Annotated in this window: 104 protein-coding genes; 72 read left to right on the top strand and 32 right to left on the bottom strand. The window is 58.7% G+C overall.

From position 1 onward, the window contains the following. Positions 1-388 precede the first annotated feature (388 nt). The 10 genes from livK (at position 389) to ugpQ (ending at position 10,638) form a co-directional block, all read left to right on the top strand. The gene (livK, locus tag DBY73_RS14590; protein ID WP_112011819.1) at positions 389-1,498 is read left to right on the top strand and encodes a high-affinity branched-chain amino acid ABC transporter substrate-binding protein LivK; all 1,110 of its coding nucleotides are present in this window, start codon (positions 389-391) and stop codon (positions 1,496-1,498) included. Between the two features lie 46 nt (positions 1,499-1,544). Then, on the top strand, positions 1,545-2,471 hold the full coding sequence (gene livH / locus DBY73_RS14585; RefSeq protein WP_010436488.1) for a high-affinity branched-chain amino acid ABC transporter permease LivH: 927 nt from the start codon (positions 1,545-1,547) through the stop codon (positions 2,469-2,471). Further along, positions 2,468-3,745, top strand: coding sequence for a high-affinity branched-chain amino acid ABC transporter permease LivM (locus DBY73_RS14580; protein ID WP_112011818.1), 1,278 nt, complete (start codon positions 2,468-2,470; stop codon positions 3,743-3,745). Before livH ends, DBY73_RS14580 begins: the two co-directional genes overlap by 4 nt. Next, the gene (gene livG / locus DBY73_RS14575) at positions 3,742-4,509 is read left to right on the top strand and encodes a high-affinity branched-chain amino acid ABC transporter ATP-binding protein LivG (RefSeq protein WP_112011817.1); all 768 of its coding nucleotides are present in this window, start codon (positions 3,742-3,744) and stop codon (positions 4,507-4,509) included. The genes DBY73_RS14580 and livG overlap by 4 nt, the downstream gene beginning before the upstream one ends. Before the next feature lies 1 nt (position 4,510). Continuing rightward, positions 4,511-5,224, top strand: coding sequence for a high-affinity branched-chain amino acid ABC transporter ATP-binding protein LivF (gene livF, locus DBY73_RS14570; RefSeq protein ID WP_112011816.1), 714 nt, complete (start codon positions 4,511-4,513; stop codon positions 5,222-5,224). A gap of 433 nt (positions 5,225-5,657) precedes the next feature. Then, positions 5,658-6,974, top strand: a complete 1,317-nt coding sequence (gene ugpB, locus DBY73_RS14565; protein WP_112011815.1) for a sn-glycerol-3-phosphate ABC transporter substrate-binding protein UgpB — start codon at positions 5,658-5,660, stop codon at positions 6,972-6,974. Between the two features lie 116 nt (positions 6,975-7,090). Beyond that, positions 7,091-7,978, top strand: a complete 888-nt coding sequence (ugpA, locus tag DBY73_RS14560; protein ID WP_112011814.1) for a sn-glycerol-3-phosphate ABC transporter permease UgpA — start codon at positions 7,091-7,093, stop codon at positions 7,976-7,978. After that, positions 7,975-8,820, top strand: a complete 846-nt coding sequence (gene ugpE / locus DBY73_RS14555; RefSeq protein ID WP_112011813.1) for a sn-glycerol-3-phosphate ABC transporter permease UgpE — start codon at positions 7,975-7,977, stop codon at positions 8,818-8,820. The genes ugpA and ugpE overlap by 4 nt, the downstream gene beginning before the upstream one ends. Position 8,821: 1 nt before the next feature. Continuing rightward, on the top strand, positions 8,822-9,892 hold the full coding sequence (locus DBY73_RS14550) for a sn-glycerol-3-phosphate import ATP-binding protein UgpC (protein ID WP_112011812.1): 1,071 nt from the start codon (positions 8,822-8,824) through the stop codon (positions 9,890-9,892). Next, positions 9,889-10,638, top strand: a complete 750-nt coding sequence (gene ugpQ, locus DBY73_RS14545; protein WP_112011811.1) for a glycerophosphodiester phosphodiesterase — start codon at positions 9,889-9,891, stop codon at positions 10,636-10,638. The genes DBY73_RS14550 and ugpQ overlap by 4 nt, the downstream gene beginning before the upstream one ends. On the opposite strand, the gene DBY73_RS14540 is transcribed toward ugpQ, so the two are convergent. Continuing rightward, entirely contained in the window at positions 10,619-10,999 is a 381-nt protein-coding gene (locus DBY73_RS14540) for a DUF2756 family protein (RefSeq protein WP_112011810.1), read from the bottom strand. The genes ugpQ and DBY73_RS14540 overlap by 20 nt on opposite strands. A 125-nt stretch (positions 11,000-11,124) precedes the next feature. On the opposite strand from DBY73_RS14540, the gene ggt reads away from it, so the two are divergent. After that, positions 11,125-12,867 (top strand): gamma-glutamyltransferase, encoded by a 1,743-nt coding sequence (ggt, locus tag DBY73_RS14535; RefSeq protein ID WP_112011855.1) that lies wholly within the window; start codon positions 11,125-11,127, stop codon positions 12,865-12,867. A gap of 108 nt (positions 12,868-12,975) precedes the next feature. On the opposite strand, the gene yhhY is transcribed toward ggt, so the two are convergent. Next, on the bottom strand, positions 12,976-13,464 hold the full coding sequence (gene yhhY / locus DBY73_RS14530; RefSeq protein WP_112011809.1) for an N-acetyltransferase: 489 nt from the start codon (positions 13,462-13,464) through the stop codon (positions 12,976-12,978). A 310-nt stretch (positions 13,465-13,774) separates the two neighbouring features. On the opposite strand from yhhY, the gene DBY73_RS14525 reads away from it, so the two are divergent. From DBY73_RS14525 to gntU, 5 genes are all read left to right on the top strand, one after another. Beyond that, positions 13,775-14,812, top strand: coding sequence for an oxidoreductase (locus DBY73_RS14525; RefSeq protein ID WP_112011808.1), 1,038 nt, complete (start codon positions 13,775-13,777; stop codon positions 14,810-14,812). Between the two features lie 123 nt (positions 14,813-14,935). After that, the gene (locus DBY73_RS14520) at positions 14,936-15,631 is read left to right on the top strand and encodes a pirin family protein (protein ID WP_112011807.1); all 696 of its coding nucleotides are present in this window, start codon (positions 14,936-14,938) and stop codon (positions 15,629-15,631) included. Positions 15,632-15,732: 101 nt separating this feature from the next. Continuing rightward, complete coding sequence (gene gntR, locus DBY73_RS14515; protein ID WP_112011806.1) at positions 15,733-16,728, top strand: gluconate operon transcriptional repressor GntR; 996 nt, start codon at positions 15,733-15,735, stop codon at positions 16,726-16,728. Between the two features lie 126 nt (positions 16,729-16,854). Continuing rightward, complete coding sequence (gene gntK, locus DBY73_RS14510; protein WP_112011805.1) at positions 16,855-17,382, top strand: gluconokinase; 528 nt, start codon at positions 16,855-16,857, stop codon at positions 17,380-17,382. A gap of 3 nt (positions 17,383-17,385) precedes the next feature. Beyond that, the gene (gene gntU / locus DBY73_RS14505; protein WP_112011804.1) at positions 17,386-18,726 is read left to right on the top strand and encodes a gluconate transporter; all 1,341 of its coding nucleotides are present in this window, start codon (positions 17,386-17,388) and stop codon (positions 18,724-18,726) included. A gap of 192 nt (positions 18,727-18,918) precedes the next feature. On the opposite strand, the gene yhgN is transcribed toward gntU, so the two are convergent. Continuing rightward, entirely contained in the window at positions 18,919-19,512 is a 594-nt protein-coding gene (yhgN, locus tag DBY73_RS14500; RefSeq protein ID WP_003861574.1) for an NAAT family transporter YhgN, read from the bottom strand. 177 nt (positions 19,513-19,689) lie between these two features. Between yhgN and asd the strand changes: the two genes are divergently transcribed. The 6 genes from asd to glgP all read left to right on the top strand — a co-directional run bounded on the left by asd (position 19,690) and on the right by glgP (position 30,402). Continuing rightward, positions 19,690-20,793 (top strand): aspartate-semialdehyde dehydrogenase, encoded by a 1,104-nt coding sequence (gene asd / locus DBY73_RS14495; RefSeq protein WP_112011803.1) that lies wholly within the window; start codon positions 19,690-19,692, stop codon positions 20,791-20,793. Positions 20,794-21,033: 240 nt separating this feature from the next. Further along, positions 21,034-23,220 carry a 1,4-alpha-glucan branching enzyme gene (glgB, locus tag DBY73_RS14490; protein WP_112011802.1) on the top strand — a complete coding sequence of 729 codons (2,187 nt, stop codon included), beginning with the start codon at positions 21,034-21,036 and terminating at the stop codon, positions 23,218-23,220. Continuing rightward, on the top strand, positions 23,217-25,190 hold the full coding sequence (gene glgX, locus DBY73_RS14485; protein ID WP_112011801.1) for a glycogen debranching protein GlgX: 1,974 nt from the start codon (positions 23,217-23,219) through the stop codon (positions 25,188-25,190). The genes glgB and glgX overlap by 4 nt, the downstream gene beginning before the upstream one ends. Before the next feature lie 17 nt (positions 25,191-25,207). Next, a complete protein-coding gene (gene glgC / locus DBY73_RS14480; protein WP_112011800.1) occupies positions 25,208-26,503 on the top strand; it encodes a glucose-1-phosphate adenylyltransferase in 1,296 nt (431 codons plus the stop codon). After that, on the top strand, positions 26,503-27,936 hold the full coding sequence (glgA, locus tag DBY73_RS14475; RefSeq protein ID WP_112011799.1) for a glycogen synthase GlgA: 1,434 nt from the start codon (positions 26,503-26,505) through the stop codon (positions 27,934-27,936). The genes glgC and glgA overlap by 1 nt, the downstream gene beginning before the upstream one ends. Positions 27,937-27,954: 18 nt before the next feature. Beyond that, a complete protein-coding gene (gene glgP, locus DBY73_RS14470; protein ID WP_112011798.1) occupies positions 27,955-30,402 on the top strand; it encodes a glycogen phosphorylase in 2,448 nt (815 codons plus the stop codon). 95 nt (positions 30,403-30,497) lie between these two features. On the opposite strand, the gene glpD is transcribed toward glgP, so the two are convergent. Then, positions 30,498-32,006, bottom strand: coding sequence for a glycerol-3-phosphate dehydrogenase (gene glpD, locus DBY73_RS14465; RefSeq protein ID WP_112011797.1), 1,509 nt, complete (start codon positions 32,004-32,006; stop codon positions 30,498-30,500). A gap of 299 nt (positions 32,007-32,305) precedes the next feature. Between glpD and glpE the strand changes: the two genes are divergently transcribed. Genes glpE through DBY73_RS14450 form a run of 3 tightly spaced genes read left to right on the top strand, consistent with a single transcriptional unit; the run spans position 32,306 to position 34,289 of the window. Further along, complete coding sequence (gene glpE, locus DBY73_RS14460) at positions 32,306-32,638, top strand: thiosulfate sulfurtransferase GlpE (RefSeq protein ID WP_112011796.1); 333 nt, start codon at positions 32,306-32,308, stop codon at positions 32,636-32,638. A 46-nt stretch (positions 32,639-32,684) separates the two neighbouring features. Continuing rightward, positions 32,685-33,515, top strand: coding sequence for a rhomboid family intramembrane serine protease GlpG (glpG, locus tag DBY73_RS14455; protein WP_112011795.1), 831 nt, complete (start codon positions 32,685-32,687; stop codon positions 33,513-33,515). Positions 33,516-33,530: 15 nt separating this feature from the next. After that, a complete protein-coding gene (locus DBY73_RS14450) occupies positions 33,531-34,289 on the top strand; it encodes a DeoR/GlpR family transcriptional regulator (protein ID WP_112011794.1) in 759 nt (252 codons plus the stop codon). 50 nt (positions 34,290-34,339) lie between these two features. Here the strand turns inward: DBY73_RS14450 and malT are convergent, their stop codons facing one another. After that, positions 34,340-37,045 (bottom strand): HTH-type transcriptional regulator MalT, encoded by a 2,706-nt coding sequence (malT, locus tag DBY73_RS14445; RefSeq protein WP_112011793.1) that lies wholly within the window; start codon positions 37,043-37,045, stop codon positions 34,340-34,342. A gap of 583 nt (positions 37,046-37,628) precedes the next feature. Here malT and malP point away from each other — a divergent pair. Both malP and malQ read left to right on the top strand, forming a co-directional pair. Then, on the top strand, positions 37,629-40,022 hold the full coding sequence (gene malP, locus DBY73_RS14440) for a maltodextrin phosphorylase (RefSeq protein WP_112011792.1): 2,394 nt from the start codon (positions 37,629-37,631) through the stop codon (positions 40,020-40,022). A 9-nt stretch (positions 40,023-40,031) separates the two neighbouring features. Further along, on the top strand, positions 40,032-42,113 hold the full coding sequence (malQ, locus tag DBY73_RS14435; protein ID WP_112011791.1) for a 4-alpha-glucanotransferase: 2,082 nt from the start codon (positions 40,032-40,034) through the stop codon (positions 42,111-42,113). A gap of 93 nt (positions 42,114-42,206) precedes the next feature. On the opposite strand, the gene gntT is transcribed toward malQ, so the two are convergent. The 3 genes from gntT to gntX all read right to left on the bottom strand — a co-directional run bounded on the left by gntT (position 42,207) and on the right by gntX (position 45,218). Then, positions 42,207-43,523, bottom strand: coding sequence for a gluconate transporter (gene gntT / locus DBY73_RS14430; protein WP_112011790.1), 1,317 nt, complete (start codon positions 43,521-43,523; stop codon positions 42,207-42,209). Between the two features lie 374 nt (positions 43,524-43,897). Then, positions 43,898-44,473, bottom strand: a complete 576-nt coding sequence (nfuA, locus tag DBY73_RS14425) for a Fe-S biogenesis protein NfuA (RefSeq protein ID WP_003861601.1) — start codon at positions 44,471-44,473, stop codon at positions 43,898-43,900. Between the two features lie 61 nt (positions 44,474-44,534). Then, positions 44,535-45,218, bottom strand: a complete 684-nt coding sequence (gene gntX, locus DBY73_RS14420) for a DNA utilization protein GntX (protein ID WP_112011789.1) — start codon at positions 45,216-45,218, stop codon at positions 44,535-44,537. A gap of 36 nt (positions 45,219-45,254) precedes the next feature. On the opposite strand from gntX, the gene bioH reads away from it, so the two are divergent. Continuing rightward, complete coding sequence (bioH, locus tag DBY73_RS14415) at positions 45,255-46,028, top strand: pimeloyl-ACP methyl ester esterase BioH (RefSeq protein WP_112011788.1); 774 nt, start codon at positions 45,255-45,257, stop codon at positions 46,026-46,028. A gap of 111 nt (positions 46,029-46,139) precedes the next feature. Next, positions 46,140-46,409: a YdgH/BhsA/McbA-like domain containing protein gene (locus DBY73_RS14410; RefSeq protein ID WP_112011854.1), complete on the top strand. Its 270-nt coding sequence runs from the start codon at positions 46,140-46,142 to the stop codon at positions 46,407-46,409. Between the two features lie 20 nt (positions 46,410-46,429). Here DBY73_RS14410 and feoC read toward each other — a convergent pair whose 3' ends face one another. From feoC to greB, 5 genes are all read right to left on the bottom strand, one after another. After that, complete coding sequence (gene feoC / locus DBY73_RS14405; RefSeq protein WP_112011787.1) at positions 46,430-46,666, bottom strand: [Fe-S]-dependent transcriptional repressor FeoC; 237 nt, start codon at positions 46,664-46,666, stop codon at positions 46,430-46,432. A gap of 10 nt (positions 46,667-46,676) precedes the next feature. Beyond that, entirely contained in the window at positions 46,677-48,995 is a 2,319-nt protein-coding gene (gene feoB / locus DBY73_RS14400) for a Fe(2+) transporter permease subunit FeoB (RefSeq protein ID WP_112011786.1), read from the bottom strand. 28 nt (positions 48,996-49,023) lie between these two features. Further along, a complete protein-coding gene (gene feoA, locus DBY73_RS14395; RefSeq protein WP_024907908.1) occupies positions 49,024-49,251 on the bottom strand; it encodes a ferrous iron transporter A in 228 nt (75 codons plus the stop codon). Positions 49,252-49,996: 745 nt separating this feature from the next. Beyond that, positions 49,997-52,327: a Tex family protein gene (locus DBY73_RS14390; protein ID WP_112011785.1), complete on the bottom strand. Its 2,331-nt coding sequence runs from the start codon at positions 52,325-52,327 to the stop codon at positions 49,997-49,999. An 86-nt stretch (positions 52,328-52,413) separates the two neighbouring features. Further along, entirely contained in the window at positions 52,414-52,887 is a 474-nt protein-coding gene (gene greB / locus DBY73_RS14385) for a transcription elongation factor GreB (RefSeq protein WP_112011784.1), read from the bottom strand. 225 nt (positions 52,888-53,112) lie between these two features. Here greB and ompR point away from each other — a divergent pair, with 225 nt between their 5' ends. Together ompR and envZ are read left to right on the top strand one after the other, a co-directional pair. Beyond that, positions 53,113-53,832, top strand: coding sequence for a two-component system response regulator OmpR (gene ompR, locus DBY73_RS14380; protein WP_001157751.1), 720 nt, complete (start codon positions 53,113-53,115; stop codon positions 53,830-53,832). After that, positions 53,829-55,175 (top strand): two-component system sensor histidine kinase EnvZ, encoded by a 1,347-nt coding sequence (gene envZ, locus DBY73_RS14375; RefSeq protein WP_112011783.1) that lies wholly within the window; start codon positions 53,829-53,831, stop codon positions 55,173-55,175. Before ompR ends, envZ begins: the two co-directional genes overlap by 4 nt. Positions 55,176-55,318: 143 nt before the next feature. Here envZ and pckA read toward each other — a convergent pair whose 3' ends face one another. Continuing rightward, positions 55,319-56,938: a phosphoenolpyruvate carboxykinase (ATP) gene (pckA, locus tag DBY73_RS14370; protein WP_112011782.1), complete on the bottom strand. Its 1,620-nt coding sequence runs from the start codon at positions 56,936-56,938 to the stop codon at positions 55,319-55,321. A gap of 376 nt (positions 56,939-57,314) precedes the next feature. Here pckA and DBY73_RS14365 point away from each other — a divergent pair, with 376 nt between their 5' ends. After that, a complete protein-coding gene (locus DBY73_RS14365; RefSeq protein ID WP_112011781.1) occupies positions 57,315-59,066 on the top strand; it encodes a DUF4153 domain-containing protein in 1,752 nt (583 codons plus the stop codon). 93 nt (positions 59,067-59,159) lie between these two features. Here the strand turns inward: DBY73_RS14365 and hslO are convergent, their stop codons facing one another. From hslO to DBY73_RS14345, 4 genes are all read right to left on the bottom strand, one after another. Beyond that, positions 59,160-60,038, bottom strand: coding sequence for an Hsp33 family molecular chaperone HslO (gene hslO, locus DBY73_RS14360; RefSeq protein ID WP_112011780.1), 879 nt, complete (start codon positions 60,036-60,038; stop codon positions 59,160-59,162). 24 nt (positions 60,039-60,062) lie between these two features. Further along, the gene (hslR, locus tag DBY73_RS14355) at positions 60,063-60,464 is read right to left on the bottom strand and encodes a ribosome-associated heat shock protein Hsp15 (protein ID WP_112011779.1); all 402 of its coding nucleotides are present in this window, start codon (positions 60,462-60,464) and stop codon (positions 60,063-60,065) included. After that, positions 60,461-61,144 carry a GMP/IMP nucleotidase gene (yrfG, locus tag DBY73_RS14350; protein ID WP_112011778.1) on the bottom strand — a complete coding sequence of 228 codons (684 nt, stop codon included), beginning with the start codon at positions 61,142-61,144 and terminating at the stop codon, positions 60,461-60,463. The genes hslR and yrfG overlap by 4 nt, the downstream gene beginning before the upstream one ends. A gap of 64 nt (positions 61,145-61,208) precedes the next feature. Then, complete coding sequence (locus DBY73_RS14345; RefSeq protein ID WP_112011777.1) at positions 61,209-63,347, bottom strand: intracellular growth attenuator family protein; 2,139 nt, start codon at positions 63,345-63,347, stop codon at positions 61,209-61,211. Between the two features lie 325 nt (positions 63,348-63,672). Between DBY73_RS14345 and nudE the strand changes: the two genes are divergently transcribed. Then, the gene (gene nudE, locus DBY73_RS14335; protein WP_112011776.1) at positions 63,673-64,233 is read left to right on the top strand and encodes an ADP compounds hydrolase NudE; all 561 of its coding nucleotides are present in this window, start codon (positions 63,673-63,675) and stop codon (positions 64,231-64,233) included. 76 nt (positions 64,234-64,309) lie between these two features. On the opposite strand, the gene mrcA is transcribed toward nudE, so the two are convergent. Next, a complete protein-coding gene (mrcA, locus tag DBY73_RS14330) occupies positions 64,310-66,862 on the bottom strand; it encodes a peptidoglycan glycosyltransferase/peptidoglycan DD-transpeptidase MrcA (protein WP_112011775.1) in 2,553 nt (850 codons plus the stop codon). A gap of 120 nt (positions 66,863-66,982) precedes the next feature. Between mrcA and pilM the strand changes: the two genes are divergently transcribed. The 12 genes from pilM to trpS all read left to right on the top strand — a co-directional run bounded on the left by pilM (position 66,983) and on the right by trpS (position 76,941). Then, positions 66,983-67,756, top strand: coding sequence for a pilus assembly protein PilM (gene pilM / locus DBY73_RS14325; RefSeq protein ID WP_112011774.1), 774 nt, complete (start codon positions 66,983-66,985; stop codon positions 67,754-67,756). Next, positions 67,753-68,253: a pilus assembly protein HofN gene (locus DBY73_RS14320; RefSeq protein WP_112011773.1), complete on the top strand. Its 501-nt coding sequence runs from the start codon at positions 67,753-67,755 to the stop codon at positions 68,251-68,253. The genes pilM and DBY73_RS14320 overlap by 4 nt, the downstream gene beginning before the upstream one ends. 3 nt (positions 68,254-68,256) lie before the next feature. Continuing rightward, positions 68,257-68,715, top strand: a complete 459-nt coding sequence (locus tag DBY73_RS14315) for a HofO (RefSeq protein WP_112011772.1) — start codon at positions 68,257-68,259, stop codon at positions 68,713-68,715. Then, positions 68,705-69,100, top strand: a complete 396-nt coding sequence (locus DBY73_RS14310) for a HofP DNA utilization family protein (protein ID WP_112011771.1) — start codon at positions 68,705-68,707, stop codon at positions 69,098-69,100. Before DBY73_RS14315 ends, DBY73_RS14310 begins: the two co-directional genes overlap by 11 nt. After that, the gene (gene hofQ / locus DBY73_RS14305; RefSeq protein WP_112011770.1) at positions 69,012-70,250 is read left to right on the top strand and encodes a DNA uptake porin HofQ; all 1,239 of its coding nucleotides are present in this window, start codon (positions 69,012-69,014) and stop codon (positions 70,248-70,250) included. Before DBY73_RS14310 ends, hofQ begins: the two co-directional genes overlap by 89 nt. Positions 70,251-70,536: 286 nt before the next feature. Next, the gene (gene aroK / locus DBY73_RS14295) at positions 70,537-71,058 is read left to right on the top strand and encodes a shikimate kinase AroK (protein WP_010436374.1); all 522 of its coding nucleotides are present in this window, start codon (positions 70,537-70,539) and stop codon (positions 71,056-71,058) included. Between the two features lie 59 nt (positions 71,059-71,117). Beyond that, positions 71,118-72,206, top strand: a complete 1,089-nt coding sequence (aroB, locus tag DBY73_RS14290; protein ID WP_112011768.1) for a 3-dehydroquinate synthase — start codon at positions 71,118-71,120, stop codon at positions 72,204-72,206. Positions 72,207-72,298: 92 nt separating this feature from the next. Then, positions 72,299-73,591 (top strand): cell division protein DamX, encoded by a 1,293-nt coding sequence (gene damX, locus DBY73_RS14285; RefSeq protein WP_112011767.1) that lies wholly within the window; start codon positions 72,299-72,301, stop codon positions 73,589-73,591. A 67-nt stretch (positions 73,592-73,658) separates the two neighbouring features. Next, entirely contained in the window at positions 73,659-74,471 is an 813-nt protein-coding gene (dam, locus tag DBY73_RS14280; protein WP_112011766.1) for an adenine-specific DNA-methyltransferase, read from the top strand. Positions 74,472-74,512: 41 nt separating this feature from the next. Then, positions 74,513-75,190, top strand: coding sequence for a ribulose-phosphate 3-epimerase (gene rpe, locus DBY73_RS14275; protein WP_112011765.1), 678 nt, complete (start codon positions 74,513-74,515; stop codon positions 75,188-75,190). Then, positions 75,183-75,944 carry a phosphoglycolate phosphatase gene (gph, locus tag DBY73_RS14270; RefSeq protein WP_112011764.1) on the top strand — a complete coding sequence of 254 codons (762 nt, stop codon included), beginning with the start codon at positions 75,183-75,185 and terminating at the stop codon, positions 75,942-75,944. Before rpe ends, gph begins: the two co-directional genes overlap by 8 nt. Beyond that, complete coding sequence (gene trpS, locus DBY73_RS14265) at positions 75,937-76,941, top strand: tryptophan--tRNA ligase (RefSeq protein WP_112011763.1); 1,005 nt, start codon at positions 75,937-75,939, stop codon at positions 76,939-76,941. The genes gph and trpS overlap by 8 nt, the downstream gene beginning before the upstream one ends. Before the next feature lie 155 nt (positions 76,942-77,096). Here the strand turns inward: trpS and DBY73_RS14260 are convergent, their stop codons facing one another. The 4 genes from DBY73_RS14260 to nirB form a co-directional block, all read right to left on the bottom strand. Continuing rightward, positions 77,097-77,267: a YhfL family protein gene (locus tag DBY73_RS14260; protein ID WP_112011762.1), complete on the bottom strand. Its 171-nt coding sequence runs from the start codon at positions 77,265-77,267 to the stop codon at positions 77,097-77,099. Positions 77,268-77,410: 143 nt separating this feature from the next. After that, positions 77,411-78,784, bottom strand: a complete 1,374-nt coding sequence (cysG, locus tag DBY73_RS14255) for a siroheme synthase CysG (RefSeq protein WP_112011761.1) — start codon at positions 78,782-78,784, stop codon at positions 77,411-77,413. Between the two features lie 136 nt (positions 78,785-78,920). Continuing rightward, the gene (gene nirD / locus DBY73_RS14250; protein ID WP_112011760.1) at positions 78,921-79,247 is read right to left on the bottom strand and encodes a nitrite reductase small subunit NirD; all 327 of its coding nucleotides are present in this window, start codon (positions 79,245-79,247) and stop codon (positions 78,921-78,923) included. Further along, entirely contained in the window at positions 79,244-81,787 is a 2,544-nt protein-coding gene (gene nirB, locus DBY73_RS14245) for a nitrite reductase large subunit NirB (RefSeq protein ID WP_112011759.1), read from the bottom strand. Before nirB ends, nirD begins: the two co-directional genes overlap by 4 nt. Positions 81,788-82,027: 240 nt before the next feature. Between nirB and DBY73_RS14240 the strand changes: the two genes are divergently transcribed. After that, positions 82,028-83,344, top strand: a complete 1,317-nt coding sequence (locus DBY73_RS14240; RefSeq protein WP_112011758.1) for a cytosine deaminase — start codon at positions 82,028-82,030, stop codon at positions 83,342-83,344. A gap of 9 nt (positions 83,345-83,353) precedes the next feature. Here DBY73_RS14240 and tsgA read toward each other — a convergent pair whose 3' ends face one another. Beyond that, positions 83,354-84,532: an MFS transporter TsgA gene (gene tsgA / locus DBY73_RS14235; protein ID WP_112011757.1), complete on the bottom strand. Its 1,179-nt coding sequence runs from the start codon at positions 84,530-84,532 to the stop codon at positions 83,354-83,356. 276 nt (positions 84,533-84,808) lie between these two features. Here tsgA and ppiA point away from each other — a divergent pair, with 276 nt between their 5' ends. The 4 genes from ppiA (at position 84,809) to DBY73_RS14215 (ending at position 87,972) form a co-directional block, all read left to right on the top strand. After that, positions 84,809-85,381, top strand: coding sequence for a peptidylprolyl isomerase A (ppiA, locus tag DBY73_RS14230; protein WP_045330487.1), 573 nt, complete (start codon positions 84,809-84,811; stop codon positions 85,379-85,381). Between the two features lie 105 nt (positions 85,382-85,486). Further along, a complete protein-coding gene (locus DBY73_RS14225; RefSeq protein ID WP_112011756.1) occupies positions 85,487-86,071 on the top strand; it encodes a putative adenosine monophosphate-protein transferase Fic in 585 nt (194 codons plus the stop codon). A 30-nt stretch (positions 86,072-86,101) separates the two neighbouring features. Next, positions 86,102-86,665, top strand: coding sequence for an aminodeoxychorismate synthase component 2 (gene pabA, locus DBY73_RS14220; protein ID WP_112011755.1), 564 nt, complete (start codon positions 86,102-86,104; stop codon positions 86,663-86,665). 86 nt (positions 86,666-86,751) lie between these two features. Continuing rightward, on the top strand, positions 86,752-87,972 hold the full coding sequence (locus tag DBY73_RS14215; RefSeq protein ID WP_181573240.1) for an aspartate aminotransferase family protein: 1,221 nt from the start codon (positions 86,752-86,754) through the stop codon (positions 87,970-87,972). A 15-nt stretch (positions 87,973-87,987) separates the two neighbouring features. Here DBY73_RS14215 and DBY73_RS14210 read toward each other — a convergent pair whose 3' ends face one another. Then, a complete protein-coding gene (locus tag DBY73_RS14210) occupies positions 87,988-90,075 on the bottom strand; it encodes a YccS/YhfK family putative transporter (protein ID WP_112011753.1) in 2,088 nt (695 codons plus the stop codon). 57 nt (positions 90,076-90,132) lie between these two features. Then, entirely contained in the window at positions 90,133-90,765 is a 633-nt protein-coding gene (gene crp / locus DBY73_RS14205; RefSeq protein WP_000242758.1) for a cAMP-activated global transcriptional regulator CRP, read from the bottom strand. Positions 90,766-91,074: 309 nt separating this feature from the next. On the opposite strand from crp, the gene DBY73_RS14195 reads away from it, so the two are divergent. Next, positions 91,075-91,479 (top strand): OsmC family protein, encoded by a 405-nt coding sequence (locus tag DBY73_RS14195; protein ID WP_112011751.1) that lies wholly within the window; start codon positions 91,075-91,077, stop codon positions 91,477-91,479. Positions 91,480-91,545: 66 nt separating this feature from the next. Here DBY73_RS14195 and DBY73_RS14190 read toward each other — a convergent pair whose 3' ends face one another. Genes DBY73_RS14190 through DBY73_RS14180 form a run of 3 tightly spaced genes read right to left on the bottom strand, consistent with a single transcriptional unit; the run spans position 91,546 to position 93,683 of the window. Next, positions 91,546-92,415 carry a phosphoribulokinase gene (locus DBY73_RS14190; RefSeq protein ID WP_112011750.1) on the bottom strand — a complete coding sequence of 290 codons (870 nt, stop codon included), beginning with the start codon at positions 92,413-92,415 and terminating at the stop codon, positions 91,546-91,548. 30 nt (positions 92,416-92,445) lie between these two features. Continuing rightward, on the bottom strand, positions 92,446-92,664 hold the full coding sequence (locus tag DBY73_RS14185; protein WP_112011749.1) for a YheU family protein: 219 nt from the start codon (positions 92,662-92,664) through the stop codon (positions 92,446-92,448). Next, positions 92,661-93,683, bottom strand: a complete 1,023-nt coding sequence (locus DBY73_RS14180) for a hydrolase (RefSeq protein ID WP_112011748.1) — start codon at positions 93,681-93,683, stop codon at positions 92,661-92,663. The genes DBY73_RS14185 and DBY73_RS14180 overlap by 4 nt, the downstream gene beginning before the upstream one ends. A gap of 227 nt (positions 93,684-93,910) precedes the next feature. Between DBY73_RS14180 and mdcA the strand changes: the two genes are divergently transcribed. From mdcA to mdcH, 8 genes are all read left to right on the top strand, one after another. After that, complete coding sequence (gene mdcA, locus DBY73_RS14175; RefSeq protein ID WP_112011747.1) at positions 93,911-95,566, top strand: malonate decarboxylase subunit alpha; 1,656 nt, start codon at positions 93,911-93,913, stop codon at positions 95,564-95,566. Beyond that, entirely contained in the window at positions 95,566-96,423 is an 858-nt protein-coding gene (locus DBY73_RS14170) for a triphosphoribosyl-dephospho-CoA synthase (protein ID WP_112011746.1), read from the top strand. The genes mdcA and DBY73_RS14170 overlap by 1 nt, the downstream gene beginning before the upstream one ends. Before the next feature lie 9 nt (positions 96,424-96,432). Beyond that, positions 96,433-96,732: a malonate decarboxylase acyl carrier protein gene (mdcC, locus tag DBY73_RS14165; RefSeq protein WP_006177845.1), complete on the top strand. Its 300-nt coding sequence runs from the start codon at positions 96,433-96,435 to the stop codon at positions 96,730-96,732. Next, positions 96,725-97,558, top strand: a complete 834-nt coding sequence (locus DBY73_RS14160) for a biotin-independent malonate decarboxylase subunit beta (protein ID WP_046886743.1) — start codon at positions 96,725-96,727, stop codon at positions 97,556-97,558. Before mdcC ends, DBY73_RS14160 begins: the two co-directional genes overlap by 8 nt. Then, entirely contained in the window at positions 97,558-98,358 is an 801-nt protein-coding gene (gene mdcE / locus DBY73_RS14155; protein WP_112011853.1) for a biotin-independent malonate decarboxylase subunit gamma, read from the top strand. Before DBY73_RS14160 ends, mdcE begins: the two co-directional genes overlap by 1 nt. A 121-nt stretch (positions 98,359-98,479) precedes the next feature. Then, complete coding sequence (locus tag DBY73_RS14150; protein WP_112011745.1) at positions 98,480-99,439, top strand: AEC family transporter; 960 nt, start codon at positions 98,480-98,482, stop codon at positions 99,437-99,439. A gap of 2 nt (positions 99,440-99,441) precedes the next feature. Then, complete coding sequence (locus DBY73_RS14145; protein WP_112011744.1) at positions 99,442-100,059, top strand: malonate decarboxylase holo-ACP synthase; 618 nt, start codon at positions 99,442-99,444, stop codon at positions 100,057-100,059. After that, positions 100,059-100,955 (top strand): malonate decarboxylase subunit epsilon, encoded by an 897-nt coding sequence (gene mdcH / locus DBY73_RS14140; protein ID WP_112011743.1) that lies wholly within the window; start codon positions 100,059-100,061, stop codon positions 100,953-100,955. The genes DBY73_RS14145 and mdcH overlap by 1 nt, the downstream gene beginning before the upstream one ends. Before the next feature lie 35 nt (positions 100,956-100,990). Here mdcH and DBY73_RS14135 read toward each other — a convergent pair whose 3' ends face one another. Beyond that, positions 100,991-101,923 (bottom strand): LysR family transcriptional regulator, encoded by a 933-nt coding sequence (locus DBY73_RS14135; RefSeq protein WP_112011742.1) that lies wholly within the window; start codon positions 101,921-101,923, stop codon positions 100,991-100,993. A 16-nt stretch (positions 101,924-101,939) separates the two neighbouring features. Then, positions 101,940-103,844 carry an ABC transporter ATP-binding protein gene (locus DBY73_RS14130; protein ID WP_112011741.1) on the bottom strand — a complete coding sequence of 635 codons (1,905 nt, stop codon included), beginning with the start codon at positions 103,842-103,844 and terminating at the stop codon, positions 101,940-101,942. A 132-nt stretch (positions 103,845-103,976) separates the two neighbouring features. Between DBY73_RS14130 and kefG the strand changes: the two genes are divergently transcribed. From kefG to slyD, 4 genes are all read left to right on the top strand, one after another. Then, positions 103,977-104,528: a glutathione-regulated potassium-efflux system ancillary protein KefG gene (gene kefG, locus DBY73_RS14120; protein WP_146745775.1), complete on the top strand. Its 552-nt coding sequence runs from the start codon at positions 103,977-103,979 to the stop codon at positions 104,526-104,528. Further along, positions 104,528-106,333 (top strand): glutathione-regulated potassium-efflux system protein KefB, encoded by a 1,806-nt coding sequence (gene kefB / locus DBY73_RS14115; protein WP_112011739.1) that lies wholly within the window; start codon positions 104,528-104,530, stop codon positions 106,331-106,333. The genes kefG and kefB overlap by 1 nt, the downstream gene beginning before the upstream one ends. A 13-nt stretch (positions 106,334-106,346) precedes the next feature. Continuing rightward, positions 106,347-106,547, top strand: a complete 201-nt coding sequence (locus DBY73_RS14110; protein ID WP_112011738.1) for a YheV family putative zinc ribbon protein — start codon at positions 106,347-106,349, stop codon at positions 106,545-106,547. Between the two features lie 94 nt (positions 106,548-106,641). Then, positions 106,642-107,235 (top strand): peptidylprolyl isomerase, encoded by a 594-nt coding sequence (gene slyD / locus DBY73_RS14105; RefSeq protein WP_112011737.1) that lies wholly within the window; start codon positions 106,642-106,644, stop codon positions 107,233-107,235. 199 nt (positions 107,236-107,434) lie between these two features. Here slyD and DBY73_RS14100 read toward each other — a convergent pair whose 3' ends face one another. Further along, positions 107,435-107,653, bottom strand: a complete 219-nt coding sequence (locus DBY73_RS14100) for a protein SlyX (RefSeq protein ID WP_112011736.1) — start codon at positions 107,651-107,653, stop codon at positions 107,435-107,437. A gap of 238 nt (positions 107,654-107,891) precedes the next feature. Between DBY73_RS14100 and fkpA the strand changes: the two genes are divergently transcribed. The 9 genes from fkpA to DBY73_RS14055 form a co-directional block, all read left to right on the top strand. Beyond that, positions 107,892-108,710 (top strand): FKBP-type peptidyl-prolyl cis-trans isomerase, encoded by an 819-nt coding sequence (gene fkpA, locus DBY73_RS14095; protein ID WP_112011735.1) that lies wholly within the window; start codon positions 107,892-107,894, stop codon positions 108,708-108,710. Positions 108,711-108,876: 166 nt separating this feature from the next. Further along, positions 108,877-109,599, top strand: coding sequence for a transcriptional regulator (locus tag DBY73_RS14090; RefSeq protein WP_112011734.1), 723 nt, complete (start codon positions 108,877-108,879; stop codon positions 109,597-109,599). Beyond that, complete coding sequence (gene tusD / locus DBY73_RS14085; protein ID WP_112011733.1) at positions 109,599-109,985, top strand: sulfurtransferase complex subunit TusD; 387 nt, start codon at positions 109,599-109,601, stop codon at positions 109,983-109,985. The genes DBY73_RS14090 and tusD overlap by 1 nt, the downstream gene beginning before the upstream one ends. Then, the gene (tusC, locus tag DBY73_RS14080) at positions 109,985-110,344 is read left to right on the top strand and encodes a sulfurtransferase complex subunit TusC (RefSeq protein WP_112011732.1); all 360 of its coding nucleotides are present in this window, start codon (positions 109,985-109,987) and stop codon (positions 110,342-110,344) included. Before tusD ends, tusC begins: the two co-directional genes overlap by 1 nt. 7 nt (positions 110,345-110,351) lie before the next feature. Beyond that, positions 110,352-110,639 carry a sulfurtransferase complex subunit TusB gene (gene tusB, locus DBY73_RS14075; RefSeq protein WP_112011731.1) on the top strand — a complete coding sequence of 96 codons (288 nt, stop codon included), beginning with the start codon at positions 110,352-110,354 and terminating at the stop codon, positions 110,637-110,639. Between the two features lie 124 nt (positions 110,640-110,763). After that, positions 110,764-111,138 (top strand): 30S ribosomal protein S12, encoded by a 375-nt coding sequence (rpsL, locus tag DBY73_RS14070; RefSeq protein ID WP_112011730.1) that lies wholly within the window; start codon positions 110,764-110,766, stop codon positions 111,136-111,138. A 96-nt stretch (positions 111,139-111,234) separates the two neighbouring features. Beyond that, entirely contained in the window at positions 111,235-111,705 is a 471-nt protein-coding gene (gene rpsG, locus DBY73_RS14065; protein ID WP_004106370.1) for a 30S ribosomal protein S7, read from the top strand. Between the two features lie 96 nt (positions 111,706-111,801). Continuing rightward, positions 111,802-113,916: an elongation factor G gene (fusA, locus tag DBY73_RS14060; protein ID WP_112011729.1), complete on the top strand. Its 2,115-nt coding sequence runs from the start codon at positions 111,802-111,804 to the stop codon at positions 113,914-113,916. 69 nt (positions 113,917-113,985) lie between these two features. Beyond that, positions 113,986-114,183: GTP-binding protein (locus DBY73_RS14055; RefSeq protein ID WP_000031657.1), on the top strand; the 198-nt coding region annotated here is incomplete at its 3' end.

Below are 114,183 nucleotides of genomic sequence, written 5' to 3'. Positions count from 1 at the left end.
GTACTCAATTTATTTGCTCAGGCGCTTTCTCTTTTTATTCCCATTTACCAGGTGATTAGTTTTTTGGCAGCGCGTTGCGCAGTTCGAAAACACATGGATCGAAAAATAAGCAGAATTTTAACCTGATGGGTAGTGATTTATTCGGCGCATTGTACCGTTATTTTATGCTGCAAACTGCGCTTTTATTTGTTTATCTCTGCCTGAATTCAGAATATTATCTTTGCTTAATCGCCTGAAAAATAGAGATATTAGTCTGGTTTTTGACAAAAAACCGCGCTAAACCATTAAAGGCACTGGTAAAAATAGCGTTGTTCATTAAAAGTACAGAATGCTTTTTAACCATAATAAAACAAAATATAAACATCACGTCACGAATGGGGATTCTGAAATGAAAAGGAACGCGAAGGCATTGATCGCGGGAATGGTTGCACTGGCGATTTCACAGTCTGCACTGGCTGATGACATCAAGGTTGCCGTGGTCGGCGCGATGTCCGGTCCGGTTGCCCAATGGGGCGATATGGAGTTCAACGGCGCGCGCCAGGCGATCAAAGACATCAACGCCAAGGGCGGCATCAAGGGCGACAAGCTGGTGGCGGTGGAATATGACGACGCCTGCGATCCGAAACAGGCCGTCGCGGTTGCCAACAAAATCGTCAATGACGGCATCCAGTACGTGATTGGCCACCTCTGCTCATCGTCCACGCAGCCCGCGTCCGATATCTATGAAGATGAAGGCATTCTGATGATCACCCCGGGCGCGACCAACCCGGAGCTGACCCAACGCGGCTACGCGCACATCATGCGTACCGCCGGCCTGGACTCCTCGCAGGGACCAACCGCCGCGAAGTACATCCTCGAGACCGTCAAGCCGCAGCGCATTGCCATTATTCATGACAAACAGCAGTACGGCGAAGGCCTGGCCCGCTCCGTGCAGGACGGCCTGAAAAAAGGCGGCGCGAACATCGTCTTCTTCGACGGCATCACCGCGGGCGAGAAAGACTTCTCGGCGCTGATTGCCCGTCTGCAAAAAGAGAACATCGACTTCGTTTACTACGGCGGCTACTACCCGGAAATGGGCCAGATGCTGCGCCAGGCGCGCGCCACCGGCCTGAAAACCCAGTTTATGGGGCCGGAAGGCGTGGGCAACGCCTCGCTGTCAAACATCGCGGGTAATGCCGCCGAGGGCATGCTGGTCACGATGCCAAAACGCTATGACCAGGATCCTGCGAACAAGGCTATCGTGGACGCGCTGAAGGCGCAGAAGAAAGATCCGAGCGGTCCGTACGTCTGGATCACCTACGCCGCCGTGCAGTCTCTGGCAACGGCAATGGACCGTACCGGCAGCAAAGAGCCGCTGGATCTGGTGAAAGATTTAAAAGCGCACGGGGCGAACACCGTGATTGGGCCGCTGAACTGGGATGAGAAAGGCGATCTGAAGGGATTTGAATTTGGTGTCTTTAAGTGGCACGCCGACGGATCTTCCTCGGCCGCCAAATAATCATCCCACCGCCCGGACCGCCGGGCGGGTTTAAAAAGGTTTGCATATGTCCGAGCAGTTTCTCTATTTCCTGCAGCAGATGTTTAACGGCGTCACGCTGGGAAGCACCTACGCGCTGATCGCCATCGGCTATACGATGGTTTACGGCATTATCGGCATGATCAACTTCGCCCACGGCGAGGTCTACATGATCGGCAGCTATGTCTCCTTTATGATTATCGCCGCGCTGATGATGATGGGCATCGACAGCAGCTGGCTGCTGGTTGCCGCCGGGTTCGTCGGCGCGATCGTGATCGCCAGCGCCTACGGCTGGAGCATCGAGCGCGTCGCCTACCGGCCCGTGCGCAGCTCCAAGCGCCTGATTGCGTTGATCTCCGCGATTGGGATGTCCATCTTCCTGCAAAACTACGTTAGTCTGACCGAAGGCTCGCGCGACGTGGCGCTGCCGAGCCTGTTCAACGGCCAGTGGATTGTGGGCGCGAGCGAAAACTTCTCCGCGTCGATTACCACCATGCAGCTGGTGATTTGGGTTGTCACCTTCCTGGCAATGCTCGCCCTGACCATTTTCATCCGCTACTCCCGCATGGGGCGCGCCTGCCGCGCCTGCGCGGAAGACCTGAAGATGGCGAGCCTGCTCGGCATCAACACCGACCGCGTGATTGCGCTGACCTTCGTGATCGGCGCGGCAATGGCGGCGGTCGCGGGCGTGCTGCTCGGCCAGTTCTACGGCGTGATTAACCCGTACATCGGCTTTATGGCCGGGATGAAGGCCTTCACCGCGGCGGTACTCGGCGGTATCGGCAGCATTCCGGGGGCGATGATCGGCGGGCTGATCCTGGGCGTGGCGGAAGCGCTCTCCTCGGCGTACCTGAGCACTGAATACAAAGACGTGGTGTCGTTTGCCCTGCTGATTCTGGTTCTGCTGGTAATGCCTACCGGTATTCTGGGCCGTCCGGAGGTAGAGAAAGTATGAAACCGATGCATTTTGCAATGGCGCTGCTCTCTGCCGCCATGTTCTTCGTGCTGGCGGGCGTCTTTATGGGCGTCCAGCTCGAGCTGAACGGCACTAAGCTGGTGGTCGATACTGCCCCTGACATCCGCTGGCAGTGGGTGTTTATCGGCACGGCGGTGGTGTTCCTGTTCCAGCTGCTGCGCCCGCTGTTCCAGAAAACGCTGAAAGGCGTCTCTGGGCCTAAATTCGTGCTGCCGGCTATCGACGGTTCAACCGTGAAGCAGAAGCTGTTCCTCGTGGCGCTGCTGGTGGCCGCCGTGGCGTGGCCGTTCGTGGTCTCGCGCGGGACGGTAGATATCGCCACCCTGACCATGATCTACGTGATTTTGGGCCTCGGCCTGAACGTGGTGGTCGGTCTTTCTGGCCTGCTGGTGCTCGGCTACGGCGGCTTCTACGCCATCGGGGCCTACACCTTCGCGCTGCTAAACCACTATTACGGCCTCGGCTTCTGGACCTGCCTGCCGCTGGCGGGGCTGGTTTCTGCCGCCGCGGGCTTCCTGCTCGGCTTCCCGGTGCTGCGCCTGCGCGGCGACTATCTGGCGATTGTGACCTTAGGGTTCGGCGAAATCGTGCGTATCCTGCTGCTTAACAACACCGAAGTGACCGGCGGACCGAACGGCATCAGCCAGATCCCGAAACCGACCTTCTTCGGCCTGGAGTTCAGCCGAACCGCCCGCGAAGGCGGCTGGGACACCTTCAGCAACTTCTTTGGCATCAAGTACGACCCGTCCGACCGCGTGATTTGGCTCTACCTGGTGGCGTTGCTGCTGGTGGTGATAACCCTGTTCGTGATTAACCGCCTGCTGCGCATGCCGCTGGGCCGCGCGTGGGAAGCGCTGCGCGAGGATGAGATCGCCTGCCGCTCCCTGGGCCTGAACCCGACCCGCATCAAGCTGACCGCATTCACCATCAGCGCCGCGTTTGCGGGCTTTGCCGGAACGCTGTTTGCCGCGCGCCAGGGCTTCGTCAGCCCGGAATCGTTCACCTTTGCCGAGTCTGCCTTCGTGCTGGCGATTGTGGTGCTGGGCGGGATGGGCTCGCAGTTCGCCGTTATTCTTGCGGCGATCCTGCTGGTGGTCTCCCGCGAGCTGATGCGCGACTTTAACGAATACAGCATGCTGATGCTGGGCGGCCTGATGGTGCTGATGATGATCTGGCGTCCGCAGGGCCTGCTGCCGATGACCCGTCCGCAGCTGAAGCTTAAAGATGCGGAAGTAAAAGGAGAGCAGGCATGAGTCAGCCATTATTATCCGTAAACGGCCTGATGATGCGTTTTGGCGGCCTGCTGGCGGTCAACAACGTCTCTCTGGATCTGCACAAGAAAGAGATCGTCTCCCTGATCGGCCCGAACGGCGCGGGGAAAACCACGGTGTTCAACTGCCTGACCGGCTTCTACAAGCCGACGGGCGGCACTATTATGCTGCGCGACCAGCACCTTGAAGGGCTGTCGGGCCAGCAGATCGCCCGCATGGGCGTGGTGCGAACGTTCCAGCATGTGCGTCTGTTCCGCGAGATGACGGTGATTGAAAACCTGCTGGTGGCGCAGCATCAGCAGCTCAAAACGGGCGTCTTCTCCGGCCTGCTGAAAACCCCGGCGTTTCGCCGCGCGCAGGAGGAAGCGCTGGACCGCGCCGCCACCTGGCTCGACCGCATCGGCCTGCTTCAGCACGCTAACCGCCAGGCCAGCAACCTGGCCTACGGCGACCAGCGCCGTCTGGAGATCGTGCGCTGCATGGTGACGCAACCGGAAATTCTGATGCTCGACGAACCGGCGGCGGGCCTCAACCCGAAAGAGACCAAGGAGCTGGACGAGCTGATCGCCGAGCTGCGCGATCGTCACGACACCACCATCCTGCTGATTGAGCACGACATGAAGCTGGTGATGGGCATTTCCGACCGTATCTACGTGGTAAACCAGGGCACGCCGCTGGCCAACGGCACGCCGGAAGCGATCCGCAACAACCCGGACGTGATCCGCGCATACCTGGGTGAGGCATAAGATGGAAAAAGCGATGTTAACGTTTGACAAGGTCAACGCGCACTACGGCAAGATCCAGGCGCTGCACGACGTCAGCCTGCATATCAACCAGGGGGAAATCGTCACCCTGATTGGCGCCAACGGCGCGGGCAAAACCACGCTGCTCGGCACCCTGTGCGGCGATCCGCGCGCGTCCAGCGGGCGGATTGTGTTTGATGGCAAAGACATTACCGACTGGCAGACCGCCAAAATCATGCGCGAAGCGGTGGCGATTGTGCCGGAAGGGCGGCGCGTATTTTCCCGCATGACGGTGGAAGAGAACCTGGCGATGGGCGGCTTCTTCGCCCACCGCGACGAGTTTCAGACCCGCATCAAGTGGGTATATGAACTCTTCCCGCGCCTGTGGGAGCGCCGCATCCAGCGGGCGGGCACTATGTCCGGCGGCGAGCAGCAGATGCTGGCGATTGGCCGCGCGCTGATGAGCCAGCCGCGCCTGCTGCTGCTGGACGAGCCGTCGCTCGGCCTTGCGCCGATCATTATCCAGCAGATTTTCGACACCATCGAACAGCTGCGCAAAGAGGGGATGACCATCTTCCTCGTTGAGCAAAACGCCAACCAGGCGCTGAAGCTCGCCGACCGCGGCTACGTGCTGGAAAACGGTCGCGTGGTGCTTGAGGATACCGGTGACGCGCTGCTGGCGAACGAGGCGGTGCGGAGTGCGTATTTAGGCGGATAGGTAAAAGCAAAAAGGCAACGTAAGTTGCCTTTTTTAGTGTTTTCTCCCTCTCCCTGTGGGAGAGGGCCGGGGTGAGGGCACCAGACCGCACGAGGTAAAAGCAAAAAGGCAACACACGTTGCCTTTTTTAGTGTTTTCTCCCTCTCCCTGTGGGAGAGGGCCGGGATGAGGGCACCAGACCGCACGAGGTAAAAGCAAAAAGGCAACACACGTTGCCTTTTTTAGTGTTTTCTCCCTCTCCCCGTGGGAGAGGGCCGGGGTGAGGGCACCAGACCGCACCGATCCCCCTTCACACAACCATCATCCCCCTGACGCCTGGCTGTCACTTATCTGCAAACAAACGGTTATTTTTCTGTCATTCGAGCATGTCATGTTACCTCGCGAGCATAAAACGCGTGATATCGCGCATCCCGGCATAATAAGAGAGATGACAATGACATCGTTACGACACACGGCTTTAGGTCTGGCAATCGGTCTGGCTTTTGCGACAAACGCAATGGCCGTTACCACCATTCCGTTCTGGCATTCCATGGAAGGGGAGTTGGGTAAAGAGGTTGACTCCCTGGCGCAGCGTTTCAACGACGCTCATCCGGATTACAAAATTGTGCCGGTGTACAAAGGCAACTACGAGCAGAGCCTGAGCGCGGGCATCGCCGCCTTCCGTACCGGCAACGCGCCTGCCCTGTTACAGGTTTACGAAGTGGGTACCGCCACTATGATGGCCTCCAAAGCCATCAAGCCGGTCTACGAAGTGTTCAAAGACGCGGGCATCAGCTTCGATGAGTCCCAGTTCGTGCCGACCGTCTCCGGCTACTACACCGATTCCAAAACCGGCCACCTGCTGTCGCAGCCGTTTAACAGCTCCACGCCGGTGCTGTACTACAACAAAGACGCCTTCAAAAAAGCCGGTTTAGATCCGGAGCAGCCGCCAAAAACCTGGCAGGATCTCGCCGAGTACACGGCGAAGCTGAAAACGGCGGGGATGAAGTGCGGCTACGCCAGCGGCTGGCAGGGCTGGATCCAGATTGAAAACTTCAGCGCCTGGCACGGCCTGCCGGTTGCCACCAAAAATAACGGCTTCGACGGCACCGACGCGGTTCTGGAGTTCAACAAGCCGGAGCAGGTGAAGCACATCGCGCTGCTTGCCGATCTGAACAAGAAGGGCGACTTCAGCTACTTTGGCCGTAAAGATGAATCCACCGAGAAGTTCTACAACGGCGACTGCGCCATTACCACCGCCTCCTCCGGCTCGCTGGCGGACATCCGTCACTACGCCAAATTCAACTACGGCGTGGGCATGATGCCGTACGACGCAGACGTGAAGGGCGCGCCGCAGAACGCCATCATCGGCGGGGCGAGCCTGTGGGTGATGCAGGGCAAAGATAAAGGCACCTACAAGGGCGTGGCCGAGTTCCTCGACTTCCTGGCGAAGCCTGAGATTGCCGCCGAATGGCACCAGAAGACCGGCTACCTGCCGATCACCAAAGCCGCATACGACCTGACCCGCGAGCAGGGCTTCTACAGCAAAAACCCGGGCGCGGATATCGCGACGCGTCAAATGCTGAACAAGCCGCCGTTGCCGTTCACCAAGGGCCTGCGCCTGGGCAACATGCCGCAGATCCGCACCGTCGTGGATGAAGAGCTGGAAAGCGTCTGGACCGGCAAGAAAACCCCGCAGCAGGCGCTGGACTCCGCGGTTGAGCGCGGGAATCAGCTGCTGCGCCGCTTTGAGCAGTCGACGAAATCGTAATTAAAACTAATCCCCCTCACCCCGGCCCTCTCCCCATAGGGGAGAGGGTGTAATCGTTCCCTCTCCCCTATGGGGAGAGGGCTAGGGTGAGGGGTGAATACCTACAGAGCTAACCTATGTCATCATCCCGTCCGGTGTTCCGCTCCCGCTGGCTACCCTATCTGCTGGTCGCGCCGCAGCTGGTCATCACCGTTATTTTCTTCATCTGGCCCGCGGGCGAAGCGCTGTGGTACTCGATGCAAAGCATCGATCCGTTCGGGCTGTCCAGCCAGTTTGTTGGCCTGGACAACTTCACCGCGCTGTTCCATGACAGCTACTACCTGGATTCCTTCTGGACGACGATCAAATTCAGCGCCTTGGTCACGGTCAGCGGTCTTGTCGCGTCTCTGTTTTTCGCCGCGCTGGTGGATTACGTGGTGCGCGGCAGCCGCCTGTATCAAACCCTGATGCTGCTGCCCTATGCCGTCGCGCCCGCCGTTGCTGCCGTGCTGTGGATCTTCCTGTTTAACCCGGGGCGCGGGCTGATCACCCATTTCCTGGCCGAATTCGGCTACGACTGGAACCACGCGCAGAACAGCGGTCAGGCGATGTTTCTCGTGGTGTTCGCCTCGGTGTGGAAGCAGATCAGCTACAACTTCCTGTTCTTCTTCGCCGCGCTGCAGTCCATCCCGCGCTCGCTGGTGGAAGCCGCCGCCATTGACGGCGCTGGGCCGATTCGTCGCTTCTTCAGATTATCGCTGCCGCTGATCGCCCCGGTGAGCTTCTTCCTGCTGGTGGTCAACCTCGTGTACGCCTTCTTCGACACCTTCCCGGTGATCGACGCGGCGACCGCTGGCGGCCCGGTGCAGGCGACCACGACGCTGATCTATAAGATCTACCGCGAAGGTTTTGCTGGCCTGGATCTTTCGGCCTCCGCCGCGCAGTCCGTCGTGCTGATGTTCCTCGTCATCATCCTCACGGTGGTGCAGTTCCGCTACGTTGAAAGTAAGGTGCGTTACCAATGATTGAGAACCGTCCCGGGCTGACGATTTTCAGCCACACCCTGCTGATTCTGGGGATTATCGTCATTCTGTTTCCGCTGTACGTGGCCTTTGTCGCCGCCACGCTGGACACCAAAGCGGTGTTCGATACGCCGATGGCGCTGATCCCAGGCGGGCACCTTTTCGAAAACATGAAAACCATCTGGACCCAGGGCGTGGGTGCCAACAGCGCGCCGTTCTGGCTGATGATGCTCAACAGCTTCATCATGGCGTTCTGCATCACCGTCGGCAAAATCACGGTGTCGATGCTCTCGGCCTTCGCCATCGTCTGGTTCCGCTTTCCGCTGCGCAACCTGTTCTTCTGGATGATCTTCATTACCCTGATGCTGCCGGTGGAAGTGCGTATTTTCCCGACGGTGGAGGTTATCGCTAACCTGAAGATGCTGGACAGCTACGCGGGCTTAACCCTGCCGCTGATGGCTTCGGCGACCGCCACCTTCCTGTTCCGCCAGTTCTTTATGACCCTGCCGGACGAGCTGATTGAAGCCGCGCGCATCGACGGCGCGTCGCCGATGCGCTTCTTCCGCGACATCGTGCTGCCGCTGTCGAAAACCAACCTCGCGGCGCTGTTTGTGATCACCTTTATCTACGGCTGGAACCAGTACCTGTGGCCGCTGCTGATTGTTCAGGACGTCAACCTCGGCACCGCCGTGGCGGGCATCAAAGGCATGATCGCCACCGGCGAAGGCACCACCCTCTGGAACCAGGTGATGGCGGCGATGCTGCTTACCCTCATCCCACCCGTAGTCATTGTTTTAGCCATGCAGCGCGCGTTTGTCCGCGGCCTGGTCGATAGCGAGAAATAAGATGGCAGGTTTAAAACTTCAGGCAGTAACCAAAAGCTGGGATGGCAAAACCCAGGTGATTCAGCCGCTGACGCTCGACGTGGCGGACGGCGAGTTTATCGTGATGGTCGGCCCGTCCGGCTGCGGCAAATCCACGCTGCTGCGCATGGTGGCGGGGCTGGAGCGCGTCACCTCCGGCGATATCTGGATCGATCGCCAGCGCGTCACCGAGATGGAGCCGAAAGATCGCGGTATCGCGATGGTGTTCCAGAACTACGCGCTCTATCCGCACATGAGCGTGGAAGAGAACATGGCCTGGGGGCTGAAAATCCGCGGCATGGGCAAAGGCCATATCGAGGAGCGCGTGAAGGAGGCGGCCCGCATTCTCGAGCTGGACGATCTGCTCAAGCGCCGCCCGCGCGAACTCTCCGGCGGCCAGCGCCAGCGCGTGGCGATGGGGCGCGCCATCGTGCGCGATCCGGCGGTGTTTCTGTTCGACGAGCCGCTCTCTAACCTCGACGCCAAGCTGCGCGTGCAGATGCGCCTCGAATTGCAGCAGCTTCATCGTCGCCTGAAAACGACGTCGCTGTACGTGACGCACGATCAGGTGGAGGCCATGACCCTCGCCCAGCGCGTGATGGTGATGAACAAAGGCGTCGCCGAGCAGATCGGCACCCCGGTTGAGGTGTACGAAAAGCCGGCCAGCCGCTTCGTGGCGAGCTTCATCGGCAGCCCGGCGATGAACCTGCTGGACGGGCGCATCAGCACCGCGGGCACGCACTTTGAGCTGGAAAGCGGGATGGCATTGCCCATCAGCTGGTACTATCGTGGCTACGCAGGGCGTAAAATGACGCTCGGCATTCGCCCGGAGCACATTGGCCTGACCTCTCAGGCGGACGGCGGCGTGCCGCTGGTGATGGACACGCTGGAGATGCTCGGGGCAGACAACCTGGCGCACGGGCGCTGGGGCGAACAAAAAATGGTGGTGCGCCTGGCCCATCAGGCGCGCCCGAAAGCAGGCAGCACGCTGTGGCTGCACCTGCCGGAAAATCACCTGCACTTTTTTGACGGTGAAACAGGACAACGCATATGAGCAACTGGCCTTACCCCCACGTCGTCGCCCACCGCGGCGGCGGCAAGCTGGCCCCGGAAAACACCCTGGCGGCCATCGACACGGGGGCGCGCTTCGGTCATACGATGATCGAGTTTGACGCTAAGCTATCGAAAGATGGCGAAATATTTTTGCTGCACGACGACAACCTTGAGCGCACGAGCAACGGCTGGGGCGTGGCGGGAGAGCTGCCGTGGCGCGATCTGCTGAAGGTGGACGCCGGAAGCTGGTTCAGCGGCGAGTTCAAAGGCGAGCCGCTGCCGCTGCTGGCGGAAGTCGCCGATCGCTGTCGCCAGCATGGCATGATGGCTAACATTGAAATCAAACCGACGACCGGGACGGGGCCGCTGACCGGCAAAGCGATTGCCCTCGCCGCGCGCGAGCTGTGGCAGGGGATGACCGCGCCGCTGCTGTCATCGTTCGAGATTGATGCGCTGGAGGCCGCGCAGGCCGCCGTGCCGGAACTGCCGCGCGGGCTGCTGCTGGACGAGTGGCGCGAAGACTGGCGCGAACTGACGACCCGCTTAGGCTGCGTGTCGATACACCTCAACCACCGCCTGCTGGACGAGGCGCGCGTGAAGAGGCTGAAGGATGCGGGCCTGCATATCCTGGTGTATACCGTCAACAGGCCCCAGCGGGCAGCCGAGCTGCTGCGCTGGGGCGTGGACAGCATCTGTACCGATGCGATTGACCGGATTGGCCCGAACTTTAGTTCTGCGGATTATTGAGCATACTGCCGTTCGACGGCGGCGTAAGCATGTGCTGCTGGCCGCCGTTTAGCGTGCTTCCTCCGCCGAGCATCCCGCCGTTTTTATTCTGCAGCGGCTGCTCGCGCATCTGACCCTGCTGAACGCGCTGCGTGTTGGCATTCATCTGGTTTTGCAGGTTCTGCTGCTGCATCTGGGTCTGCGTTCTTAGCTGCTGGTTCAGCATCCCTTTTTGCTGCTGCTGTTGGCTCATCATCTCCGTCTGCATGCGCTGCTGGCTCGGAATGACGTAGCCCGGCTGGTTCGGGTTGTTGAGGGTATTAATCGGCTGTGCGAGCGCGGCGAACGGGAGCAGCGCCGTCAGAATCACTATGCGTTTCATGGTTGTTTCCTCCTGTGAGGCCTCACTTAAGTTTACTCTGATTTCGCCATGACGATGATTTTTTAAGAGTTGTGAACCAGGCTTAAGCGGGGAATATGGACCCCTTCACCTGGAGAACAATAATGATGAAACCAACGTTTTTGCGCTGGGTCGCGCTCGCCGCGCTGATGGCAGGCGGCACGTTTAGCGTGGCGGCAAACCCGCCCGCCGCTCCGCCGGTGTCGTATGGCGTGGAGGAAGACGTTTTCCATCCCGTTCGCGCGACGCACGGGATGGTGGCCTCGGTGGACGCGCTGGCAACGCAAGTGGGCGTCGATATTCTCAGGCAGGGCGGCAACGCGGTGGATGCGGCCGTCGCGGTCGGCTATGCGCTGGCGGTGACGCACCCGCAGGCGGGCAACCTGGGCGGCGGCGGCTTTATGATGCTGCGCACCAAAGACGGCAAAACCACCGCCATTGACTTCCGCGAAATGGCGCCTAATCAGGCGTCGCGCGATATGTTCCTCGACGACCAGGGCAACCCGGACAGCAAAAAATCCCTCACCTCACATTTGGCAAGCGGCACGCCGGGCACCGTTGCGGGCTTCTCGCTGGCGCTGGAAAAATACGGCACGATGCCGCTCAACAAGGTGGTGCAGCCCGCGATTGCGCTGGCGCGCGACGGCTTCGTGGTGAACGATGCCCTGGCGGACGATCTCAAAACCTACGGCAGCGAAGTCATTCCGAATCATGAAAACAGCAAGGCCATCTTCTGGAAAGAGGGCGAGCCGCTGAAGAAGGGCGATAAGCTGGTGCAGAAGAACCTGGCGAAAAGCCTGGAGCTGATTGCCGAGAACGGCCCGGACGCGTTCTATAAGGGAGCGATTGCTGACCAGATTGCTGAAGAGATGCAGAAGAACGGCGGGCTCATCACCAAAGCGGACCTGGCGGAATACAAGGCGGTGGAGCGCGAGCCGATTAGCGGCACCTATCGCGGCTACGAGGTCTTCTCCATGCCGCCGCCGTCCTCCGGCGGGATCCACATCGTGCAGATCCTCAACATTCTTGAAAACTTCGATATGCACAAGTTTGGCTTCGGCAGCGCCGACGCGATGCAGGTGATGGCCGAAGCGGAAAAGCGCGCCTACGCAGACCGTTCGGAATATCTCGGCGATCCGGACTTCGTGAAGGTGCCGTGGCAGGCGCTGACCAACAAAGCCTATGCCAAATCCATTGCCGACGAAATCGACATCAACAAGGCCAAGCCGTCGAGCGAGATCCGCCCCGGCAAGCTGGCCCCATACGAGAGCAATCAGACCACGCATTTCTCCGTCGTGGATAAAGACGGCAACGCGGTGGCGGTGACCTATACGCTTAACACCACCTTCGGCACCGGCATCGTCGCGGGGAACAGCGGCATTCTGCTCAACAACGAGATGGATGACTTCTCTGCTAAACCGGGCGTACCGAACGTTTACGGGCTGGTGGGCGGCGATGCCAACGCGGTCGGGCCGAAGAAGCGCCCGCTGTCGTCTATGTCGCCGACCATCGTGGTGAAAGACGGTAAAACGTGGCTGGTGACCGGTAGCCCAGGCGGCAGCCGGATTATCACTACCGTGCTGCAGATGGTGGTCAACAGCATCGATTTTGGGATGAACGTCGCTGAAGCAACCAACGCGCCGCGCTTCCACCACCAGTGGCTGCCGGACGAGCTGCGCGTCGAGAAGGGCTTTAGCCCGGACACCATCAAACTGCTGGAGCAGCGCGGGCAGAAGGTCGCGGTAAAAGAGGCGATGGGCAGCACGCAGAGCATTATGGTCGGGCCGGACGGCGCGCTGTTTGGCGCATCGGACCCGCGATCGGTAGATGATTTGACGGCGGGGTACTGATTTTTGTACCCCTCACCCTAACCCTCTCCCCATGGGGGAGAGGGGATTGCACGGTGCGATTTTTCCCCTCGCCCCTTTGGGGAGAGGGCCGGGTGAGGGGGAAACAGACTACTTCATTCTCGCCATATAATACGCATCCACATACTCGCCGTTGCGCAGGGCGTAGCGCTTGCCGGTGCCTTCAATTTCGAACCCGTACTTTTTGTACACGGCTATCGCCGGTTCGTTATCCACAAACACCGTGAGTTCGATGCGCTCGACGCGAAGCCAGTTGTCACACATGTCTATCATGGTGCGCATCAGGGCGCTGGCGACGCCCCGGTTGTGCCACTCTGCGCCCACACAAATACCAAAATCGGCTACGTGGCTTCGGCGAGGGCGCTGGGCGACATCAATAGTGAGATGTCCAACCACGGTATCGTCAATGCAGGCAACCAGCTGTTTGATACCCTGCTGGTCGCCTAGCCGCATCTGCCACATTTCGAACGAAGGATGAGGAACCTGTAGGGTATTGTGGTACACCTCCGGCTGGGCGTGAATCTGACGAATTGCGTCGATATCTTTCTGTTCAGCGTGGCGTATCACTATCTCACTCATTCCTTCATCCTCGGTCAGTTAAAAGTCCCTTCCAACATCAATGACTTTAAAATGTGCGTCAACTGCTAATTTTTGCAAAAAGTATTGGACAAGTGCGAATGAGAATGATTATTATTGCTTTGCATTCAGGAAGACCGCTACGGGAACCTGAAAGCACGACATTGCTCACATTGCTTCCAGTATTACTTTAGCCAGCGTCTCGCTGGCTTTTTTTTGTCCTTTTTCTCCCTTTCCCCGTGGGAGAGGGCTGGGGTGAGGGCAAAACTTGCGCTATGGTAAAACCCAGTAACCTTAAAAAAGGACTGACACCATGCCCCTACACTGCGCATTTATTGGATTTGGCAAAAGCACCACCCGTTACCACCTTCCGTATGTTCTCCACCGCAAAGATACCTGGCACGTCGCCCATATTTACCGCCGCAGCGCGAAGCCGGAAGAGCAGTCGCCTCAGTATTCCAACATTCATTTCACCAGCGATCTCGATGAGGTGTTAAACGATCCGCAGGTCAAGCTGGTGGTCGTCTGCACCCACGCTGACAGCCATTTTGACTACGCGAAGCGCGCGCTTGAAGCGGGCAAAAACGTGCTGGTGGAAAAACCGTTTACGCCGACCATCGCCGAAGCGAAGGAACTGTTTGCGCTGGCAAAAAGCAAAGGGCTGAACGTCACGCCGTACCAAAACCGCCGCTTTGACAGCTGCTTCCTGACGGCGAAAAAGGTGATTGAAAGCGGCAAGCTGGGTGAGATCGTGGAAATTGAAAGCCATTTCGATTACTACCGTCCGGTCGCGGAAACCAAGCCGGGCCTGCCGCAGGACGGCTCGTTCTACGGCCTCGGCGTCCACACCATGGACCAAATCATCTCCCTGTTTGGCCGCCCGGACCACGCCGCGTACGACATCCGCAGCCTGCGCAACAAGGCCAATCCGGACGACACCTTTGAAGCGCAGCTGTTTTACGGCGATCTCAAGGCCATCGTCAAAACCAGCCACCTGGTCAAAATCGACTACCCGAAATTCATCGTTCACGGCACCAAAGGCTCGTTTATCAAGTACGGCATCGACCAGCAGGAGACGAGCCTGAAGGCTAATATCATGCCGGGCGAGCCGGGCTTCGCGGCGGACGATTCCGTGGGCGTGCTGGAGTACGTCAACGATGAAGGCGTGACGGTGAAAGAGGAAATGGCGCCTGAACCCGGCGACTATGGCCGCGTCTACGATGCGCTGTACGAGACGCTCGCCAGCGGCGCGCCGAATTACGTCAAGGAATCTGACGTTCTCACCAACCTTGAGCTGCTTGAACGCGCCTTCGAGCAGGCATCTCCTGCCACGATAACCCTCGCGAAATAAGCCGAAAAGACTCTTCTGTACTCGTTCAAATATTTTGTACAGAGGAGTCAATTTTCACCCTCTATGATCCCAGGGCGTTTGCGTCCACACTTACTCCATCGAAACGAACTGAGGGTGGAAACAATGATCTACTTACGCAAAGCAAACGAACGTGGTCACGCGAATCATGGCTGGCTGGACTCATGGCATTCATTCTCGTTTGCTGATTATTATGACCCGAACTTTATGGGCTTCTCCGCGCTGCGCGTCATTAACGATGACGTGATTGATGCAGGCCAGGGCTTCGGCACTCACCCGCACAAAGACATGGAAATCCTGACCTATGTGCTCGAAGGTGCCGTGGCGCACAAAGACAGCATGGGTAACGAAGAGCAGGTTCCGGCCGGTGAGTTCCAGATTATGAGCGCGGGCACCGGGGTGCGTCACTCCGAGTACAACCCGAGCAAAACGGAAAAACTGCACCTGTATCAAATCTGGATCATTCCAGAAGAGACCGGCATCACGCCGCGCTACGAACAGCGCCGCTTCGACGCCAAACAGGGCAAACAGCTGGTGCTGTCCCCGGATGCGCGTGAAGGTTCCCTGAAGGTGTATCAGGATATGGAGCTGTACCGCTGGGCGCTGGCGAAAGACGAGCAGTCCGTATACCAGATTGCCGCCAACCGCCGCGTGTGGATCCAGGTGGTTAAAGGCGACGTGACCATTAACGGCACCAAAGCAACCACCGCCGATGGTCTGGCCATCTGGGACGAGCAGGCGATCTCCGTTCACGCCGATGGCGAAAGCGAAATTCTGCTGTTCGATCTGCCGCCGGTGTAATAAATCATAAATAAATGCCCAACCTTCCCTCCGACAGGGGAAGGTTGGGCTTTGTCCGTGATAAACTGAGCAAATCTCTCTCTTCAAGATTTCTCAGGACGATGAAAAAGAAACGCCCCGTACTTCAGGATGTCGCCGATCGCGTTGGTGTGACCAAAATGACGGTCAGCCGCTTCATACGTAACCCGGAGCAGGTTTCCGTGGCGCTGCGTGGCAAAATTGCCGCGGCTCTTGATGAACTGGGCTATATCCCCAACCGCGCGCCCGATATTCTCTCCAATGCGACCAGCCGCGCGGTCGGCGTTTTGCTGCCTTCCTTAACCAACCAGGTGTTCGCCGAAGTGCTTCGCGGCATTGAAAGCGTGACCGACGCGTTTGGCTATCAGACCATGCTCGCGCACTACGGGTACAAGCCGGAACTCGAAGAGGAACGTCTGGAATCGATGCTTTCCTGGAACATCGACGGCCTGATTTTAACTGAACGTACCCACACGCCGCGCACCCTGAAGATGATTGAAGTGGCCGGTATTCCGGTGGTGGAGCTGATGGACAGCCAGTCGCCGTGTCTCGACATTGCCGTTGGGTTCGATAACTTCGAAGCCGCGCGGCAGATGACGGCGGCAATTATCGCCCGCGGCCATCGCCATGTGGCTTACCTTGGCGCACGTCTGGATGAACGTACTATCATCAAACAGAAGGGATACGAGCAGGCGATGCTCGACGCGGGATTAACGCCGTACAGCGTGATGGTGGAGCAATCTTCCTCCTACACCTCCGGCATTGAGCTGATGCGTCAGGCGCGACGCGAGTATCCGCAACTGGACGGTATCTTCTGCACCAACGATGACCTTGCGGTGGGCGCCGCGTTCGAATGCCAGCGCCTGGGGCTGAAAATCCCAGACGATATGGCGATTGCCGGTTTCCACGGCCACGATATTGGCCAGGTGATGGAGCCGCGCCTGGCGAGCGTGCTGACCCCGCGCGAGCGCATGGGGCGGATTGGTGCAGAACGCCTGCTGGCGCGTATTCGCGGTGAGTTAGTTACCCCTAAAATGTTAGATTTAGGTTTCACCTTGTCACCGGGTGGATCAATTTAGTCTGACAAATTTGAACCAGGTCACACTTATTCACTTCGCGCACGTTTGGATATTGCTTCTCTAAAGTCCCGGCAGGACAATGTTACCGATAACTGTTACCCGTAACAATTGACTGAGGGACACCCTTTGAGCACGACTAATCACGATCACCACGTTTACGTCCTGATGGGCGTCTCCGGTAGCGGTAAATCTGCCGTGGCGAGCGAAGTGGCGCATCAGCTGCACGCTGCGTTTCTTGACGGCGACTTCCTCCATCCGCGCAGCAACATCATGAAAATGGCCTCCGGCGAGCCGCTGAACGACGACGATCGCAAGCCGTGGCTGCAGGCGCTGAACGATGCCGCATTCGCCATGCAGCGCACCAACAAAGTGTCGCTGATCGTGTGCTCCGCGCTGAAAAAAACCTACCGCGACCTGCTGCGCGACGGCAACCCAAACCTCTCTTTCATCTATTTGAAAGGTGATTTTGAGGTGATTGAAAGCCGCCTGAAGGCGCGGAAAGGCCACTTCTTCAAAACCCAGATGCTGGTCACGCAGTTTGAAGCGCTGCAGGAGCCGGGCGCGGACGAGCAGGACGTATTGGTGGTTGATATCGATCAATCGCTGGAAGGTGTTGTGGCAAGCACCATCGAGGTCATTAACAAAAGGCAGTAAGTTTTGAGTACATTAACGCTTGTTTTGACGGCAGTTGGCTCCGTTTTGCTGCTGCTGTTTTTAGTGATGAAAGCGCGTATGCACGCTTTCGTTGCTTTGATGGTGGTGTCTATTGGCGCTGGCCTTTTCTCCGGCATGCCGCTCGATAAAATCGCGGCGACGATGGAAAAAGGGATGGGCGGCACGCTGGGCTTCCTGGCGATTGTGGTCGCGCTGGGCGCGATGTTTGGCAAGATTTTGCACGAGACGGGCGCGGTCGATCAGATCGCCGTCAAGATGCTGAAATCCTTCGGCCACAGCCGCGCGCACTATGCGATTGGCCTGGCAGGCCTGATCTGCGCGCTGCCGCTGTTCTTTGAGGTGGCCGTTGTGCTGCTGATTAGCGTGGCCTTCTCGATGGCGCGCCACACCGGCACTAACCTCGTGAAGCTGGTCATTCCGCTGTTTGCGGGCGTGGCGGCGGCGGCGGCGTTTCTGCTGCCGGGGCCCGCGCCGATGCTGCTGGCCTCCCAGATGCACGCCGACTTCGGCTGGATGATCCTGATTGGCCTGTGCGCCGCGATCCCGGGGATGATTATCGCCGGGCCGCTGTGGGGCAACTTCATCAGCCGCTACGTTGAGCTGCACATTCCGGACGACATCACCGAGCCGCACCTGGGCGAAGGCAAAATGCCGTCCTTCGGCTTCAGCCTGTCGCTGATCCTGCTGCCGCTGGTGCTGGTGGGCCTGAAAACCATCGCCGCGCGCTTTGTGCCGGAAGGCTCTACCGCCTACGAATGGTTTGAGTTTATCGGCCACCCGTTCACCGCGATCCTGGTGGCGTGTCTGGTCGCGATTTACGGCCTGGCGATGCGTCAGGGGATGGCAAAAGACCGCGTGATGGAGATCTGCGGCGCGGCGCTGCAGCCTGCGGGCATTATCCTGCTGGTGATCGGTGCCGGTGGCGTGTTCAAGCAGGTGCTGGTGGATTCCGGCGTCGGTCCGGCGCTGGGCGAAGCGCTGACGGGGATGGGCCTGCCGATTGCGGTAACCTGCTTCGTGCTGGCCGCGGCGGTGCGTATCATTCAGGGCTCCGCGACCGTAGCGTGCTTAACCGCCGTGGGGCTGGTGATGCCGGTGATTGAACAGCTGAACTACTCCGGCGCGCAGATGGCGGCACTCTCCATCTGCATCGCGGGCGGCTCGATTGTGGTGTCCCACGTGAACGACGCGGGCTTCTGGCTGTTCGGTAAATTTACCGGCGCGACCGAAGCGCAAACCCTGAAAACCTGGACGCTGATGGAAACCATCCTCGGCACCACGGGTGCGATTGTCGGGATGATTGCGTTTTCGCTGCTGAGCTAACGTTGGTTTTCTCCCTCTCCCTGTGGGAGAGAGAAGGTTAAAATCTGCACCGAACAGTCCCCTCTCCCTGAGGGAGAGGGTTAGGGTGAGGGGGAATTGTGCTGTCTGGTGCCCTCACCCCCGGCCCTCTCCCACGGGGAGAGGGTGCAAACATCAAAAAGGCAACTCGCGTTGCCTTTTGCATTTACCTTGCTAACCCTTCATCCACGCCCGAATCCCGTCCAGGAACATCTGCGTCGCCATCATCACCAGTATCAATCCCATTAACCGCTCCAGCGCGTTTACCCCTTTCTCGCCCAGCAGGCGCAGGAACAGCGACGACTGCAGCAGAATGATAAACGTCCCGCCCCAGGCAATCAGCAGGGCAATCACCAGGTGGCTCATCTGATTCGGGTACTGATGCGACAGCAGCATCAGCGTCGCCAGAATCGTCGGCCCGGCAACCAGCGGGATCGCCAGCGGCACGATGAACGGCTCTTCGCCCGCGGGCAGGCCGCTGCTGCTGCCCTCCGCGCTCGGGAAAATCATCTTTATCGCGATCAGGAACAGAATGATCCCGCCGGAAATCGAGACCGTTTCCGCACGCAGGTTGAGGAAGGCCAAAATCTTCTCGCCCGCAAACAGGAAGATAAACATCACCAGCAGCGCGATAAGCAGCTCGCGGATCATGATCGCCCGACGGCGCTTCGGCTCGGTGTGCTTCAGCACCGACATGAAGATGGGCAGATTGCCGAGCGGATCCATAATAAGGATCAATAAAACGGCCGCCGAAATGATCTCACTCATGGTTAATTATCCCTGAATATTTGTATGGTTATTCGTATGATTAGCTGCTTTTCTGATTGCAGGGCAATCATCGATTAATTTCGCTTGCGACTTTGGCAGCATTTTGTAATGTGAAGCATATCTCAGTTGAATACTGGTTTGCATAAACAGCACACACCCTTGCAGGAAAAAAATGCTATGAAAAACGTTGGTTTTATCGGTTGGCGTGGAATGGTCGGCTCTGTCCTCATGCAGCGCATGGTTGAAGAGCGCGATTTCGACGCTATCCGCCCGGTCTTCTTCTCGACTTCCCAGCTCGGCCAGGCTGCGCCTTCCTTTGGGGGTACCACAGGTACGCTGCAGGATGCTTACGATCTGGAAGCGCTGAAGGCACTCGACGTTATTGTCACCTGCCAGGGCGGCGATTATACCAACGAGATTTACCCAAAGCTGCGTGAAAGCGGCTGGCAGGGCTACTGGATTGACGCGGCGTCATCGCTGCGCATGAAGGACGATGCCATCATTATTCTTGACCCGGTGAACCAGGATGTCATCACCGACGGCCTGAACAACGGCGTGAAAACCTTCGTAGGCGGCAACTGCACCGTCAGCCTGATGCTGATGTCCCTCGGCGGCCTGTTCGCGCAGGATCTGGTGGAGTGGGTCTCTGTCGCCACGTACCAGGCGGCGTCCGGCGGCGGCGCGCGCCACATGCGCGAACTGCTGACCCAGATGGGCCAGCTGCACGACAGCGTTGCCACCGAGCTGGCAAACCCGGCGTCTGCGATCCTCGATATCGAGCGTAAAGTCACTCAGCTGACCCGCAGCGGCGCGCTGCCGGTGGATAACTTCGGCGTACCGCTGGCCGGTGGACTGATCCCGTGGATCGACAAACAGCTGGATAACGGCCAGACCCGCGAAGAGTGGAAGGGCCAGGCCGAGACCAACAAAATCCTCGCGACCGCGAACACCATTCCGGTGGACGGCCTGTGCGTGCGCATCGGCGCGCTGCGCTGCCACAGCCAGGCTTTCACCCTTAAACTGAAAAAAGATGTGTCTATTCCGACCGTGGAAGAGCTGCTGGCCGCGCACAACCCGTGGGCGAAAGTGGTGCCAAACGATCGCGATATCACCATGCGCGAACTGACGCCTGCGGCCGTGACCGGCACGCTGACCACGCCGGTGGGCCGCCTGCGCAAGCTGAACATGGGGCCGGAGTACCTCTCCGCGTTCACCGTCGGCGACCAGCTTCTGTGGGGCGCGGCCGAACCGCTGCGCCGCATGCTTCGCCAACTGGCGTAATAATTTGATAACTACCGGGGGTGATTTTCACCCCCTTTTTTTGCGTACTACATGGAGTAAAACGCAGATGTCCTATTTTTTATCTGGAGGGTCTACGTCGTTGGCTATGCTTTAAGGAAGATTTATTTCTCACCTGAGGGTAGGGCGGAGCAGAGAGGATGTGCTGCACCGTTCAGGTCACATTAAAAGTCGTCCCGGAGCGCGTAAAAAGGGCGACATAAAAAAAACAGGATGAATACCATGTCCGATCGTATTTCGAGAGACGTGATTAATGCGCTTATTGCGGGTCATTTTGCCGACCCCTTTTCCGTGCTGGGAATGCACCGCACGGAGGCCGGGCTGGAAGTCCGGGCACTCTTACCTGACGCTACGGAAGTGTGGGTCATCGAGCCCAAAACCGGCCGTAAGGTCGGCAACCTTGAATGCCTTGATTCGCGAGGCTTCTTCTGCGGCATTATGCCGCGTCGTAAAAACCCCTTTCGCTACCAGCTTGCGGTCGTTTGGCACGGCCAGCAAAACCTGATCGACGACCCCTACAGCTTTGGCCCGCTGCTCAAGGAGATGGACGCCTGGCTGCTCTCTGAAGGCACCCACCTGCGTCCGTATGAAACGCTCGGCGCCCATGCCGATACGATGGACGGCGTAACCGGCACGCGGTTTGCCGTGTGGGCGCCGAACGCCCAGCGCGTCTCCGTGGTCGGGCAGTTCAACTACTGGGACGGCCGCCGTCACCCTATGCGCCTGCGCCGCGAAACCGGCATCTGGGAGCTGTTTATCCCCGGCGCGCACAATGGCCAGCTCTACAAGTTCGAAATGATTGATGCCAACGGCAAGCTGCGCATCAAAGCCGACCCGTACGCCTTCGAAGCGCAGATGCGGCCGGATACCGCCTCGCTGATTTGCGGCCTGCCGGAGAAAATTACCCAGAGCGAAGAGCGCAAGCAGGCCAACCGCTTCGACGCGCCGATCTCGGTGTACGAAGTGCACCTTGGCTCCTGGCGTCGTCACACCGATAACAACTTCTGGCTCAGCTACCGCGAGCTGGCCGACCAGCTGGTGCCCTACGCCAAATGGATGGGCTTTACCCATCTTGAGCTGCTGCCGATCAACGAACACCCGTTCGACGGCAGCTGGGGCTATCAGCCGACCGGGCTTTACGCCCCGACGCGGCGCTTCGGCACGCGCGACGATTTCCGCTACTTTATCAACGCCGCGCACGCCGCGGGGCTGAACGTGATCCTCGACTGGGTGCCGGGCCATTTCCCGTCAGATGACTTTGCGCTGGCAGAGTTTGACGGCACTAAGCTCTACGAGCACAGCGACCCGCGCGAAGGCTATCACCAGGACTGGAACACGCTGATCTACAACTACGGCCGCCGCGAGGTGACGAATTACCTGGTGGGCAACGCGCTGTACTGGATTGAACGCTTCGGCGTGGATGCCCTGCGCGTCGACGCGGTGGCCTCGATGATCTACCGCGACTACAGCCGCAAAGAGGGCGAGTGGATCCCGAACGAATTCGGCGGGCGGGAAAACCTCGAGGCGATAGAGTTCCTGCGCAACACCAACCGCATTCTCGGCGAGCAGGTCGAGGGCGCGGTGACCATGGCGGAAGAGTCGACCGACTTTCCCGGCGTCTCCCGTCCGCCGTCGATGGGCGGCCTCGGCTTCTGGTACAAGTGGAACCTTGGCTGGATGCACGACACGCTCGACTACATGAAGCTCGACCCGGTGTACCGTCAGCATCATCACGACAAGCTGACGTTCGGCCTGCTCTATAACTACACCGAAAACTTCATGCTGCCGCTGTCGCACGATGAGGTCGTTCACGGCAAAAAATCGATTCTCGACCGCATGCCGGGCGACGCGTGGCAGAAGTTCGCCAACCTGCGCGCCTACTACGGCTGGCTGTTCGCCTTCCCGGGGAAAAAGCTGCTGTTTATGGGCAACGAGTTTGCTCAGGGACGCGAGTGGAACCATGACACCAGCCTCGACTGGCACCTGCTGGAAGGGGGCGACAACTGGCACCACGGCGTGCAGCGCCTGGTGCGCGACCTGAACCTGACCTATCGTCACCATAAGGCCCTGCACGAGCTGGACTTCGATCCGTACGGCTTTGAGTGGCTGGTGGTGGACGATCGCGAGCGCTCGGTGTTCGTCTTCGTGCGCCGCGACAAGGCGGGTAACGAGATCATCGTTGCCAGCAACTTTACCCCCGTTCCGCGCAATCACTACCGCTTCGGCATAAACCAGCCGGGCAAATGGCGCGAAATCCTCAACACCGACTCGATGCACTATCACGGCAGCAATGCCGGAAACGGCGGCCTGGTGCAGAGCGACGAGCAGGAAAGCCACGGACGACCCAACTCGCTCAGCCTGACGTTGCCGCCGCTCAGCACCCTCTGGCTGGTTCGGGAGGGCGAATGACGCAGCTGACGGCAGGCCGAAGCGAACCGCTTGGGGCACGCTTTGACGGAAAAGGCGTGAACTTCACGCTCTTTTCCGCGCACGCGGAGCGGGTTGAGCTGTGCGTGTTTGACGGCGAAGGCAACGAGCACCGTTACGATCTGCCGTCGCGCACCGGAGACACCTGGCACGGCTACCTGGCCGGCGGGCGTCCGGGACTGCGCTACGGATTTCGCGTTCACGGCCCGTGGGCGCCCGCGCAGGGGCACTGGTTTAACCCGGCGAAGCTGCTGCTCGATCCGTGCGCCCACCGCGTGGACGGTGAGTTCAAAGACGACCCGCTGTTCCACGTCGGCTACGGCGAGCCGGACCATCGCGACAGCGCGCCCCTCGCGCCGAAAAGCGTGGTGGTGAACGACCTGTACGACTGGGAAGACGACGCCGCGCCGCGCACGCCGTGGGGCAACACCGTCATCTACGAAGCCCACGTGAAGGGGCTGACGTACCTGCACCCGTCGATTCCGAAAGAGATGCGCGGCACCTATAAGGCGCTCGGCCACCCGACCATGGTGGCCTACCTGAAGCATCTGGGCATTACCGCGCTGGAGCTGCTGCCCGTGGCGCATTTCGCCAGCGAGCCGCGCCTGCAGCGGCTTGGGCTAAGCAACTACTGGGGCTATAACCCGCTGGCGATGTTTGCCCTCGACCCGCGCTACGCCGCCGATCCTGATAAGGCGCGGGACGAGCTTCGCGACGCGGTCAAGGCGCTCCACCGGGCGGGAATTGAGGTCATTCTGGACGTGGTGCTGAACCACAGCGCGGAAAGCGATCTTGACGGCCCGACGCTCTCCCTGCGCGGAATTGATAACCGTAGCTATTATTGGATCAGGGAGGATGGCGATTACTTCAACTGGACCGGCTGCGGTAACACGCTCAATCTCAGCCATCCAGCCGTGACGCACTACGCTTATGAATGCCTGAAGTACTGGGTGGAGACGTTTCACGTCGACGGCTTTCGGTTTGATCTGGCGCCCGTCATGGGGCGCACGCCGGCGTTTAGCCCGCAGGCGCCGCTGTTTGAGGCGATAAAAAAATGTCCGGTGCTCTCGCAGGTGAAACTGATCGCCGAGCCTTGGGACATCGGGGAAGGCGGCTATCAGGTGGGGAACTTCCCGCCGCCGTTTGCCGAATGGAACGACCATTTTCGCGACGCCGCGCGCCGCTTCTGGCTTGAGCGGAATCTGTCACTGGGGGAGTTCGCCGGACGTTTTGCCGGTTCCAGCGATCTCTTTAAGCGCGAGGGCAAATTACCGTCCTCGACGATCAATCTGGTGACGGCGCACGACGGCTTCACGCTGCGCGACTGCGTTTGTTTCAATCAGAAACACAATGAGGCAAACGGCGAGGAGAATCGCGATGGGACTAACAATAACCATAGCTTCAATCATGGTATAGAAGGATTAGGCGGGAGCCTGGACGTGATCGAGCGGCGGCGCGACAGCGTACACGCGCTGTTGACGACGCTGCTGCTGTCCCAGGGCACGCCGATGCTGCTGGCGGGTGATGAACACGGCCACAGCCAGCACGGCAACAATAACGCCTATTGCCAGGACAACTCCTTAACCTGGCTTAACTGGGAGGACGCGAACAGCGGTTTGACCCATTTTACCGCGGCGCTGATCCACCTTCGCCAGCAAATTCCTGCTCTCACCGCCGATCGCTGGTGGGAAGAGGGGGACGGCAACGTTCGCTGGCTGAATCAAGACGCGCAGCCGTTAAGCGCGCATGAGTGGCAACACGGCGTGCCTCGCCTGCAAATCCTGCTCTCGGATAAGTGGCTGATCGCGCTGAACGCGACGGATGACGTCGCAGAGATTGTTTTACCTGACGGGGAGTGGCGCGCCATTCCCCCTTTCGCCGGAGCGGATAATCCGGTGTTAATGGCTGTCTGGCACGGGCCTGCGCACGGAGTGTGCGTATTCCAAAGATGATAAAAAAGGAGTTAGTCATGGTTAGATTAGAGAAGAACGATCCCTTAATGTTGGCTCGCCAGTTACCCTTAAAAACGGTTGCCCTGATACTCGCTGGCGGGCGCGGTACCCGTCTCAAAGATTTGACCATCAAGCGCGCTAAGCCGGCCGTTCACTTTGGTGGTAAGTTTCGTATTATCGATTTTGCCCTGTCCAACTGCCTCAACTCGGGCATTCGCCGCATTGGCGTGATTACGCAATACCAGTCGCACACCCTGGTGCAGCACATCCAGCGCGGCTGGTCCTTCTTCAGCGAAGAGATGAACGAGTTTGTCGACCTGCTGCCCGCGCAGCAGCGCGTTCACGGTGAGAACTGGTACCGCGGGACGGCCGACGCGGTGACGCAAAACCTCGACATCATTCGCCGCTACGGCGCGGAATACATCGTGATCCTCGCCGGGGACCATATCTACAAGCAAGACTACTCCCACATGCTGATCGACCACGTCGAAAAAGGGGCGCGCTGCACCGTGGCGTGCCTGCCGGTGCCCGTTGCGGAAGCCACCGCGTTTGGCGTGATGCACGTGGACGCGGACGACAAGATCATCGACTTCGTTGAAAAACCGGCCAACCCGCCGACCATGCCGGGGGACGACACCAAATCCCTCGCCAGCATGGGGATCTATGTCTTTGACGCCGACTATCTTTACGAGCTTCTCGAAGAAGACGACAAAGACGAAAGCTCCAGCCACGACTTCGGCAAAGACATCATTCCAAAAATCACCCAGGCCGGCATGGCCTATGCACATCCTTTCCCGCTGTCCTGCGTGCAGTCCGATCCCAACTCAGAGCCGTACTGGCGCGACGTGGGCACGCTTGAAGCGTACTGGAAGGCGAACCTGGACCTGGCGTCCGTCACGCCCGAGCTGGATATGTACGACCAGAACTGGCCGATTCGTACGCATATGGAGTCGCTGCCGCCTGCGAAATTCGTGCAGGATCGCTCCGGCAGCCACGGCATGACGCTGAACTCGCTGGTCTCCGGCGGATGCATTATTTCCGGCTCGGTGGTGGTGCAATCCGTCCTGTTCCCGCGCGTGCGGATCAACTCATTTTGCAATATCGACTCGGCGGTGCTGCTGCCGGACGTGTGGGTGGGGCGCTCGTGCCGCCTGCGCCGCTGTGTGATAGACCGCGCCTGCGTCATTCCTGAAGGAATGGTGATTGGCGAGAACGCGGAAGAAGACGCGCGTCGTTTCTACCGTTCAGAAGAGGGGATTGTATTAGTTACGCGGGAAATGCTGCGCAAACTGCAGATCAAACAGGAGCGATAATGCAGGTTTTACACGTATGTTCTGAGATGTTCCCGCTGCTGAAAACCGGCGGGCTGGCGGATGTACTTGGCGCGCTACCGGCAGCGCAAATTGCCGCAGGAACCCACGCGCGCGTGCTCCTGCCCGCGTTCCCGGATATCCGCCGCGGCGTTCCCGATGCGCAGGTGGTGACGCGCCGTGAGACGTTCGCCGGGCGCATCACCCTGCTGTTCGGTCATTACAACGGCGTTGGCATCTATATGATTGATGCCCCACACCTTTACGACCGCCCCGGCAGCCCGTACCACGACACTAACCTGTTCGCCTATACGGACAACGTGCTGCGCTTTGCGCTGCTTGGCTGGGTAGGGGCGGAGATGGCCAGCGGGCTGGACCCGTTCTGGCGGCCGGAAATCGTGCATGCGCACGACTGGCACGCCGGCCTGGCGCCAGCGTACCTGGCGGCGCGCGGGCGACCGGCGAAATCGGTCTTTACCGTGCATAACCTGGCGTATCAGGGCATGTACTACGCCCATCATATGAATGACATCGATCTGCCGTGGTCGTTCTATAACATGCACGGGCTGGAGTTTAACGGGCAGATCTCGTTCCTGAAGGCCGGTTTGTACTATGCGGACCATATCACGGCGGTCAGCCCGACCTATGCCCGCGAAATCACGCAGCCGGAGTTTGGCTACGGCATGGAGGGGCTGCTTCAGCAGCGGCACCGTGAAGGACGCCTGTCCGGCATCCTGAACGGCGTGGATGAAAAAATCTGGAGCCCGGAGGCCGACCTCCTGCTGACGTCACGCTACGGCCGCGACGCGCTGGAGGAGAAGGCGGAGAACAAGCGCCAGCTGCAAATTGCGATGGGCCTGAAGGTCAACGACAAGGTGCCGCTCTTCGCGGTGGTCAGCCGCCTGACCAGCCAGAAAGGGCTGGATTTGGTGCTGGAGGCGCTGCCTGGCCTGCTGGAGCAGGGCGGCCAGCTGGCGCTGCTCGGCGCGGGGGATCCGGTGTTGCAGGAAGGCTTCCTGGCGGCGGCGGCGGAACATCCGGGGCAGGTGGGCGTGCAGATCGGCTATCACGAGGCGTTCTCGCACCGCATTATGGGCGGCGCGGACGTGATTCTGGTGCCGAGCCGCTTCGAACCCTGCGGCCTGACGCAGCTCTACGGGCTGAAATACGGCACCCTGCCGCTGGTGCGGCGCACGGGCGGCCTGGCGGATACCGTCTCCGACACCTCGCTGGAAAACCTGGCGGACGGCGTGGCGACCGGATTTGTATTTGAGGACAGCAATGCGTGGTCACTGCTGCGGGCCGTCCGGCGTGCATTCGTCCTGTGGTCGCGTCCTTCGCTGTGGCGCTACGTTCAGCGCCAGGCAATGTCCATGGACTTTAGCTGGCACGTTGCGGCGCAGTCCTACCGCGATCTTTATCAACGCTTGATGTAACGAGGCGAAGTTACCGATATGAATGCTCCTTTTAGCTACTCTTCACCCACGCTTAGCGTTGAGGCATTAAAGCACTCCATTGCCTACAAGCTGATGTTCACCATCGGCAAAGATCCGGTTATCGCCAACAAGCACGAGTGGCTGAACGCTACGCTGTTTGCCGTGCGCGATCGCCTGGTGGAGCGCTGGCTGCGCTCCAACCGCGCCCAGCTCTCGCAGGAAACGCGGCAGGTTTACTACCTGTCGATGGAATTTTTGATTGGCCGCACCCTCTCTAACGCCCTGCTGTCGCTCGGGATTTACGAAGACGTCAAAAACGCGCTGGAAGAGATGGGTCTGGATCTGGAAGAGCTGATTGACGAAGAGAACGACCCCGGCCTCGGCAACGGCGGCCTTGGCCGCCTGGCCGCCTGCTTCCTCGACTCGCTCGCGACGCTGGCGCTGCCGGGCCGCGGCTACGGCATCCGCTACGACTACGGCATGTTTAAGCAGAATATCGTCGACGGGCGGCAAAAAGAGTCTCCGGACTACTGGCTGGAGTACGGCAACCCGTGGGAATTTAAGCGCCACAATACGCGCTACAAGGTGCGCTTTGGCGGGCGCATCCAGCAGGAAGGGAAAAAATCTCGCTGGGTGGAAACGGAAGAGATCCTCGCCGTGGCCTATGACCAGATCATCCCCGGCTACGACACCGACGCCACCAACACGCTTCGCCTGTGGAGCGCCCAGGCGAGCAGCGAGATCAACCTCGGTAAATTCAACCAGGGCGACTACTTCGCGGCGGTGGAAGATAAAAACCACTCCGAAAACGTCTCCCGCGTGCTGTACCCGGACGACTCGACCTATTCGGGCCGCGAGCTGCGCCTGCGCCAGGAGTATTTCCTCGTCTCCTCGACGATTCAGGATATCCTGAGCCGCCACTACCAGCTGCACAAAACCTACGCCAACCTGGCGGATAAAATCGCCATTCACCTCAACGACACCCATCCGGTGCTGTCGATCCCCGAGCTGATGCGCCTGCTGATTGACGAGCACAAGTTCAGCTGGGACGAAGCCTTTGAGGTGACCTGCCAGGTGTTCTCCTACACCAACCACACGCTGATGAGTGAAGCGCTGGAGACCTGGCCGGTGGACATGCTCGGCAAAATCCTGCCGCGCCATCTGCAGATCATCTTTGAGATTAACGACTACTTCCTGAAAACGCTCCAGGAGCAGTACCCGAACGATACCGGCCTGCTGAGCCGTACCTCCATAATCGATGAATCTAACGGCCGCCGCGTGCGCATGGCGTGGCTGGCGGTGGTCATTAGCCACAAGGTGAACGGCGTATCGGAGCTGCACTCGAACCTGATGGTGCAGTCGCTGTTCGCCGACTTCGCGAAGATCTTCCCGACGCGCTTCTGCAACGTGACCAACGGCGTTACGCCGCGCCGCTGGCTGGCGCTGGCGAACCCGCCGTTGTCAGACGTGCTGGATGAAAATATTGGGCGCACCTGGCGTACCGATTTGGGCCAACTGAGCGAGCTTGAGCAGCACATTGACTTCCCGACGGTGAACAAGGCCGTGCGCGAAGCCAAGCTGGCGAACAAAAAGCGCCTGGCGGTGTATCTTGCGATGCACATGAACGTTGTGGCGAATCCGAAGGCGCTGTTCGACGTGCAGATCAAGCGCATCCACGAATACAAACGCCAGCTGATGAACGTGCTGCACGTGATCACCCACTACAACCGCATCAAGGCCGACCCTACCGCCGAGTGGGTGCCGCGCGTGAAGATCTTTGCCGGTAAGGCGGCTTCGGCCTATTACATGGCGAAGCACATCATCCATCTCATCAACGACGTGGCGAAGGTGGTCAACACCGATCCGGACGTTGGTGATAAGCTGAAGGTGGTGTTTATTCCAAACTACAGCGTGAGCCTGGCGCAGCTGATCATCCCGGCGGCGGATCTGTCCGAGCAGATTTCAACGGCGGGGACGGAAGCGTCCGGCACCAGCAACATGAAGTTTGCCCTCAACGGCGCGCTGACCATCGGCACGCTCGACGGTGCGAACGTTGAAATGCTGGAGCACGTGGGCGCGGATAACATCTTTATCTTCGGCAATACGACGGAAGAGGTGGAGGAACTGCGCAGGCAGGGCTACCAGCCGCGCCAGTACTACGAAGAAGATGAAGAGCTTCGTCAGGTGCTGACGCAAATCGCCACCGGCGTCTTCAACCCGGACGAGCCGAGCCGCTACCGCGACCTGGTGGATTCGCTGATTAACTTTGGCGATCACTATCAGGTGCTGGCGGACTACCGCAGCTACGTGGACTGTCAGGATAGGGTGGACGCGCTGTACCGCAATCAGGAGGAGTGGGCCACGAAGGCGATGCACAATATTGCCAACATGGGCTATTTCTCATCGGACAGGACCATCAAGGAGTATGCCGATACCATTTGGCATATTGATCCGGTGCGGTTGTAAAAGCAAAACGGCAACGTCGGTTGCCGTTGTTACTGTTTGTTCCCTCTCCCCGTGGGAGAGGGGCAGGGTGAGGGCATTAGCCCGCACCGATCGTATTACGACGCCAAAGACAGCTCACGCTTTCCCGCGTTTTGCGCCAGCCACTGCGCCACGCGGGACTGCTGCTCGGCGTTGAGCCACATCCCTTCCTTCGTACGGCGCCAGATGGCGTCGTCCAGTCGACGCACCCATTCGTGTTCCACCAGGTAGCGCAGCTCGGCTTCGTACAGCTCGTGCCCGAAGTGTTCGCCGAGGTCGGCAATCTCCTTCGCATCGCCCAGCAGCAGCTCGGTGTTGCTGCCGTAGGTGCGCGCATAGTGGCGCGCCATGTTTTCGGTGATGAACGGATAGCGGCGGCGCAGCTTCGCGGCATAGTCGTCGCGATTATTCCCGATATCGCCGCCCGGCAGCACGGCGTCCTTGGTCCACGCCTGGCCGATGCCTTTGTAGTACGGCGTCAGTTTTTCCAGCGCGTGCTCGGCCAGCTTGCGGTAGGTGGTCAGCTTGCCGCCAAACACCGACAGCAGCGGCGCCTGGCCGTCAACGTCGTGAATGTCGAGCGTATAGTCGCGGGTGATGGCCTGCGGGGAATCAGACTCATCGTCGCACAGCGGACGCACGCCGGAGTAGGTCCAGACCACGTCATCGCGCGCCAGCTGTTTCTTGAAGTGCGCGTTGTAGACTTTGAGCAGGTAGTTGACCTCGCTCTCGTCGATCTCGACGTTTTTCGGATCGCCTTTGTACTCCACGTCGGTGGTGCCGATGATGGAGAACTCGTCCATCCACGGGATCACAAACACGATGCGCTTGTCTTCGTTTTGCAGAATGTAGGCCTGCTTTTGCGTGTGTACGCGCGGCACTACGATATGGCTGCCTTTGATCAGGCGAATGCCGTACGGAGAGGGCAGGTGCATACCGTCGTCAAAGAACTGTTTGACCCACGGGCCAGTGGCGTTCACCAGGCCGCGCGCCTTCCAGCTGAATTTCTCGCCGGTGTCGATGTCTTCCGCTTCCACAATCCACAGGCCGTTTTCGCGGCGAGCGGCGGTCGCGCGGGTGCGGGTTTTTACCTCGCCGCCTTTTTTCACCACCATCTGCGCGTTGGCCAGCACCAGGCGCGCATCGTCTACCCAGCAGTCGGAATATTCGAAACCGCGCACGATTTCCGGCTTAAGGACCGACTCTGAGCCAAAACGCAAGCCGTTCGAACCCGGCAGGCTGGTGCGTTTGCCCAGATGATCGTACATAAACAGGCCAATGCGGATCATCCACGCCGGACGCAGGTGCGGGCGGTGCGGCAGGCGAAAGCGCATCGGGATCGCCAGGTGCGGGGCCATTTTCAGCAGCACTTCGCGTTCGGCCAGCGCTTCGCTCACCAGGCGAAACTCGTAGTGTTCCAGGTAGCGCAGGCCGCCGTGGATCAGTTTTGAGCTGGCGGAGGATGTCGCGCAGGCGAGATCGTTAGCTTCCAGCATCAGTACGGACAAACCGCGTCCTGCGGCATCTACCGCAATACCGGCACCGTTGATGCCGCCGCCTATCACAATCAGATCTTTGGTTTCCATAACACCCTCACGCGCTTTCGTTAAAGCTCAAAAATGTTCGATATCGCTCATAATAGCAAAGGAACGCGCTTTTGGTAACATCAAAAAAACAATTTAGAGTGATATGGATAACATAATGGCGTTTACCCGCCGCCAGGACGTACACTACGGGGTAAAATAGTGCGGTGAAACGCCACCCCTCACCCTAACCCTCTCCCCAGAGGGGCGAGGGAATGTTTTGCTCCCTCTCCCTTTCAGGGAGAGGGCTGGGGTGAGGGTCAGCAAGCCGCATAAAATCTGAATAATCGAAAGAGAACACCATGGAACAGTTTGAATGTATTAACGTAGAAGAAGCCCACCAGAAGATGCACCAGGGAACGGCGGTGCTGGTGGATATTCGCGATCCGCAGAGCTTTGCCATGGGCCACACCCCGGGCGCGTTCCATCTCACCAACGACACGCTGGGCGCGTTTATGCGCGATAACGACTTCGACACGCCGGTGATGGTGATGTGCTACCACGGCAACAGCAGCAAAGGCGCGGCGCAATATCTGCTCCAGCAGGGCTACGACGCGGTCTACAGCGTCGACGGCGGCTTTGATGCCTGGCACCGCCATTTCCCGGCAGAAGTTGAGCACGCGTTCGGGGGCTAAAACCTCTATACTGTCCCCTTTTGTGTGGAAATAAGCGACCGCTGCCATGTTGATGATCACCTCCTTTACCAACCCGCGCGTCGCCCAGGCGTTTGTCGACTATATGGCGACGCAGGGCGTTATTTTGACCATCCAGCAACATACCCAGACCGACGTCTGGCTGGCCGACGAGAGCCAGGCCGCGCGGGTGAACGACGAGCTGGCGCGCTTTCTGGAAAACCCCGGTGACCCGCGCTACCTGGCCGCGAGCTGGCAGTCCGGCCACACCGGAAGCGGCCTGCACTACAGCCGTTTCCCTTTCCTCGCCACCCTCCGCGAGCGCGCGGGGCCGTTTACGCTGCTGCTGATGGCGGCCTGCATTATCGTCTTCATCATCATGAACGTGGTGGGCGACCAGAGCGTAATGATTGCCCTCGCGTGGCCGTACGATCCGTCGCTGCAGTTTGACCTCTGGCGCTACTTCTCCCACGCGCTGATGCACTTCTCCGTGATGCATATTCTCTTCAACCTGCTGTGGTGGTGGTATCTCGGCGGCGCGGTGGAGAAGCGCCTCGGAAGCGGCAAGCTGATTGTCATTACGGTCATCAGCGCCCTGCTGAGCGGCTATGTGCAGCACAAGTTTAGCGGCCCGTGGTTCGGCGGATTATCTGGCGTGGTGTACGCCCTGATGGGGTACGTCTGGCTCAGGGGCGAACGCGAACCGGAAAGCGGCATTTATCTGCAGCGCGGGCTGATAGCCTTTGCGTTAATATGGTTAATTGCCGGATGGTTTGATCTGTTTGGTATGTCGATCGCCAACGGTGCGCACGTCACCGGGCTGGCCGTTGGGCTGGCGATGGCGCTTGCCGATACGCTTCATGCGCGAAAACGAACATAATTCCAGGGATATTTCATGAAACAAACACAGCGTCATGACGCCATTATCGAGCTGGTTAAAAAACAGGGATACGTCAGCACCGAAGAGCTGGTTGAGCAGTTTGCCGTTAGCCCACAAACGATTCGTCGCGATCTGAACGACCTGGCCGATCAGAGCCGCATTCTGCGCCACCACGGCGGCGCGGCGCTGCCGTCCAGCTCGGTCAACACCTCCTGGCATGACCGCAAGGCCACGCAAACCGCCGAGAAAGAGCGTATTGCCCGCAAGGTGGCAAGCCAGATCCCGAACGGCGCGACCCTGTTTATTGATATCGGCACCACGCCGGAAGCGGTGGCCCACGCGTTGCTGGATCACGAGAACCTGCGCGTGGTGACCAACAACCTGAACGTGGCGAATACCCTGATGCAGAAAGACGATTTCCGCATCATCCTGGCGGGCGGCGAGCTGCGCAGCCGCGACGGTGGAATTATTGGCGAAGCGACGCTCGATTTTATCTCCCAGTTCCGCCTCGATTTCGGCATTCTGGGGATCAGCGGCATCGACAGCGACGGCTCGCTGCTGGAGTTTGATTATCACGAGGTCCGCACCAAGCGGGCGATCATCGAGAACTCGCGCCACGTGATGCTGGTGGCGGACCACTCGAAGTTTGGCCGTAATGCGATGGTGAACATGGGCAGCATCAGCATGGTCAACGCGCTTTACACCGACGTCATGCCGCCGGCGGGCGTTCTGCAGGTGATTAAAGATAATAATCTGCAGCTAGAGTTGTGTTGAGAAGCCTTTCTCCCTCTCCCCGTGGGAGAGGGCATCAGGCCGCACAAAACCTACACGCCGTACCCCATCATTTTCAATAGCTGCTGCGCATGCTGCACCGCATCCTGACGGTGCGCTACGCCGAGCTTCTGGTACAGATTTCGGATGTGCGTTTTGATGGTGGTTGCCGCCACCGCCAGCTCCCCGGCAATCTGCTCATTGCTATAGCCTGAATAGATCAGCCCCAGCACCTGCCATTCGCGCTGGGTGAGCGGGCTGGTGCGGATAAGCTCCGGCACTTCCGGATGGTTCAGCAGGCGTTCAACGAAGTTTTCGTCGAAATGGGCGAACTTGTGCCGATGATGCTGGTTAATCTCGCGCAGGATACGCTGGGCGCGGTGCTGGTCCAGCTCCGGCAAGGTATTGAGCTGAATCAGCTGGCGCAGCTGCTGCGCCATCACTTCGCCTTCAATCACAAAGTGGCTGATAAACCCGGTGCGGTTAGCCAGCTGCAGCGCTTCCAGCAGCACGCGCTGGGCGTCATTCTTGCGGCCAGCCTGCCAGTACAGCTGATTGAGCAGCAGCAGGTTGCGGTTGAGATCGCTCATCAGGCGCAGGCTGCGGGCATTTTCATTCAGCTCTTCCAGCACAATCTCCGCAGGCTCGAACTCGCCCAGCAGGATCTGCGCGCGGGCGATGTTGCGCCACTGGCTTTGCAGGAAGTGGTTATTGGCAAATTCCGGCTTCGGCGTCTGGCGCAGCCAGTTGGCGGCGGATTTCTTGTCGCCAATCATCTGCCAGTAGATCACCCGCACCTTATCGGCATTTGATACCCAGTCGCTGTGGTACTGGCCGTTGCCGAGCAGGTTTTCCAGACGGTTAAGGTGGTTACGCGCGTTGTCCAGATCGCCGCGCGCCAGCGAGCACTGCACCAGCAGGGCCAGGCACTGAAGCTGCTGCTGCGGCTGGAAGCTTGAGAGTACGTTAACGCCCTGACGCGCGCAGCTTTCCGCCTCGTCGAGACGCGACCACGCCCACAGCAGCTGGGCGCGAATGCGCAACAGGAACTCGTGCATCGGCAGCTGTTCAAGGTGCTGATCGCGAATCAGCTGGAACGCTTTTTCCTGGTTCTCCCAGGCGGCCTGCAGGAACCCCTGCGCAAATAAAATTTCGCTCTGCTGGATTAGGCTCCAGAGCGCGTAGTGCCAGACGTCATGGCGGCGTGCCATCTGCTCGGTTTGCTGCATTAAGGAGAGCGAGCGGGTGAGGTCGCCTTTGCAGTGCAGCACTTCGCCGTGCACCGACGTTGCCACGATGCGGCTGTAGAAGTTCGCCAGCGGCAGCTCGTCGAGCGCTACCATGGCCAGGCGTTCGGCCTCTTCCGGATCGCCATCGTTGATCGCCACCTGGGCGCGCAGCGCGTTAAATTCACCGTGCAGGGTGGCGTCCATTTCGCTTTCCATCTCCTGCTCGGCGCGGGCCAGCAGGGTGTTGACTTCGCTGTAGCGGTGCTGGCTCTGCATCAGCCAGGCCTGCAGCAGCACCAGGCGCGGGTTTTCCAGCAGGCTTTCCCACGGCAGCGCTTTTAGCGACTCTTCGAGCAGCGTCAGCTCGCTGTGGTTAAACAGCCCCCACGCGTGGTTTAGCAGGATATCGCGCAGCATTGCGGCGTCACCCGCGGCGAGCGCGTGGTGAATGGCTTCGCTCGGGAAGCCCTGCGCCATCCAGCTTTCCGCCGCGGCGCGGTGAATATCCGGCAGCTCAACCGCCAGCTCCCACTGGCAGCGCTGGCGCAGGAAGCTGCCAAACAGCGGATGATAGCTAAACCATTCGCCCGGGTCGTCCATGCGCGTCAGGAACAGGCCCTGGCGCTCAATCTCTTCGAGCTGGAGCTGGCCGTTTTCGCAGCCGGTCACGCGCACAATCAGCGCGTCGTTCATCGAGCGCAGCAGGGAGCTTTTCAGCAGAAAATTACGGGTCGCGGGATCGACGCTGTCCAGCACCTCGTCCACCAGATAATCCGACAGGTGGCTGGCGTTTATTCCGGCCAGGCGGCGCGCGGACTGGTGCGCCGGGCTGTTATTCTGCCGGGCCGACAGGGCAATCAGCTGCAGCGCCGTGGCCCAGCCCGCGACGTCATCGCACAGGCGGCTGCTTTCAGATGCCTCAATCGGCGAGGTCATGCGGCAGTCGAAGAACTGTTTTGCTTCCTGATGGGTAAAGGCGAGCTGCTGGCTGCCGATCTCCAGGAGCTGATCGCGCACGCGCAGGTTGGCGATGCCGAGCTGCGGCAGATTGCGCGACAGCACGACCAGCGTGAGGTTCTCGGGCTGATGGCGCAGGAAGAAGCGCATCGACTCGTGGATCACCGGGTTGGTGATCAGATGATAATCGTCAATGACCACGTACAGCGGGCGGTGCCATTCGGCGAGCTCGATAAACAGCTGCGAGAACAGCGAGGAGAGGCTAGCGTACTGGCGCTTTTGCACCATCGTTTCGCTGGCGGCGCAGTGCCCGTTGGTGGCCTGCTGAATAGCGGCAATCAGATAGCTGGCGAAACGCTCCTGCTGGTTGTCGCCCTCGTCGAGGGAGTACCAGCCAAGATCGCTTTTCCCTGCGGCCCATTGTGAAATGAGCGTCGTTTTTCCGTAACCAGCAGGACTCGTAACCAGCGCCAGTCGGAAATTATGCGCGCCGGAAAGTTTAGCCAGCAGGCGCTCGCGGACCACGGTGTGGTCAAGACGAACCGGGCGACTTAATTTGGACGGAATCAACATAGTTTTCACTTCACTGTGGGTAACGAGAGAATTTATTTTTTTTGCGCTTCGTAATTAATAGCTATAAGTTCGGCCAGAAAGGGAACTATTGCAAGTTATGTCGGGGTTTTATGCCTCTGAATTTGCACTCTGTCACAAAACATTCTGACGCCGGAAGGAACTTTCTCAAAAGGTCCCGCATCCCGCGTGGATACTGGTTTGTCCGCGTTTAGCATGGTGCCGCTGAAACTGGTTTCAGAAAGGTATAGTGTCGTCAAAGGTAATAAAGTTTCGGTAAAGTTGTTCAGGTTTATTTGTGTGCTGAGAACATACTTAACGGCATAAATATTATTCTACGTAAGCAACTATTTCCGTGCGTTTTAATTTCTCAGGAAACGGTATTTCATTTCTTTGACACGCTTCCTCGCTATCTTTTTTCCTGCCGGGCACACTCGAGGATGCGATTCAAAGTGGCCTCGATCACACTTTTATGCTCATCCCCGCTACTCCTCCCTGTCTAATCCCCTCCAGGAGGAGGAAGAGGTGAAATGAGCCAGGCACACTAGCGCCAAATGTTTTTCTCTCTACAGGATGCCGATTCCCTATGTCACAGCCAACCTTCAACAAAGCGCAATTTCAGGCTGCACTGACGCGTCAGTGGCAGCGTTTTGGTCTTCAAGCTGCAAACGACATGACGCCCCACCAGTGGTGGCAGGCGATGAGCGGAGCGCTCGCAGAGCAGCTGGACGCGCAACCGCAGGCGAAGCCCGTCAAGGGCCAGCGCCACGTGAACTATATTTCGATGGAGTTTCTGATTGGCCGCCTGACGGGCAACAACCTGCTTAACCTCGGCTGGTACCAGGACGTGGGCGACGTGCTGAAAGAGCACGACGTGAACCTGACCGACCTGCTGGAAGAAGAGATCGACCCGGCGCTGGGCAACGGCGGCCTGGGACGCCTGGCGGCCTGCTTCCTCGACTCTATGGCAACGGTGGGGCAGTCGGCCATCGGCTATGGCCTGAACTACCAGTACGGCCTGTTCCGCCAGTCGTTTGCCGACGGGCATCAGATGGAGGCGCCGGACGACTGGCACCGCAACACCTACCCGTGGTTCCGCCACAACGCGCAGCTGGACGTGCAGGTCGGTATTGGCGGCAAGGTGTCGAAACAGGGCCTCTGGGAGCCGGCGTTCACCATTACCGGTGAAGCCTGGGATCTGCCGGTGCTCGGCTACCGCAACGGCGTGTCGCAGCCGCTGCGCCTGTGGCAGGCGAAGCACGCGCATCCGTTCAACCTGACCAAGTTCAACGACGGCGATTTCCTGCGCGCAGAACAGCAGGGCATCGACGCCGAGAAGCTGACCAAAGTGCTCTACCCGAACGACAACCATCTGGCGGGCAAAAAGCTGCGCCTGATGCAGCAGTACTTCCAGTGCGCCTGCTCCGTGGCCGACATCCTGCGCCGTCACCACCTCGCGGGCCGCAAGCTGGCGCAGCTGCCGGACTTCGAGGTCATTCAGCTTAACGACACGCACCCGACGATTGCCATCCCGGAACTGCTGCGCGTGCTGATTGACGAACATCAGCTGAGCTGGGACGACGCCTGGGCGATTACCAGCCGCACGTTCGCTTACACCAACCACACCCTGATGCCGGAAGCGCTGGAGTGCTGGGACGAGAAGCTGGTGAAGGCGCTGCTGCCGCGCCATATGCAGATCATCAATAAGATTAACGACCAGTTCAAAACGCTGGTGGAGAAAACCTGGCCGGGCGATAAGGCGGTCTGGGCGAAGCTGGCCGTGGTGCACGACAGGCAGGTGCGCATGGCGAACATGTGCGTAGTCAGCGGCTTTGCGGTCAACGGCGTGGCGGCGCTGCACTCTGACCTGGTGGTCAAAGATCTGTTCCCGGAATACCACCAGCTGTGGCCGACCAAATTCCACAACGTGACCAACGGCATCACGCCGCGCCGCTGGATCAAGCAGTGCAACCCGCTGCTGGCCGGCCTGCTGGATAAGACCCTGAAGAAAGAGTGGGCCAACGACCTGGACCAGCTTATCAGCCTGGAAAAACAGGCCGATAACGCGAAATTCCGCGAAGAATACCGCGCCATCAAGCTGGAAAACAAAGTGCGCCTGGCCGCGTTCGTGAAAATGCGCACCGGGATTGAAATCAACCCGAACGCGATTTTCGACATCCAGATTAAGCGCCTGCACGAGTACAAGCGCCAGCACCTGAACCTGCTGCACATTCTGGCGCTGTACAAAGAGATCCGCGAGAACCCGAACGCCGACCGCGTGCCGCGCGTGTTCCTGTTCGGCGCGAAGGCTGCCCCAGGCTACTACCTGGCGAAGAACATCATCCTCGCCATCAACAAGGTGGCGGAAGCGATCAACAACGATCCGAAGGTGGGCGATAAGCTGAAGGTGGTGTTCCTGCCGGACTACTGCGTCTCCGCGGCGGAAATGCTGATCCCGGCGGCGGATATCTCCGAGCAGATCTCCACTGCGGGTAAAGAGGCGTCCGGTACCGGCAACATGAAGCTGGCGCTCAACGGCGCGCTGACCGTCGGCACCCTGGACGGCGCGAACGTCGAGATCGCCGAGAAGGTGGGCGAAGAGAACATCTTTATCTTCGGCCATACTGTTGAAGAAGTGAAAGCCATCAAAGCCAAAGGCTACGACCCGGTGAAGTGGCGTAAAAAAGACAAAGTGCTGGATGCGGTGCTGAAAGAGCTGGAGAGCGGAAAATACAGCGACGGCGGCAAGCACGCGTTTGACCAGATGCTGCACAGCATGGGCAAACAGGGCGGCGACCCGTATCTGGTCATGGCGGACTTCACGGCCTACGTGGACGCGCAAAAGCAGGTCGACGTGCTGTACCGCGACCAGGAAGCCTGGACCCGCGCGTGCATTCTGAACACCGCGCGCTGCGGCATGTTCAGCTCTGACCGCTCAATCCGTGATTATCAGGCCCGTATCTGGCAGGCAAAACGCTAAGGAAGCGCGATGGAGAGTAAACGTCTGGACAGTGCCGCGCAGGCGGCGGGAATTAGCCTCAGTTACATCAACGCGCACGGCAAGCCGCAGTCTATTGGTGCGGAAACCAAAAGACGTTTGCTGGATGCCATGCACAAACCCGACGCGAACGCGTCGGCTGCGCCGATACCGAACGTGAAGGTCTTTACCGCGGGCAAAAAGATGCCGCTGGCGGTAAGCGGGCGCGGCGAGTTTAGCTGGTTGCTGACCACCGAAGAGGGCGAGCAGCACAAGGGCCACGCGACGGGCGGCAAAACGCTTAACCTTCCGACGAAGCTGCCGGAGGGCTACCACACGCTCACCCTCACCCAGGACGACAGCCGCTTTCACTGTCGGCTGATCGTCGCGCCACAGCGCTGCTACGAGCCGCAGGCGCTGCTGGAGGGCAAAAAGCTGTGGGGCGCCTGCGTGCAGCTCTACACGCTGCGCTCCGACAGCAACTGGGGCATCGGCGATTTTGGCGATCTGAAAAAGATGCTGGCCTCAGTAGGCGAGCGCGGCGGCGCGTTTATCGGCCTCAATCCGATCCACGCGCTCTATCCGGCAAACCCGGAGAGCGCCAGCCCGTACAGCCCGTCGTCCCGCCGCTGGCTGAACGTGATTTATATCGACGTTAACGCGTTAGACGATTTCAAAAACAGCAAAGAGGCGCAGGCGTGGTGGAAACTCAGTACCACGCAGCAGGCGCTGAAGCAGGCGCGCGAGGCCGACTGGGTGGATTACGCCACCGTCACGGCGCTGAAAATGGCCGCGCTGCGCATGGCGTGGAAAGGCTTTTCGCAGCGCGATGACGAGCAAATGGCCGCGTTCCGCCAGTTTGTGATGCAGGAGGGCGAAAGCCTTTACTGGCAGGCGGCCTTTGACGCGCTGCACACGTATCAGGTGAAAGAAGACGAAATGCGCTGGGGCTGGCCGGTATGGCCGAAGGCGTATCGCTCCGTCGACGCGCCGGAAGTAAAAGCCTTCTGTGAAAAATACGCCGACGAAGTGGATTTCTACCTGTGGCTGCAGTGGCTGGCCTACAGCCAGTTCGCCGCCTGCTGGCAGGTCAGCCAGGGCTATAAGATGCCGATCGGCCTCTATCGCGATCTGGCGGTCGGCGTAGCGGAAGGCGGGGCGGAAACCTGGTGCGACCGCGAGCTGTACTGCCTAAAAGCTTCCGTTGGCGCGCCGCCGGATATTCTCGGCCCGCTCGGCCAGAACTGGGGCCTGCCGCCGATGGACCCGCACGTGATGGCCGCCCGCGCCTACGAGCCGTTTATCGACCTGCTGCGCGCCAACATGCAGAACTGCGGCGCGCTGCGCATTGATCACGTGATGTCCGTGCTGCGCCTGTGGTGGATACCTTACGGTGAAACCGCCGACCACGGCGCCTACGTGCAGTATCCGGTGGACGATCTGCTGTCGATCCTCGCCCTGGAGAGCAAACGCCATCAGTGCATGGTGATCGGTGAAGATCTCGGGACCGTGCCGGTGGAGATCGTCAGCAAGCTGCGCGACAGCGGCGTTTACTCTTACAAAGTGCTCTATTTCGAGAACGACCATGAGAAAACCTTCCGCGCGCCGGAGGCGTACCCGGAACAGTCAATGGCAGTCGCGACGACGCATGACCTTCCTACGCTTCGCGGCTATTGGGAAAGCGGCGATCTGACGCTCGGCAAAACGCTGGGGCTTTATCCGGATGAAGACGTCCTGCTTGAGCTGTACCAGGACCGCGAGCTGTCGAAGCAGGGGCTGCTGGATGCGCTGCACCAGCACGGCTGCCTGCCGAAAAGCGCCGGGCACAAGGCGTCGCTGATGTCGATGACCGCCACGCTCAACCGCGGGCTGCAGCGCTATATCGCCGACAGCAACAGCGCGCTGCTTGGCCTGCAGCCGGAAGACTGGATTGATATGGCAGAGCCGGTGAACATTCCGGGGACCAGCTATCAGTACAAGAACTGGCGCCGCAAGCTGTCGGTGAGCCTTGAGAAGATGTTTGCCGATGACGGGGTGAACAGGCTGATTAAGGATTTGGATAAGCGCAGAAGGGCGGTGGGCAAGAAGCGGTAAATACACTCCTCACTCCGCGCCCCTCTCCCCATAAGGGCGAGGGGCGCGATCGGTTCCCTCTCCCCTATGGGGAGAGGGTTAGGGTGAGGGGCATCAAATCACCATATTCAACAGCAGCACCCCGACCAGGCCGCACACCGAAATGATGGTTTCCAGCGCGGACCAGGACTTGATGGTTTCACCGATGGTCAGGTTGAAGTACTCCTTGAACAGCCAGAAGCCCGGATCGTTAACGTGAGAGAAAATCACGCTACCGGAACCGACCGCGATAACCATCAGCTCAGGGCTCACGCCCGTGGTTGCAATCAGCGGCGCAACGATACCACCGGCGGTGATTGCCGCAACGGTTGCAGAGCCGAGCGCGATGCGCAGAACCGCAGCGATAGACCACGCCATCAGCAGCGGGGACACGTTGGTTTCATGCATCATGGCCGCGATGTATTTGTCCACGCCGCTGTCGACCAGCACCTGCTTGAACGCGCCGCCGCCGCCGATGATCAGCAGCATCATGGCGATGATTTTGATGGAAGAGGTCAGCGTGTCGTTGATCTGATCCATTGAACGACCGCGGTTAAGACCGAAGGTGAACATCGCGATCAGTACCGCAATCAGCGTTGCCATGACCGGGTCGCCGAGGAATTCCGCCACGGCCAGGAACGCGTGGCCTTTTGGCAGGATCATCTCCGCTACGGCGCGCATCGCCATCAGAATAACCGGCACCAGCGAGGTCCAGACGCTGACGCCGAAGCCAGGCATCTCTTCTTCAGTAAAGGTTTTCGCGCTGTACAGGCCTTCCGGGATTGGCTTATCAATGCCTTTCAGGAAGCGTGCGTATACCGGGCCTGCCAGAATCACGGTTGGGATCGCCAGAATGGTACCGAACAGCAGGGTTTTACCCATATCGGCGTGGAAAATGGTCGCAATGGCGGTTGGGCCCGGGTGCGGAGGCAGGAAGCCGTGGGTCACGGACAGCGCCGCCGCCATCGGCACGCCGACGAACAGCAGCGGGATATTTGCCGCCGCGGCGATGGTGAAGACCAGCGGCAGCATCAGCACGAAGCCGACTTCATAGAACAGCGCAAAACCGACGGTGAAGCCGGTTAACACGACGGCCCACTGAATGTGCTGCTTGCCGAATTTATCGATCAGCGTGGTGGCAATGCGCTGTGCGCCACCGCAGTCCGCCAGCATTTTGCCGAGCATGGCGCCAAAGCCCATGATAAGGGCGAGGCTGCCGAGGGTGCCGCCGACGCCCGCTTTAATCGAGCTAATAACTTTTACCAGCGGCATGCCTTGCATCAGACCGACTGCAAGCGCCACCAGAACCAGAGCGATAAATCCGTTCATCTTGAAGCGGATCATCAAGAGCAGTAATAACACAACACCGATAGCGACGATGACTAATGGCATGATTTACCTGGCCTTTAATTGTTATGGGTAACGTCTGTGTTTCGACGACAATGTCCGGTTGTCCCAACTGGGAACAGAGCGATAACGGCACTCAGACTGTTGCCTTGTAAACGGATAAGTTTAGTCGGCTGTTATGAAGGCGTTGAGTGCCCACGCGAATGATACGGGTAACATCACGGGATTGAGAATCACCTAAGGAGGCTAAATTTGAATTATGAGACGCAGGTCAATATATGGAGGGGAGGTAAACGCAAAACGGCAACGTGCGTTGCCGTTTTATAGTGCTTGTTCCCTCTCCCTGTGGGAGAGGTCATCAAACCACACTGCTTTTGCAGGCCCGGTAAGCGCAGCGCCACCGGGAAAAGGCAGACGGCTTAGTAGTAGGAGTGTTCGCCGCGCTGGTGCTCGGTCAGATCGCGCACGCCTTTCAGCTCCGGGAACTCGTTCAGCAGCTGCTTTTCGATCCCTTCTTTCAGCGTTACGTCGACCATGGAGCAGCCGTTACAGCCGCCGCCGAACTGCAGGATCGCCAGACCGTCTTCGGTGATTTCCATCAGGGAAACCCGACCGCCGTGGCCCGCCAGCTGCGGGTTGATCTGCGATTGCAGCAGGTACTCAACGCGCTCCATCAGCGGGGCATCGTCAGAGACTTTACGCATTTTCGCGTTTGGCGCCTTCAGCGTCAGCTGGGAGCCGAGCTGATCGGTGACGAAGTCAATCTCCGCATCTTCAAGATACGGCGCGCTCAGCTCATCAACATAGGCGGTGAGCTGTTCAAATTTAAGGGCTGTATCGGTGGCTTCTACCGCGTCCGGAGGGCAGTAAGAGACACCACATTCTGCATTCGGAGTGCCTGGATTGATCACAAACACGCGGATCTGCGTCCCTTCTTCCTGATTTGCCAGCAGTTTGGCAAAGTGCGCTTGTGCAGAATCGGAAATACGGATCATAGCTTTGGCCTAATAGTTGACTAAATTACCTGGGTATAATCATACGCCCATTGAAGAAGGGCTACAAGGTACGGCACAGACACCATACCTGAACCGACGCGGCGCCGCTTTGCAAAAGCAGCCGTGAAAGCTCGGCAACGGTGCTGCCCGTGGTGACGACATCATCCACAATCGCGATATGGAGCCCGTTAACCGGTAATTCAAGACGAAAGGCGTTTTTCAGGTTTCTTTTGCGCTGGCGTGCGGTGAGCTGATGCTGTATCGCGGTGGCGCGCAGGCGCGCGATCGCGGCCGCCTCGTAGCGACAGCCCAGCCAGCGGGCAAGCGGACGACAAAGTAAATCGCTTTGGTTGTAGCCTCGCCGCCAGTGGCGGCGGTGATAAAGCGGCACGTTGACGATCAAATCGACCCGCGGCAGGGCGCGCGTTCGCCGCGCCTGCAAAACGGCGAGCAGCATGAGGCGAGCCAGCGGCGGCGCCAGGCTGCTCTGGTGAGAGAACTTAAGCCGGTGTATTAGCCTGCTCAGCGGCAGGACGTAATCATCCACGGCGACCAGCGCGTGCCACGGCGGAGATTTCCGCAGGCAACGGCCGCAGGAGACCGTCTGGCTCACGGCCGGTAAACCGCACTGCGGGCAGCCGCAGAGGCGCCCGCTCTGCGCGCGCGTGCAGACGGAGCAGATCCCCCACCCGCTGAGCGCGAGCGGCATTCGACATAGCCAGCACAGGCCGGGCGCTGTTAGCATGGTCAACCTCCCTGTAAAAAAAGAGAACAATAGCTTATGAAAACGCTGTGGTGGCAGACCGTTGGAACGGGAAATTGCCATCTTGTGCTGCTGCACGGATGGGGACTGAATGCGGAGGTGTGGCGTTGCGTAACGGAGGAACTGTCCTCGCATTTTACGCTGCATCTGGTGGACCTGCCGGGGTATGGCCGCAGCCGGGATTTCGGCGCGATGTCGCTGGAAGCGATGGCGGATATCGTGCTGGACGCCGCGCCGCAAAAGGCCATCTGGCTCGGCTGGAGCCTGGGCGGGCTGGTTGCAAGCAAGATTGCCCTGACGCACCCTGAGCGCGTAGAGGCGCTGGTCACGGTCGCGTCGTCGCCGTGCTTCAGCGCCAGAGAGGCGTGGCCGGGCATCAAGCCGGAGGTGCTGTCCGGGTTCCAGCAGCAGCTGAGCGAGAACTTCCAGCGCACCGTTGAGCGCTTCCTTGCCCTGCAAACCCTCGGCACCGAGACGGCGCGGCAGGACGCTCGCGCGCTGAAAAACACGGTTCTTTCGCTGCCGATGCCGGGAGTAGACGCGCTGAACGGCGGCCTGGACATGCTGAAGACGGTCGATCTGCGCGAGCCGCTTGCGTCGCTGGCGATGCCGCACCTGCGCATTTACGGCTATCTCGACGGGCTGGTGCCGCGCAAGGTTGTGCCGCTGCTTGACGCGCGCTGGCCGGAAAGCGAATCACTGGTCATTGCCAAAGCGGCGCATGCGCCGTTTATCTCCCATCCCGCTGAGTTTTGCGCGGCGCTGATTGCGCTACGTCAACGCTTGCGCTGATTGTTTTCTGCTCCACCTGGCAAAAGTCACCCGCGGCAACAATACTCAACGTGTCGCTGCGGTTGTTTCGCCGACGATGATCAAAACAACAATCTAAGGAGAGTCATGTCTATGAAACTTGTTACTGGTATTGTTACGTCTCTGGTTATTGGGTCACTGTCCTTCGGCGTTATGGCTGCGCAGGAGCTGGAAAAAGATAAGGTGAAAGAGATGAATCTCACCAAAGTGGGCGAGATCACCACCTCGGATACCACCGCGCCGATGGACGCGAAAAAAGAACTGTCGAAAAAAGCGGATGAGCTGGGCGGAAAATATTTCGTGGTCACCAGCGCGCAGAAAGACACCAAAAACGTGCATGCCACGGCGGTCGTCTACAAGTAAGTATGCCCAACGGCGCTGCGCTAGCGCAGCGCCCACCACTCCCGAATGCACGCCTTGCCTTCCGGGCAGCTTTTACAGCTTCCTGATAAACAGCCGCGCGCATCCTCCTGGATCCGGATGGCCTTACCCATGGCCTCCAGCCTTTCGAGCATGGCATCGATCATCGGCTGCGGCGTGCTAAGCGCGACGCTAATCTGGTTAGCCTCCATACGCCCCTGCAGCGCCAGCAGATCGCGAACCTGAATCAACGATGCCATTCTTGCCGCCTTAGTGGCAATCGCCCGCCGGGCTGCTGCAGCAGCTCGTCGGCGTCTTGCGGGTGGCAAGCAGGTTGACGTTCACGCGGCTGCGCGCCCGGCGCAGCAGGCCGATGACCACAACGTTGAACAGCAGCACCGCCAGAATGCAAACCAGGCTGTAGCGCGGGTGCTGGCTGAAGTTGACCGTCTGGTAGAAGACCGTGGCCAGCGAGTACGCAATGTTCAGACCCCACAGGATAGAGAAGCCCATCCAGCCGCGGCTCGATTCACGCGCAATGGCCCCCATCACCGAGATGCACGGAATGTAGAGCAGAACAAAAATCAGATAGCTGTAGGCCGCAGACGCGCTGCCAAACTTCTCGCCCATGACGCCCATCGCGCCCGTTGCCATTTCGCCGTCGCCTTTGCTGGCTTCGATCGGGTTCGCCAGCACGCTCAGGCTGAAGGTGTCCTTCAGGCTTTGCCAGGTCTCTTCCACCGCACCGAGCAGCTCGTCGCCGAGGCTAAACTCCGCCGGGTTAAATTCCGCTTCCTGAATGTTTTCGGCGGTGTAGAGCGTGTTCAGCGTGCCGACGACCACCTCTTTTGCCATCGCGCCGGTGAACAGGCCCACGGTCGCCTGCCAGTTATCCTCATGCACGCCGATCGGCTTGAAGATTGGGGTGATGAGGCGGCTGACGGAGGCGAGGGCGGAATCGTTAATGTTATCCGCCGCCTGGCCGCTCAGCGTGAAGCTGTTCAGCGCGCTCAGGAAGATGCTCACGATAACAATCACCTTACCCGCGCGCAGCACGAAGCCTTTCAGGCGCTGCCAGGTCTGGATAATCAGGCTTTTCAGGTGCGGAACGTGGTAAACCGGCAGCTCCATCACGAACGGGGACGCTTCGCCGCGCATGATGGTGTGCTTCAGCATCAGGCCGGTCAGGATTGCCATGACGATGCCGAGCACGTACAGCGAGAAGACCGCCAGCGCGCCGTTTTGGCCGAAGAAGGCCGCGGCAAAGACGGCGAAGATCGCAAGACGCGCGCCGCAGGACATAAACGGCGCCATCATGATGGTCATCAGGCGTTCGCGCGGCGCGTCGAGCGTGCGCGCGCCCATCACCGACGGCACGTTACAGCCGAAGCCGACGATCAGCGGCACGAACGATTTACCCGGCAGGCCCAGCGCCTGCATCAGACGGTCCATCACGAACGCGGCGCGCGCCATGTAGCCGGAGTCCTCAAGGAAGGAGAGGAACAGGTACATCATGCCAATCTGCGGCACCAGCGGAAGCACGGTATTGATACCGCCGCCTAGGCCCTGCGCGAGGAAAATCGTCAGCCACTCCGGGAAGTGCAGGGTGTAGCCCAGCCACTGAATGCCGTGAACGAAGAGGGCAACCGAGCCCGCGTCGAAAATGGGCTGGAGCGCGCCGCCGATGTTAATGGCGAGCAGGAACATCACGTACATCACCAGCAGAAAGACCGGCAGGCCGAGGAAGCGGTTGAGCACGATTTTATCGACGGCGGCGGTAAAGCGGCTTGGCTCTGCCGTTAGGGCGTTACTGACCACTTCGCAGGTGGCGGCGATAGCCTGGTAGCGCGCATCGGCAATATGCAGGGCGGGATCGTCGAGTTCGTCCTTCAGGTGTGCCAGGGAGATATCAAGCTTATCCGCCGCCTCGCCCGCATAGGCGCGGCTGTAGATATCTCCTTCCAGCATCTGCAGGCCAAGCCACAGGCGCTGTTTCGCAGGCATGCTTTTGTCCATCTCCTGCGCCAGCAAATTGGCTTCGCGCAGCAGCGGCTGGGCGTAATGCACCAGCTCGACGTTATCATTGCCCGCGTGGCGGTCAATCGCCAGCTTCAGGGCGTCGATGCCGCGCGCGCGGGTAGAGACCAGCGGCACGACGGGACAGCCCAGACGCGCGGAGAGGGCATCCACGTCAATGCGCAGCTTCTGCTTTTCCGCGATATCGAGCATGTTGAGCGCCACGATGCACGGGATGCCCAGCTCCAGCAGCTGCAGCGTCAGGTAAAGGTTGCGCTCAAGGTTAGAGGCATCGACGACGTTAATGAGTAAATCGGCATCGCCGCTCAGAATATAGTGGCAGGCGATTTGCTCATCGAGCGACGTTTGCGACGAAATGGTGGTTAACGAATAGGTGCCGGGCAGGTCAACCAGGGTGACCTGATTGTCCGTCGTGGAGAACTGGCCTTCTTTGCGTTCAACCGTTACGCCTGCCCAGTTACCGACGCGCTGGCGCGCGCCCGTAAGCTGGTTAAATAGGGTTGTCTTGCCGGAATTAGGATTGCCAATTAAGCCAATAGTTAATTTTTTCATTGTTTTAGACTCACTGAACCGCTGGCTGTTATCGGGATAACGCTTCAACTTCAATTAAGGCGAGGTCTTTCTTACGTAAAACCAAATTTACCCGTCGGGTTTCGATATGCACCGGATCGCCCAGCGGCGCCACGCGCACGACCTGGAACGACGAGCCGGGCAGCATGCCCAGCGAGAGCAGCTTTTGCCGATAGGCCGGGCTAATTTCACGGGTGAAACCGATAATTTTCCATGCACTGTCTGGAGTGAATTGCATAGCGCCTACTTTCACGAGAGGTTAAATAATCTACACTGCGATGATAATGAGAATAGTTTTTATCAGCAATATTAAAACTGTGACGGAATGTTGTTGGCGGTATTAATTTACGGACTGTTTGACCTTGCTCAATATTTGCCGACGTGCCGGGAAAACGAAAAGGAGAGTATTTGTTAACGGGGTGATAATTCGTGGTTTAAATAAGGATGTGCAATCGGTTTCAGATATTATTGCCCTATTTCCCCTCACCCCGACCCTCTCCCCAAAGGGGCGAGGGGGAGAAAGACCGCACCGTGTAGTTCCCTCTCCCCAAAGGGGCGAGGGGGGAAAGACCGCACCGTGCAGTCCCTCTGCCCAAAGGGGCGAGGGGGGAAAGACCGCACCGTGCAGTCCCTCTCCCCAAAGGGGCGAGGGGGAAAAGACCGCACCGTGCAGTCCCTCTCCCCAAAGGGTCGAGGGGGAAAAGACCGCACCGTGCAGTCCCTCTCCCCAAAGGGTCGAGGGGGAAAAGACCGCACCGTGCAGTCCCTCTCCCCAAAGGGGCGAGGGGGGAAAAGACCGCACCGTGCAGTTCCCTCTCCCCAAAGGGGCGAGGGGGAAAAGACCGCACCGTGCAGTCCCTCTCCCCAAAGGGGCGAGGGGGGAAAGACCGCACCGTGCAGTCCCTCTCCCCAAAGGGGCGAGGGGGGAAAGACCGCACCGTGCAGTTCCCTCTCCCTTCTAGGGAGAGGGTTAGGGTGAGGGTTTAGCGTTTTTTACCCATCGCCGCCGCCAGCGCATCCATCATCGCGCTGTTGCCCGCAGGCTGTGCGTCGCGTCCGCGCGGTTTTGCCGCTTTGGCTGCCGGACGCTGCTGCTCGCGCGCACCGCCGCCGCTGCCGCGACGGGCGTTGGTTTCGCCAGGCTGCTCGTCCAGACGCATGGTCAGGGCGATACGCTTGCGCTGCAAATCCACTTCCAGCACTTTCACCTTCACGATGTCGCCCGCTTTGACCACGGTGTGCGGGTCTTCAACGAACTTGTCGGCCAGGGAAGAGATATGCACCAGGCCATCCTGATGCACGCCGATATCCACAAACGCGCCGAAGTTAGTGACGTTAGTCACCGCGCCCTCCAGCACCATGCCGGGCAGGAGGTCGTTCATCGTCTCAACGCCGTCGGCGAAGGTGGCGGTTTTAAACTCAGGGCGCGGATCGCGGCCCGGTTTTTCCAGCTCTTTAATGATGTCAGAAACCGTTGGCACGCCGAATTTCTCGTCGGTGAAATCGACCGCCTTCAGGTTGCGCAGCGCGCTGCTGTCGCCCATCAGGTCCTTCAGCGCCTGCTGGGTGGCGGCCAGAATGCGCTCCACGACCGGATAGGCTTCCGGGTGAACGGTAGACGCATCCAGCGGGTTATCGCCGTGGTTGATGCGCAGGAAGCCCGCGCACTGCTCAAAGGCTTTTGGCCCCAGACGGCTCACCTTCAGCAGCTGCTGGCGGTTCTGGAACTGGCCGTTCTCATCGCGCCAGGCGACGATGTTCTGCGCCATCATGCGGGTCAGGCCCGCCACGCGGGTCAGCAGCGGAACCGACGCGGTGTTCAGGTCAACGCCCACGGCGTTTACGCAGTCTTCCACCACCGCGTCCAGCTTGCGCGCCAGCTGCGTCTGGCTCACGTCGTGCTGATACTGGCCCACGCCGATGGATTTCGGATCAATCTTCACCAGCTCCGCCAGCGGATCCTGCAGGCGACGGGCGATGGAGACCGCGCCGCGCAATGAAACGTCCAGGTCCGGGAACTCCTGCGCCGCCAGTTCGGACGCGGAATAGACCGACGCGCCCGCTTCGCTGACGATCACCTTCTGCGCCGTCACTTTCGGGAACTGCTTCTGTACGTCGAGGTAGAAACGCTCGGTTTCGCGGGACGCCGTGCCGTTACCGATCGCCACCAGCTCGACGTTGTATTTTTCGCACAGGGCCGCAACCACCGTTGCCGCTTTCGCGGCCTGGCCGGTATGCGGATAAATGGTGTCGGTCGCCACCAGCTTGCCGGTGCCGTCAACCACCGCCACCTTCACGCCGGTACGCAGGCCCGGATCGAGGCCCATCGTTGCGCGCAGGCCGGCAGGGGCTGCCATCAGCAGGTCGTGCAGGTTGCGGGCAAAGACGTTGATCGCTTCATCTTCGGCGCGCTCGCGCACGGTGCCCATCAGCTCGGTTTCCAGGTGCATCAGCACCTTAATGCGCCAGGTCCAGCTCACCACGCCTTTGCGCCAGCTGTCCGCCGGGGCGTTGTTCAGGCGCAGGCCGAGGTGGTCGATAATAATCTGCTCGCAGTGGCTCTCTTTCGGCGGCTCGTCAAACTGCGGGTCGGCGTTGAGGGAGAGCTGAAGCACGCCTTCGTTGCGCCCGCGGAACATCGCCAGCGCGCGGTGGGAGGGGGTAGTTGAAATCGGTTCGTGGTGGTCGAAATAGTCGCGGAACTTCGCGCCTTCGTCCTCTTTACCTGCGACCACGGTGGAGACGATGTGGGCGTTCTTCCAGAGGTAATCACGCACTTTAGCGAGCAGGGCGGCGTCTTCAGCGAAGCGCTCCATCAGGATATAGCGCGCGCCGTCGAGCGCGGCCTTGGTGTCCGCAACGCCTTTGTCGGCGTCGATGTATTTCGCCGCTTCGGTTTCAGGATCGTGGGACGGCTCGTTCCACAGGAGATCGGCCAGCGGCTCCAGGCCCGCTTCAATCGCAATTTGTCCGCGCGTGCGGCGCTTCGGCTTGTACGGCAGATAGAGATCTTCGAGTTCGGTTTTGCTCAGGGTGCCGTTGATGGCCTTTTCCAGATCGGCGGTCAGCTTGCCCTGTTCGCCGATGGATTTGAGGATCGCCTGACGTCGGTCTTCCAGCTCGCGCAGGTAGCCCAGGCGGGTTTCCAGGTTACGCAGCTGCGTGTCATCCAGACCGCCGGTGACTTCCTTACGATAGCGTGCAATAAACGGCACGGTGTTCCCTTCATCAAGCAGGCGAACGGCAGCTTCTACCTGTTCGGCTCTGGCCTGAAGTTCACCCGCAATAATGCGGCAGAGCGAATCTTTCATCATGGCTTTATCATCTGTTGGGTCAAAAATCAGGGGATAGTTATACGGGCTGGCACGGCAAAATGCCAGCCACGGAGGGTGCTCTCAGACTATTTTACGTACTCGATTTCGTTCACGTACCAGCTGGCTTCACCGCCAGGCGTCTGTACGACCGCCAAATCGCCCACTTCCTTTTTAAGCAGGGCGCGGGCCATCGGCGAGTCGATAGAGATGTAATCCTTACGACCAAAAATTTCATCATAGCCAACGATGCGAAAGCGCTTGATGTCGCCGTCGTCGTTTTCAATTTCTACCCACGCGCCAAAGAACACCTTTCCCTCCTGCTGCGGGGAGTAATCGACGATTTTAAGGCGCTCAAGGCATTTCGTGAGATAGCGCACCCGCCGGTCGATCTCGCGCAGACGCTTTTTGTTGTACTGATAGTCGGCGTTTTCGCTGCGATCGCCCAGGCTTGCCGCCCAGGTCACTTTTTTGGTGACTTCAGGGCGCTCTTCGCGCCACAGGAAATCCATCTCTTTTTTGAGCTTTTCGTACCCTTCGCGGGTGATAAGGGGCGTTTTCATACGTTGCCTTAATACTCATGACCGTCTGTGCGCACAATACGTACCACATCGCTATACAGACAGGATTAATAATGATTTGTGTGATGAAATGTGCAGATAAGCTGCTGTTAAATATGCTTTGTAACAATTTCGACTAGAATTTATACCAGAATTAGCTGGTCGAACACGTGCACTTTTTTAGAATACGCTGTTATAAGACTATCCGAACCTTTGGGAGTACACACAATGCAAGAGAACTACAAAATTCTGGTCGTAGATGACGACATGCGCCTGCGTGCGCTCCTCGAACGTTATCTGACCGAGCAGGGCTTCCAGGTTCGTAGCGTCGCAAACGCCGAGCAGATGGACCGCCTGCTGACCCGTGAATCGTTCCATCTGATGGTACTCGACCTGATGCTGCCGGGCGAAGATGGTCTCTCTATCTGCCGCCGCCTGCGCAGCCAAAGCAACCCAATGCCGATCATCATGGTCACGGCGAAGGGGGAAGAGGTTGACCGCATCGTGGGCCTCGAAATCGGCGCGGATGATTACATTCCTAAACCGTTTAACCCGCGCGAGCTGCTGGCGCGTATTCGTGCCGTGCTGCGCCGTCAGGCGAACGAGCTGCCGGGCGCGCCGTCGCAGGAAGAAGCGGTTATCGCCTTCGGGAAGTTCAAGCTGAACCTCGGCACGCGCGAAATGTTCCGCGAAGATGAGCCAATGCCGCTTACCAGCGGTGAGTTTGCCGTCCTGAAAGCGCTGGTCAGCCATCCGCGCGAGCCGCTCTCCCGCGACAAGCTGATGAACCTGGCGCGCGGTCGCGAATACTCCGCGATGGAGCGCTCCATCGATGTGCAAATTTCTCGCCTGCGCCGCATGGTGGAAGAAGACCCGGCGCATCCTCGCTATATCCAGACCGTTTGGGGCCTGGGCTACGTATTCGTACCGGACGGTTCTAAAGCATGAGGCGAATGCGCTTCTCGCCGCGAAGCTCATTTGCCCGAACCTTACTGTTGATCGTCACCCTGCTGTTCGTCAGCCTGGTGACGACCTATCTGGTGGTGCTGAACTTTGCAATCCTGCCGAGCCTCCAGCAGTTTAATAAAGTCCTCGCGTACGAAGTGCGTATGCTGATGACCGACAAACTGCAGCTGGAGGACGGCACGCAGCTCGTCGTTCCGCCTGCATTCCGCCGCGAAATCTACCGCGAGCTGGGCATTTCGCTCTACTCGAACGAAGCGGCGGAGGACGCGGGCCTGCGCTGGGCGCAGCACTACGAATTTCTCAGCCAGCAGATGGCGCAGCAGCTCGGTGGCCCAACGGAAGTGCGCGTTGAGGTCAACAAAAGCTCGCCGGTCGTCTGGCTGAAAACCTGGCTGTCGCCCAACATCTGGGTGCGCGTCCCGCTGACGGAAATCCATCAGGGCGACTTCTCGCCGCTGTTCCGCTATACCCTGGCCATTATGCTGCTGGCGATAGGGGGCGCGTGGCTGTTTATCCGCATCCAGAACCGACCGCTGGTCGACCTGGAGCACGCCGCGCTGCAGGTCGGTAAAGGGATTATTCCTCCGCCGCTGCGCGAGTACGGTGCATCTGAAGTGCGTTCGGTGACGCGCGCCTTCAACCATATGGCGGCAGGCGTGAAGCAGCTGGCGGATGACCGTACGCTGCTGATGGCGGGCGTAAGCCACGACCTGCGTACGCCGCTCACGCGTATTCGCCTGGCGACGGAAATGATGGGCGAGCAGGATGGCTATCTCGCGGAGTCTATCAACAAGGACATCGAAGAGTGTAACGCCATCATCGAACAGTTCATCGACTACCTGCGCACCGGGCAGGAGATGCCGATGGAGATGGCCGACCTGAACTCGGTGCTCGGCGAAGTGGTGGCGGCGGAGAGCGGCTACGAACGCGAAATTGATACCGACCTTCAGGCGGGCGAGATCCAGGTGCGTATGCATCCTCTCTCGATCAAGCGCGCGCTGGCGAACATGGTGGTCAACGCGGCGCGCTACGGCAACGGCTGGATCAAGGTCAGCAGCGGTTCAGAACTTAACCGCGCGTGGTTCCAGGTGGAAGACGATGGTCCGGGCATTAAGCCTGAGCAGCGTAAACATCTGTTCCAGCCGTTTGTGCGCGGCGACAGCGCGCGCAGCACCAGCGGTACCGGATTAGGCCTGGCGATTGTGCAGCGTATTGTTGATAACCATAACGGGCTGCTGGAGATTGGCACCAGCGAGCGTGGCGGGCTGTGCATTCGCGCGTGGTTGCCGGTGCCGGTCACGCGGGGGCAGGTGAAAGAGGGTTAATTTCCCCTCACCCCGGCCCTCTCCCCAAAGGGGCGAGGGTGAAAAGATTGCACCGTGCAGCCCTATATTCCTTAGGAGTGAGGTGGAAAAGCTCGCACCGCTCAGTCCCCTCTCCCCTTTGGGGAGAGGGTTAGGGTGAGGGGCTACAGCTTCGGTCCCGCGCTCACCAGCGCTTCACCTGCCGGAGTATCGGTATACTTCTCGAAGTTCTCAATAAACAGCTTAGCAAGCGATTCCGCTTTCTCACGCCACTGCTCCGGGGAGCCGTAGGTGTTGCGCGGATCCAGGATGCGCGTCTCCACGCCCGGCAGTTCGGTTGGGATCGCCAGATCGAACATCGGTAGGGTGAAGGTTTCGGCGTTATCCAGTGAACCATCCAGAATGGCGTCAATGATGGCGCGCGTATCCTTGATAGAAATACGTTTGCCCGTACCGTTCCAGCCGGTGTTGACCAGGTACGCCTGCGCCCCGGAAGCCTGCATGCGCTTCACCAGCACTTCTGCGTACTGCGTCGGGTGCAGCGACAGGAACGCCGCGCCGAAGCAGGCGGAGAAGGTTGGGGTTGGCTCCGTTACGCCGCGCTCGGTACCCGCTAGTTTGGCCGTAAAGCCCGAGAGGAAGTGGTACTGCGTCTGGCTGGCCGTCAGGCGAGAAACCGGCGGCAGTACGCCAAACGCATCTGCCGTCAGGAAAATCACCTTCGTGGCGTGGCCCGCTTTCGAGACTGGCTTCACGATGTTGTCGATGTGGTAAATCGGGTAAGAGACGCGGGTGTTTTCGGTTTTCGAGGCGTCGTCGAAGTCGATGGAGCCGTCGGCGCGCACGGTGACATTCTCCAGCAGCGCATCGCGGCGGATGGCGTGGAAGATATCCGGCTCGGCCTCTTCAGACAGGCGAATGGTCTTCGCGTAGCAGCCGCCTTCAAAGTTAAATACGCCGTCGTCGTCCCAGCCGTGCTCGTCATCGCCGATCAGGCGGCGTTTTGGATCGGTGGAGAGGGTGGTTTTACCGGTGCCGGACAGGCCGAAGAATACCGCCACGTCGCCTTTTTCACCGACGTTCGCCGAGCAGTGCATGGAGGCGATACCGCGCAGCGGCAGCAGGTAGTTCATCACCGAGAACATCCCTTTCTTCATTTCGCCGCCGTACCAGGTCCCGCCGATCAGCTGGATGCGCTCGGTGAGGTTAAAGGCGATAAAGTTTTCGGAGTTTAGACCCTGCTCTTTCCACTGCGGGTTCGTGCATTTCGCGCCGTTCATGACGATGAAATCCGGGGTGAAATCCTGGAGCTCTTCGTCGGTTGGGCGAATAAACATGTTCTTCACGAAATGCGCCTGCCAGGCCACTTCGGTAATAAAGCGAACGGAAAGGCGGGTGTCGGCGTTAGCGCCGCAGAATGCATCGACAATAAACAGGCGTTTGCCGGAGAGTTGGTGAGTGACGAGACCTTTCAGGTGCTGCCAGGTTTCAGGGGAAAGCGGCTTGTTATCGTTTTTACCTTTGCCTTTATCGGCCCACCACAGCGTATCGCGGGTGGTGTCGTCTCGGACGATGTATTTATCCTTAGGCGAACGGCCGGTAAAGATACCGGTGTCAACGGCGATAGCCCCCAGGTTCGTCAACACTCCACGCTCGTAGCCTTCCAGCGCTGGGTTAAGCTCTTCCTGATACAGCGTATCGTAGTCGGGGTTGTAGACGACTTCCTGGACGTCGTGAATACCATAAGCCTTGAGATCTTGCGGGGTTAAACCAGTAACACGCATATCACTGCTCCTTAGCCAATATGTACTGTCTGAAATTGTAGGGTTTTTCTGTGGTTGTTAACCGCGACGGGGCTCATAGATTTACGTATCTGGACAAAACCCTTGCTTACGGAAAACGCTGCGACTCCAGTCACAGGGCGGGCAGATTATCGCAGGAATCGCTTTTTGGTTGGGGAAAATGTTCTTAAAAGGTTAAGGGGTGGTGAATTTATCCGTGGGAATGTGAATGTAATCGCATACATGTTGGAAAGTTACGTAAGGATTACACTGTTAAAAACGATTCACGTCTCCTGCCGTTAATCTTTCAGATTATGCTCTGGGGGCCGGGCGACCGCATCGGTGAGACAATACGCTTTTCGCAATTAAGGGATGAGAGATGGAAAACAGTGAAGTGTTATCGCCAGCCGCGCGCGTCGCCGTGGTGCTGGCGGGCGCGGCGCAGGGGTTAATTTGCTACCTGATTAGCTGGTATATCGACTACGCGAGCCTGCCGTACGATACGCTGTGGCTGGTGTGCGTCGTGCCTGCTAGCGTGGTGATGACGGCCACGCTCTCGCTTTCCATAACCACATTTCGCAAACCGTTGCTGTGGCTGGCGCTGGGCGCGATCGGTGCCGCCGTGGCGGGAATGGGCGTCTGGCTGAAATGGCGCGTTTCGGGTCTGGATAAATGGGACGTCCGGGACGCGGTGCTGCTGTTCGGCTTCCATCTGATGCTGATGACGCTGTTCATGTTGCCCTGGCTGCAAAGGCGGCTTGCTGCCGCGTCGGCAGCGTCATTTTACAGCGATTTTTACGCCAGGAACTGGCATAACGCGCTGACGCTAATGGTGATTTTTGTCTCCAATGGCCTGTTCTGGCTGGTGCTTTTCCTGTGGGCCGAGCTGTTCAAGCTGATTGGTATTCCCTTTTTCGAGCGGCTGTTCTTCGATACCGGCTGGTTTATTGCCGTTTCGCTTGGCGTGGTATCCGCGAGCGCGGCGGTGCTTGCGCGGGTTCAGGGGCGGCTCATCGTCGCCTTACAAAACCTGCTCACGCTGATTGCCACCGGGCTGCTGCCCCTGATGGCGGCGCTGGCCTTGCTCTTCATTGCCGCGCTGCCGTTTGTCGGCTTCGACACCATTTCAGCGCGGATATCCGCGGCTGGCCTGTTAACCACGCTGGCGCTTCTGCTGCTCTTTCTGGTGACCATCGTCTGGCATCCACAGCGCCGCGCGTTGCCCTATTACGCACCGCTGCGCGGCCTAATCCAGCTGGCCGTCATGATTGCGCCGGTGTATCCCCTGCTTGCCGGATGGGCGCTATGGCTGCGCATTTCGCAGTACGGCTGGTCGCCCGAGCGGCTCTATGGCGTGCTGATAACAGCGGTGGCGCTGGTATGGGCGGCGGGCTTTTGCGCCAGCGTAATATTCACCCGGCGTGAACCGCAGAAGCTTCAGGGGTATATTGTTCCCGCGGCAGGGCTTCTCTCGCTCGCCTTTCTGGTGTTGATCCATACTCCCGTGCTCGATCCGTGGCGCATCAGCGTCAACAGCCATATGGCGCGCTATCAGGAGGGACGCATCACGGCGGATCAGGTGAGCCTGTATATGCTCAGCAGCAGCGGGCGCGAGGGACGAGAGGCGATGAAAGCGCTGCAAAACGATCCGCAGTTCACCGCCAGCCCTAAACGCCTGCGCGAGCTTAACGGGCTGCTTACCGGAAACGCCGGAGGCACCGCGACGGTTCCGACGCTGGAGAAGGTCATTCAGATTGCTCCGGGAACGCCGCGCCCTGATGACGCGCTGTGGCAGGCCATGCTCAAGGAGCAGTATCGGTTTGATACGTGCAGCATTGAGCAGAAAAACTGCCTGCTCATGGCGATGGATCTCAACGGTGACGGCAGGCCGGAAGCGGTGGTGTACCAGTTCAGCGCCCACACCATTACGGCCTTTACGCAAACCAACACGGGCTGGAGAATTGCCGGAGATGCCTGGAAAATGCCTGAAAGCCTGACCCGAGATGAATTTGACCGCGCGCTGAAGCAGGGGAAAGTGAAACCGGTCGTGAAGCCGTGGGCAGATATCGAGATTTTTGGGGAGCGAGTGGGGATGAGCTACGACAGCTACAGCAACGCGCAGTGGCGCTAGCCGTTTTTAAGCCGGGTGGCGCTAACGCTTACCCGGCCTACAAGCTCCGTAGGCCCGCGCAGGCATAGCGCCGCCGGGCAACGGGCTCAGCGCTTAGTGAACCTGCGGATCCGCCGGAGAGGCGTTATTGCGGATCTCAGCGATGTCCATCGAATTGAACACGTAGTGCGTGCCGCAATAGTCGCAGTGCATGTCGATTTCACCGTCTTCCGCCATGATGCTGTCGATCTCTTCGTCCGGCAGCGTTTTCAGGGCACCGGCGCAGCGCTCGCGGGAGCAGGTGCACTTGAACTCAACGTTCTGCGGATCGTAAACCGTCACTTCTTCTTCGTGATACAGACGCCACAGCACGTCGGTGGCCGACAGGGTGAACAGCTCTTCCGCTTTGATGGTTTCTGTCAGCGTCGCCAGGTGCTCGAAGTCGTTGGTCTGCGCGTCCTGGGCTGGCAGAACCTGCAGCAGCATGCCGCCCGCAGCGGGCTGGCCGTCCACTTCACCGGTGCGGATGAACAGGCGGGTTGGCAGCTGTTCAGAGCGCATGAAGTAATCTTCCAGGCAGGCCGCCAGGGTATCGCCTTCCAGGCCGACAACGCCCTGATAGCGCTCGCCTTCTTCCGGCGAAATGGTGATGACCAGATAGCCGTTACCAACCAGGGTTTTCAGGTCCGCATTTTCAGGCACGTCGCCCTGAACGCGAGCGACGCCGCGCATCTGCTGCTGGTTGTTACCATTAATCACCGCCAGCGTCATCGGGCCATCGCCTTGAAGCTGCACGGTAATATCCCCGGCAAACTTCAGCGTGGCGGTCAGCAGGCTGGTGGCAACCAGCAGTTCGCCCAACAGGTTTTTGACCGGCAGCGGGTAATTGTGGTTTTCCAGAATCTGTTTCCAGGTTTCTGAAACGGTGACCAGCTCGCCGCGAACGGCAAATTGTTCAAACAGATAGCGGTGTAATTGGTCGTGTTGGGCCATAATAGTCTCTCGTGCAGGTGAGGGTTACTCGGTCTCACCGTGTTTAAATTTCATCAGATCGCGGCGCTCTTTCTTATCCGGTCGCCGGTCCGGGTGTGGCATCGTCAGCGCGTTCATTTTGCGCGCCAGCGCGGTTTTCTCGCGCTTTTCAATGCTTTCTGCCGTCTCTTCATAAAGCAAAACGGCTTCGGTTGCGGGGCGACGCTGCTCGGTGATGGCTTTCACCACCACCGTTTTTTCATCGTTACCCTGGCGAAGCGTCAGGGTGGCATTCAGTTCAACCAGCTTGCTCGGTTTGCTGCGCTGGCCGTTATAATGCACTTTCCCGCCGTCAACCATCTCGCGGGCGAGGGCGCGCGTTTTATAAAAACGGGCGGCCCACAGCCATTTATCCAGTCTTACCCCATCTGCGGGTTTTTCCTTCATGGCGTCTCCTTCACGGTGAGTGAGGGGATCATCCGGCGATAGTCGTTCAGCCCCGGATGACGCGAATAGCTTTTTTCAGCCAGGCCAGAATCAGGATTGGTCACGCCTAAGCAATAGCGAATACCAAACTGGGCTGCGGAATCCAGAATCGGCTCGCTGTCATCAATAAACAGCGTGCGCTCCGGCTGCAGGCCGGTCTCTTCCGCCACCGCGTGCCACAATCGCTGATCTTCTTTCGGATAACCAAATGTGTGGGTGGAAAGTAATAAATCAAGGTGTGAAGCAAGTCCGGTATGTTCCAGCTTCACCGCCAGGTTATGCGGATGCGCGTTAGTAAGCAGAATACGGCGCTTGCCGCTGGCTTTGAGCGCATCCAGGAACGGAACCGTATCTTCACGCAGCGTGGCGCGCGGCCCCTGGGCGGTGGTCATGGCACAAATATCGAGGCCGAGCTTCTCGCTCCAGTAGTCGAGACAGTACCAGTTTAGCGTATGCTGCACCGCGCTATATTGCGAACGAATGAATTTCTGCGCTTCTGCCGGGGAGATGCCCTGCCGTTCGCCATAGGTTTCTGGCACCAGTTTTTGCCAGAAATAGTTATCGAAGGCGAGATCGAGCAGCGTGCCGTCCATATCCAGCAGGACGGTATCGACCTCCTGCCAGGCGATATCAAAATGCATAGGGAAACTCTCCAGCCAGATGAAACGTGCGCGACAGGGTAGCATAACTTGTCGCGCCGTGACGTTATCCGATCAGGCTTTCCGGAGAGGAGATCAGTTTAGGATTGAGGCAATTTTCGTAGTACTGCTGGATCTCCGCCAGGCGAGTGCGGGAGCGCTGGTAGCGGCGTAGTGCCGCATAGCCGTTCCAGCAAATACACGCCAGCATCGCTATCATCAGCAGCGATGTGCCGAAGTAGCGCCACAGGCCTGCGCTGTCCGGCATGCGGTGGAGATCGACATGGCGCGTACCGTTGGCATCTGTATAGATGCCTGTGACGATGCCTTCGGCGCTGAACGGCGTTTGCATCAGCATCTGCGCAAGGCGCTGGAACGCGGCCCACTGCTCTTGCGCAGGATAATCGTACAGCGAAACCTGGGGATAAGGCTGGTCGACCAGGTCGCTGCCTTCATCGCTAACAATCACAAACCCGCCCGGCGCCGGGCTGTTAAGCGCCTGGGCCGCACGGGTGGTTTCGCGCATCACAAACGGCGCGGTTGAGGTCGCCACCAGGTTATCCAGCGACTCGGCGCTGACCGGGCGCAGCAGCACGTTAACACCGTCAAGGCGGCCCGCTTCGGCGCGCTTCACCAGCGCTTCCCAGTCTTTGCTGTTGCCCAGGTTAACCAGCGCATTTTTCAGGCGTACGCACTCGTCCTGCGCAGAGCACAAATCCTGTGTTTTCAGGACGATTTCGGCAAAGTCATCCAGCAGCACCATGCCTGATTTCTGAATAGCGGAGCGCAGGGCAGGGCTGACGCGCGAGTCATCATCCGGTTTTGGATGGAGCTGGCGGCTGACCGTTTGGGTAAGCGCGTTGGCCTTATTGACCACGTCTGATTCCGGCAGCGGCAGCGGCGCGGCGTCGTTCCAGATGATTTGCGAGCAGTCGAACGGCGCAAACGGCGAGTTCTGACGCGTATTCCAGGCGCCTGGCGTGTGGATATTACACATGCCGGTACCCTTCAGGCGCAGCGTATCGCCCACCCTGACGCCGGCCTCGTTCAGCTGTTTGACGCTGGTGGCCTCCACCGTTTGCGCCCCCTTAATCCATGACAGGGTGAATTTAATCGGCATATCCAGCGGAACGAACAGCAGCAGCATTGCAAAGACCAGCGCCGCGCCGCCCGCAATCACCGTGCTGCGCAGCCAGTGCTGCAGCGGGAAGTTTTTAACCTCGTCGTGCAGAGAAAGGTAACGTCCCTGGCGCACGACGTGGCGGTCAAGGTAGATATCAATATCGGTTTTGTGCCCTAAATCCTGGGCAATCCACGGCTGCCAGTGGCGCGGATAAATAAGATCGATAATTCCGAGGGAGATATTGTTGATATGCTCCTGATCGTTCTCGCCAAACAGGCCCCAGCGCTTTGGCGTCCCGCGCAGGCAGTGAATTTCACGTAGTGAGGTCTTTGTCGGATGCGCAAACAGCCCCCACAGCCCGGCCGCCAGCAGCAGGACGCCGCCGCCAGCCAGCCAGGGGACAAAGACGTCCGGTGTTAGCAGGCAGAAGAAAAAGAGCAGGAATGACGCCACGATCAACGCCGCCTCGCGAATGCCGTCCGGACGGTTGAGGGAGTACTCTTCGCGCGTTTCCTGACGAATATTCAGCAGCTCTATCTGCTCCGTCTCTTCACCGCGAATAGAGGCTTGCGTTGCGCTGGCGCGCTCCAGGGCGAAGCGCGGGGCTTCCTGAAGGTACTCGCTCAGGGTGTGCCCATTCAGGGTGATGACCAGCGGCAGCGAGTCGGTATGGATCAGCTCAACGCTGTTTTCGTCGTTGATGTACTGCTCCCAGAACGGCGGGAGATGAACCTCGACGGAATCAAGATAGTAGCGCCATTTATTGGGATCGTCGGTGGTGATGCCGTAGCGGGTGATTGAGCGCGTCACGCACAGTACGGTGTCGCTTTGTGCGTTCAGATTAAGCGTAATAGGAGCGGTCGTGGCACCCGTTGGCCCAGGCGTAAGCTGAGAACGGTTGAGGGTTTCAAGATACTGTTCGACGGTGCTGCGCTCTTCAGACGAGAGCTTGCGCGTGGTTGCACCCGCAAAAGCGTTCAGGAAGGGCAGCCGAAATTGTCGATATACGCGGCGTCTGTATAACCAACCCGCAATTATTGCGCCAGCCAGCACAGCCGCGAGAAAAATCAAAATGGTGCTCATGCTTTCCCCATCTTACTTATCTTCTTACAGGTGTAGTCAGTCGCACCCTGAACATTGAATGAGAATCTGTGGTTGGCTATCGGCAAGTATGGAGTCGAACTTGAGCATTTTGAAGCGCATCCCAGTGATCGACGATGATAGCAAAGCGTTTACTGGCGCGATATCAGCAAATTCCTGGAAACTTTTCAACCTCTTGACATTTGTTTTGAATTGAGAACTGAATCTTGTTACGTTGCAAAAATGTAAATACAGAGCAATTGACATTGCCCAAACCGTGCGGCCTATCGCACAATAAACCCAGTGCACACAGCAAAGACCCTTCAAGATGAGTAAACCATTACAAAAGCCCACGATCCTGAATGTTGAAACGGTTGCGAAATCTCGCCTGTTTAATGTCGAGAGCGTGGATCTCGAGTTCAGCAACGGCGTGCGTCGCGTTTATGAACGTATGCGACCTTCCGCGCGCGAGGCGGTGATGATCGTTCCCATTGTCGACGATCATCTGATCCTGATCCGCGAATATGCCGTAGGCACAGAATCGTACGAGCTTGGCTTCTCAAAAGGCCTCATTGACCCGGGCGAAACCGTGTTTGAAGCGGCAAATCGCGAGCTTAAAGAAGAGGTGGGTTTTGGTGCGAATGAACTGTCGTTCCTGAAAAAGCTGAGCATGGCGCCTTCCTACTTTTCCAGCAAAATGAATATCGTGGTGGCCGAAGATCTCTACCCAGAAAAGCTGGAAGGGGATGAGCCGGAACCGCTGCCGCAGGTTCGCTGGCCGCTGGCGCACCTGATGGATCTGCTTGAAGACCCGGACTTTACTGAAGCCCGCAACGTGAGCGCGTTGTTCCTGGTGCGGGAGTGGCTGAAGGCGCAGGGCCGGCTGTAGCGCAAAAAAAAGCCGGGTGGCGGCTTCGCCTGACCCGGCCTACGTTCATGCCCGGTTTTACCGGGCATTTTTATGCTTAAAACAGCTCGTGCGTCTCGCCGTTATCAATCAGCGTCGTTCCCACCTCATGCACCGCCTGCGTGGTTGGCTGCGTACCTTCGATGAAATACTCCGTGCGGCTGTTGCCGCCATTGGCCAACTGGCCGGTGCTGCGATCGATATTGACCGTCACAATGCCCGGCGGCGGGGTCAGCGGCTGTTCCGGCACGCCCTCGAGGACGGCCTTCATGTACGCGTCCCACGCGGGCTGTGCGCTCTTCGCGCCGCCTTCGTAGCCGGAAATCTGATCTTTAATCGCGCCAGATGCCGTGGTGCGGCCCAGGTCACGACGGTGATCGTCAAACCCGATCCATACGGACGTCACGACGCCCGGGCCATAGCCTGAGAACCACGCATCCTTCGAGCTGTTGGTGGTCCCGGTTTTGCCGCCGATGTCGTGGCGCTGCAGGTCACGGCCCGCTCGCCAGCCGGTTCCCTGCCAGCCCGGTTCGCCGAAGATATTGGTGTTCAGCGCGCTTTTAATCAGGAATGACAGCGGCGTGTTGATGACGTGCGGGGCATACTCCTGCGCGCCCGCCTGCGCCACCAGCGCCTGATTGGCCTGCTCCAGCTGCGGCTTCGGCACGGCCAGGTTCTGCTGTTCCTGAGAAATGGCAACGTCTTCCATGTCCTTGTTCTCAAGCACGTTTGATTTCGGCGTATCGCCGTAAATCACAGGCAGGTCGCACTCTGGGCAGGCAATTTTCGGTTTTGCCTCAAAGAGTACGCCGCCCTGGTCATTTTCGATTTTGGTGATGAAATACGGATCGACCAGGAAGCCGCCGTTGGCCATGACCGAATAGCCGCGCGCGACCTGAAGCGGCGTAAAGGAGGCCGAGCCCAGCGCCAGCGATTCGGTGTGCACAATGTTCTGCGCCGGGAAGCCGAAGCGCTGCAGATACTCTGCCGCATAGTCGACGCCCATCGCGCGCATGGCGCGAACCATCACCACGTTTTTCGACTGTCCCAGACCCTGACGAAGACGAATCGGGCCCGCATATTGCGCCGGAGAGTTCTTCGGCTGCCAGTCGGAGCCTGCACCGGCATCCCAGCGGGAAATCGGCACGTCGTTCAGAATGCTGGCAAGCGTCAGCCCTTTATCCATCGCGGCGGTGTAGAGGAACGGCTTAATGTTCGAGCCGACCTGACGCAGGGCCTGCGTGGCGCGGTTGAACTTGCTCTGGTTGAAATCAAAGCCGCCCACCAGTGCCATGATGGCGCCGTTCTGCGGATTAATGGAGACCAGCGCGGAGTTCACGTCCGGCACCTGCGCCAGCCACCAGGTATCGCCTACCTGACGCACCCAGATTTGCTGCCCGGCCTGCACCGCGTCGGTTACTTTGCGCGGCGTTGGGCCCTGCAGCGTGTCGGAACGGTACGGACGCGCCCAGCGGATGCCGTCCATGCGCAGCGACACCGAGGTGCCGTCGGCCATCATGGCGACCGCTTCCTGTGGATTCGCCTCGGTGACCACGGCCGGCAGCAGCGGGCCATACGTCGGCAGCGACTTCAGCGAATCGGTGATTTTTTTGCTATCCCATGCGCCTTCGCCCACTTTCCACAACACGTTCGACGGGCCGCGGTAGCCGTGGCGCATGTCGTAGTCCATTACGTTATTGCGTAGCGCCTGCTGTGCCGCCTGCTGCACTTTACGGGTGACGGTAGTGTAGACGCGATACCCGTCTTCATAGGCATTCTCACCGTAGCGGCTCATCATCTCCTGACGAACCATTTCGGTGAGGTAAGGCGCGGAGAAGGCGATCTCCGGCGCGTGGTAATTGGCGTCAATCACCTCGCTGCGCGCCCGATCGTACTCGCTTTGGCTGATGTAGCCCTCGCTCAGCATGCGGGACAGCACCACGTTACGGCGCGCGGTTGCGCGGTCCAGCGAGTAGAGCGGGTTAAACGTTGACGGCGCTTTTGGCAGGCCAGCAATGGTGGCCATTTCGCTTAAGGTCAGCTGGTCAATCGGCTTGCCGAAGTAGACCTGCGCCGCAGCACCCACGCCATAGGCGCGGTAGCCAAGATAGATCTTGTTGAGATAGAGCTCGAGGATCTCATCTTTGTTCAGCAGCTGCTCAATGCGGATCGCGAGAAACACCTCTTTGATCTTACGCATCAGCGTTTTTTCAGGGCTGAGGAAGAAGTTACGCGCCAGCTGCTGCGTAATCGTACTCGCCCCCTGGGACGCGTGGCCGGAGAACAGCGCCACGCTGGCGGCGCGGAAAATACCCACCGGGTCGACGCCGTGGTGCTCGTAAAAACGGCTGTCCTCGGTCGCGATAAAGGCTTTCACCATCACAGGGGGGATTTGGTTTAAGGTCAATGGGATACGGCGTTTCTCACCGTATTGCGCCATCAGCTCGCCATCGGCGCTGTAGACCTGCATAGGGATCTGGAGCCGCACATCACGCAGTGTGGCGACATCGGGCAGCTGCGGCTCAATATATTTGTACAAACCATAAATCGAGCCTGCTCCCAGCAGAATGCAACAGACTGCAAGGGTCAATAAATACTTTACGAACTTCACCGGAGATTTCCCATTTGGTTCCACTTGGGCAGTTTCTAAACAATCGCGCGGTAGTATAAAGGCAAGCCTGATTCATTGATATAGCCGTCAAACCGACGGGCGATAAGGAGATCGTGAAGCATGGCTTTTAAAACGTGGCAAACGGGCGTTCATATTCAACAAGATAAGGTGCTGATTGTTGCGCTAACGCGCGAGAAACGGGCCTGGCGTCTGCGGCGCTGGTGGGCCGTTCCGCTGGCTGAGGGCATTATCCGCGACGGGAAAATCATCGAACCACAGCGGCTGACTGATGCCCTGCGCGGCTGGCGGCAAACGTTGCCGCACTACCACCGGATATACCTCTCATTTCCCGCCTCGAGGACGCTGCAAAAAATCCTGCCGCGTCCTGCGCTCGCTCTGCGCGACAGCGAACAGGCGTCGTGGATCGGCTCGGCCCTGTCACGCGAGCTGGAAATGCCCGCTGACGCCCTCTGCTTTGACTATACGCAAGACACCTTCAGCAATAGCTATCACGTAACGGCCGCACAAAATAAAGAGGTCGACGCGCTTCTGGCGCTGGCCGAGGCGCTGCGCCTGCGGCTGGTGGCGATCGTGCCGGATGCGGGGGCGCTGAAGAACCTTCTTTCAGCCGTTGCGCCTGCGCAGTGCGTTGCATGGCGGGATGAGCTCCAGTGGCTATGGGCGATGCGCCACCAGTGGGGAAGACGGCCGGTGACGGAGGCTGCCCATATTGCCGATCTGGCGGCGCTCCTCGCGCTTTCTGTTCACGAGATAGCCCTGTTTGACGACGCCCGCGCTCCGTGGGAAACCGTTGCGCGCTGCCAGCCCCCGCTGCCCGACGGCGCGGATTTTACCGTAGCCATCGCGCTGGCGATGAGCGAGGCGCAGCCATGAGAACGGCGAATCTCTTTCCGTGGCGTCCGCGCAGGCAGGCGCGCTGCCTGCGCGTCTGGGGCGGGATAGTGGCTGTCTCGCTGCTGGCCATCGTGGCCATCATCGGCGCGCTGCGCGCAGACAGGGCCCTAACGCTGCGGGCGCAAAACAGCGTAGTCGCGGGCGTGAGCGAGGTGAATCGAACGCTTGCGGCCCGCCGGGCGCAGTGGGGCTCCACGCAAACGCAGGCCGTGGAGCCGACGCTTCCTCCGGTGCCGTGGCCAGCGGCGCTGGCGTCCGTTGCCGTTGTGCTTCCTCCGCAGGCATGGCTGAGCGAGCTTCGCTATCAGCCGCCCTCGCTGGTGCTAACGGGATATGCTACCGCGCTTCCGGCGCTCTCCGCCCTGCGGGGCGAACTCGGGAAGATCGTGGGGTTCACTCCCGGCAAAACGGGTGAATTACAGCAGGATGCTGAAGGGCGCTGGATGTTCACTTTTCAGGTGAAAAGCCGGGGGTAGCGCATGGACAGCATTTTTGAACGCTGGTGGGAATGCCGCCGCGAGGTGCGTGCGCTCTGTTGGGGGCTGGCTTGCCTCGTCGTAATCACGACGGCATGGGGGATTTTCCTCAAGCCGCTAAACGGGCAGCTTGCCGAGCGTCAGGGGCTGCTTAAACAGGCACTCTCTACTCATGCCGCGCTGTGGCCCGCTGCCATGAAGGTCGCCCAAGGCACAACGCCCGACGCTCGCGTCGTACAGCCATTTTCACCGCTGGCTTTTCAGGCGAACGGTGCCACGCTGGTGCGCTGGAAGCCGCTGCCCGCGGGCGGGGAGCTTACGCTTGAGGCCGACTGGTCACGCATCCCGGATATTTTCGACCGGCTGGCGCAGCAGAGCGCTGGGGTGAACGCCTTTGTCATCGCGCCGCACGGCGGACGGTTACGCATCACTCTGCAGCTGGAGCTTCATCATGGAACGTAACGGACGGCTGCTGCTGTTGAGCGCCCTGTTTTTGCTGACCGGCATGCGCGATCCCTTCCGTCCGCCGGACGATACCTGTGCGGTAGGGCAGCTGGCGCAGTGGCGCTATCAGGGAATCGTTAGCGGCCTGGGTATTGTGCAGAGCGGGAATAAGCGGTGGCATCGCGTGAAGCCGGGCGACCGGCTGCCGCCGGGCTGGCGGGTTATCTCTCTGGACGAAAAGGCGCTGGTCGTTGAGGTCGGCGAAGGGTGCGATCCCAAACGGTGGGTCTGGCAACGAGAAGGAATAAAAAAAGATGAAGGTAAGTATAGCGTTCGTACTGATCATACTGTGCAAACCGCTGTGGGCCGCGACGCCAAAGCCGGTCACCCTCGCGGTGGATGATGTGCCCGTTGTGCAGGTGCTTCAGGCGCTGGTTGCCCAGGAGAACCGCAATCTGGTGGTCTCACCCGACGTTGGCGGCTCCCTGTCGCTGAATCTTACGCGCGTGCCCTGGCGGCAGGCACTGCAGACGGTGGTCAACAGCGCTGGGCTAGTAATGCGCGAAGAAGGCGGCATTTTTTATGTCAACACCGCGGCGTGGCAGCGCGGGCAGCAGGCACAAAAGGAGCAGGACAAGGCGCGAAGGCAGCTTGAGGCTCCGCTGGTGTCGCACAGCATTCCCTTTTCCTATGCGGACGCCGGAGAGCTTCAGAAAGCCGCGGAAAAACTCCTGAGCCCTAAAGGGAGCTTATCCGTCGACAAACGCACCAACCGCCTGCTGGTACGGGATACCCGGGCGACGCTTGACGCGCTACAGCGCTGGGCCGAGCAGATGGACCTGCCCGTCGAGCAGGTAGAGCTTGCGGCGCACATCGTGACCATCAACGAAAAAAGCCTGCGCGAGCTGGGCGTGAAGTGGAGTCTGGCGGAGGCGACGGACGCGGGCAAGATCGGGCAGGTGACCGCGCTCGGCGCAGATCTGTCGGTCGCGAATGCCACAACCCACGTCGGGTTCAACATTGGTCGCATCAACGGCAGGCTGCTGGATATGGAGCTATCGGCGCTGGAGCAAAAGCAAAAGGTGGATATCATCGCCAGCCCGCGCCTGCTGGCGTCGCATATGCAGCCGGCCAGCATTAAGCAGGGCAGCGAGATCCCTTATCAGGTTTCCAGCGGAGAAAGCGGTGCAACCTCGGTGGAATTTAAAGAGGCCGTGCTGGGGATGGAAGTCACGCCGGTTGTTCTGCCGGGAGGCCGCGTGCGCCTTAAGCTGCACATCAGCGAAAACATGCCGGGGCAGGTACTGCAGCAGGCGGACGGCGAAACGCTGGCGATTGATAAGCAAGAGATTGAGACGCAGGTGGAAGTCAAAAGCGGAGAGACGCTGGCGCTGGGCGGTATTTTTTCGCAAAAAAATAAAACGGGCCGCGACAGCGTGCCGGGGCTGGGCGCTATTCCCTGGCTCGGTCAGCTGTTTCGCCACGACGGTAAAGACAACGAACGCCGGGAGCTGGTGGTATTCATTACGCCGCGTCTGGTAGGGATTCATTAATGGATAACGATCCCCGCAAGGATTTTGCAGCCAGTTTGTTGCAGATGTTTGACGTGGGGCATGAATTAGCATACAAGGAGTACCGATTCGAGTTGGACTTACGTCTTGATACGCTATGCGTTTGGCGCGGTGATTTAATCAGTTGCCAAACAAGCCGGAGTATTGAGATAATTTTTAGTCTGACTCTCGCTCTATTGCATATGAGGTTTCAGTTCATGTCCTGCTACGCGAGGTGTCTGCGAAGCGGGGATTACCATTAACGAATAGTCTTAGTAGTACCGAAAAAATGGCAGAGAAACGCAATATCTTTCTGGTTGGGCCTATGGGTGCCGGCAAAAGCACTATTGGGCGTCAGTTAGCTCAACAACTCAATATGGAATTTTACGATTCTGATCAAGAGATTGAGAAACGAACCGGAGCTGATGTGGGCTGGGTCTTCGATGTAGAAGGCGAAGAAGGTTTCCGTGACCGAGAAGAAAAAGTGATCAACGAACTCACGGAAAAACAGGGCATTGTGCTCGCGACTGGCGGCGGCTCTGTGAAATCTCGCGAAACCCGCAACCGTCTCTCCGCCCGTGGCGTTGTGGTCTATCTTGAGACGACCATCGAAAAACAGCTGGCACGTACGCAGCGCGATAAAAAGCGCCCGCTGCTGCAGGTGGAAACGCCGCCACGTGAAGTTCTGGAAGCCCTGGCTGGTGAACGCAATCCTCTGTACGAAGAGATTGCAGATGTGACCATTCGTACTGACGACCAGAGCGCTAAAGTGGTTGCAAACCAGATTATTCATATGCTGGAAAGCAACTGATTCTGGCTTTATATACACTCGCCTGCGGGTAAAAGCATTATTAAGGTGGATGTCGCGTCATGGAGAGGATTACAGTTACTCTCGGGGAACGTAGTTACCCTATCACCATCGCGGCTGGTTTGTTTAACGACCCAGCTTCCTTCTTACCACTGAAAGCGGGTGAACGGGCGATGTTGGTAACCAACGAAACCCTGGCTCCGCTTTATCTCGACCGCGTTCGCCACCTGCTTGAACAGGCGGGCGTAGACGTCGACAGTGTGATTCTGCCTGATGGCGAGCAGTATAAAAGCCTGGCGGTACTTGATACCGTCTTTACCGCATTACTGCAAAAACCGCATGGTCGCGATACAACACTGCTTGCCCTGGGCGGCGGTGTTGTGGGCGATCTGACGGGTTTTGCCGCCGCCAGCTACCAGCGTGGCGTGCGCTTTATTCAAATTCCTACCACGCTGCTTTCGCAGGTCGACTCCTCTGTTGGCGGTAAAACGGCGGTGAACCATCCCCTCGGCAAAAACATGATCGGCGCGTTCTACCAGCCGGCATCGGTTGTTGTGGATCTCGACTGCCTGAAAACCCTGCCAAAACGCGAGCTGGCCTCCGGGCTTGCTGAAGTGATCAAGTACGGCATCATTCTTGACGGTGAGTTCTTTAACTGGCTGGAAGAGAACATGGATGCGCTGCTGCGCCTTGACGGTTCGGCAATGGCGTACTGCATCCGCCGCTGCTGTGAGCTGAAAGCGGAAGTTGTCGCGGCTGACGAGCGTGAAACGGGCTTACGTGCTTTACTCAATCTGGGGCACACGTTTGGTCACGCTATTGAAGCTGAAATGGGCTATGGCAACTGGCTTCACGGAGAAGCCGTCGCGGCGGGCATGGTGATGGCGGCGCGTGCGTCTGAGCGCCTCGGTCAGTTTAAGCCGGAAGAGACGGCGCGCATTATTGCATTGCTTGAGCGCGCAGGCCTGCCGGTGGCTGGGCCGCAGGAGATGTCAGCGCAGGCGTATTTACCCCACATGATGCGCGATAAAAAAGTATTGGCAGGTGAGATGCGTCTTGTGCTCCCGCTTGCAATAGGGAAAAGTGAAGTGCGCGGTGGAGTACCGCACGATGTTGTTCTTGGCGCTATTGCTGATTGCCAGCAGGCGTAACTACTAGAAAGGTCAGGCCACTTTTACGGGTGGTCGTTTAGCTTCAGGTGAAATGCAAAGTCGTTGGCATAAGCCTTTGAGTGGGGTGTTAAATGGATGAATTCAAACCAGAAGACGAGCTGAAACCCGATCCCAGCGATCGTCGTACTGGTCGTTCTCGTCAATCTTCAGAACGTGATAACGAGCCGCAGATCAATTTTGACGATGTCGATCTGGATGCAGACGATCGTCGCCCTTCGCGCAGCCGCAGCGCGCGCGATGAGCGAGCAGAAGAGGGTTATGAGTCCGAAGAAGAGTCAATGGACGAAGAGCCTGTAGAGCGTCGCCCGCGTAAACGTAAAAAAGCCGCAGCCCAAAAGCCAGCCTCCCGACAGTACGTCATGATGGGGCTGGGCGTTCTGGTTTTACTTCTGCTGATTATCGGCATTGGTTCAGCCCTGAAATCGCCTTCCTCAACCTCAGGTCCGCAAACCGCGTCCACTGAGAAAAATATCGACCTGTCCGGTTCTGATGCAACCGACCAGGCTAACGGCGCGCAGCCAGCACCGGGAACCTCGCCTGTCGAGCAGACTGCCGGAAATACGCCAGCGCCGCAGGACGTCTCGCTGCCACCGGTTTCCTCTACCCCGACTCAGGGCCAGGCACCGGCTACGCCTGAAGGCCAGCAGCGCGTTGAGGTTCAGGGCGATCTGAATAACGCGCTGACCCAGCCGCAAAATCAGGAGCAGATGAACAACGTCGCCGTGAGTTCTACGCTGCCGACTGAGCCTGCGACCGTTGCCCCGGTTCGCGGCGGTAACGCTCAGCCGCAAACTGCCGCAGCGGAAACCAAACCGCGTCAAACGCAAACTGCGCCGCGTCAGGAACGCAAGCAGGTGGTGATTGAGCCGAAGCGTGAAACCAAGCCGCAGACCGTGGCGAAAGCGCCTGAAGCGAAAGCCTCCGCGCAGCCGAAACGCACCGAAACGGCTGCTGCCCGTGAGCCGGTAAAAGCGCCAGCGGCAACGCCTGCGCCAAAAGCCACGGCAACCACCACCGCGCCAGCGGCCACGGCTGCTCCTGCCGCCGCGGCAACCAGCTCTGCTGCGGGTAAAACGACGGGTAACGTCGGTTCCCTGAAGTCTGCACCAGCCGGCAACTACACGCTGCAGCTGAGCAGTTCGTCTAACTATGACAACCTCAACGGTTGGGCGAAGAAATCGAATCTCAAAAACTACGTGGTCTATCAAACGACCCGCAACGGACAGCCATGGTATGTGCTGGTGAGCGGTGTTTATGCGTCTAAAGACGAAGCTAAACGTGCCGTTGCGGCGCTGCCAGCCGATGTTCAGGCGAAAAACCCGTGGGCGAAGCCGATTCATCAGGTCCAGGCCGATCTGAAGTAATGTTTAAAGCGCAGGATGCTGTCGGAGCTTTCTCCACAGCCGGAGAAGGTGTAATCAGTTAGTCAGCATGAAAAAAAATCGCGCTTTTCTGAAATGGGCAGGGGGCAAATACCCCCTGCTCGATGATATTAAAAAACACCTGCCGAAAGGCGAGTGCCTCATTGAGCCCTTTGTTGGGGCGGGATCGGTGTTTCTGAACACCGATTTTTCTCGTTATATCCTGGCGGATATCAACAGCGATCTCATTAGCCTCTATAACATCGTTAAGCTGCGTACCGACGAATACGTTGAAGAGGCGCGCAAGCTGTTTACGCCTGAAAATAACAACCCGGACGTCTATTACCAGTTCCGCGCTGAGTTTAATCAGTGCCAGGATCCGTTCCGTCGCGCGCTGCTGTTCCTTTACCTCAACCGTCACGGCTACAACGGGCTGTGCCGCTACAATTTACGCGGTGAGTTTAACGTGCCGTTTGGTCGCTATAAGCGCCCTTACTTCCCGCAGGGCGAGCTGTACCATTTTGCTGAAAAAGCGCAAAACGCCGAGTTTCACTGCCTCTCCTATGCCGAGTGCATGGAAAAGGCGGATGCAAAATCCGTGGTGTATTGCGATCCGCCTTACGCCCCGCTGTCGGCTACGGCGAATTTCACGGCGTACCACACCAATAGCTTTAGCCCCACCGAGCAGGCGCATCTGGCGCAAATGGCGGAAAAGCTGGTCAGCAAAAGAATTCCGGTGTTAATTTCGAATCACGATACGCCTGATACGCGCGAATGGTACAAAGCCGCGCAGCATTTTCAGGTAAAAGTGCGGCGCAGCATAAGCAGCAACGGCGGCACGCGTAAAAAGGTGGACGAACTTCTGGCTCTTTATCGCCCCTGAGCCGTTTTGCCCGCCGGTAAATACATTTCAAGGAGATGCGGATGAAACAGTTTTTGATTGCTCCCTCAATTCTATCGGCCGATTTTGCCCGCCTGGGGGAAGACACCGCTAAGGCTCTCGCGGCTGGCGCGGATGTCGTCCATTTCGACGTTATGGATAACCACTACGTTCCCAACCTGACCATCGGCCCGATGGTGCTCAAGGCGCTACGCAGCTACGGCATTACCGCGCCGATTGATGTGCATCTGATGGTGAAGCCGGTCGATCGCATCGTGCCGGATTTTGCCGCCGCGGGGGCCAGCATCATCACCTTCCACCCGGAAGCATCCGAGCACGTGGACCGCACCCTTCAGCTGATTAAAGAAAACGGCTGTAAGGCAGGCCTTGTCTTTAACCCGGCTACGCCGTTGACCTACCTGGACCACGTCATGGACAAGCTGGACGTGATCCTGCTGATGTCCGTTAACCCTGGGTTTGGCGGCCAGTCGTTCATTCCGCATACGCTGGACAAGCTGCGCGAAGTGCGTCGCCGTATTGATGAATCTGGCTATGACATCCGTCTGGAAGTGGACGGCGGGGTGAAGGTCAACAACATTGGTGAAATTGCTGCCGCGGGCGCGGATATGTTCGTTGCCGGTTCAGCCATCTTCGATCAGCCAGATTACAAAAAAGTGATTGATGAAATGCGCCAGGAGCTGGCGAAGGTAAGTCATGGATAAATTGCAAAAAACACGGGGTATCGCTTTTGACCTCGACGGCACGCTGGTGGATAGCGCGCCGGGCTTAACGAGCGCCGTAGACCAGGCGCTGTACGCGCTTGAGCTGCCCGTTGCGGGTGAAGAGCGCGTTGTGACGTGGATTGGCAACGGCGCGGATGTGCTGATGGAGCGCGCGCTGACCTGGGCTCGCCAGGAGCGCGCGTCGCAGCGTTCCGCGCAGGGTAAGCCGAGCGTTGACCACGCGGATATCCCCCAGGATGAGCAGCTGCGCATTCTGCGTAAATTGTTCGACCGGTTCTACGAAGAGACGGTCGAAGAGGGCAGTTTCCTGTTCCCGGAAGTAGCAGAAACGCTGAGCGCGCTGCATGCCAAAGGCATTCCGCTGGGCCTGGTGACCAATAAGCCGACGCCGTTTGTTGCGCCGCTGCTGAACGCGCTGGATATCGCGAAATATTTCACCGTGATTGTTGGCGGTGATGACGTGCAGAATAAAAAGCCGCATCCGGAACCGCTTCTGCTGGTGGCAGGAAAATTATCCTTAGCGCCTGAAGAGCTGCTCTTTGTAGGGGATTCCCGCAATGATATTCTGGCTGCGAAAGCGGCAGGCTGTCCTTCCGTTGGCTTAACCTATGGCTACAACTACGGTGAGGCCATTACGCTGAGTGAGCCGGACGTAGTGTTCGATCGCTTCAACGATTTATTGCCCGCGCTCGGGCTCTCGCAAAGTGAACATCAGGAATTGAAAAATGACTAAGCCCATCGTTTTTAGTGGCGCACAGCCGTCAGGTGAATTGACCATTGGTAACTACATGGGTGCGTTGCGTCAGTGGGTAAACATGCAGGACGATTATCACTGCATCTACTGCATCGTTGACCAGCACGCCATTACGGTTCGCCAGGACCCGCAGCAGCTGCGTAAAGCGACGCTGGATACGCTGGCGCTCTACCTGGCATGCGGTATCGATCCTGAAAAGAGCACGATCTTCGTGCAGTCTCACGTGCCGGAGCACGCGCAGCTGGGCTGGGCGCTGAACTGCTACACCTATTTCGGCGAGCTAAGCCGCATGACGCAGTTTAAGGACAAATCGGCCCGCTATGCCGAGAACATCAACGCCGGTCTGTTCGACTATCCGGTGCTGATGGCCGCCGATATTCTGCTGTATCAAACCAATCAGGTCCCCGTTGGTGAAGACCAGAAGCAGCACCTGGAGCTGAGCCGCGACATCGCCCAGCGCTTTAACGCCATTTACGGCGACGTGTTCAAGGTGCCTGAGCCGTTCATTCCGAAATCCGGCGCGCGCGTAATGTCGCTGCTGGAGCCGACCAAGAAGATGTCTAAGTCAGACGATAACCGCAACAACGTTATCGGCCTGCTGGAAGATCCGAAGTCGGTGGTGAAGAAGATCAAACGTGCGGTGACAGACTCCGAAGAGCCGCCTGTCGTTCGCTATGATGTGAAAGAGAAAGCGGGCGTGTCCAACCTGCTGGATATCCTTTCCGGCGTGACCGGCCAGAGCATTCCAGAGCTGGAGAAGCACTTCGAAGGCAAGATGTATGGCCACCTGAAGGGCGAAGTGGCGGAAGCCGTTTCCGGTATGCTGGTCGAACTGCAGGAGCGCTACAACCGCTTCCGCAACGACGAAGCTTTCCTGCAGAAGGTGATGAAAGACGGCGCGGAAAAAGCCAGCGCACGCGCGTCCGAAACCCTGAGAGCGGTGTACGAAGCGATTGGGTTTGTGGCGAAACCGTAGGTGAAAGCAAAACGGTAACGGCGTTACCGTTTTTAGGGTTTGTTTCCTCTCCCCGTGGGAGAGGGCCAGGGTCAGGGCATCAGGCCGCGTAACCCTTGCATATACCCAAACAAAAAAACCGGGAAATCCCGGTTTTTTTTACGCCTGAAAGACGCTTACTGCTGTGCCGCCGGGCCGCAGCCACCGATGATCTTAGAAATGGAGATCGCCGGGTGCAGCAGGTAATCATAGCTGCAGTTATTTTTGGTGTTTTCAACGTGGCCGGTGCAGGCGGTCAGGGTTGTTAATACGCCGGCCAGAACGGCGACTTTTGCCAGTTTGAACATACTGATTCCTTGTATTCAAATCGATAATAGGTCTAACACGAGGGAATAAATGGAAAAGTTCCATTTCGCGAGCGGTATGTTATCGGCAGCAGTAACAGGGGAGTAGTCCGGTTAAGGACTACTCGAAGAAGGGAGATTGTGCGTCAGTGATGAGAGAACCAGTTCAGCTTCTCGCGCAGTTCCACCACGCGGCCCACGATAATCAGCGCCGGGCTCTCCACCTGCTGCGCCAGGTCGCCTAGCTGCGTCAGCACGCCATCCACCACGCGCTGCTTAATGGCCGTGCCGTTTTCCACCAGCGCGACCGGCATATCCGCTTCCATACCGTGCTCCAGCAGCTTCGCCTGAATCGTCGCGGCCTGGTTCAGCCCCATATAGAACACCAGCGTCTGCTTTTCGGCCGCCAGATTATGCCAGTCCAGCTCGCTGCCGGTTTTCAGGTGGCCCGTCACCAGGCGCACGCTTTGGGCGTAATCGCGATGGGTTAACGGAATGCCGGAGTAGGCCGAGCAGCCTGATGCTGCCGTTATGCCCGGCACCACGGAGAACGGAATGCCCGCGCTGCACAGCGTTTCCAGCTCTTCGCCGCCGCGGCCGAAGATAAACGGATCGCCGCCCTTCAGGCGCACCACGCGCTTGCCCTTCTGCGCTTCGCGCAGCAGGATCTGGTTAATCTCCTCCTGCGGCACGCAGTGGTAGCCCGCGCGTTTGCCGACAAACACGCGGTCGGCGTCGCGGCGGACCAGATTCATAATATCGTCGGACACCAGGCGGTCGTAAACCACGATGTCCGCCTGCTGGATCTGCTGTAGCCCTTTGAGCGTCAGAAGCCCCGCGTCGCCCGGCCCGGCGCCGACCAGCACCACTTCACCGCGATGGTCCAGCGGCTCAGTGAGTAACCGCTCGGTCGTCTCCTCTACGGCTTTCGCGTCCTGATTCGCCAGCGACTGCGCCAGACGGTCATTCACGAAGAACTTCTCCCAGAAGCGGCGGCGCTCGCCCACGGTGGCAAAGGTTTTTTTGACCCTTGAACGGAGCTGGCCCGCATAGCGCGCCACCTGTCCAAGATGCTGAGGAAGTAGCGACTCCAGCTTTTCGCGCAGCAGGCGGGCCAGCACGGGCGAAGTCCCGCCGGACGAGACGGCTACCATCAGCGGTGAACGGTCGATAATCGACGGCATGATGAAGCTCGCCTCTTTCGGCGCATCTACCACGTTGCAGAAGATGCGGCGCGCTTCGCAGGCGTCGCTGACGCGCTGGTTCACCGCATCGTCATCCGTGGCGGCGATGGTCAGCCAGCAGGTCTCCAGTAAGGATTCATCGAACTCCCCCTGAACTCGCGTCAGCATGCCCTCCTGCGCCCAGACGTCGAACTGCGGTGCAAAGGCGAGGGCGTTAACCGTGAGGCGCGCACCGGCCTCCAGCAGCAGGCGCGCTTTGCGTTCAGCGACATCCCCGCCGCCGACGAGCAGGCAGTCGCGGTTGCGTAATTGACAAAAAATGGGCAGGTGGTCCACGAGGTTACCTCACAGCATTCAAGGAGGGGGTAAGAATTGACGTCAGGATAACAGCAGGGATCGTACTGAACATACGGTTTTTCCTGCCGTTACCCATTAGGGGTCATAAGCTTTTCATATTGAAAAGGCGAGGGAATTAGCCTTTCAGCTGCACCTTGCCGTCCTTCACGCGGACGTCGTAGTGCTTCACGGAGTGGCTCTCGTCTTCCATACAGTACCCGTCGGTTAAGCGGAAGCGCTGCTTTTTCAACGGGCTGGCGACCCACAGGTCACCCTGGTGTTCCGCGATGATCCCGCGTGACAACACGCTGGCGTCGAAGAACGGGTCGATGTTGCTGATGGCAAAAACCTGCTCGTCGCGGCGCGGGCGGAAGATCGCCACCTGCTCGTTACCCAGCAGTGCGCAAACGCCGGTTGCGGGCAGAATGTCGTTAATATTGCAGATATCTAACCACTGGCTCATGCGTTTTCCTCCACCAGCGTCACCGGAATGCGTTCATAAGGCGTTGCCGGACGGTGCTGTTCACGCTCTGGCACGACCTGCACGTTCGGATCGCGCTGGGTGCTGTTGATAAAGTGCTTGAAGCGAACCTGTGCGGACGGCGTGTTGACCGTTTCCGTCCATTCGCAAATCACCGCCTCGCGCAGGCGCGTCATCTCTTCTTCCAGATGTGCGTTCAGGCCAAGCTTATCGTCGATGATGACCGATTTCAGATAATCAATGCCGCCTTCGAGATTGTCTAACCACGGCGCGGTGCGGGTCAGCTTGTCGGCGGTGCGGATGTAGAACATCATGAAGCGGTCGAGGTATGTGATCAGCGTGTCGCGGTCGATGTCCGCTGCCAGCAGATCCGCGTGGCGCGGTTTCATCCCGCCGTTACCGCACACGTACAGGTTCCAGCCCTTCTCGGTGGCGATAATCCCCACGTCTTTACCCTGCGCTTCAGCGCACTCACGGGTACAGCCAGACACGCCGAACTTCATTTTGTGCGGAGTGCGGATGCCTTTGTAGCGGTTTTCCAGCTCCACGCCGAAGCCCACGCTGTCGCCCACGCCGTAGCGGCACCAGGTGCTGCCCACGCAGGTTTTCGCCATACGCAGCGCTTTAGCATACGCGTGGCCGGTTTCGAAGCCCGCTTCAATCAGCTGGCGCCAGATTTCCGGCAGGTCGTCTTTCTGTGCGCCAAACAGGCCGATGCGCTGAGAGCCGGTGATTTTGGTGTAAAGGTTAAATTCGCGTGCGATGCGCCCAACCGCCACCAGCCCTTCCGGCGTGATTTCGCCGCCAGCGGAGCGTGGGATCACGGAGTAAGTGCCGTCTTTCTGGATGTTCGCCAGGAAGTTGTCGTTGGTGTCCTGCAGCGGCGTATGTTCCGGCTTCAGAACGTATTCGTTCCAGCAGGAGGCCAGCAGGGAGCCGACGGTCGGTTTACACACTTCGCAGCCGTAGCCCTGGCCGTGTTTTTCCAGCAGCTCATCGAAGGACTTAATGCCCTCTACGCGGATCAGGTGATACAGCTCCTGACGAGAATAGGCAAAGTGCTCGCACAGGTTGTTGTTCACCTCAATACCTTGCTTCGCCAGCTCGGCGTTGAGCACCTGAGTGACCAGCGGAATACAGCCGCCGCAGCCGGTCCCGGCTTTGGTTTCGGCCTTCAGCGCCGCCACGGTGTGGCAGCCCTTGTTGATAGCCGCAACCAGCATGCCTTTGGTGACGTCGAAGCAGGAGCAAATCTGCGCGCTGTCCGGCAGCTTATCAACGCCGATGGACGGCTTGCCGCTGGAAGCGTGAGCCGGAAGGATCAGCGCGTCCGGGTTTTCCGGCAGTTCGATGGCGTTCAGCACCAGCTGCAGGAGGTTACCGTAGTCGCTGGTGTCGCCTACCAGCACCGCGCCGAGCAGGGTTTTGTTGTCAGCGCTGACGGTCAGGCGTTTGTAGATTTCTTTGCTTTCGTCGAGATACACGTAGCTGCGCGCGCCCGGCGTGCGGCCGTGGGCATCGCCGATGCCGCCAACGTCTACGCCCAGCAGCTTCAGCTTGGCGCTCATGTCCGCGCCCTCGAAGGCATTTTCATTGCCGAGGATATGATCAACGGCAACCTGCGCCATTTTGTAGCCCGGCGCAACCAGGCCGTAAACGCGGTTGTTCCAGCTGGCGCATTCGCCGATAGCGTAGATGTCCGGGTCAGAGGTCTGGCAGGAATCGTTGATCATAATGCCGCCGCGCTGGGCGACGGCCAGTCCGCACTGGGTTGCCAGCTTGTCGCGCGGGCGAATGCCGGTGGAGAAGACGATGAAGTCTACTTCCAGATCGCTGCCGTCGGCAAAGCGCATGGTTTTACGCGCCTCGGTACCTTCCTGCACGATCTCTTTGGTGTTCTTGCTGGTGTGAACCTTCACGCCCATGCTTTCAATCTTGCGGCGCAGCTGGTCGCCGCCCATGTGGTCAAGCTGCTCTGCCATCAGCATCGGGGCAAATTCGATGACGTGAGTTTCAACGCCGAGGTTTTTCAGCGCGCCAGCGGCTTCCAGACCCAGCAGGCCGCCGCCAACCACCGCGCCGCGCTTGCTGCGACGGGCGCAGGATTCAATGGCGTTCAGATCTTCAATGGTACGATAGACGAAGCAATCCTGAGTGTCAGAGCCTTTGATCGGCGGGACCCACGGGTAGGAGCCTGTCGCCATGATCAGCTTGTCGTAAAAAACCGTGCGTCCGGCGCTGGAGTGGATCACTTTTTCCTGACGGTTGATGGTGATAGCGCGTTCGCCCACCAGCACCTTCACGCCGTGCTTCTCGTAGAAACCTTCGCGCACCAATGAGAGCTCTTCGGCGGTATGATGGGAGAAGTAGGAAGAGAGATGTACGCGGTCGTACGCCTTGCGGGGTTCTTCACAGAACACGGTAATATCGAACTGGGCGGCGCCGGCTTTATCGAGAAGATCCTCAATAAAGCGGTGGCCGACCATGCCGTTACCGATGATAGCGAGTCTGACTTTGCTCATTTTTGCCTCGATTTCTTTTCTATTACTGCCTACCTTAACGATTCAGCAGGGGCACTTATTGATGCAAATCAAATACGCCTTAACCTACCACCTAGGTGGTAGATGACTGATTTGTCAGGATTTTTATAAGTTGTGGAAATCGCTGGCTTTTCACGGTCGTCGGTTTTATGTACAAAAATGGGTACAATTCCGCAAAGTGTTGTACTCCTAAATTTCAGCCGCGTTTTTCGGGGGAGAGGTATGTCAACGTCACCGCTTTGGCTTGTTCAGAATGTTCGTTTACCGGGTCGTGAAGGGCTGTGGCAAATCGCCATTGAGAACGGTCTATTCGGCGACATCACGCCGATGGACGCAACCCATGACGAAAGTTATGAGGTGTTAAACGGACGCGGTGGCCTGGCCATCCCTCCGTTCATTGAGCCGCATATTCATCTTGATACGACCCAGACGGCGGGCGAGCCGAGCTGGAATCAGTCCGGCACCCTGTTTGAAGGCATTGAGCGCTGGGCAGAGCGCAAGGCGCTGCTCAGCCACGAGGACGTAAAGGTGCGCGTGTGGAAAACGCTGAAGTGGCAGATCGCCAACGGCATTCAGTTTGTCCGTACCCACGTTGACGTGTCCGATCCCTCGCTAACGGCACTGAAGGCGATGCTGGAGGTGAAGCAGGAGGTCGCGCCGTGGGTCACGCTGCAAATCGTGGCGTTCCCGCAGGAGGGCATTCTCTCTTACCCGAACGGCGCGGCCCTGCTGGAAGAGGCGCTACGCCTTGGCGCAGACGTGGTGGGCGCTATCCCGCACTTTGAATTTACCCGCGAGTACGGCGTGCAGTCGCTGCATATCGCCTTCGATCTGGCGAAGAAATACGATCGCCCGCTGGATATCCACTGCGATGAAATCGACGACGAGCAGTCCCGCTTTGTGGAGACGGTAGCGACGCTGGCCTACGAGGCAGGGATCGGCGATCGCGTGACGGCTAGCCACACCACCGCCATGCACTCCTACAACGGCGCGTATACCTCGCGGCTGTTCCGCCTGCTGAAGATGTCGGGCATCAACTTTGTGGCCAACCCGCTGGTGAACATTCACCTGCAGGGGCGTTTTGACGACTATCCGAAGCGCCGCGGGATCACCCGCGTGAAGGAGCTGCTGGAGGCCGGCATTAACGTCTGCTTTGGTCACGACGACGTCTTTGACCCGTGGTATCCGCTGGGGACGGGCAATATGCTGCAGGTGCTGCACATGGGGCTGCACGTCTGCCAGATGATGGGCTATCCGCAGATCGACAGCGGCCTGAACCTGATCACCCACAACAGCGCGCGAACCTTTGGCCTGCGCGATTACGGCATTGAGACGGGGAACCCGGCGAACATGATTATCCTGCCCACCGAGAGCGGCTTTGAGGCGGTGCGCTGCCAGGTGCCGGTGCGCTGGTCGATTCGTCAGGGCAGGGTGATTGCCACCACGCAGCTCGCGCAGACGTGGATTCAGATGGACAGTGGGGGAGAAGAGCTGTTCTTTACCAAAAACAGCCCCTTCGCAGGGCGCGAAGGGGCGTAGGGGTAGGCGTTACGCCGCTGGCGTATTGTGCTGGCGGTGGCGGGTCACGAAGCCCAGGATGAAGCACATCACAAACACCACGGCGTACAGGCCGTTAGCGGTGTGCAGCGCCGCCAGCGGGCCGCTGTGGGCCACGATCGGGCCGGTCACCACGAAGGTCAGCATCGTACCGATGGTGCCGCAGGTCAGTACGAAGTTCACCAGCTTCGGCGAGGCGACTTTGGTCTGCAGCGAGCCCAGGGTGATGATCGAGGTGTAGATTGCGCTGGAGAAGAAGCCCAGGGTCAGGATGAACCACGGCATATGCTCAGGAGAGCCGTTGATGAACAGGTACATCAGCACGGTCGCCAGGCCTGCCAGCACGGTCAGGATGCGCTGCAGGTCGAAGAAGCGCAGGATGAAGCTAAATGCCCACATGCCGAACATATAGGACATCCAGAAGTCGCTCACCAGCTTGCCCGCGTCGTTCAGGCTCATGCCCAGCCCCTTCGCGTATTCCGGGACCCAGGAGATAAAGCCCAGCTGGCCGAGGATGTAGCACAGGGCGGCGATGGAAAGGAACAGCACGCCGATGCCCCACTTCTCTTTGGCAACGGGTTCCGCCGCGGTCTGCGCTTTTTTACCCAGCACCGGGAACTCGCAGCCGAAGGTCAGGATAAAGATCGCCACGTAGACCAGGCCGATACAGGCATACACCCAGTACCACTCGATGCTGCGCGCCAGCAGAACGGCGGCGACCATCGGGAAAATCATCCCGGCCATGCTGAAGAAGGAGTCGGTAAACAGCAGGCGCGCACCGCGCTGGCGGCCCTCATACATGTGGGTAATGAGGAACGTACCGATCGACATGGTGATCCCGCTTACGAGTCCAAGCACGAACATGGCGGCGGAGAACAGGGCGATGCTGTGGCTCAGCATCAGGCCCGCCACGGCGGCGACCATCAGCACAAAACCGAAGCGCAGCTGGGTTTTCAGCGGCACGATTTCCATCAGCCAGGCGTTCAGGAAAATGGAGATCAGGATCCCCGCGTTGAGGAAGGTGAAGGTGTTACTCATGCTGGAAACGGGCAGCTGGAAGTAGTCTGCGATATTTCCCATCACCATCCCGGTGACGATCACCAACGCGCCGGTCAGGGCGTAGGAGAAGAAGCTGATCCATGTGAGCTTGATGCGGTTGCTGTTAGTCATGTCTGGCCTGTTGAAAAAAGAAAAGCGCCGGAGGGCGCTGAGAGCGGGCAAATTCTAGTCTCGAAAGTGATCCATTCCCACCTTTTCAGGAAAATTTACGATCGATTGCAGTTTTTTATGTGATGTTGATCACATAAAAAGTTGTGATAACCAATCGTTTGCGTCGTTACAACTGTTTCAATTTCGTAAAATTAGGTAAAAGTCTGGCCTCGGTCCATACTGCTCTTTAGAATCAAGCCATTCGCTTTATACACTGCGCTTTGTTAAGGAATTTTCATGCTCAAATCAACGCTGGCGGCTGTTGCAGCTGTGTTTGCTCTTTCTGCCGTTTCCCCTGCTGCGCTGGCAGCAAAAGGAGACCCTCACGTCCTGCTGACCACGTCCGCAGGGAATATTGAGCTGGAACTGAATAGCCAGAAAGCTCCGGTCTCCGTGAAAAACTTCCTCGATTACGTGAACAGCGGCTTCTATAACGGCACCACCTTTCACCGCGTGATCCCGGGCTTTATGGTGCAGGGCGGCGGTTTTAACGAGCAGATGCAGCAAAAGCAGCCTAACCCGCCGATTAAAAACGAAGCGGATAACGGCCTGCTGAACAAGCGCGGCACCATCTCCATGGCGCGCACCGCGGATAAAGACAGCGCGACCAGCCAGTTCTTCCTCAACGTGGCGGATAACGCCTTCCTCGACCACGGCCAGCGCGACTTCGGCTACGCCGTGTTCGGTAAAATCGTGAAGGGAATGGACGTGGCGGACAAGATTTCCCAGGTGCCAACCCACGACGTCGGCCCGTACCAGAACGTGCCGTCAAAACCGGTGGTTATCCTCTCCGCAAAAGTTCTGCCGTAATCCCCCTAACGCGGGCGACGTCCTGCCCGCGTCATCCCCCTTCCTGCGAAAGCGCGTTTTGCCGCTTATACTTGTGGCAAACGGACATCTTCAGGGAGGCGTTAAGTGAAAAAACTCACCGACAGGCAAAAATCCCGTCTCTGGGAGCAGCAGCGTAGCGTCAATTTTCAGGCCAGTTGTCTTCTTGAAAAAGGCCATGGTCCTTCAGAGCCCGACATCGAGACGCTGGAGCTTGGGCCTTCTGCGCCCGGCCTGCCCCATCTGTGCCTCATCCACCGCCATTTATATCGCAGAGAAATGAAGCAGGCAGGCGAGTTCCGTACCGACGATATTTCTAAAGGCGACATTCCCTTCTGCCATTTCGAATACATCGAGAAGATGGGAAATGAGCTGATGGCCGATCTGGAAGGCGACAAGTATCTGGTCGGCCTTGAAAAAGACGCATTTGTTGAGAAAATTAGCCACTACTACTGCGAAATCAACATGCTTCACCCGTTCATCAACGGTAACGGCATCGCCCAGCGCGTGTTCTTTGAGCAGCTGGCGATCCACGCGGGCTACGCGCTGGACTGGCGGGATATCGACCCCGAGCGCTGGGTCGCGGCGAACCGCAGCGGCGCAACGGGCGATGTGAGGGACCTGAACGCCATCTTTGCCAAAGTAGTGAGCGACGCGCGGGAAACTGAGTAGAATAGGGCGGCCTTTTTTTCTGGAGCCGCCATGATCCTGCTGATTGATAACTACGATTCCTTCACCTGGAACCTTTACCAGTATTTTTGCGAACTCGGCGCCGAGGTGGTGGTGCGTCGCAATGACGAGATCGCGCTCGCCGATATCGACGCGCTGGCCCCGCAGAAAATCGTCATCTCTCCGGGGCCGTGTACGCCGTCAGAATCCGGCGTTTCGCTGGGCGCTATTCGCCACTGTGCGGGCAGGCTGCCGATTCTGGGCGTTTGCCTGGGCCACCAGGCCATCGCGCAGGTCTTCGGTGCCACCATCGTGCGCGCCGCGAAGGTGATGCACGGCAAAACCTCACCGATTACCCATACGGGCGCGGGCGTCTTCGCGGGGTTAAACAACCCGCTGACCGTGACGCGCTACCATTCTCTGGTGATTGATCCGCCGACGCTGCCCGCCTGCTTCGAGGTGACCGCCCGAAGCGAGACGCAGGAGATCATGGGCATCCGTCATCGGGAATGGGATCTCGAAGGGGTTCAGTTCCACCCGGAAAGCATTCTCAGCGAGCAGGGGCACCCGCTGCTGGCGAATTTTCTCAATCGCTGAATATCTATTGCCTTGCTGTGATTTTTTATGCATATTTTGTGATTATATTTTCACAATCTCTGTGACATAAAATGGATGGGCATGACATGGCAACTGAACAACCCGCAATTACCCGCGCAACATTCGACGAAGTGATCCTGCCGGTTTATGCACCGGCCGAGTTTATCCCGGTGAAGGGAAAAGGCAGCCGCGTGTGGGATCAGCAGGGCAAAGAGTATGTGGATTTTGCGGGCGGCATTGCGGTGACGGCGCTGGGCCATTGCCATCCTGCGCTGGTGGAGGCGCTGAAAACCCAGGGCGAATCCCTGTGGCACACCAGCAACGTCTTTACCAACGAGCCTGCGCTGCGCCTGGGGCGCAAGATCGTTGATGCGACCTTCGCCGAGCGCGTGCTGTTTATGAACTCCGGCACCGAGGCCAACGAAACCGCCTTCAAGCTGGCGCGTTATTACGCCTCCACCCGCCACAGCCCGTACAAAACCAAGATTATCGCCTTCCATAACGCCTTCCACGGCCGCTCGCTGTTCACCGTGTCCGTTGGCGGCCAGCCGAAATATTCCGACGGCTTTGGCCCGAAACCGGCAGATATTATCCACGTGCCGTTTAACGATCTGCACGCGGTGAAGGCGGTGATGGACGATCACACCTGCGCGGTCGTCGTCGAGCCGATTCAGGGCGAAGGCGGCGTGACGGCAGCCACGCCGGAGTTCCTCAAAGGGCTGCGCGCGCTGTGCGATGAGCACAAGGCGCTGCTGGTGTTTGACGAGGTCCAGTGCGGAATGGGCCGCACCGGCGATCTCTTCGCCTATATGCACTACGGCGTGACGCCGGACATTCTGACCAGCGCCAAGGCGCTCGGCGGCGGTTTCCCGGTGAGCGCGGTGCTGACCACTCAGGAGATCGCCTCCGCGTTTCACGTCGGCTCCCACGGCTCCACCTACGGCGGTAACCCGCTGGCCTGCGCCGTGGCGGGCGCGGCGTTTGATATCATCAACACGCCGGAGGTGCTGAGCGGCGTAAGCGCGAAGCGCGAGCAGTTTGTGAAGCACCTTCAGCAAATTGACGCCCAGTACGACGTGTTCAGCGAGATTCGCGGCATGGGGCTGCTGATCGGCGCCGAGCTGAAGCCGCAGTACAAGGGCCGCGCGCGCGATTTCCTGCACGCCGCCGCCCAGGAAGGGGTGATGGTGCTCAACGCCGGGCCGGACGTGATGCGCTTCGCGCCGTCGCTGGTGGTGGAAGAGAAGGATATTGCAGACGGGTTAGTTCGGTTTGCCGCAGCGGTCGGGAAGATCGTCCGGGGATAATCTCACGCGACACACTCAGTACGGCGTGCGTTTTAAAATGCGCGTTAACCAAATCCCGTGATGCGGGCGCTGGCGCCATGCCACCGACGAAATGGTGTGCATGGTGTTCAGGTGGCCCAGCACGCGCTGCAAATGCTGCTCCAGGGTGCTCATCGGCCCGTGGGTCAGCGTTTCCGGCGCTTCCAGAATGTTTGAATCCCCCGACTCGCCCGGCGCATCATACTCCAGCCGCTGCTGACAGCGCTGCAGGCCAATTTCACATGATTGCAAATAGCGCTGCGCCAGATCCGGCGTCAGCATCGTGTGCTCGCGCGCCAGCGTGGTCATGGCGTTGATATGCTCAACGATAAACTGGCTGTGCGTCACCCATAGCCTCATGTCGGCGAGATAGTGCGAGTTAAAGCCCGGCTCCTGCATCGCCTGATTAAGGGAGTTGAACAGGGCGTTGTGCGCCTGATTGACCCGCATGCGCTGATACGCCAGCGGCGAAGGCTGCGGATCGTTGCTCAGGATTAAGCGGATGGCATCCTGGTCGGCTTCGAGCGCGTCGTGGGCGTTCTGGCGCAGCAGCCCGCTCTGCCACTGCGGCCACAGCCAGACCATGCCGCCGAAGGCGATCAGGCAGCCAATCAGCGTATCAACCAGCCTGGCGACGATAAACTGCTCGCCGTTGAGCGTGAGCAGCTGCAGGGTATACACCGCGGTCACCGTAAAGCCGACCATCGCCCAGCCGTAGTTTTTGCGGATGATCAGGTAGCTCACCAGCGTAACCACCAGCATTCCCGCCAGCGTATACCCTTCCGGCACGTGGAAGTGCAGCGTTACGCCCGCAATAATTAGCCCCGCCATCGTGCCGCCCGCCCGGTGCAGAATGCGCACGCGCGTCGCCCCGTAGCCGTTTTGGGTAACAAACAGCACGGTCATGAGGATCCAGTACGGCTTCGGCAGGTGCAGCGCCATGCCCATCAGGCTGGCGATGCTCAACATCACGCTGATGCGCGCGGCGTTGCGCAGGGCTGCGGATTTGAGCGACAGATAGCTTTTCAGGGCGGGCAGCAGCGGCAGGCGCTTCTGCTTGTCGGCCATCAGGTCGCGCGGGTAGAGCGGGCGCTGCGTGCGTAAAACGCGGGCGATGCGGCTGAAGTGCCATGCCGCGAACTGGCCGACCGGGTTATCAGGATGCTGGCGGGCAATTTTCTCCAGCGCGCCGAGCTGCTTTTCCATGCTGAAGCGCGTGGGAAAGCGGTGATACAGAATGTCGTCAGCCAGCACGCGCAGGCGCGCCGAAACCGTCTGCGCGTTCCAGCGGATCACCGCTTCCGCGTGGCTGCGCTCGACCAGCTTCTGCACCTCCTGCGGGTGGTGCAGGCTCACGGAGATATGCTCCTGCAGATCCAGCCCCACCTGGAAGATGCGCAGCAGCCGCTTGTACTCGTGGTTTTTATTCGCGGCGAGCATGTGCAGCTGCTGGTAGCACTGGCTGATGAGATCGACCACCTTCTGCTGGCGCGTCAGCAGCGGCGGCAGGGATTTTTCCGGGTCGGTATGCTGCGTGAGCAGGGTGTATTTGGCTTCGCAGTAGTCGGCCAACTGAACGTAGAGCAGGCTCAGGGATTCGCGCAGCGGCTGTTCCCGCCACAGCCAGAACCAAAACCAGTTGAATACGCCGTACCACAGCGTGCCGAGGGCGTAGATCAGCAGCGGCTCCCATACCGGCATATTGCCCGCGAGGCTTAGGGTGAAAATGGCGGCGATCAGCGAGGCGGGCAGCAGGCGGGCGTGCAGCGAACTGATTTCAGCAGTAACGCCGAGCGTCATCGCCAGTACGGTTAAAATCAGCGGCAGTGGAATATCGCGCGCCAACAGCAGCTGAACGGCGAGGCTACATCCGGCAAACAGGCTGCCGCCAACGATCAGGCGTTTGAAAAAGCGCTTGTGCGGCGTGTCCAGCCCGGCAATGTTGCAGCAGGCGGGCACCAGGGAAAACAGCAGCCCCTGCTGGAGATGCCCAAAAATGAGGCCAACGGCCACGGGCAGGCACAACACCAGCGTTTGTCGCAGTGCGTAGTTTACTTCCGGGTGATAGATCAGCCTGCGCCACATGGGGGATAGAGACAAAAACGGCGTGACACCCTGCGGTGGCACGCCGTTTGACCGGAATTAACGGGTTCCGTAAACCACGATGGTTTTACCGTGTGCAGAGATCAGGTTCTGATCTTCCAGCATTTTCAGAATACGACCCACCGTTTCGCGGGAGCAACCGACGATCTGACCAATCTCCTGGCGGGTAATTTTAATTTGCATGCCGTCAGGGTGGGTCATGGCGTCTGGCTGTTTCGCCAGGTTCAGCAGGGTCTGTGCGATACGACCGGTGACGTCGAGGAAGGCGAGGTTGCCCACTTTTTCAGACGTAACCTGCAGGCGGCGCGCCATCTGCGAAGAAAGACGCATCAGGATGTCCGGGTTAACCTGGATCAGCTGACGGAACTTTTTGTAAGAAATTTCAGCCACTTCACATGCTGTCTTTGCACGAACCCAGGCGCTACGTTCCTGGCCTTCTTCAAACAGGCCCAGTTCACCGATGAAATCGCCCTGGTTCAGATAAGAAAGGATCATCTCTTTCCCTTCTTCATCTTTGATCAGCACTGCCACCGAGCCTTTAACGATGTAATACAACGTTTCCGCTTTTTCACCCTGGTGAATCAGCGTGCTCTTTGATGGGTACTTATGAATGTGGCAATGAGACAAGAACCATTCGAGAGTCGGGTCTGTTTGCGGTTTGCCAAGCACCATGCGCTGTTATCCTCTGTTATAAGCTGTCTCCAGAGCCATACGTTGCATCCTGACTCTGGGTTTGCAATCGAATTCTTACCCATACCTGGGAAGTCGGCCGTCTAATGTGTCGCAGCCAGTAAAGTTTGATGTCCTCTGCATACATGTGTAACGTCAATGTATTACTGTAGCATCCAGAGTGTTTTAGCATAGCTTTTGCCGCGTGTCTCCTGGTGTCTCGCTTCAGCATGATGCAGGTCGCCTTCCGTTGCGAGAAATGTAACGCGCGCGTAATCTGTCACCAAAAATGCAACGTTGGAGTTAATAAATATGCAAGCGCGTGTGAAATGGGTCGAAGGGCTTACCTTCCTGGGCGAGTCCGCTTCCGGCCACCAGATTTTGATGGACGGTAACTCCGGCGATAAAGCGCCAAGCCCGATGGAGATGGTGCTGATGGCGGCAGGCGGATGCAGCGCGATTGACGTGGTGTCTATCCTGCAGAAAGGCCGTCAGGAGGTGACCAATTGCGAAGTGAAGCTGACGTCGGAACGTCGCGAAGAGGCGCCGCGCCTGTTCACGCACATCAACCTGCACTTTATCGTCACGGGCAAAGAGCTGAAAGACGCGGCGGTGGCGCGCGCGGTTGACCTGTCCGCTGAGAAGTACTGCTCCGTGGCGCTCATGCTGGAGAAAGCGGTGAACATTACCCATTCATATGAGGTGATCGAGGCGTGATGCAAGGGGCATCATACGCGTTGATGCCCTCACCCTAACCCTCTCCCACGGGGAGAGGGAATATGCTCACGCGATCTGCTTGCCTTCCATCAGCCGCTGCACCAGCGGCGTCATGATTAACTCCATCGCCAGCCCCATTTTCCCGCCTGGCACCACCAGTGTGTTCATATGAGAAATAAACGAACCCTGCAGCATCGCCAGCAGCCACGGGTAATCAATCCCTTCCAGATTGCGGAAATGGATCACCACGAAGCTTTCGTCCAGAGAAGGAATGCTTTTCGCCGCGAACGGGTTGGAGGTGTCTACCGTCGGCACGCGCTGGAAGTTGATGTGGGTGCGTGAGAACTGCGGCGTCAGGTAGTTGATGTAATCTTCCATGGAGCGCACCACGGAGTCCATTACCGCCTCGCGCGAGTGCCCGCGCTCGCTGATGTCGCGGGTGAGCTTCTGGATCCACTCAAGGTTGACGATAGGCACCACGCCGACCAGCAGATCAACGTGGCGCGCCACGTCATGCTGCGGGGTGACCACGCCGCCGTGCAGCCCTTCGTAAAACAGCACGTCCGTTGGCTCCGGCAGCGGCTGCCACGGGGTGAAGGTTCCCGGAACCTGGTTCCACGGTACGGCTTCGTCATAGGTGTGCAGGTACTTGCGCGACTGCCCCTTGCCGGTCTGGCCGTATTCAATAAACGTCTGCTCCAGCAGGCCGAAATCGTTGGCCTCCGGGCCGAAATAGCTGATGTGTTTGCCCATATCGCGCGCTTTGCGAATGGCCATGTCCATTTCGGGGCGCGTGTAGCGGTGAAAGCTGTCGCCCTCAACCTCTGCCGCCCGCAGGTTGAGCTGGGCGAAAATTTTGCGAAAGGCGAGGCTGGTGGTGGTGGTGCCCGCACCACTCGAACCCGTTACGGCAATAACCGGATGTCTGGCAGACATAGCAACTCCCTGACTGGAAAGATGTAAAGATCAGCCGTGAAACGCGTTGCGGGGCATGATATTGACCGTTTCATGCAGTTCTGACCACACCAGCACCACGTCGCCGCTTTTCAGCTGGCGCTTCACATCGTCGACCTTTTGTTCAAGCGAACGCTCTTGTTCACCATAATCGGTGCCTTCGCGTAATACAAAGCTTTCAATCAGATTATCGAGCGTTTCGGGAGACAGATCCTGCCAGGGGATAATCATTTAACACCTTCCAGATAAGTCGTAAGCCAGTCGGGGATACGCGTCTCCAGCCACATTTTCGGTCGGCGCAGCGTGCCGCCGACGAAGCCGACGTGCCCGCCGTACTCGGTGAGCTGGTACTGCACGTTCGCCGGTAAATGCTCGGGAGCCGGAATCGAGTGATGATCCATGAACGGATCGTCTTTCGCGTGAATAATCAGCGTCGGCTTTGTAATTTGATTGAGCAACGGCATCGCGCTGCACTGGCGGTAATAGTCAATCGCGTCGGCGAAGCCGTGGATCTTTGAGGTAATCAGATCGTCAAACTCGCGCAGGCGTTTTACGCGCTTAAGCTGCTGCAGGCTGACGGGCAGCGTATCCGGATAGGCCTTGAGCTTGCGCGCGGCGTTGGCCTTCAGCAGGTTGAGCAGGTAGCGCTGGTAGACCCGGGAAAAGCCTTTTTCCATATGGTAACTGCACTGCTCGAGCATAAACGGCGCGGAGACGATGACGGCGGCATCCAGCGGAACCGCGTCTTTTTCTTTTGCCAGCAGGCAGGCCAGCATGTTCCCGCCGAGTGAATAGCCGACCGCCGCCGTCGGCACGCGGCCAAAATTATCCCGCAGCCACGTTAAAAACCACGTACCGTCTTCGGTTTCACCCGAATGGTAAATCCGCTTCTGGCGGTTCGGTTCGCCGCTGCATCCGCGAAAATGCATCACCACGCCGAGCCAGCCGCGTTCTTTCGCGGCCTGGATCAGGCCGTGCGCGTACGGGCTGTGCAGGCTGCCCTCCAGACCGTGAAACACCACCAGGCGCGGCTTGTGGCGGGCCTGCTCGGGATCTTCGCTCCAGGCGAGGTCCACGAAGTCGCCGTCCGGCAAATCCAGGCGCTGCCAGTGCGGCGTGAACTGAAGCCGGCGGCGGATCAGGCGCGGCAGCATGGTTTGCAGGTGCGGGTTTGCCGCGCCGCGCATGGGCACGAACTCGGCGCTCTCTTCGCCTGCGATCTCGAAGTCGGACGGGATTATTTGGGTCATAACGGCGATGTTAATTGTTGTCAGTTATTTACGATACCTTCCGAATTGTACCCCGATTAGCCTGGTTTTCCGCAACATGAACTGATCCCGATCACAAATCTTTACCGTGATTATTACTCTCAGGCTAATGATTCCGCTCTACGCTTAATTGATGCCTTTCTCACCAGAGCGCACACTTCACTCAACGTTAAGCAATCAGAATGATGTGCTGAATCAGGAGGTTAATAATGTTATCTGGGCAAACACCTACCCGGCAGTGGAACACTCGACGCACCGAGAAAGCGCGTCGTCTGGCCTCCGTGCCGGTGCAGGGCAAGGTACTGCCAACGGGCGATTTGGTCGCCATGCTGGAAAAATTAATCGCCCCCGGCGACAAGGTTGTGCTGGAAGGCAACAACCAAAAGCAGGCGGATTTCCTTTCCCGCTCGCTTGCTGAAGTAAACCCGCAAATCGTCCACGACCTGCATATGATTATGCCAAGCGTGGGCCGCAGCGAGCATCTGGATATCTTCGAGAAGGGCATCGCCCGCAAGCTGGACTTCTCCTTCTCCGGCACGCAGAGCCTGCGTATCTCGCAGCTTCTGGAAGATGGCCAGCTCGAAATCGGCGCGATCCACACCTACATCGAACTCTACTCCCGCCTGTACGTCGACCTCTCGCCGAACGTGGCGCTGATTGCCGGCTTTAAGGCTGACCGCAAAGGCAACCTCTACACCGGCGCGAGTACCGAAGATACGCCAGCGCTGGTGGAAGCCGCCGCGTTCCACGACGGGATCGTTATTGCTCAGGTCAACGAACTGGTGGACGACGAGTGCGATCTGCCGCGCGTGGATATTCCGGGTTCATGGATTGACTACGTAGTCGTGGCCGACAAGCCGTTCTTCATCGAACCGCTGTTCACCCGTGACCCGCGCCTGATCAAACAGGAACACATCCTGATGGCGATGATGGCGATTAAGGGCATCTACGCGGAGCACCAGGTGCAGTCCCTTAACCACGGGATCGGCTTTAACACCGCAGCGATTGAGCTGCTGCTGCCGACCTACGGCGAACAGCTCGGCCTGAAGGGCAAAATCTGTAAGCACTGGACCCTGAACCCGCACCCAACGCTTATCCCGGCGATTGAGAGCGGCTGGGTCGAAAGCGTGCACTGCTTCGGCGGCGAGCTGGGGATGGAAGAGTACATCCGCGCCCGCCCTGACGTCTTCTTTACCGGCGCCGACGGCTCCATGCGCTCCAACCGTGCCTTCTGCCAGCTGGCAGGTCAGTACGCGGTAGATATGTTCATTGGGTCAACGCTCCAGGTTGACGGCTACGCCAACTCCTCAACAGTGACCCGCGGTCGTCTTTCCGGCTTCGGCGGCGCGCCAAACATGGGCCACGATCCGCACGGTCGCCGCCACGCCACGCCGGCCTGGCTGAACATGATCACCGAACCCGATCCGATGCAGCGCGGTAAAAAACTGGTCGTGCAGATGGTGGAAACCTTCCAGGCGGGCGTGAAGCCAACCTTCGTGGAAAAACTCGATGCGGTGGACGTGGCAAAAGCCTCCGGCATGCCGCTGGCACCGGTCATGATCTACGGCGATGACGTGACCCACGTCCTGACCGAAGAGGGGATTGCCTACCTCTATCGCGCCAAAGACATGGAAGAGCGCCGCGCCATGGTGGCTGCCGTTGCGGGGATCACCGATATCGGCCTGGGCGTTGACGCCAAACGCGTGGCGGAACTGCGCCAGAGCGGCAAGGTTGTTTATCCGGAAGATATGGGCATTCGCCGCACCGACGCTACCCGCTCTCTGCTGGCGGCAGGCAGCGTGTCTGACCTCGTTGAGTGGTCCGGCGGTCTGTATAACCCACCTGCGAAATTCCGGAGCTGGTAATGAAACTTCTGCCCCAGATTCAGGTTGAAGGCGGTGCCGAATGGCTGGCGCGAACCGCCACGCAGTGTCTGATTGACGAAGCGCGACTGAGCCCGAAACCCGGTCTGGTGGACAGCCGGGGGAACGGCGCGCACCACGATTTATCGCTCGCGCTAATGGAGCGCTCCGCGCACAGCCTGACCCCTACGTTTCAGGCGCTGGCGCAGCAGAGCTGGCAGCGTCCGGCTGACGTTGCGCTCAGGCAAACCGTCGGGCGGCTTGGCCGCGAAGGCGAGCAGCAGATGATGAAGGCAACCGGCGGGGTCAATACCCACCGGGGCGCGATTTGGGCGCTGGGATTACTGGTCAGCGCGGTGGCGATGCAGGGCGGCGACGCCTCTGCGCAAACCGTCGCAGACACCGCCGCCCGGCTGGCAAAGCTGCCGGACGACGCGGCGCCGAAAGTGTTCAGCAAAGGGCTGCGCGCCACGCATCGCTACCGCGTACCGGGCGCGCGTGAAGAGGCGCAGCAGGCGTTTCCGCACGTGATGCAGCGCGCGCTGCCGCAGCTTCGCCTCAGCCGCCTGAACGGCAGCAGCGAAGCGCAGGCGAGGCTCGACGCGCTGATGGCGATCATGACGTCGCTCACCGATACCTGCGTGCTGTCGCGCGCCGGAATGGAGGGGCTTGACGCCATGCAGGACGGCGCCCGTGCCGTTTTGCGCGCCGGCGGCTGCGCCACGCCCGCGGGCCAACTGGCGCTGGCAACGTTAGATCGTCAGATGCTGGCACTTAACGCCTCGCCGGGCGGCGCTGCCGACCTGCTCGCCGCCACGCTGTTTCTCGACCGCGTCGAAACGTCTTATTCAAAGCATTAAGAGGATGTTATGGAAAAAATCACATTAACCATGCCCGCCAGCCGCGCGTTAAGCGGTAAGGCGCTGGCAGGGGTTGTTGGTTCCGGGGATATGGAGGTGCTTTTCGCCGCCGAACCGGGCCAGACCTTAACCATCGATATCACCACCTCCGTCGACAACAGCCGCGGCCGCTGGGAAGCCCTGTTTACCCGCCTGCAAACCGTCAGCAGCCTGCCCGCAGGCAAGCTGACCATCCACGACTTCGGCGCGACGCCGGGCGTGGCGCGCATTCGTATCGAACAGGTTTTTGAGGGGGTGAGCCATGCGTGATGACAGCAGCTTTATCGAACTAAAAGCGCGCCAGCGCGCGCAGGCGCTGCTGGACGAGGGCAGCTACCGCGAACTGCTGGATCCGTTTGAAGGCATTATCTCTCCGTGGCTTGGGCCGCAGGGCATTGTGCCGCAGGCAGATGACGGCATGGTCGTCGCGAAAGGCACCATCAACGGCCAGCCTGCCGTGGTGGTTGCCATCGAAGGCGCGTTCCAGGGCGGCAGCATGGGCGAAGTGTCCGGCGCCAAAATGGCGGCGGCGCTGGAGCTGGCGGCGGAAGATAACCGCAACGGCATTCCGACTCAGGCGGTGCTGTGCCTCGAAACCGGCGGCGTGCGCTTGCAGGAAGCCAACCTTGGCCTGGCGGCGATTGCCGATATCCACGCGGCGATTGTTGACCTGCGTCGCTACACGCCGGTGATCGGGATTGTAGCGGGAACCGTGGGCTGCTTCGGCGGGATGTCCATCGCGGCGGCGCTGTGCAGCTACCTGATTGTGACCCGCGAAGCGCGTCTCGGCCTGAACGGTCCGCAGGTTATCGAGCAGGAAGCGGGGATTGAAGAGTACGACTCCCGCGACCGTCCGTTTATCTGGAGCATGACCGGCGGCGAAGTGCGCTATGAAAGCGGCCTGGTGGATGCGCTGGTGGGCGACGGCGTCAACGCGGTGAAAGCGGCGATGAACGACGCGATTGCGAAAGGCGTGCCCGCGAAGCACCGTACCGATAACTACGACGATTACCTGAATCGCCTGACGAACTTCGACACCCGCAAACAGGCCGATGCCGAACAGATTAAAGCGCTTTTTGCCCGGGAGGTGAAATGATGAGTAATTCAATGAGCCGTGGCGAACTCTGGCTGGAAACCCTCGCTCCGAACGCAAAACGTCTTGAAGGATTATGCCCGTCCGTGCAGGCGGCCGACGGCGAGCTGAACGGTGAAGCGGTGCGTTTCGTTGCCGTGGTGCCGGACGCCAACAACCACTTCCCGCGCGCGGCGCAGGGTGAGGTGGGGCTGCTGGAAGGCTGGACGCTGGCGAAGGTGGTCAGCGAAACCGTCGCGGCGGATGCCAATAAAGCCGTGAAGCGCCCGATTGTGGCGGTGATCGACGTCCCAAGCCAGGCCTATGGCCGTCGCGAAGAGGCGTTTGGTATTCACCAGGCGCTGGCGGGTGCCGCTGCCGCGTATGCAAACGCGCGTCTGGCCGGTCACCCGGTGATTGGGCTTATCGTCGGCAAGGCGATGTCCGGCGCGTTTCTGGCGCACGGCTACCAGGCCAACCGCCTGATCGCCTTCAACGATAAGGGCGTGCTGATCCACGCGATGGGTAAAGAATCTGCGGCGCGCATTACGCTGCGTACCGTAGAGGCGCTGGAAAAACTGGCCGCGACGATCCCGCCGATGGCCTATGACATCAGCAACTACGCCACGCTGGGGCTGCTTTCCAGCCTGCTGGACATCAGCAACCCGGATGCACCTTCTGAAAACGATCTGACGCTGGTGAAAACCACCCTGCAACAGGCCATCAACGACGCGCGTCAGGACGCCACGCTGAAAAACCGCCTGGGTGCTGACAACCGCCGCAGCTCTGCCCTCGTACGCGAACGCATGCGGGCAAGCTGGTAAGTAAAAAGAGACCTGCCAGATGCACAACCCCGTGGGCGTACGTTGCGCCCACGCGGGAACCTGCATCCTGAAAATAATAATCATCGCGCCAGTGCTTAAACTTTTTTACTACAGGTGAATTATGACTTACGTAATTGTTCATGCTCTTGCACCGATTTTCGTCATCATGCTGCTGGGATTCTGGGCCGGCAAAGCAAAGATGGTCGATAACAAAAATGTTTCCCTGCTTAATATCTTCGTGATGGATTTCGCCCTGCCCGCCGCGCTGTTCAGCGCGACCGTGCAAACGCCGTGGACCGGCATCGTCGCCCAGTCGCCGCTGATCCTGGTGCTGACCCTGGCGATGTGGATAACCTATGCGGCCATCTACTTCCTCGCGACCAAGGTCTTTAAAAAATCGCCACAGGATGCGGCCGTGCTGACGCTGACCGTCGCCCTGCCGAACTACGCCGCGCTCGGCCTGCCTATTTTGGGCAGCGTGCTGGGGGAAAGCTCGTCTACCTCGCTTTCCGTGGCCGTTTCTATCGCCTGCGGCTCCGTGCTGATGACGCCGTTCTGCCTGCTGATTCTGGAGCGTGAAAAAGCGCGCGCCGAAGGCGGCAACACCGGCTCCACGCTCTCCATGCTGCCGGTGCTGATGTGGCGCTCGATTAAAAAACCGATCGTTATGGGCCCGCTGCTGGGGGTGATCCTCTCCGCTATCGGCATCAAAATGCCGGAACTGGTTCTCGCGGCGATTAAACCGCTGGGCCTCTCCGCAACGGCTGCCGCGCTGTTCCTGACCGGGGTGATCCTCTCTGCCCGCAAGCTGCAGATCAACACCATGGTGATCGCTTCCACCATCGCCAAGCTGCTGATCCAGCCGGCGATTGCCTGGGGTATTGTGCTCATCTTCGGCCTGCACGGCTCCGTGGCAATCACCGCTATCCTGATGATTGCGCTTTCTGCGGGCTTCTTCGGCGTGGTGTTCGGTAACCGCTTTGGCGTGCAGTCGCCGGATGCAGAAGCCGTGCTGCTGTTAAGCTCCGTACTGTGTATCCTGTCGCTGCCGCTGTTTATCTCGCTGACTTCAGGAATGTAATCATGACCACAACGTTACGCCCGCACGACCTCATCTGGCTTTCTGCGCGAGACGCGCTGGAAGGCATCACCGACGACTGGGTAGATGCGGTATGGCATACCGGCCTGCCGGTGGTGGTGCGGCGTGATGTTGATAGCGAAGGCCGTATTCCCGTTGGCGTGCGCGGATTGCGCCGCGACCAGCGGGCGGCCGGATGGGTGAAGCCCGAACGCGTAACGCGCGTGGTGTCACCCGAATCGCTGAGCGTGACCGCCGATCTGCTGCGCTCGCCGTTTGTGACGCAGCCGCCGGTGCAGGTGGCGCTTCAGCTTTCTCAGCAGCCGTGGCCGTGGAAATGGGGGATTACCGGCAGCACCGGCTACGCGCTGGCGACCGGCATTCCGGTTATCCATGCCGACAGCGATCTCGACCTGCTGATCCGCGCCCCGCAGCCGATTTCCCCCGGTGCGTTTGCCACATGGCAGTCGCAGCTTGGCCGCGCGCTGTGCCGGGCAGATACGCAGGTGGATACGCCCGAGGGCGGCTTTGCGCTGGCGGAATGGCTGCGCGACAGCAAAACGCTGTTGAAAACCCGCCGCGGGCCGCGTCTGGTGACGGACCCGTGGCACAGGGAGGCGTGATGAAAATACTGTTTACTTTTCCGGGGCAGGGCACGCAGCATGAAGGCATGCTGCAAAACCTGCCGGGCACCGAGCTGGCTCAGGCTCGCGAGGCGCTGGGGACGGAGGTTGATACGCTGGATAGCGCAGCTTCGTTATCCCATACCCGCGGGGTGCAGCTTTCGCTGCTGATCGCGGGTGTCGCCTGGGCGCGCGAGCTTGAGCGACGCGGCGTAACGCCGGATATCGTCAGCGGGCTGTCCATCGGCGCGTATCCTGCGGCGGTTATCGCGGGCGCGCTGGATTTCACCGACGCGATTAGGCTAGTGGCGCTGCGCGGCGATTTAATGGAGCAAGCCTATCCGCACGGCTACGGCCTGACGGCGATTATGGGGCTGACCCTGCCGCAGGTGGAGCAGCTTATCGACGGTACCGGAACCTATATCGCCAACCTGAATGCCGAAACGCAGATCGTGATTGCCGGAACCGACGAGGGCATGGCGCAGGTGGCGAAGCGTGCGCTGGAGAAAGGGGCGAACAAGGCGCACCGGCTGGCCGTTAGCGTGCCGTCGCACTGCGAACTGCTGGCGGAACCGGCGCAAAAGCTGGAGGCGGCGTTTGAAACGGTGACGCTCTCTCGCCCGCGCTTAGCGTATCTTAGCGGCAGCACCGGCCGCGTCCTCTGGCAGCCGGAGAGGATCGCCGACGATCTGGCGATGAATATGGCTCGCACCGTGCGCTGGCAGGAGGCGATGATTTCCGCCAACGAGCGCGAGGCGCGGCTGGCGATCGAGATGCCCCCCGGCGGCGTGTTAACCTGCCTGACGCGACAGGCGTCCTGGGAAGGCGAGACGATTTCGCTGGAGCGCAGCGGGGTAGACGTGGCGGTGCATTTGGCGGGGCGGCTTCAGCGGTGACTTTTTGCCCGGTCAGGCGCAGCCGGGCAATAACATCAGGCACTGTCCTGCAAACTTCTGGCATACATCCGCCCTTCGGCGGCCAGCGCGCGCAGGCTGGGGTCCTGCTCGCGGTTGCGGGCAAAGACGATGGCGATCAGCTGCTGCATCTGATACGGCTGCGCCAGCTTCAGCAGCTGCACCGAGTTTTCATACACCTTCTTCATCCTGCCCGGCATCAGCGTAAAGCCAACGCCCGCCTGCACCAGGCTCAGCATTGAGAAAATGTCGTTCACGCGGGTGACGATCTCCGGCTCGAAACCGGCGATATGAAAGGCTTCCTGGAACCCGGCGTAGGTGGCAAACCCTTCCGCCAGCGAGACAAACTTTTGGTCCTTGTAGTCCCGCAGGTCCGCAGGCCCGCTGGCGTTCAGCGTGGCGGAGGCCGGAGCGGCAAGGAAGATGTCGTCGTGGAAAAGGGGCAGAACCTCCAGCGTGTTGCGGTCGATGTCGCTTTCAGAAATGGAGATTAAAATCGCGTCCAGCGTGCCCTCGTCCAGCATGTGCAGCAGCGCGTCGTTAGAGCCCATCGTCAGATCCATTTCCAGATCCGGACGGCGCAGCTTCATGCCCATGATCAGGCGCGGCACGGTTTCCAGCGTTAGCGAATAGAGCGTGCCCACGCGCAGGCGACCCTGACCGATGCCCGCAATTTTGCGGGACTCCTCAAGACCGCGCGCCATCACCTGCATCACCTCCTGGCAGTATTCCAGCAGCGTCCAGGCGGAGGGGAGCGCAATCAGGTTACGTCCCTTGTGGGTGAACAGCGGGCAGCGCACGTTCTCTTCCAGCGTGTGCAGCGCGCGGTGCACGCTCACGCCGCTCAGGTTTAACGCCTCGGCGGTGCGCGCAATATTGCCCTTTTCCATAAAGGTCATGAAAATGCCGAGCTTGCGAAACGTAATGTCGCTCGTGATATCGATAGTCATAACCCTCCCCAATGGCCTAGTCGGCCTGCAGCATCGCTTCCAGCTGTTCCTGTGCGTCCAGCCACGCCATCTCACACGCTTCGAGGCTGGATTTCGTTTTCGCCTGGGTTTGCAGGCACTCGGTCAGCTCCGCTTTACGGCTCTGATCGTACAGCCCGCTGTCGCCCAGCTTCTCTTCTACGGCGGCGAGCGTGGCGTTGAGCTTCTCCATCTCTTTTTCCAGACGGGCAATCTCTTTGCGCAGCGGCTGCGTCTGGGTGCGCAGCTCGGCTTCACGGCGCTTCTGATCTTTACGCGCCTGGGCGCTGTTGGCGTTATCTTTTGCCGAGTCGTCCGGCTGGTTCTCCTGCTTCTGCACGTCCGTCAGCCACTGCTGATAGTCTTCGAGGTCGCCGTCGAACGGTTCAACCTTGCCGTCGTGTACCAGGTAGAGATCGTCGGTGGTGGATCGGATCAGGTGGCGGTCGTGCGAGACGACAACCAGCGCGCCTTCGAACTCAATCAGCGCTTCGGTCAGCGCCTGACGCATGTCGAGATCGAGGTGGTTAGTCGGTTCATCGAGCAGCAGCAGGTTCGGGCGCTGCCAGACGATCAGCGCCAGCACCAGGCGCGCTTTTTCGCCGCCGGAGAAGCGCTCGGTGTTTTCGGTGACTTTGTCGCCCTGGAAGCCGAAGCCGCCGAGGTAGTCGCGCAGCTTCTGCTCCATCTCCTGCGGTGCCAGGCGCGCGAGATGCTGAATAGGGGATTCATCGGCGCGTAAAAATTCCAGCTGATGCTGGGCGAAGTAGCCAAGCTTGATGCCCTTTGCCAGGCCAATTTCGCCGCTGAGGGGGTTAAGCTCGCCCGCCAGCAGCTTGATCAGCGTCGATTTACCGGCACCGTTACGCCCTAAAAGACCGATGCGCGAGCCCGGCACCAGGTTGAGCTTGATGGAGTCGAGAATGATACGGTCGGCATAGCCTGCGCTGACTTTCTCCATCTTCAGGAGCGGGTTCGGCAGGCTTTCCGGCGCGCGGAAGCTGAAGTGGAACGGGTTGTCCACGTGCGCCGGGGCAATCATCTCCATGCGCTCCAGCATCTTGATGCGGCTCTGCGCCTGCTTGGCTTTCGAGGCCTTGGCCTTGAAGCGATCGACAAAACTTTGCAGGTGCGCCACGCGCTGCTGCTGGCTTTCGTACATCGACTGCTGCTGCGCAAGGCGCGTGGCGCGCTGGCGCTCGAAGGAGCTGTAGTTGCCGGTGTATTCGAACATCGTTTGCTGTTCGATATGAATGATTTTATCGACGACCGGGTCGAGGAAGTCGCGGTCGTGCGAGATCAGAATCAGAGTGCCCTGATAGCTCTTGAGCCACTTCTCCAGCCAAATTACCGCATCGAGATCGAGGTGGTTGGTTGGTTCATCGAGCAGCAGCAGGTCAGAGCGGCAGATCAGCGCCTGGGCCAGGTTGAGGCGCATGCGCCAGCCGCCGGAGAAGTCGCTGACCGGGCGTTCGAGCTGTTCGTTGCTGAAGCCCAGGCCGTGCAGCAGGCTGGAGGCGCGGGAGCGGATGGTCCACGCGTCGATGGCGTCCAGCTTGCCGTGAACGGTGGCGATGGCGTGGCCGTCGTTGCGCTCGTTCGCGGCGTTAAGCTCTGCCTCCAGCCTGCGGTATTCGCGGTCACCGTCAATAACATAGTCGAGCGCCGGTTCGCTCAGCGCGGGCGTTTCCTGGTTTACCCAGGCCAGCTGCCAGTTTCCTGGATAGGTAAAGTTACCGCCGTCCGCGCTAATCTCGTTTTTCAGCAGCGCCAGCAGGGTGGATTTACCGCAGCCGTTTTTGCCGACCAGGCCCACCTTCTGGCCCGGATTGATGGTGGCGGTGGCGTTATCCAGCAGGACGCGCACGCCGCGACGAATTTGTAACGAGGAGAAAACAATCATAGAAGCGCCGTATGTTCCGACTATGTTAATTTGTCATTATGATAATGTAAGGTGTGGGCGATATTCCCCACCGGGCCGCCATGGTAGCCCAAAACGACAACAATACACAAAAACAGAACCGGGAGGGGAGTGATGTCTCAGACAGCGAAAGTGCTGCTGCTGTATGCCCATCCGGAATCACAGGACTCGGTGGCAAACCGCGTACTGCTTAAGCCGGCTACACAGCTCAGTAACGTGACGGTGCACGATCTCTACGCGCACTATCCTGATTTTTTTATCGATATTCCCCACGAGCAGGAACTGCTGCGCCAGCACGACGTGATTGTGTTCCAGCATCCGCTGTATACCTACAGCTGCCCGGCGCTGCTGAAGGAGTGGCTGGACCGCGTGCTGAGCCGGGGGTTCTCCAGCGGGGTAGGGGGCAACCAGCTGGCGGGAAAGTACTGGCGTAGCGTGATTACCACGGGCGAGCCGGAAAGCGCCTACCGTCATGACGGGCTTAACCGCTATCCGATGAGCGATATCCTTCGTCCCTTCGAGCTGACCGCGGCGATGTGCCGCATGCACTGGATGAGCCCGATTATCGTCTACTGGGCGCGCCGGCAGAAGCCTGAAGAGCTGGCGAGCCACGCTCGAGCTTACGGCGAATGGCTGGCGTCGCCGACGTCGACAGGAGGCCGCTGATGGAAGGATCGAATCTGCTTCTTGCCGGCGTGCTGTTTCTCTTCGCGGCGGTGGTGGCCGTGCCGCTGGCCGCGCGGATCGGCATTGGCGCCGTGCTGGGCTACCTGCTGGCGGGGATTGCCATTGGCCCGTGGGGGCTTGGGTTTATCAGCGACGTGGATGAAATACTCCACTTCTCCGAGCTCGGCGTGGTGTTCCTGATGTTCATCATCGGGCTGGAGCTGAACCCGTCCAAGCTGTGGCAGCTTCGGCGCTCCATCTTCGGCGTTGGCGCGGCGCAGGTGCTGTTCAGCGCCGCGATCCTGGCCGGGCTGCTGATGCTGACGAACTTCTCGTGGCAGGCGGCGGTGATTGGCGGTATCGGCCTGGCGATGTCCTCCACCGCGATGGCGCTGCAGATGATGCGCGACAAGGGCATGAACCGCAACGAGGCCGGTCAGCTCGGCTTTTCGGTGCTGCTGTTTCAGGATTTAGCGGTGATCCCGGCGCTGGCGCTGGTGCCGCTGCTGGCCGGCTCCGGCGACGACCATTTCGACTGGGTGAAGATCTCCATGAAGGTGCTGGCGTTTGCGGGCATGCTGATTGGCGGACGCTTCCTGCTGCGCCCGGTGTTCCGCTTTATTGCCGCCTCGGGCGTACGCGAGGTGTTCACCGCCGCGACGCTGCTGCTGGTGCTCGGCTCGGCGCTGTTTATGGACGCGCTGGGGCTGTCGATGGCGCTCGGGACGTTTATCGCCGGGGTGCTGCTTGCGGAAAGCGAATACCGTCACGAGCTGGAAACGGCTATCGATCCGTTTAAAGGGCTGCTGCTCGGGCTGTTCTTTATTTCGGTGGGCATGGCGCTGAACCTGGGCGTGCTTTATACCCATATGCTGTGGGTGATCGTGAGCGTCGCGGTGCTGGTGGCGGTGAAGACGCTGGTGCTTTACGGGCTGGCGCGCATTTACGGCCTGCGCAGTTCGGAAAGAATGCAGTTTGCCAGCGTGCTGAGCCAGGGCGGCGAGTTCGCGTTCGTGCTGTTCTCGACGGCGTCGTCCCAGAAGCTATTTAAGGATGACCAGATGGCGCTGCTGCTGGTGACGGTGACGCTGTCGATGATGACCACGCCGCTGCTGATGAAGCTGGTGGATAAGGTCCTCTCGCGGCGCTTAAACCCGACGGATGATGAAGACGAAGCGCCGTGGGTAGAAGACGATAAGCCGCAGGTGATCGTGGTGGGCTTTGGCCGCTTCGGGCAGGTGATTGGTCGCCTGCTGATGGCGAACAAAATGCGCATTACGGTGCTGGAAAGGGACATCAGCGCTGTAAACCTGATGCGTAAATATGGCTATAAAGTTTATTACGGCGATGCCACCCAGCTTGAGCTGCTGCGATCGGCGGGCGCGGAGGCGGCTGAATCCATCGTCATCACCTGTAACGATCCGGAAGACACGATGAAGCTGGTTGAGCTGTGCCAGCAGCATTTCCCGCATCTGCATATTCTGGCGCGGGCGCGCGGACGTGTTGAAGCTCACGAACTTTTGCAGGCGGGTGTGAAACACTTCTCCCGCGAGACGTTCTCCAGCGCGCTGGAGCTGGGGCGCAAGGCGCTGGTATCGCTTGGGATGCATCCCCATCAGGCGCAGCGCGCGCAAATGCACTTCCGCAGGCTGGATATGCGGATGTTGCGCGAGCTGATGCCCGTACACAGCGACACGGCGCAAATTTCTCGCGTGCGGGAGGCGCGCCGCGAGCTGGAAGAGATTTTCCAGCGTGAGATGCAGCAGGAACGGCGCCAGCTGGACGGCTGGGATGAATTTGAATAAAGGGTAACGAAAGATGGCTGTACGTAAACGCTTTATCGCGGGCGCAAAATGCCCCGGCTGCCAGGCGCAAGATACGCTGGCCATGTGGCGCGAAAATAATATCGATATTGTTGAGTGTGTTAAGTGCGGCCACCAGATGCGCGAGGCCGACAAAGAGGCCCGCGATCACGTTCGCAAAGAAGAGCAAGTGATCGGGATTTTTCATCCAGACTAGCGATATGCCCTGAGTTTTTTTAAGCTAAAGGGTACACGGGTGCAGATTTCCGCTACAATCTGCGCCAGCAATTTTCCCACGCTCAGGAGATATCATGAAAGTAGCAAAAGACCTGGTGGTCAGCCTGGCCTATCAGGTACGTACAGAAGACGGTGTGTTGGTTGATGAGTCTCCGGTGAGTGCGCCGCTGGACTACCTGCATGGTCACGGTTCCCTGATCTCCGGCCTGGAAACCGCGCTGGAAGGTCACGACGTTGGCGATAAATTTGACGTTGCTGTAGGCGCAAACGACGCTTACGGTCAGTATGACGACAACCTGGTTCAGCGCGTTCCTAAAGACGTGTTCATGGGCGTTGACGAGCTGCAGGTTGGCATGCGCTTCCTGGCTGAAACTGACCAGGGCCCGGTGCCGGTTGAAATCACTGAAGTGGAAGACGACCACGTTGTGGTTGACGGCAACCACATGCTGGCTGGCCAGAACCTGAAGTTTAACGTTGAAGTTGTGGCTATTCGTGAAGCGACCGAAGAAGAGCTGGCTCATGGCCACGTTCACGGCGCGCACGGCCACGACCATGACCACGAACACGGCCACGACGGTTGCTGCGGCGGTCACGGCCACGATCACGACCATGGTCACGACCACGGTAAAGGTGGTTGCGGCGGTAACGGCGGCTGCGGCTGCCACTAATACCCGTCGTCTTTCAAGCCGCAGGTGCGTTGGCTGCGCTTTCAAACCCCGGTTACATAGCTATCTATGCTCCCGGGGATTTTCAAGCTTGCCGCGGTCCTGCGACTCGAAATCCATAGGGTATTTGGTATGTAGGCCCGGTAAGCTTCGCGCCACCGGGCACAAAAAAAGCGGGATTGTTATCCCGCTTTTTTACGCCTCAATAATGAGGTGGTGGCGTCTCTTCAGACTGGGACGCGATATGTGATGACTGCGTTGCCTTCAGCTTCTCGGTTAACAGACGCATCAAATCCCGCAGTTTCGCCATTTCGAGCTCGTGCGCGGTCACGGTCTGGTTCAACTCTTCGATGGTGATGTCCTGAAAAGCCAGGCGGCTTTCCAGTTCAGCCAGTCTCGCTTCAATCATTGTGTCCTTCATCGTTCACCTCGTTTATGCCTCAATGGACTTTGCCTGCCAGCGGCGGCGAAGTTTAACTGAGTTTAACTTTACGTGCAGTACTCATCCTGACGGTAAGAAACTAATTTAAACAAAAATAGTCTGAAAAGTGCTGCGATTCGGGGGAGTCTGTCTGTAGATTTCTTCCGCAACGCTTTATAGTACGTTACTCATTTACGTTTAATGCTGGGGTGAGAGTCCCCAGGCCCTGGAGAAATGGATGAAATCACTGTTCAAAGTTACGCTGCTGGCGACTACGATGGCCGTCGCGCTGAACGCGCCGCTGTCTTTCGCGGCTGATACTGCTGCGAAGCCTGCTGCGACTGCAGACAGCAAAGCGGCATTTAAAAATGACGACCAGAAATCCGCCTACGCACTTGGCGCATCTCTGGGCCGTTACATGGAAAACTCTCTGAAAGAGCAAGAAAAACTGGGCATTAAACTGGATAAAGCCCAGCTGATCGCGGGTGTTCAGGATGCGTTTGCGAATAAGAGTAAACTGTCTGACCAGGACATCGAGAAAACGCTGCAGGCGTTTGAAGCGCGCGTGAAAGGCGCCGCTCAGACTAAAATGGAAGCAGATGCTAAAGACAACGAAGCAAAAGGTAAGGCTTACCGCGATACCTTTGCTAAAGAGAAAGGCGTAAAAACTTCTTCTACCGGCCTGGTATATAAAGTTGAGAAAGAAGGCACCGGCGATGCGCCGAAAGACAGCGATACCGTTGTTGTTAACTACAAAGGCACGCTGATTGACGGTAAAGAGTTTGATAACTCTTATACCCGCGGTGAACCTCTCTCCTTCCGTCTGGATGGCGTTATCCCAGGCTGGACCGAAGGTCTGAAGAACATCAAGAAAGGCGGTAAAATCAAGCTGGTCATTCCACCGGATCTGGCTTACGGCAAAACTGGCGTTCCGGGCATCCCAGCGAACTCTACGCTGGTCTTCGATGTAGAACTGCTGGACATCAAACCGGCACCGAAAGCGGATGCGAAAGCAGACGCGCCGGCTGACGATAAAGCCGCAGCCGCTAAGAAGTAATGCTGTAAAAGCCGCCGCCGATAAGGCGGCGGTTTTTTTTATTGTGGGGCAGATATAATTAACACTGGAAAGCGTTATACACGCTGTATTAATTTAGTTGTCCGTGTAGATAATGAGCCTGCCCTGAAAACGTAACGACAGGCTCCTGAAAAGGAGTGTTTTTTTCATGTCCAGGTCGCTTTTAACCAATGAAACCAGTGAACTCGATTTGCTGGATCAACGTCCTTTCGATCAGACCGACTTCGATATTCTAAAATCCTACGAAGCGGTGGTGGACGGGTTAGCGATGCTCATTGGGTCCCACTGCGAAATCGTATTGCACTCTTTGCAGGATCTAAAGTGTTCTGCCATCCGCATTGCCAACGGTGAACACACAGGCCGCAAAATTGGTTCTCCGATCACCGACCTTGCTCTGCGCATGCTGCATGACATGACCGGCGCAGACAGCAGCGTCTCCAAATGCTATTTCACCCGCGCCAAGAGCGGCGTGCTGATGAAATCAGAAACTATCGCGATTCGAAACCGCGACCACCGCGTGATCGGGCTGCTGTGCATCAACATGAACCTTGATGTACCGTTCTCTCAGATCATGAGCACTTTTATTCCGCCAGAAACGCCAGACGTGGGCTCATCCGTGAACTTTGCTTCTTCTGTTGAAGATCTTGTCACCCAGACGCTTGAGTTTACGATTGAAGAGGTGAATGCCGATCGCAACGTATCGAACAACGCCAAGAATCGACAGATTGTGCTGAACCTCTACGAGAAGGGTATCTTCGATATTAAAGATGCCATCAACCAGGTGGCCGATCGCCTGAACATCTCCAAGCATACGGTTTACCTCTACATTCGCCAGTTCAAAAGCGGCGATTTCGCAGGGCAAGACAAGTAATGCGCTTTGCGTTAATGGTCACAGGCCCGGCCTATGGAACTCAGCAGGCCAGCAGTGCGCTGCAGTTTGCCCGCGCGCTGCTTGACGCCGGTCACGAGCTGGCGAGCGTGTTCTTCTATCGTGAAGGCGTGTACAACGCGAATCAGCTAACTTCACCGGCGAGCGATGAATTTGACATCGTGCGCGCGTGGCAGGCATTACATGAGGCGCAGGGCGTTGAGCTGCACATCTGCGTGGCGGCGGCGCTGCGTCGAGGCGTGACGGATGCTGCGGAGGCCGAGCGCCTTGGCTTATCGGGAGCTAACCTGCAGCCTGGATTTTCGCTGAGTGGCTTAGGCGCGTTGGCGCAGGCTGCGCTGACCTGTGACAGAGTGGTGCAATTCTGATGAAACGCGTGGCGTTTGTTTTTACCTCCGCACCGCACGGCAGCGCGTCAGGCAGAGAAGGCCTGGACGCCTTACTGGCAACCTCGGCATTAACCGAGGATATCGGCGTATTCTTTCTGGGCGACGGCGTGTTCCAGCTGCTGGCCGGCCAGCAGCCGCAGGCTATTCTCGCGCGGGATTACATTGCAACTTTTAAAGTGCTGCCGCTGTACGACATTGACAATCTCTATGTGTGCGCGGACTCGCTAGCCTCGCGCGGGCTGAACGGCACCGTTCAGCTGGTGCTGGATGTTGAGATACTGGCGTCTGCCGCCCTGCGCGATAAACTTTCTCACTACGATACCATTCTGACTTTCTGAGGCCGTCATGCTCCATACTCTGAGCCACTCTCCCTGGCAATGTGACATCGAAACGCTGTTGAGCATGCTGCGAGAGGGTGATGACCTGCTGCTGATCCAGGATGGTGTTCTCGCCGCGGTTGCGGGTAGCCGCTTTGTTGAAATTCTCAACAATGCCCCCATAACGGTCTCTGCGCTCAAGGACGATCTCGATGCGCGAGGCCTTGATGGTCAAAATTCAACCAAAATTAACGTCGTTGGCTATACTGATTTCGTTAATCTGACGCTGAAGCACCCCAGTCAAATGAACTGGTGATCTGAGATCGCTGTATATTTCTTGACACCTTTTCGACGTGGCCCTAAAATTTCGCGTCCTCATATTGTATGAGGTCGATTTATTACGTGTTTACGAAGCAAAAGCTAAAACCAGGAGCTATTTAATGGCAACAGTTAACCAGCTGGTACGCAAACCACGCGCTCGCAAAGTTGCAAAAAGCAACGTGCCTGCGCTGGAAGCCTGCCCGCATAAACGTGGCGTATGTACTCGTGTATATACCACCACTCCTAAGAAACCAAACTCCGCACTGCGTAAAGTATGCCGTGTGCGTTTGACTAACGGTTTTGAAGTGACTTCCTACATCGGTGGTGAAGGTCACAACCTGCAGGAACACTCCGTGATCCTGATCCGTGGCGGTCGTGTTAAAGACCTTCCGGGTGTTCGTTACCACACCGTTCGTGGTGCGCTTGACTGCTCTGGTGTTAAAGACCGTAAGCAGGCTCGCTCCAAGTATGGCGTGAAGCGTCCTAAGGCTTAATGGTTCTCCGTTAAGTAAGGCCAAACTGATTTATCTTAATGTCAAACTAAACTCGTAGAGTTTTGGACAATCCTGAATTAACAACGGAGTATTCCCATGCCACGTCGTCGCGTCATTGGTCAGCGTAAAATCCTTCCAGATCCGAAGTTCGGATCAGAACTGCTGGCAAAATTTGTAAATATCCTGATGGTAGATGGTAAAAAATCTACTGCAGAAGCAATCGTATACAGCGCGCTTGAGACCCTGGCTCAGCGTTCTGGTAAAAATGAACTGGAAGCTTTCGAAGTCGCTCTCGACAACGTTCGCCCAACTGTAGAAGTTAAGTCCCGCCGCGTTGGTGGTTCTACTTATCAGGTTCCAGTTGAAGTTCGTCCGGTTCGTCGTAATGCTCTGGCAATGCGTTGGATCGTTGAAGCTGCTCGTAAACGCGGTGATAAATCCATGGCTCTGCGTCTGGCGAACGAACTTTCTGATGCTGCAGACAACAAAGGTACTGCAGTTAAGAAACGTGAAGACGTTCACCGTATGGCAGAAGCCAACAAGGCGTTCGCACACTACCGTTGGTAATCCCTTCGGAGTATTAGTCACCAGGCGGGCGCTTCAGAGAGGCCGCCCGCTCTGGGTAACTTAACTGAACGCCTAAAGATATAAACGAGGAATCAAATGGCTCGTACAACACCCATCGCACGCTATCGTAACATCGGTATCAGTGCGCACATCGACGCCGGTAAAACCACTACTACCGAACGTATTCTGTTCTACACCGGTGTAAACCACAAAATCGGTGAAGTTCATGACGGCGCAGCCACCATGGACTGGATGGAACAGGAGCAGGAGCGTGGTATTACTATCACCTCCGCAGCGACTACTGCATTCTGGTCAGGTATGGCTAAGCAGTACGAACCGCATCGCGTAAACATCATCGACACCCCGGGGCACGTTGACTTCACCATCGAAGTAGAACGTTCCATGCGTGTTCTTGACGGCGCGGTAATGGTTTATTGCGCAGTTGGTGGTGTTCAGCCACAGTCTGAAACCGTATGGCGTCAGGCTAACAAATATAAAGTTCCACGCATCGCGTTCGTTAACAAAATGGACCGTATGGGTGCTAACTTCCTGAAAGTTGTTGGCCAGATCAAAACCCGTCTGGGCGCGAACCCTGTTCCGCTGCAGCTGGCAATTGGTGCTGAAGAAGGTTTCACCGGCGTTATCGACCTGGTGAAAATGAAAGCCATCAACTGGAATGAAGCAGATGCGGGCGTTACCTTCGAATACGAAGATATCCCGGCAGAGATGCAGGACCTGGCTGACGAATGGCACCAGAACCTGATCGAATCCGCAGCAGAAGCTTCTGAAGAGCTGATGGAAAAATACCTGGGTGGTGAAGAACTGACTGAAGAAGAGATCAAAAAAGCTCTGCGTCAGCGCGTTCTGAACAACGAAATCATCCTGGTTACCTGTGGCTCTGCGTTCAAGAACAAAGGTGTTCAGGCAATGCTGGATGCGGTAGTTGACTACCTGCCATCCCCGGTTGACGTTCCTGCGATCAACGGTATCCTGGACGACGGTAAAGATACTCCGGCTGAGCGTCACGCAAGCGATGACGAGCCGTTCTCTGCACTGGCGTTCAAAATTGCTACCGACCCATTCGTGGGTAACCTGACCTTCTTCCGCGTATATTCTGGTGTGGTTAACTCCGGTGACACCATCCTGAACTCCGTGAAAGCGGCGCGCGAGCGTTTTGGCCGTATCGTACAGATGCACGCTAACAAACGTGAAGAGATCAAAGAAGTTCGTGCGGGCGACATCGCTGCAGCTATCGGTCTGAAAGACGTGACCACTGGTGACACCCTGTGTGACCCGGATCACCCGATCATTCTGGAGCGTATGGAATTCCCAGAGCCGGTAATCTCCATCGCCGTTGAACCAAAAACCAAAGCTGACCAGGAAAAAATGGGTCTGGCTCTGGGTCGTCTGGCTAAAGAAGACCCATCATTCCGCGTATGGACTGATGAAGAATCTAACCAGACCATCATCGCGGGTATGGGTGAACTCCACCTGGACATCATCGTTGACCGTATGAAGCGTGAATTCAACGTTGAAGCGAACGTGGGTAAACCTCAGGTTGCATACCGCGAAGCGATTCGCGCGAAAGTGACCGATGTTGAAGGTAAACACGCTAAGCAGTCTGGTGGTCGCGGTCAGTACGGTCACGTTGTGATCGACATGTACCCACTGGAGCCGGGCTCTAACCCTAAAGGTTATGAGTTCATCAACGACATCAAAGGTGGTGTAATTCCTGGCGAATACATCCCTGCCGTTGATAAAGGTATCCAGGAGCAGCTGAAAGCAGGTCCACTGGCTGGTTATCCGGTTGTTGACATGGGTGTTCGTCTGCACTTCGGTTCTTACCACGACGTTGACTCCTCTGAACTGGCGTTTAAACTGGCTGCGTCTATTGCCTTTAAAGAAGGCTTTAAGAAAGCAAAACCAGTTCTGCTTGAGCCAATCATGAAGGTTGAAGTTGAAACTCCTGAAGAGAACACCGGTGACGTTATCGGTGACTTGAGCCGTCGTCGCGGTATGCTGCGCGGTCAGGAATCCGAAGTAACTGGCGTTAAGATCCACGCTGAAGTTCCGCTGTCTGAAATGTTCGGATATGCAACTCAGCTGCGTTCTCTGACCAAAGGTCGTGCATCATACACCATGGAATTCCTGAAGTATGATGATGCGCCTAACAACGTTGCTCAGGCCGTTATCGAAGCCCGTGGTAAGTAATCCACAGGATTAAAACCTAAGTCCCGTGCTCTCTCCAAAGGGGAGAGCACTATAGTAAGGAATATAGCCGTGTCTAAAGAAAAATTTGAACGTACAAAACCGCACGTCAACGTTGGTACTATCGGCCACGTTGACCATGGTAAAACTACCCTGACTGCTGCAATCACTACCGTACTGGCTAAAACCTACGGCGGTGCTGCTCGTGCTTTCGACCAGATCGATAACGCACCAGAAGAAAAAGCTCGTGGTATCACCATCAACACGTCT

Source organism: Enterobacter sp. RIT418 (assembly GCF_003057745.1).
Lineage (GTDB): Bacteria > Pseudomonadota > Gammaproteobacteria > Enterobacterales > Enterobacteriaceae > Enterobacter.
Note: the sequence above shows the minus strand (reverse complement) of the source record. Positions and strands in the feature narration are given on the sequence as shown.

What these genes read in the sequence shown, in the direction of transcription:
- livK (WP_112011819.1), top strand. Translation starts at nt 389, where the DNA reads ATGAAAAGGAACGCGAAGGCATTGATCGCGGGAATGGTTGCACTGGCG.
- livH (WP_010436488.1), top strand. Translation starts at nt 1,545, where the DNA reads ATGTCCGAGCAGTTTCTCTATTTCCTGCAGCAGATGTTTAACGGCGTC.
- DBY73_RS14580 (WP_112011818.1), top strand. Translation starts at nt 2,468, where the DNA reads ATGAAACCGATGCATTTTGCAATGGCGCTGCTCTCTGCCGCCATGTTC.
- livG (WP_112011817.1), top strand. Translation starts at nt 3,742, where the DNA reads ATGAGTCAGCCATTATTATCCGTAAACGGCCTGATGATGCGTTTTGGC.
- livF (WP_112011816.1), top strand. Translation starts at nt 4,511, where the DNA reads ATGGAAAAAGCGATGTTAACGTTTGACAAGGTCAACGCGCACTACGGC.
- ugpB (WP_112011815.1), top strand. Translation starts at nt 5,658, where the DNA reads ATGACATCGTTACGACACACGGCTTTAGGTCTGGCAATCGGTCTGGCT.
- ugpA (WP_112011814.1), top strand. Translation starts at nt 7,091, where the DNA reads ATGTCATCATCCCGTCCGGTGTTCCGCTCCCGCTGGCTACCCTATCTG.
- ugpE (WP_112011813.1), top strand. Translation starts at nt 7,975, where the DNA reads ATGATTGAGAACCGTCCCGGGCTGACGATTTTCAGCCACACCCTGCTG.
- DBY73_RS14550 (WP_112011812.1), top strand. Translation starts at nt 8,822, where the DNA reads ATGGCAGGTTTAAAACTTCAGGCAGTAACCAAAAGCTGGGATGGCAAA.
- ugpQ (WP_112011811.1), top strand. Translation starts at nt 9,889, where the DNA reads ATGAGCAACTGGCCTTACCCCCACGTCGTCGCCCACCGCGGCGGCGGC.
- DBY73_RS14540 (WP_112011810.1), bottom strand. Translation starts at nt 10,999, where the DNA reads ATGAAACGCATAGTGATTCTGACGGCGCTGCTCCCGTTCGCCGCGCTC.
- ggt (WP_112011855.1), top strand. Translation starts at nt 11,125, where the DNA reads ATGAAACCAACGTTTTTGCGCTGGGTCGCGCTCGCCGCGCTGATGGCA.
- yhhY (WP_112011809.1), bottom strand. Translation starts at nt 13,464, where the DNA reads ATGAGTGAGATAGTGATACGCCACGCTGAACAGAAAGATATCGACGCA.
- DBY73_RS14525 (WP_112011808.1), top strand. Translation starts at nt 13,775, where the DNA reads ATGCCCCTACACTGCGCATTTATTGGATTTGGCAAAAGCACCACCCGT.
- DBY73_RS14520 (WP_112011807.1), top strand. Translation starts at nt 14,936, where the DNA reads ATGATCTACTTACGCAAAGCAAACGAACGTGGTCACGCGAATCATGGC.
- gntR (WP_112011806.1), top strand. Translation starts at nt 15,733, where the DNA reads ATGAAAAAGAAACGCCCCGTACTTCAGGATGTCGCCGATCGCGTTGGT.
- yhgN (WP_003861574.1), bottom strand. Translation starts at nt 19,512, where the DNA reads ATGAGTGAGATCATTTCGGCGGCCGTTTTATTGATCCTTATTATGGAT.
- asd (WP_112011803.1), top strand. Translation starts at nt 19,690, where the DNA reads ATGAAAAACGTTGGTTTTATCGGTTGGCGTGGAATGGTCGGCTCTGTC.
- glgB (WP_112011802.1), top strand. Translation starts at nt 21,034, where the DNA reads ATGTCCGATCGTATTTCGAGAGACGTGATTAATGCGCTTATTGCGGGT.
- glgX (WP_112011801.1), top strand. Translation starts at nt 23,217, where the DNA reads ATGACGCAGCTGACGGCAGGCCGAAGCGAACCGCTTGGGGCACGCTTT.
- glgC (WP_112011800.1), top strand. Translation starts at nt 25,208, where the DNA reads ATGGTTAGATTAGAGAAGAACGATCCCTTAATGTTGGCTCGCCAGTTA.
- glgA (WP_112011799.1), top strand. Translation starts at nt 26,503, where the DNA reads ATGCAGGTTTTACACGTATGTTCTGAGATGTTCCCGCTGCTGAAAACC.
- glgP (WP_112011798.1), top strand. Translation starts at nt 27,955, where the DNA reads ATGAATGCTCCTTTTAGCTACTCTTCACCCACGCTTAGCGTTGAGGCA.
- glpD (WP_112011797.1), bottom strand. Translation starts at nt 32,006, where the DNA reads ATGGAAACCAAAGATCTGATTGTGATAGGCGGCGGCATCAACGGTGCC.
- glpE (WP_112011796.1), top strand. Translation starts at nt 32,306, where the DNA reads ATGGAACAGTTTGAATGTATTAACGTAGAAGAAGCCCACCAGAAGATG.
- glpG (WP_112011795.1), top strand. Translation starts at nt 32,685, where the DNA reads ATGTTGATGATCACCTCCTTTACCAACCCGCGCGTCGCCCAGGCGTTT.
- DBY73_RS14450 (WP_112011794.1), top strand. Translation starts at nt 33,531, where the DNA reads ATGAAACAAACACAGCGTCATGACGCCATTATCGAGCTGGTTAAAAAA.
- malT (WP_112011793.1), bottom strand. Translation starts at nt 37,045, where the DNA reads ATGTTGATTCCGTCCAAATTAAGTCGCCCGGTTCGTCTTGACCACACC.
- malP (WP_112011792.1), top strand. Translation starts at nt 37,629, where the DNA reads ATGTCACAGCCAACCTTCAACAAAGCGCAATTTCAGGCTGCACTGACG.
- malQ (WP_112011791.1), top strand. Translation starts at nt 40,032, where the DNA reads ATGGAGAGTAAACGTCTGGACAGTGCCGCGCAGGCGGCGGGAATTAGC.
- gntT (WP_112011790.1), bottom strand. Translation starts at nt 43,523, where the DNA reads ATGCCATTAGTCATCGTCGCTATCGGTGTTGTGTTATTACTGCTCTTG.
- nfuA (WP_003861601.1), bottom strand. Translation starts at nt 44,473, where the DNA reads ATGATCCGTATTTCCGATTCTGCACAAGCGCACTTTGCCAAACTGCTG.
- gntX (WP_112011789.1), bottom strand. Translation starts at nt 45,218, where the DNA reads ATGCTAACAGCGCCCGGCCTGTGCTGGCTATGTCGAATGCCGCTCGCG.
- bioH (WP_112011788.1), top strand. Translation starts at nt 45,255, where the DNA reads ATGAAAACGCTGTGGTGGCAGACCGTTGGAACGGGAAATTGCCATCTT.
- DBY73_RS14410 (WP_112011854.1), top strand. Translation starts at nt 46,140, where the DNA reads ATGAAACTTGTTACTGGTATTGTTACGTCTCTGGTTATTGGGTCACTG.
- feoC (WP_112011787.1), bottom strand. Translation starts at nt 46,666, where the DNA reads ATGGCATCGTTGATTCAGGTTCGCGATCTGCTGGCGCTGCAGGGGCGT.
- feoB (WP_112011786.1), bottom strand. Translation starts at nt 48,995, where the DNA reads ATGAAAAAATTAACTATTGGCTTAATTGGCAATCCTAATTCCGGCAAG.
- feoA (WP_024907908.1), bottom strand. Translation starts at nt 49,251, where the DNA reads ATGCAATTCACTCCAGACAGTGCATGGAAAATTATCGGTTTCACCCGT.
- DBY73_RS14390 (WP_112011785.1), bottom strand. Translation starts at nt 52,327, where the DNA reads ATGATGAAAGATTCGCTCTGCCGCATTATTGCGGGTGAACTTCAGGCC.
- greB (WP_112011784.1), bottom strand. Translation starts at nt 52,887, where the DNA reads ATGAAAACGCCCCTTATCACCCGCGAAGGGTACGAAAAGCTCAAAAAA.
- ompR (WP_001157751.1), top strand. Translation starts at nt 53,113, where the DNA reads ATGCAAGAGAACTACAAAATTCTGGTCGTAGATGACGACATGCGCCTG.
- envZ (WP_112011783.1), top strand. Translation starts at nt 53,829, where the DNA reads ATGAGGCGAATGCGCTTCTCGCCGCGAAGCTCATTTGCCCGAACCTTA.
- pckA (WP_112011782.1), bottom strand. Translation starts at nt 56,938, where the DNA reads ATGCGTGTTACTGGTTTAACCCCGCAAGATCTCAAGGCTTATGGTATT.
- DBY73_RS14365 (WP_112011781.1), top strand. Translation starts at nt 57,315, where the DNA reads ATGGAAAACAGTGAAGTGTTATCGCCAGCCGCGCGCGTCGCCGTGGTG.
- hslO (WP_112011780.1), bottom strand. Translation starts at nt 60,038, where the DNA reads ATGGCCCAACACGACCAATTACACCGCTATCTGTTTGAACAATTTGCC.
- hslR (WP_112011779.1), bottom strand. Translation starts at nt 60,464, where the DNA reads ATGAAGGAAAAACCCGCAGATGGGGTAAGACTGGATAAATGGCTGTGG.
- yrfG (WP_112011778.1), bottom strand. Translation starts at nt 61,144, where the DNA reads ATGCATTTTGATATCGCCTGGCAGGAGGTCGATACCGTCCTGCTGGAT.
- DBY73_RS14345 (WP_112011777.1), bottom strand. Translation starts at nt 63,347, where the DNA reads ATGAGCACCATTTTGATTTTTCTCGCGGCTGTGCTGGCTGGCGCAATA.
- nudE (WP_112011776.1), top strand. Translation starts at nt 63,673, where the DNA reads ATGAGTAAACCATTACAAAAGCCCACGATCCTGAATGTTGAAACGGTT.
- pilM (WP_112011774.1), top strand. Translation starts at nt 66,983, where the DNA reads ATGGCTTTTAAAACGTGGCAAACGGGCGTTCATATTCAACAAGATAAG.
- DBY73_RS14320 (WP_112011773.1), top strand. Translation starts at nt 67,753, where the DNA reads ATGAGAACGGCGAATCTCTTTCCGTGGCGTCCGCGCAGGCAGGCGCGC.
- DBY73_RS14315 (WP_112011772.1), top strand. Translation starts at nt 68,257, where the DNA reads ATGGACAGCATTTTTGAACGCTGGTGGGAATGCCGCCGCGAGGTGCGT.
- DBY73_RS14310 (WP_112011771.1), top strand. Translation starts at nt 68,705, where the DNA reads ATGGAACGTAACGGACGGCTGCTGCTGTTGAGCGCCCTGTTTTTGCTG.
- hofQ (WP_112011770.1), top strand. Translation starts at nt 69,012, where the DNA reads ATGAAGGTAAGTATAGCGTTCGTACTGATCATACTGTGCAAACCGCTG.
- aroK (WP_010436374.1), top strand. Translation starts at nt 70,537, where the DNA reads ATGGCAGAGAAACGCAATATCTTTCTGGTTGGGCCTATGGGTGCCGGC.
- aroB (WP_112011768.1), top strand. Translation starts at nt 71,118, where the DNA reads ATGGAGAGGATTACAGTTACTCTCGGGGAACGTAGTTACCCTATCACC.
- damX (WP_112011767.1), top strand. Translation starts at nt 72,299, where the DNA reads ATGGATGAATTCAAACCAGAAGACGAGCTGAAACCCGATCCCAGCGAT.
- dam (WP_112011766.1), top strand. Translation starts at nt 73,659, where the DNA reads ATGAAAAAAAATCGCGCTTTTCTGAAATGGGCAGGGGGCAAATACCCC.
- rpe (WP_112011765.1), top strand. Translation starts at nt 74,513, where the DNA reads ATGAAACAGTTTTTGATTGCTCCCTCAATTCTATCGGCCGATTTTGCC.
- gph (WP_112011764.1), top strand. Translation starts at nt 75,183, where the DNA reads ATGGATAAATTGCAAAAAACACGGGGTATCGCTTTTGACCTCGACGGC.
- trpS (WP_112011763.1), top strand. Translation starts at nt 75,937, where the DNA reads ATGACTAAGCCCATCGTTTTTAGTGGCGCACAGCCGTCAGGTGAATTG.
- DBY73_RS14260 (WP_112011762.1), bottom strand. Translation starts at nt 77,267, where the DNA reads ATGTTCAAACTGGCAAAAGTCGCCGTTCTGGCCGGCGTATTAACAACC.
- nirD (WP_112011760.1), bottom strand. Translation starts at nt 79,247, where the DNA reads ATGAGCCAGTGGTTAGATATCTGCAATATTAACGACATTCTGCCCGCA.
- nirB (WP_112011759.1), bottom strand. Translation starts at nt 81,787, where the DNA reads ATGAGCAAAGTCAGACTCGCTATCATCGGTAACGGCATGGTCGGCCAC.
- DBY73_RS14240 (WP_112011758.1), top strand. Translation starts at nt 82,028, where the DNA reads ATGTCAACGTCACCGCTTTGGCTTGTTCAGAATGTTCGTTTACCGGGT.
- tsgA (WP_112011757.1), bottom strand. Translation starts at nt 84,532, where the DNA reads ATGACTAACAGCAACCGCATCAAGCTCACATGGATCAGCTTCTTCTCC.
- ppiA (WP_045330487.1), top strand. Translation starts at nt 84,809, where the DNA reads ATGCTCAAATCAACGCTGGCGGCTGTTGCAGCTGTGTTTGCTCTTTCT.
- pabA (WP_112011755.1), top strand. Translation starts at nt 86,102, where the DNA reads ATGATCCTGCTGATTGATAACTACGATTCCTTCACCTGGAACCTTTAC.
- DBY73_RS14215 (WP_181573240.1), top strand. Translation starts at nt 86,752, where the DNA reads ATGGCAACTGAACAACCCGCAATTACCCGCGCAACATTCGACGAAGTG.
- DBY73_RS14210 (WP_112011753.1), bottom strand. Translation starts at nt 90,075, where the DNA reads ATGTGGCGCAGGCTGATCTATCACCCGGAAGTAAACTACGCACTGCGA.
- crp (WP_000242758.1), bottom strand. Translation starts at nt 90,765, where the DNA reads ATGGTGCTTGGCAAACCGCAAACAGACCCGACTCTCGAATGGTTCTTG.
- DBY73_RS14195 (WP_112011751.1), top strand. Translation starts at nt 91,075, where the DNA reads ATGCAAGCGCGTGTGAAATGGGTCGAAGGGCTTACCTTCCTGGGCGAG.
- DBY73_RS14190 (WP_112011750.1), bottom strand. Translation starts at nt 92,415, where the DNA reads ATGTCTGCCAGACATCCGGTTATTGCCGTAACGGGTTCGAGTGGTGCG.
- DBY73_RS14185 (WP_112011749.1), bottom strand. Translation starts at nt 92,664, where the DNA reads ATGATTATCCCCTGGCAGGATCTGTCTCCCGAAACGCTCGATAATCTG.
- DBY73_RS14180 (WP_112011748.1), bottom strand. Translation starts at nt 93,683, where the DNA reads ATGACCCAAATAATCCCGTCCGACTTCGAGATCGCAGGCGAAGAGAGC.
- mdcA (WP_112011747.1), top strand. Translation starts at nt 93,911, where the DNA reads ATGTTATCTGGGCAAACACCTACCCGGCAGTGGAACACTCGACGCACC.
- DBY73_RS14170 (WP_112011746.1), top strand. Translation starts at nt 95,566, where the DNA reads ATGAAACTTCTGCCCCAGATTCAGGTTGAAGGCGGTGCCGAATGGCTG.
- mdcC (WP_006177845.1), top strand. Translation starts at nt 96,433, where the DNA reads ATGGAAAAAATCACATTAACCATGCCCGCCAGCCGCGCGTTAAGCGGT.
- DBY73_RS14160 (WP_046886743.1), top strand. Translation starts at nt 96,725, where the DNA reads ATGCGTGATGACAGCAGCTTTATCGAACTAAAAGCGCGCCAGCGCGCG.
- mdcE (WP_112011853.1), top strand. Translation starts at nt 97,558, where the DNA reads ATGAGTAATTCAATGAGCCGTGGCGAACTCTGGCTGGAAACCCTCGCT.
- DBY73_RS14150 (WP_112011745.1), top strand. Translation starts at nt 98,480, where the DNA reads ATGACTTACGTAATTGTTCATGCTCTTGCACCGATTTTCGTCATCATG.
- DBY73_RS14145 (WP_112011744.1), top strand. Translation starts at nt 99,442, where the DNA reads ATGACCACAACGTTACGCCCGCACGACCTCATCTGGCTTTCTGCGCGA.
- mdcH (WP_112011743.1), top strand. Translation starts at nt 100,059, where the DNA reads ATGAAAATACTGTTTACTTTTCCGGGGCAGGGCACGCAGCATGAAGGC.
- DBY73_RS14135 (WP_112011742.1), bottom strand. Translation starts at nt 101,923, where the DNA reads ATGACTATCGATATCACGAGCGACATTACGTTTCGCAAGCTCGGCATT.
- DBY73_RS14130 (WP_112011741.1), bottom strand. Translation starts at nt 103,844, where the DNA reads ATGATTGTTTTCTCCTCGTTACAAATTCGTCGCGGCGTGCGCGTCCTG.
- kefG (WP_146745775.1), top strand. Translation starts at nt 103,977, where the DNA reads ATGTCTCAGACAGCGAAAGTGCTGCTGCTGTATGCCCATCCGGAATCA.
- kefB (WP_112011739.1), top strand. Translation starts at nt 104,528, where the DNA reads ATGGAAGGATCGAATCTGCTTCTTGCCGGCGTGCTGTTTCTCTTCGCG.
- DBY73_RS14110 (WP_112011738.1), top strand. Translation starts at nt 106,347, where the DNA reads ATGGCTGTACGTAAACGCTTTATCGCGGGCGCAAAATGCCCCGGCTGC.
- slyD (WP_112011737.1), top strand. Translation starts at nt 106,642, where the DNA reads ATGAAAGTAGCAAAAGACCTGGTGGTCAGCCTGGCCTATCAGGTACGT.
- DBY73_RS14100 (WP_112011736.1), bottom strand. Translation starts at nt 107,653, where the DNA reads ATGAAGGACACAATGATTGAAGCGAGACTGGCTGAACTGGAAAGCCGC.
- fkpA (WP_112011735.1), top strand. Translation starts at nt 107,892, where the DNA reads ATGAAATCACTGTTCAAAGTTACGCTGCTGGCGACTACGATGGCCGTC.
- DBY73_RS14090 (WP_112011734.1), top strand. Translation starts at nt 108,877, where the DNA reads ATGTCCAGGTCGCTTTTAACCAATGAAACCAGTGAACTCGATTTGCTG.
- tusD (WP_112011733.1), top strand. Translation starts at nt 109,599, where the DNA reads ATGCGCTTTGCGTTAATGGTCACAGGCCCGGCCTATGGAACTCAGCAG.
- tusC (WP_112011732.1), top strand. Translation starts at nt 109,985, where the DNA reads ATGAAACGCGTGGCGTTTGTTTTTACCTCCGCACCGCACGGCAGCGCG.
- tusB (WP_112011731.1), top strand. Translation starts at nt 110,352, where the DNA reads ATGCTCCATACTCTGAGCCACTCTCCCTGGCAATGTGACATCGAAACG.
- rpsL (WP_112011730.1), top strand. Translation starts at nt 110,764, where the DNA reads ATGGCAACAGTTAACCAGCTGGTACGCAAACCACGCGCTCGCAAAGTT.
- rpsG (WP_004106370.1), top strand. Translation starts at nt 111,235, where the DNA reads ATGCCACGTCGTCGCGTCATTGGTCAGCGTAAAATCCTTCCAGATCCG.
- fusA (WP_112011729.1), top strand. Translation starts at nt 111,802, where the DNA reads ATGGCTCGTACAACACCCATCGCACGCTATCGTAACATCGGTATCAGT.